103 protein-coding genes, 1 tRNA gene and 1 pseudogene (1 of these 105 cut by a window edge) are annotated in these 113443 nt (G+C 68.5%); 50 read left to right on the top strand and 55 right to left on the bottom strand.

What is annotated here, in order from left to right:
• The 3 genes in view from EV675_RS23380 to EV675_RS23370 are tightly spaced (at most 6 nt apart) and all read right to left on the bottom strand, a layout consistent with a single transcriptional unit that may run on beyond the window.
• Positions 1–78, bottom strand: the 5' end (the start) of a protein-coding gene (locus EV675_RS23380; protein ID WP_130360496.1) for an ABC transporter permease. It extends 687 nt beyond the left edge of the window; the window shows 78 of its 765 coding nt (coding positions 1–78); its start codon is at positions 76–78; its stop codon lies off the left edge, out of view.
• A gap of 6 nt (positions 79–84) precedes the next feature.
• A complete protein-coding gene (locus tag EV675_RS23375; protein WP_242621576.1) occupies positions 85–891 on the bottom strand; it encodes an ABC transporter ATP-binding protein in 807 nt (268 codons plus the stop codon).
• Entirely contained in the window at positions 884–1900 is a 1017-nt protein-coding gene (locus EV675_RS23370; RefSeq protein ID WP_165404733.1) for an ABC transporter substrate-binding protein, read from the bottom strand. Before EV675_RS23370 ends, EV675_RS23375 begins: the two co-directional genes overlap by 8 nt.
• 289 nt (positions 1901–2189) lie before the next feature.
• Here EV675_RS23370 and thiS point away from each other — a divergent pair, with 289 nt between their 5' ends.
• From thiS to EV675_RS23355, 3 genes are read left to right on the top strand one after another with little or no spacing between them, the layout of a single operon-like run.
• A complete protein-coding gene (gene thiS, locus EV675_RS23365; RefSeq protein WP_124690894.1) occupies positions 2190–2390 on the top strand; it encodes a sulfur carrier protein ThiS in 201 nt (66 codons plus the stop codon).
• A 13-nt stretch (positions 2391–2403) separates the two neighbouring features.
• Entirely contained in the window at positions 2404–3183 is a 780-nt protein-coding gene (gene trmB, locus EV675_RS23360; RefSeq protein WP_423213239.1) for a tRNA (guanosine(46)-N7)-methyltransferase TrmB, read from the top strand.
• 34 nt (positions 3184–3217) lie between these two features.
• Positions 3218–4003: a helix-turn-helix domain-containing protein gene (locus EV675_RS23355; protein ID WP_130360490.1), complete on the top strand. Its 786-nt coding sequence runs from the start codon at positions 3218–3220 to the stop codon at positions 4001–4003.
• On the opposite strand, the gene EV675_RS23350 is transcribed toward EV675_RS23355, so the two are convergent.
• The 7 genes from EV675_RS23350 to EV675_RS23320 form a co-directional block, all read right to left on the bottom strand.
• Complete coding sequence (locus EV675_RS23350; protein ID WP_130360488.1) at positions 3940–5163, bottom strand: CaiB/BaiF CoA transferase family protein; 1224 nt, start codon at positions 5161–5163, stop codon at positions 3940–3942. The genes EV675_RS23355 and EV675_RS23350 overlap by 64 nt on opposite strands.
• A 137-nt stretch (positions 5164–5300) precedes the next feature.
• Positions 5301–6524: an IscS subfamily cysteine desulfurase gene (locus EV675_RS23345; protein WP_278044779.1), complete on the bottom strand. Its 1224-nt coding sequence runs from the start codon at positions 6522–6524 to the stop codon at positions 5301–5303.
• Between the two features lie 109 nt (positions 6525–6633).
• A complete protein-coding gene (locus EV675_RS23340) occupies positions 6634–7176 on the bottom strand; it encodes a VOC family protein (RefSeq protein ID WP_130360486.1) in 543 nt (180 codons plus the stop codon).
• 25 nt (positions 7177–7201) lie between these two features.
• The gene (locus tag EV675_RS23335; protein WP_130360484.1) at positions 7202–7783 is read right to left on the bottom strand and encodes an amino acid synthesis family protein; all 582 of its coding nucleotides are present in this window, start codon (positions 7781–7783) and stop codon (positions 7202–7204) included.
• Between the two features lie 15 nt (positions 7784–7798).
• Positions 7799–8791: a zinc-dependent alcohol dehydrogenase family protein gene (locus tag EV675_RS23330; protein WP_130360482.1), complete on the bottom strand. Its 993-nt coding sequence runs from the start codon at positions 8789–8791 to the stop codon at positions 7799–7801.
• Between the two features lie 35 nt (positions 8792–8826).
• Positions 8827–9795, bottom strand: a complete 969-nt coding sequence (locus tag EV675_RS23325; RefSeq protein ID WP_242621574.1) for a tripartite tricarboxylate transporter substrate binding protein — start codon at positions 9793–9795, stop codon at positions 8827–8829.
• 67 nt (positions 9796–9862) lie between these two features.
• Positions 9863–10705, bottom strand: coding sequence for a fumarylacetoacetate hydrolase family protein (locus EV675_RS23320; RefSeq protein ID WP_130360480.1), 843 nt, complete (start codon positions 10703–10705; stop codon positions 9863–9865).
• Between the two features lie 84 nt (positions 10706–10789).
• On the opposite strand from EV675_RS23320, the gene EV675_RS23315 reads away from it, so the two are divergent.
• From EV675_RS23315 to EV675_RS23275, 9 genes are all read left to right on the top strand, one after another.
• A complete protein-coding gene (locus EV675_RS23315; protein ID WP_087837893.1) occupies positions 10790–11491 on the top strand; it encodes a GntR family transcriptional regulator in 702 nt (233 codons plus the stop codon).
• A gap of 138 nt (positions 11492–11629) precedes the next feature.
• Positions 11630–12325 carry an aquaporin Z gene (gene aqpZ / locus EV675_RS23310; protein WP_087837894.1) on the top strand — a complete coding sequence of 232 codons (696 nt, stop codon included), beginning with the start codon at positions 11630–11632 and terminating at the stop codon, positions 12323–12325.
• Positions 12326–12400: 75 nt separating this feature from the next.
• Entirely contained in the window at positions 12401–12760 is a 360-nt protein-coding gene (locus EV675_RS23305) for a VanZ family protein (protein WP_130360478.1), read from the top strand.
• 129 nt (positions 12761–12889) lie between these two features.
• Positions 12890–13687, top strand: a complete 798-nt coding sequence (locus EV675_RS23300; protein WP_165404732.1) for an IclR family transcriptional regulator — start codon at positions 12890–12892, stop codon at positions 13685–13687.
• A 15-nt stretch (positions 13688–13702) separates the two neighbouring features.
• Positions 13703–15097: an amidohydrolase family protein gene (locus tag EV675_RS23295; RefSeq protein ID WP_130360474.1), complete on the top strand. Its 1395-nt coding sequence runs from the start codon at positions 13703–13705 to the stop codon at positions 15095–15097.
• Entirely contained in the window at positions 15097–15837 is a 741-nt protein-coding gene (locus EV675_RS23290; RefSeq protein WP_165404731.1) for an ABC transporter permease, read from the top strand. The genes EV675_RS23295 and EV675_RS23290 overlap by 1 nt, the downstream gene beginning before the upstream one ends.
• Positions 15834–16619 (top strand): ABC transporter ATP-binding protein, encoded by a 786-nt coding sequence (locus EV675_RS23285; protein ID WP_165404730.1) that lies wholly within the window; start codon positions 15834–15836, stop codon positions 16617–16619. The genes EV675_RS23290 and EV675_RS23285 overlap by 4 nt, the downstream gene beginning before the upstream one ends.
• A gap of 51 nt (positions 16620–16670) precedes the next feature.
• On the top strand, positions 16671–17660 hold the full coding sequence (locus EV675_RS23280) for an ABC transporter substrate-binding protein (protein WP_130360468.1): 990 nt from the start codon (positions 16671–16673) through the stop codon (positions 17658–17660).
• A gap of 18 nt (positions 17661–17678) precedes the next feature.
• Entirely contained in the window at positions 17679–18551 is an 873-nt protein-coding gene (locus EV675_RS23275) for an alpha/beta hydrolase (protein WP_130360466.1), read from the top strand.
• A 5-nt stretch (positions 18552–18556) separates the two neighbouring features.
• Here EV675_RS23275 and EV675_RS23270 read toward each other — a convergent pair whose 3' ends face one another.
• The 14 genes from EV675_RS23270 to EV675_RS23205 all read right to left on the bottom strand — a co-directional run bounded on the left by EV675_RS23270 (position 18557) and on the right by EV675_RS23205 (position 33685).
• Complete coding sequence (locus EV675_RS23270) at positions 18557–18976, bottom strand: RidA family protein (RefSeq protein ID WP_130360465.1); 420 nt, start codon at positions 18974–18976, stop codon at positions 18557–18559.
• A gap of 59 nt (positions 18977–19035) precedes the next feature.
• Positions 19036–19848, bottom strand: a complete 813-nt coding sequence (locus tag EV675_RS23265) for a DODA-type extradiol aromatic ring-opening family dioxygenase (protein ID WP_130360463.1) — start codon at positions 19846–19848, stop codon at positions 19036–19038.
• A gap of 28 nt (positions 19849–19876) precedes the next feature.
• Positions 19877–20794 (bottom strand): DODA-type extradiol aromatic ring-opening family dioxygenase, encoded by a 918-nt coding sequence (locus tag EV675_RS23260; RefSeq protein ID WP_130360461.1) that lies wholly within the window; start codon positions 20792–20794, stop codon positions 19877–19879.
• 207 nt (positions 20795–21001) lie between these two features.
• Positions 21002–22588 carry a sulfatase-like hydrolase/transferase gene (locus EV675_RS23255; RefSeq protein ID WP_130360459.1) on the bottom strand — a complete coding sequence of 529 codons (1587 nt, stop codon included), beginning with the start codon at positions 22586–22588 and terminating at the stop codon, positions 21002–21004.
• A complete protein-coding gene (locus EV675_RS23250) occupies positions 22585–23094 on the bottom strand; it encodes a MarR family winged helix-turn-helix transcriptional regulator (protein WP_130360457.1) in 510 nt (169 codons plus the stop codon). The genes EV675_RS23255 and EV675_RS23250 overlap by 4 nt, the downstream gene beginning before the upstream one ends.
• Positions 23095–23148: 54 nt before the next feature.
• Positions 23149–24468 carry a TRAP transporter large permease gene (locus EV675_RS23245; protein WP_130360455.1) on the bottom strand — a complete coding sequence of 440 codons (1320 nt, stop codon included), beginning with the start codon at positions 24466–24468 and terminating at the stop codon, positions 23149–23151.
• Positions 24465–24953 (bottom strand): TRAP transporter small permease, encoded by a 489-nt coding sequence (locus tag EV675_RS23240; RefSeq protein WP_130360453.1) that lies wholly within the window; start codon positions 24951–24953, stop codon positions 24465–24467. The genes EV675_RS23245 and EV675_RS23240 overlap by 4 nt, the downstream gene beginning before the upstream one ends.
• A 39-nt stretch (positions 24954–24992) precedes the next feature.
• Positions 24993–25961, bottom strand: a complete 969-nt coding sequence (gene dctP, locus EV675_RS23235; RefSeq protein WP_130360451.1) for a TRAP transporter substrate-binding protein DctP — start codon at positions 25959–25961, stop codon at positions 24993–24995.
• A gap of 279 nt (positions 25962–26240) precedes the next feature.
• Positions 26241–26315, bottom strand: a tRNA-Val gene (locus EV675_RS23230).
• A gap of 62 nt (positions 26316–26377) precedes the next feature.
• Positions 26378–27091, bottom strand: coding sequence for a DNA polymerase III subunit epsilon (gene dnaQ, locus EV675_RS23225; RefSeq protein WP_130360449.1), 714 nt, complete (start codon positions 27089–27091; stop codon positions 26378–26380).
• Between the two features lie 333 nt (positions 27092–27424).
• Positions 27425–30532, bottom strand: coding sequence for an efflux RND transporter permease subunit (locus EV675_RS23220; RefSeq protein ID WP_130360447.1), 3108 nt, complete (start codon positions 30530–30532; stop codon positions 27425–27427).
• Positions 30533–30542: 10 nt separating this feature from the next.
• Positions 30543–31640 (bottom strand): efflux RND transporter periplasmic adaptor subunit, encoded by a 1098-nt coding sequence (locus EV675_RS23215; protein ID WP_130360445.1) that lies wholly within the window; start codon positions 31638–31640, stop codon positions 30543–30545.
• 109 nt (positions 31641–31749) lie between these two features.
• Positions 31750–32721, bottom strand: a complete 972-nt coding sequence (locus EV675_RS23210; protein WP_130360443.1) for a Bug family tripartite tricarboxylate transporter substrate binding protein — start codon at positions 32719–32721, stop codon at positions 31750–31752.
• Between the two features lie 85 nt (positions 32722–32806).
• Positions 32807–33685, bottom strand: a complete 879-nt coding sequence (locus EV675_RS23205; protein WP_130360441.1) for a fumarylacetoacetate hydrolase family protein — start codon at positions 33683–33685, stop codon at positions 32807–32809.
• 139 nt (positions 33686–33824) lie between these two features.
• Between EV675_RS23205 and EV675_RS23200 the strand changes: the two genes are divergently transcribed.
• Positions 33825–34529, top strand: coding sequence for a FadR/GntR family transcriptional regulator (locus EV675_RS23200; RefSeq protein WP_130360439.1), 705 nt, complete (start codon positions 33825–33827; stop codon positions 34527–34529).
• Between the two features lie 15 nt (positions 34530–34544).
• On the opposite strand, the gene EV675_RS23195 is transcribed toward EV675_RS23200, so the two are convergent.
• A complete protein-coding gene (locus EV675_RS23195) occupies positions 34545–35336 on the bottom strand; it encodes a class I SAM-dependent methyltransferase (protein ID WP_130360437.1) in 792 nt (263 codons plus the stop codon).
• Positions 35337–35340: 4 nt separating this feature from the next.
• Between EV675_RS23195 and gloB the strand changes: the two genes are divergently transcribed.
• The 3 genes from gloB (at position 35341) to fabI (ending at position 38881) form a co-directional block, all read left to right on the top strand.
• The gene (gloB, locus tag EV675_RS23190; protein WP_130360435.1) at positions 35341–36177 is read left to right on the top strand and encodes a hydroxyacylglutathione hydrolase; all 837 of its coding nucleotides are present in this window, start codon (positions 35341–35343) and stop codon (positions 36175–36177) included.
• A gap of 399 nt (positions 36178–36576) precedes the next feature.
• Complete coding sequence (locus EV675_RS23185; RefSeq protein WP_130361909.1) at positions 36577–37947, top strand: LysM peptidoglycan-binding domain-containing protein; 1371 nt, start codon at positions 36577–36579, stop codon at positions 37945–37947.
• Positions 37948–38086: 139 nt separating this feature from the next.
• Entirely contained in the window at positions 38087–38881 is a 795-nt protein-coding gene (fabI, locus tag EV675_RS23180; protein ID WP_130360433.1) for an enoyl-ACP reductase FabI, read from the top strand.
• A gap of 214 nt (positions 38882–39095) precedes the next feature.
• Here fabI and EV675_RS23175 read toward each other — a convergent pair whose 3' ends face one another.
• Together EV675_RS23175 and EV675_RS23170 are read right to left on the bottom strand one after the other, a co-directional pair.
• Positions 39096–40472, bottom strand: coding sequence for a sigma-54-dependent transcriptional regulator (locus EV675_RS23175; RefSeq protein ID WP_278044778.1), 1377 nt, complete (start codon positions 40470–40472; stop codon positions 39096–39098).
• Complete coding sequence (locus EV675_RS23170) at positions 40469–42337, bottom strand: sensor histidine kinase (RefSeq protein WP_130360431.1); 1869 nt, start codon at positions 42335–42337, stop codon at positions 40469–40471. The genes EV675_RS23175 and EV675_RS23170 overlap by 4 nt, the downstream gene beginning before the upstream one ends.
• Before the next feature lie 274 nt (positions 42338–42611).
• On the opposite strand from EV675_RS23170, the gene EV675_RS23165 reads away from it, so the two are divergent.
• Entirely contained in the window at positions 42612–43961 is a 1350-nt protein-coding gene (locus EV675_RS23165) for a dicarboxylate/amino acid:cation symporter (protein WP_130360429.1), read from the top strand.
• 263 nt (positions 43962–44224) lie between these two features.
• On the top strand, positions 44225–45949 hold the full coding sequence (locus EV675_RS23160) for a tannase/feruloyl esterase family alpha/beta hydrolase (protein ID WP_130360427.1): 1725 nt from the start codon (positions 44225–44227) through the stop codon (positions 45947–45949).
• 235 nt (positions 45950–46184) lie between these two features.
• Here EV675_RS23160 and EV675_RS30220 read toward each other — a convergent pair whose 3' ends face one another.
• Together EV675_RS30220 and EV675_RS23155 are read right to left on the bottom strand one after the other, a co-directional pair.
• Positions 46185–46313 carry a hypothetical protein gene (locus EV675_RS30220; protein ID WP_255465712.1) on the bottom strand — a complete coding sequence of 43 codons (129 nt, stop codon included), beginning with the start codon at positions 46311–46313 and terminating at the stop codon, positions 46185–46187.
• A 71-nt stretch (positions 46314–46384) separates the two neighbouring features.
• A complete protein-coding gene (locus EV675_RS23155; protein ID WP_130360425.1) occupies positions 46385–46687 on the bottom strand; it encodes a hypothetical protein in 303 nt (100 codons plus the stop codon).
• A gap of 142 nt (positions 46688–46829) precedes the next feature.
• Here EV675_RS23155 and uvrA point away from each other — a divergent pair, with 142 nt between their 5' ends.
• Positions 46830–52625: an excinuclease ABC subunit UvrA gene (gene uvrA, locus EV675_RS23150; RefSeq protein WP_130360423.1), complete on the top strand. Its 5796-nt coding sequence runs from the start codon at positions 46830–46832 to the stop codon at positions 52623–52625.
• Positions 52626–52627: 2 nt separating this feature from the next.
• Positions 52628–53254, top strand: coding sequence for an aminotransferase class IV (locus EV675_RS23145; protein WP_130360421.1), 627 nt, complete (start codon positions 52628–52630; stop codon positions 53252–53254).
• Here the strand turns inward: EV675_RS23145 and EV675_RS23140 are convergent.
• A complete protein-coding gene (locus tag EV675_RS23140; protein WP_130360419.1) occupies positions 53251–54060 on the bottom strand; it encodes a tRNA threonylcarbamoyladenosine dehydratase in 810 nt (269 codons plus the stop codon). The genes EV675_RS23145 and EV675_RS23140 overlap by 4 nt on opposite strands.
• 185 nt (positions 54061–54245) lie before the next feature.
• Between EV675_RS23140 and EV675_RS23135 the strand changes: the two genes are divergently transcribed.
• Positions 54246–55475 (top strand): MFS transporter, encoded by a 1230-nt coding sequence (locus EV675_RS23135; protein ID WP_242621572.1) that lies wholly within the window; start codon positions 54246–54248, stop codon positions 55473–55475.
• Positions 55476–55493: 18 nt separating this feature from the next.
• Here EV675_RS23135 and EV675_RS23130 read toward each other — a convergent pair whose 3' ends face one another.
• Positions 55494–56936, bottom strand: coding sequence for an amidohydrolase family protein (locus EV675_RS23130; RefSeq protein WP_130360417.1), 1443 nt, complete (start codon positions 56934–56936; stop codon positions 55494–55496).
• A gap of 155 nt (positions 56937–57091) precedes the next feature.
• Here EV675_RS23130 and EV675_RS23125 point away from each other — a divergent pair, with 155 nt between their 5' ends.
• The 5 genes from EV675_RS23125 (at position 57092) to EV675_RS23105 (ending at position 60882) form a co-directional block, all read left to right on the top strand.
• The gene (locus EV675_RS23125) at positions 57092–57736 is read left to right on the top strand and encodes a gamma-glutamylcyclotransferase (protein ID WP_242621571.1); all 645 of its coding nucleotides are present in this window, start codon (positions 57092–57094) and stop codon (positions 57734–57736) included.
• 28 nt (positions 57737–57764) lie between these two features.
• Positions 57765–58403, top strand: coding sequence for a pyridoxamine 5'-phosphate oxidase (gene pdxH / locus EV675_RS23120; protein ID WP_130361905.1), 639 nt, complete (start codon positions 57765–57767; stop codon positions 58401–58403).
• Positions 58404–58410: 7 nt separating this feature from the next.
• Complete coding sequence (locus EV675_RS23115) at positions 58411–59496, top strand: DUF72 domain-containing protein (protein ID WP_130360415.1); 1086 nt, start codon at positions 58411–58413, stop codon at positions 59494–59496.
• A 64-nt stretch (positions 59497–59560) separates the two neighbouring features.
• Positions 59561–60076, top strand: coding sequence for a flavin reductase family protein (locus EV675_RS23110; protein WP_130361904.1), 516 nt, complete (start codon positions 59561–59563; stop codon positions 60074–60076).
• A gap of 23 nt (positions 60077–60099) precedes the next feature.
• On the top strand, positions 60100–60882 hold the full coding sequence (locus EV675_RS23105; RefSeq protein WP_130360413.1) for a hypothetical protein: 783 nt from the start codon (positions 60100–60102) through the stop codon (positions 60880–60882).
• Between the two features lies 1 nt (position 60883).
• Here EV675_RS23105 and EV675_RS23100 read toward each other — a convergent pair whose 3' ends face one another.
• The 4 genes from EV675_RS23100 to EV675_RS23085 form a co-directional block, all read right to left on the bottom strand.
• Positions 60884–61879, bottom strand: coding sequence for an L-threonylcarbamoyladenylate synthase (locus EV675_RS23100; protein ID WP_130360411.1), 996 nt, complete (start codon positions 61877–61879; stop codon positions 60884–60886).
• A gap of 4 nt (positions 61880–61883) precedes the next feature.
• Complete coding sequence (locus tag EV675_RS23095) at positions 61884–63059, bottom strand: 5-(carboxyamino)imidazole ribonucleotide synthase (RefSeq protein ID WP_130360409.1); 1176 nt, start codon at positions 63057–63059, stop codon at positions 61884–61886.
• A complete protein-coding gene (gene purE / locus EV675_RS23090) occupies positions 63056–63583 on the bottom strand; it encodes a 5-(carboxyamino)imidazole ribonucleotide mutase (RefSeq protein WP_165404728.1) in 528 nt (175 codons plus the stop codon). Before purE ends, EV675_RS23095 begins: the two co-directional genes overlap by 4 nt.
• A gap of 123 nt (positions 63584–63706) precedes the next feature.
• Entirely contained in the window at positions 63707–64798 is a 1092-nt protein-coding gene (locus EV675_RS23085) for a YeiH family protein (RefSeq protein WP_130360407.1), read from the bottom strand.
• Positions 64799–64907: 109 nt separating this feature from the next.
• On the opposite strand from EV675_RS23085, the gene EV675_RS23080 reads away from it, so the two are divergent.
• The gene (locus EV675_RS23080) at positions 64908–65867 is read left to right on the top strand and encodes a LysR family transcriptional regulator (RefSeq protein ID WP_207222040.1); all 960 of its coding nucleotides are present in this window, start codon (positions 64908–64910) and stop codon (positions 65865–65867) included.
• Between the two features lie 47 nt (positions 65868–65914).
• Positions 65915–66757 (top strand): thioredoxin, encoded by an 843-nt coding sequence (gene trxA, locus EV675_RS23075; RefSeq protein WP_130360404.1) that lies wholly within the window; start codon positions 65915–65917, stop codon positions 66755–66757.
• A gap of 250 nt (positions 66758–67007) precedes the next feature.
• On the opposite strand, the gene EV675_RS23070 is transcribed toward trxA, so the two are convergent.
• Positions 67008–67976, bottom strand: a complete 969-nt coding sequence (locus EV675_RS23070; RefSeq protein WP_130360402.1) for a Bug family tripartite tricarboxylate transporter substrate binding protein — start codon at positions 67974–67976, stop codon at positions 67008–67010.
• A 150-nt stretch (positions 67977–68126) separates the two neighbouring features.
• On the opposite strand from EV675_RS23070, the gene EV675_RS23065 reads away from it, so the two are divergent.
• From EV675_RS23065 to EV675_RS23030, 8 genes are all read left to right on the top strand, one after another.
• Positions 68127–69119 carry an ABC transporter substrate-binding protein gene (locus EV675_RS23065; RefSeq protein WP_130360400.1) on the top strand — a complete coding sequence of 331 codons (993 nt, stop codon included), beginning with the start codon at positions 68127–68129 and terminating at the stop codon, positions 69117–69119.
• Positions 69120–69129: 10 nt separating this feature from the next.
• Complete coding sequence (locus EV675_RS23060; protein ID WP_130360398.1) at positions 69130–70068, top strand: 3-carboxyethylcatechol 2,3-dioxygenase; 939 nt, start codon at positions 69130–69132, stop codon at positions 70066–70068.
• 32 nt (positions 70069–70100) lie between these two features.
• A complete protein-coding gene (locus EV675_RS23055) occupies positions 70101–70949 on the top strand; it encodes an alpha/beta fold hydrolase (protein ID WP_130360396.1) in 849 nt (282 codons plus the stop codon).
• Positions 70950–70999: 50 nt separating this feature from the next.
• On the top strand, positions 71000–72451 hold the full coding sequence (locus EV675_RS23050) for an aldehyde dehydrogenase family protein (RefSeq protein WP_130360394.1): 1452 nt from the start codon (positions 71000–71002) through the stop codon (positions 72449–72451).
• Between the two features lie 17 nt (positions 72452–72468).
• Entirely contained in the window at positions 72469–73299 is an 831-nt protein-coding gene (locus tag EV675_RS23045) for a p-hydroxycinnamoyl CoA hydratase/lyase (RefSeq protein ID WP_130360392.1), read from the top strand.
• Positions 73296–74504, top strand: coding sequence for a CaiB/BaiF CoA transferase family protein (locus EV675_RS23040; protein ID WP_130360390.1), 1209 nt, complete (start codon positions 73296–73298; stop codon positions 74502–74504). Before EV675_RS23045 ends, EV675_RS23040 begins: the two co-directional genes overlap by 4 nt.
• A gap of 15 nt (positions 74505–74519) precedes the next feature.
• On the top strand, positions 74520–75524 hold the full coding sequence (locus tag EV675_RS23035; RefSeq protein WP_130360388.1) for a Bug family tripartite tricarboxylate transporter substrate binding protein: 1005 nt from the start codon (positions 74520–74522) through the stop codon (positions 75522–75524).
• Between the two features lie 89 nt (positions 75525–75613).
• A complete protein-coding gene (locus EV675_RS23030) occupies positions 75614–76345 on the top strand; it encodes a GntR family transcriptional regulator (RefSeq protein ID WP_165404727.1) in 732 nt (243 codons plus the stop codon).
• A 1-nt stretch (position 76346) separates the two neighbouring features.
• Here the strand turns inward: EV675_RS23030 and EV675_RS23025 are convergent, their stop codons facing one another.
• The 7 genes from EV675_RS23025 to tkt form a co-directional block, all read right to left on the bottom strand.
• Positions 76347–76706, bottom strand: a complete 360-nt coding sequence (locus EV675_RS23025; RefSeq protein ID WP_130360384.1) for a coiled-coil domain-containing protein — start codon at positions 76704–76706, stop codon at positions 76347–76349.
• A 93-nt stretch (positions 76707–76799) separates the two neighbouring features.
• A complete protein-coding gene (locus tag EV675_RS23020; RefSeq protein ID WP_130360382.1) occupies positions 76800–77684 on the bottom strand; it encodes a phosphoribosylaminoimidazolesuccinocarboxamide synthase in 885 nt (294 codons plus the stop codon).
• A 28-nt stretch (positions 77685–77712) separates the two neighbouring features.
• Positions 77713–78777 (bottom strand): class II fructose-bisphosphate aldolase, encoded by a 1065-nt coding sequence (gene fba, locus EV675_RS23015; protein ID WP_130360380.1) that lies wholly within the window; start codon positions 78775–78777, stop codon positions 77713–77715.
• Between the two features lie 34 nt (positions 78778–78811).
• Entirely contained in the window at positions 78812–80260 is a 1449-nt protein-coding gene (gene pyk / locus EV675_RS23010) for a pyruvate kinase (RefSeq protein WP_278044777.1), read from the bottom strand.
• 4 nt (positions 80261–80264) lie between these two features.
• A complete protein-coding gene (locus tag EV675_RS23005; RefSeq protein WP_242621569.1) occupies positions 80265–81467 on the bottom strand; it encodes a phosphoglycerate kinase in 1203 nt (400 codons plus the stop codon).
• 2 nt (positions 81468–81469) lie between these two features.
• The gene (gene gap, locus EV675_RS23000; RefSeq protein WP_130360376.1) at positions 81470–82480 is read right to left on the bottom strand and encodes a type I glyceraldehyde-3-phosphate dehydrogenase; all 1011 of its coding nucleotides are present in this window, start codon (positions 82478–82480) and stop codon (positions 81470–81472) included.
• Positions 82481–82537: 57 nt separating this feature from the next.
• Positions 82538–84586, bottom strand: a complete 2049-nt coding sequence (gene tkt / locus EV675_RS22995; protein WP_130360374.1) for a transketolase — start codon at positions 84584–84586, stop codon at positions 82538–82540.
• Between the two features lie 122 nt (positions 84587–84708).
• Here tkt and EV675_RS22990 point away from each other — a divergent pair, with 122 nt between their 5' ends.
• Positions 84709–85452 (top strand): 16S rRNA (uracil(1498)-N(3))-methyltransferase, encoded by a 744-nt coding sequence (locus tag EV675_RS22990; RefSeq protein WP_130361902.1) that lies wholly within the window; start codon positions 84709–84711, stop codon positions 85450–85452.
• Positions 85453–85466: 14 nt separating this feature from the next.
• On the opposite strand, the gene sodC is transcribed toward EV675_RS22990, so the two are convergent.
• Positions 85467–85994 carry a superoxide dismutase family protein gene (gene sodC / locus EV675_RS22985; protein ID WP_130360372.1) on the bottom strand — a complete coding sequence of 176 codons (528 nt, stop codon included), beginning with the start codon at positions 85992–85994 and terminating at the stop codon, positions 85467–85469.
• A gap of 241 nt (positions 85995–86235) precedes the next feature.
• On the opposite strand from sodC, the gene EV675_RS22980 reads away from it, so the two are divergent.
• The 10 genes from EV675_RS22980 (at position 86236) to EV675_RS22940 (ending at position 98937) form a co-directional block, all read left to right on the top strand.
• Positions 86236–87378: a zinc-dependent alcohol dehydrogenase gene (locus EV675_RS22980; protein ID WP_130360370.1), complete on the top strand. Its 1143-nt coding sequence runs from the start codon at positions 86236–86238 to the stop codon at positions 87376–87378.
• Between the two features lie 11 nt (positions 87379–87389).
• Complete coding sequence (locus EV675_RS22975; RefSeq protein WP_130360368.1) at positions 87390–88301, top strand: FAD binding domain-containing protein; 912 nt, start codon at positions 87390–87392, stop codon at positions 88299–88301.
• Positions 88294–90201, top strand: a complete 1908-nt coding sequence (locus EV675_RS30215; RefSeq protein WP_207222039.1) for a molybdopterin-dependent oxidoreductase — start codon at positions 88294–88296, stop codon at positions 90199–90201. Before EV675_RS22975 ends, EV675_RS30215 begins: the two co-directional genes overlap by 8 nt.
• Complete coding sequence (locus tag EV675_RS30210; RefSeq protein ID WP_207222038.1) at positions 90198–91217, top strand: xanthine dehydrogenase family protein molybdopterin-binding subunit; 1020 nt, start codon at positions 90198–90200, stop codon at positions 91215–91217. The genes EV675_RS30215 and EV675_RS30210 overlap by 4 nt, the downstream gene beginning before the upstream one ends.
• Before the next feature lie 84 nt (positions 91218–91301).
• Positions 91302–92300, top strand: a complete 999-nt coding sequence (locus EV675_RS22965) for a tripartite tricarboxylate transporter substrate binding protein (protein ID WP_130360366.1) — start codon at positions 91302–91304, stop codon at positions 92298–92300.
• A gap of 38 nt (positions 92301–92338) precedes the next feature.
• Positions 92339–94249 carry a thiamine pyrophosphate-binding protein gene (locus tag EV675_RS22960; protein ID WP_130360364.1) on the top strand — a complete coding sequence of 637 codons (1911 nt, stop codon included), beginning with the start codon at positions 92339–92341 and terminating at the stop codon, positions 94247–94249.
• 9 nt (positions 94250–94258) lie between these two features.
• Positions 94259–95710, top strand: coding sequence for an NAD-dependent succinate-semialdehyde dehydrogenase (locus tag EV675_RS22955; RefSeq protein ID WP_207222037.1), 1452 nt, complete (start codon positions 94259–94261; stop codon positions 95708–95710).
• Between the two features lie 27 nt (positions 95711–95737).
• Positions 95738–97459 (top strand): IlvD/Edd family dehydratase, encoded by a 1722-nt coding sequence (locus EV675_RS22950; RefSeq protein WP_130360362.1) that lies wholly within the window; start codon positions 95738–95740, stop codon positions 97457–97459.
• A gap of 21 nt (positions 97460–97480) precedes the next feature.
• Positions 97481–97957 carry a CBS domain-containing protein gene (locus tag EV675_RS22945; protein ID WP_130360360.1) on the top strand — a complete coding sequence of 159 codons (477 nt, stop codon included), beginning with the start codon at positions 97481–97483 and terminating at the stop codon, positions 97955–97957.
• A gap of 53 nt (positions 97958–98010) precedes the next feature.
• The gene (locus EV675_RS22940) at positions 98011–98937 is read left to right on the top strand and encodes an AraC family transcriptional regulator (RefSeq protein WP_130360358.1); all 927 of its coding nucleotides are present in this window, start codon (positions 98011–98013) and stop codon (positions 98935–98937) included.
• Between the two features lie 15 nt (positions 98938–98952).
• On the opposite strand, the gene EV675_RS22935 is transcribed toward EV675_RS22940, so the two are convergent.
• The 5 genes from EV675_RS22935 to EV675_RS22915 form a co-directional block, all read right to left on the bottom strand.
• Positions 98953–99396, bottom strand: a complete 444-nt coding sequence (locus EV675_RS22935; protein ID WP_130360356.1) for a barstar family protein — start codon at positions 99394–99396, stop codon at positions 98953–98955.
• A 3-nt stretch (positions 99397–99399) separates the two neighbouring features.
• Complete coding sequence (locus EV675_RS22930) at positions 99400–99792, bottom strand: guanyl-specific ribonuclease (protein WP_130360354.1); 393 nt, start codon at positions 99790–99792, stop codon at positions 99400–99402.
• A gap of 2 nt (positions 99793–99794) precedes the next feature.
• Positions 99795–101045, bottom strand: coding sequence for a patatin-like phospholipase family protein (locus EV675_RS22925; RefSeq protein WP_130360352.1), 1251 nt, complete (start codon positions 101043–101045; stop codon positions 99795–99797).
• On the bottom strand, positions 101026–103347 hold the full coding sequence (locus EV675_RS22920; protein WP_130360350.1) for an NADP-dependent malic enzyme: 2322 nt from the start codon (positions 103345–103347) through the stop codon (positions 101026–101028). The genes EV675_RS22925 and EV675_RS22920 overlap by 20 nt, the downstream gene beginning before the upstream one ends.
• A 71-nt stretch (positions 103348–103418) precedes the next feature.
• Positions 103419–104342, bottom strand: a complete 924-nt coding sequence (locus EV675_RS22915; protein WP_165404726.1) for an FAD-binding protein — start codon at positions 104340–104342, stop codon at positions 103419–103421.
• Positions 104343–104495: 153 nt separating this feature from the next.
• On the opposite strand from EV675_RS22915, the gene EV675_RS22910 reads away from it, so the two are divergent.
• A complete protein-coding gene (locus tag EV675_RS22910; RefSeq protein ID WP_130360346.1) occupies positions 104496–105653 on the top strand; it encodes a pyridoxal phosphate-dependent aminotransferase in 1158 nt (385 codons plus the stop codon).
• A gap of 30 nt (positions 105654–105683) precedes the next feature.
• Here EV675_RS22910 and EV675_RS22905 read toward each other — a convergent pair whose 3' ends face one another.
• Positions 105684–106619 (bottom strand): transglycosylase SLT domain-containing protein, encoded by a 936-nt coding sequence (locus tag EV675_RS22905; RefSeq protein ID WP_242621568.1) that lies wholly within the window; start codon positions 106617–106619, stop codon positions 105684–105686.
• A gap of 630 nt (positions 106620–107249) precedes the next feature.
• Here EV675_RS22905 and ubiD point away from each other — a divergent pair.
• Positions 107250–108791 carry a 4-hydroxy-3-polyprenylbenzoate decarboxylase gene (ubiD, locus tag EV675_RS22900; protein WP_130360342.1) on the top strand — a complete coding sequence of 514 codons (1542 nt, stop codon included), beginning with the start codon at positions 107250–107252 and terminating at the stop codon, positions 108789–108791.
• Positions 108792–108828: 37 nt separating this feature from the next.
• Here the strand turns inward: ubiD and EV675_RS22895 are convergent, their stop codons facing one another.
• From EV675_RS22895 to EV675_RS22875, 5 genes are all read right to left on the bottom strand, one after another.
• Positions 108829–109209 carry a hypothetical protein gene (locus EV675_RS22895; protein WP_130360340.1) on the bottom strand — a complete coding sequence of 127 codons (381 nt, stop codon included), beginning with the start codon at positions 109207–109209 and terminating at the stop codon, positions 108829–108831.
• Positions 109206–109619: a phage holin family protein gene (locus EV675_RS22890; protein WP_165404725.1), complete on the bottom strand. Its 414-nt coding sequence runs from the start codon at positions 109617–109619 to the stop codon at positions 109206–109208. The genes EV675_RS22895 and EV675_RS22890 overlap by 4 nt, the downstream gene beginning before the upstream one ends.
• A 10-nt stretch (positions 109620–109629) precedes the next feature.
• On the bottom strand, positions 109630–109941 hold the full coding sequence (locus EV675_RS22885; RefSeq protein WP_087837964.1) for an ElaB/YgaM/YqjD family protein: 312 nt from the start codon (positions 109939–109941) through the stop codon (positions 109630–109632).
• A gap of 130 nt (positions 109942–110071) precedes the next feature.
• Positions 110072–111559: a D-alanyl-D-alanine carboxypeptidase/D-alanyl-D-alanine endopeptidase gene (dacB, locus tag EV675_RS22880; RefSeq protein WP_423213238.1), complete on the bottom strand. Its 1488-nt coding sequence runs from the start codon at positions 111557–111559 to the stop codon at positions 110072–110074.
• A 79-nt stretch (positions 111560–111638) separates the two neighbouring features.
• On the bottom strand, positions 111639–113225 hold the full coding sequence (locus EV675_RS22875) for a methyl-accepting chemotaxis protein (RefSeq protein ID WP_130360336.1): 1587 nt from the start codon (positions 113223–113225) through the stop codon (positions 111639–111641).
• A 134-nt stretch (positions 113226–113359) separates the two neighbouring features.
• Between EV675_RS22875 and EV675_RS22870 the strand changes: the two are divergent.
• Positions 113360–113443, top strand: a pseudogene (locus tag EV675_RS22870) (zinc-binding alcohol dehydrogenase); the annotation flags it as partial.

Genomic DNA, 113443 nt, shown 5'->3' with positions numbered 1-113443 from the left:
GTCGAAGAAATGCACGTATCCCTTCCAGATCAGGAAGAAGGCCACGACGGCGGATACTTGTAGCGCGAGTCGTTTCATGTCGGGTCAGAGCTCCAGCTTTTTCCGGATGTCGCTGCACAGCTTGCCGAACTCGGGCGAGCCCAGGGCTTCCGTGCGCGGACGCGGCAGGTCGATCTTGAATTCGGCCACCACGCGGCCGGGGCGGGCCGACATCACGATCACGCGGTCGGCCAGGTGCACGGCTTCGCTGATCGAATGGGTGATCAGCAGCGCGGCGAACCCCTGCTCGGTCCAGATGCGTTCGGTATCGGCGGTGATCTGCTCGCGCGTGAGCGCGTCCAGCGCGCCGAACGGCTCGTCCAGCAGCAGCAGTTCGGGATCGGTGAACAGCGCGCGCGCCACCGAGGCGCGCTGCTTCATGCCGCCCGACAGTTCGGCCGGACGGCGCTTCTCGAATCCGGTCAGGCCGACCAGCTTGCACAGCGCCAGCGCGCGGTCGATGTCGGCGGCCGAGGCCCGGCCCTGCATGAGCCGCGGCAGCATGATGTTCTGCTCGATGCTGAGCCACGGCAGCAGGCGGTGGTCCTGGAACGCCACGCCCATGCGCGGCGCCTGGCCCTCGCGGCCCCAGTCGATCCGGCCCTCGGTCGGCTCTTCCAGGCCGCACAGGATGCGCAGCAGGGTCGACTTGCCGCAGCCCGAGGGCCCGACGATGGCGACGAACTCGCCCGCCCCGATGGATTGGCGGATGCCTTCCAGGGCCTGGACCGTGCCCGACTTGGTGTCGAAGCGCTTGGATACGCCATCCACGCGGACCACCGGCCCGCGGCTGGCGTTCAGCGCGTGCACGTTACCGGCCGGCGGCACCATGCGTACGGTGTTGTCAGCCATTGGCGGCCTCCCAGATGTCGTTGGTGTACAGCGGCTTGGTGGTCGGCTGCTTGAGCAGGCCGGCCTGGCGCAGCAGCGACTCGCCCTCGGTCCACTGCGCCTCGTTGCAGCGCAGGACCTGCTTGGGGTTCGCGGCCGCCCACAGCTCGCGGTTGGCGCGCATGTCGGCCAGCGCGATCGGCGTGTTGTCCGATCCGGGAATGTCGTACTTGCCGCGCATCAGCGCCACGGCCTTCTGCAGCGCCGCGTCGTCCATCGCGATCAGTTCCCGGGCCGAGCGATAGGCCGCGCGCAGGAAGGCCACGTAGGCGTCCTTGTTGGCGGCCAGTTCGGCTTCCTCGGCCACGTAGACCTGCCCCGGCACGCCGTCATCCATCTGCATGGTGGAAACGGGGAAGTTCTGGGCGGTCAGCCGGATGGCCGAGCTGGCATTGCCCAGGAAGCCTTGCACGCGCTTGGACTGGATCATGCCGAAGGAAGCGGCGGAGTCGGCCACCCGTTCACGGCGCACGGACTTGGGATCGATCTTGGCACGCATCAGCATCAGGTCCAGCGTGGCTTCCATCGAACCGCCGGCCGACTGCACGCCGATGACCTTGCCCGCCAGGTCCTGCGGCGTGTTGATCGGGGCGTCCTTGGACGAGATCACCGCGAACGGCGAGCGCTGGGCGATGGTGGCGATGGCGATGACCGGAGCATTGCTGTTGACGCGCGCCATCATGTAGTTGGCGCCGCCGGTGCGGCCGGTCTGCACCTGCTTGGCCGCGGTCAGCTGGACGACCTGGGCGGCGCCGCGTCCGGCCTCGACCTTCAGGTCCAGGCCTTCCTTGGCGAAGTAGCCGGCCACCGACGCATACAGCACCGGCGAGAAGGCCAGCGAGAACGAGGACGGCGTCAGGAAGGTCAGCTTGCCCTTGCCCTGGGCGTGCACCACGGACACCAGGCCCGGCAGCGGCAACAGCGTGGCGGCAGCGGCAGCCGCGCTGCCGAGGAATTCACGACGTTTCATGAAAGGACTCCAGTTGTGGCCACCGGCGATCGCGGCGGCCTGGCCTGGCGCGGGAGGCATCCCGCCGGCGGATGAGTGGGAGAAAACCGGAAGGTCCGGTTTGTACCATAGATAAAACGATGATTTATATATGGCATGAATACATAGTAGGTCACACTTGGAAACCGGTCTATGGGGTAAACCCGAATTCAATCAGTCGCATGAATGGTTGCCGGCGGCCCGCAATCCGTTACCGACCTGACGCGGAGCTTGCCGCACCACCGGCTCCAGACCGACTAAAATCCCGGCCATGAATATCGTATTGAACGGGGAACCGCGCACCATCGAGGCAGCCTCCTCGGTGGCCGATCTGATCCAGGCGCTGGGCTACGCGGGCAAGCGCGTCGCCATCGAGCGCAACGGCGAGATCGTCCCGCGCAGCGCGCACCAGCACACCCTCATCGCCAATGGCGACCGGCTCGAAATCGTCGTCGCCGTCGGCGGAGGCTAGGATCACGATGAACATGACCACTCCTTCTCCCGCCCTGCCCATTCCGGCCGCCGAGCCGGCCCTGGCCGGCGGCGAACTGCCCAAGGCCGCGCGGCCGGGCACCCACATCCGCAGCTTCGTCCACCGCCGCGGCCACATCACGCTCAGCCAGAAAGAAGCGCTCGAGACCCTGACCGACACCTGGTCCCTGCCCTACACGGACCGGCACATCTCGTTTGCCCAGGTGTTCGGCCGCGAGGCGCCCACGGTGCTGGAAATCGGCTTCGGCATGGGCGAGACCACCGAGAAGATCGCGCTGGCCCAGCCCGAGCGCAACTTCCTGGGCGTGGAGGTGTTCAATGCCGGCGTGGGCGCCATGCTCCGGCGCATCGAGGACTCCGGGCTGCGCAACGTGCGCATCGTCCAGCACGATGCGGTGGAAGTCATGCGCGACATGATTCCGCCGGCCTCGCTGGCGGGCGTGCACATCTACTTTCCCGACCCGTGGCCCAAGAAGCGGCACCACAAGCGGCGCCTGATCCAGCCCGCCTTCATCGAGCTGCTGGCCACCCGCCTGGCGCCGGGCGCCTACCTGCATTGCGCGACCGACTGGCAGCCGTATGCGGAACAGATGCTGGAAGTGCTGAGCGGCGAACCGCAGTTGTGCAATACCTGCGAAGGCTACGCCGAACGCCCGGCCTGGCGGCCCCAGACCAAATTCGAGACCCGCGGCCTGCGGCTGGGCCACGGCGTCTGGGACCTGATCTTCGAACGCCCGCCCGCCTCGCGCTATTCCCCCCGGGCCGATGCCTGACCACCACGCCCGGACCTGACGGCGAACGGCGGCGATGATACGGTCCATTTCCCGGGGACTGGCGGTCTTGCGCGCGATGAACGCGCGCATGCATTCCACGCTGGCGGACCTGCATCGGGATACGGGCCTGCCCAAACCCACCGTCTTCCGCATCCTGGAAACGCTGCGGGACGAAGGCTACGTACGCGAGGTCGATGCCCGTGGCAGCTATCAATTGACCGGCAAGGTCCGCGACCTGAGCGACGGCTGCTCGGAACGGCTGCTGATCGTGGACGCGGCCATTCCCTGCATGATCCGGGCCACGCGCCGGATCAAGTGGCCGCTGGGCCTGTCGACGCTGGACGGCGACCGCATGGCCGTGCGCTACAGCACCATGCCCTACAGCCCCCTGGCCTACCTGCCCACCACGTACGGACGCCGCCATCCGATGACGCAATCGTCGGTCGGGCTGGCCTACCTGGCCTTCTGTTCCGAGCCCGAACGGCGCTTCCTGCTGCCCGAGGGCGCGTCGGCCGAACTCCAGGCCATCCTGGACACGACGCGGACCCGCGGCTACGCGGTCCGGCAACCGACCGCGGAGTGGGAAAGCGCGACCTGCGCCGTGCCGGTGGCCGAGGACGGCGAACTGCTGGCCGTGCTGAGCATGACCACCTTCGGCTCCACGATGACCCGGGACTTCCTGGACCGCCACATTCCCATCCTGCAGCAGACCGCCGCGGAGATCCTGGCCGCCCATGCGCCGCTGCGGCACGCGGATCAGGCCGACGAAGGCCCCAGCGCGCCGCTGCCGGCCAGCGCCTCGATCTCTTCCGGCGAATAGCCCGCCTCGGCCAGGATCTCGGCGCCGTGCTCGCCCAGCTTGGGCGCCGGCCGGGGCGGTGCGTCGTCCCGGCCGCTCATACGGGTAGGGTCGGCCAGGTCCCACATCTTTCCTTCGGTGGGATGCTCGACCTCGCGCAGCAGGCCCGAGGCCACGATCTGCGGATCCGTGCGCAGGCTGTCCAGCGTGTTGTAGGGCATGGCCGGGATGTCCGCTTCCTTCAGCAGCGCCAGCCATTCGGCCGTCGTGCGGCGGGCGATCGCCTCGGCCCGGATGCCGAAGTACTCGCGGCTGTGGGCGGCGCGGGCCTGCTTGGTGCTGAAACGCGGATCGGTCTGCATCTCGGGATGTCCCATCACGCGCATCAGCGCGAATGCCTGGGCATCGGTGTTGGTCGTCAGGCAGACGTAGCCGTCGGCCGTCTTGACCGGGCTGGCCTGCGGATCGATCAGGCGCAGGTCGCCGGGCGGCGACAGCGGCGGCTCGAAGGTCGCACCGTACAGATGCTCGCTCAGCATCAGGGCCGCCATGTTCTCGAACATGGGCACTTCCACGCACTGGCCCGCGCCGGTGCGCTCGCGCTGGAACAGCGCCATCATGACGGCATTGAGCGCCATCAGGCCCACGGTGCGGTCGGCCACGACGTAGGGCACGTAGCGCGGCTGGCCGGTCGCCATCTCGGACAACGCGGCCACGCCGGCGCCGCCCTGGATGATCGAGTCGTAGGCGGGCGTGTCGCGGTACGGCCCCGGGCCGAAGCCGACCATCGCGCAATACACCAGCCGGGGGTTCGCACGCGCCACGCTGTCGTAGTCCAGCCCCAGGCGTTCCACCGCCTGCGGCCGCATGTTGATCAGCAGTACGTCGGCGCGCGCGACCAGCCGCATCACGGCCTCGCGGCCCCGCGGCTGCTTCAGGTCCAGCACGATGCTGCGCTTGCCGCGGTTCAGGTGCATGAACTTGCCCGACATGCCGGGCGTGGGGGAAGGCCCGGCGATCCAGCGGATGACGTCGCCGTCGGCCGCCTCGACCTTGATCACGTCGGCGCCGTGGTCGGCCATGATCTTGGCGGCGTAGGGCCCGACCACCGCCGAGGTGAGGTCGAGGACGCGGATGCCGGACAGGGCGCGCCGGGCGCCGGAAGCGGGATGATCGGACATGAAGGGCAAGGCCGCGCTGCGCGGCGGGAAATCACGGACCCCCGCAGCATAGCCCCGCCGGCCTTGGGCGCACCGGGGTTTCTTGGCCTATTTCGGCAGGCGAAATGGCAGCCGCGCCGCCAGCCCGTTCCTGCAGCCTAGTGGGCGGCCCACTGGATGGTGCTCAGGTCCACGCCGTCCTGGTACATCTCCCAGAGCGGGCTGAGCTCGCGCAGCTTGGCGACCTTGCCCTTGATCAGGTCGACGACGAAATCGACTTCCTGCTCGGTGGTGAAGCGGCCCAGCGTGAAGCGGATGGAACTGTGCGCCAGTTCGTCGCTGCGGCCCAGGGCGCGCAGCACGAAGGAAGGCTCCAGCGACGCCGAGGTGCAGGCCGACCCCGACGACACGGCGACGTCCTTGATCGCCATGATGAGCGACTCGCCTTCGACGAAGTTGAAGCTCATGTTGAGGTTGTGCGGCACGCGGTGTTCGAGGCTGCCGTTCACGTAGACCTCCTTCATCTCGGACAGGCCGGCCAGCAGCCGGTCGCGCAGCTTGCCGACGCGCGCCGACTCCAGCTGCATTTCCAGTTTGGCCAGGCGGAAGGCCTCGCCCATGCCGACGATCTGGTGCGTGGCCAGCGTGCCCGAGCGCATGCCGCGCTCGTGGCCGCCGCCGTGCATCTGCGCCTCGATCCGCACGCGCGGCTTGCGCCGCACGTACAGGGCGCCTATGCCTTTGGGACCGTAGAGCTTGTGCGCGGTCACCGTCAGCAGGTCGACCGGGAAGGACTGGACGTCGATGGGCACCTTGCCCGCGCCCTGCACCGCATCGCAGTGATACAGCACGCCGCGCTCGCGACAGAGCTTGCCGATGGCTTGCACGTCCTGGATCACGCCGATCTCGTTGTTGACCAGCATGACCGAGACCAGGATGGTGTCCGGGCGGATGGCGGCCTCCAGGCGCTCGAGCGGCAGCAGGCCGTCCTCGTCCACGTCCAGGTAGGTGGCCTCGAAGCCCTGGCGCTCGAGTTCGCGGAAGGTGTCCAGGACTGCCTTGTGCTCGGTCTTGACGGTAATGATGTGTTTGCCGCGCTCGGCGTAGAAATTCGCCGCGCCCTTGATGGCGAGGTTGTTGCCTTCGGTGGCGCCCGAGGTCCAGACGATCTCGCGCGGGTCGGCGTTCAGCAGCGCCGCGACGTGGCCGCGCGCGGTCTCGACCGCTTCCTCGGCCTCCCAGCCGTAGGCGTGGCTGCGCGAGGCGGGATTGCCGAACTTCTCGTACAGATAGGGCACCATGGCGTCGACGACGCGCGGATCGACCGGCGTGGTGGCGCTGTAGTCCATGTAGACGGGAAGGCGCATGGGGGCTTGGGGCATGTTTCGCTCCTGGAACGTGCGGTATTGCGGATGGCCGCCATAGTAGCCTGCCCCTCCTTCCCATAAGGTAATACCCCGGCTGGCAGCATTGACACCCGTGGCCGGCGCGCTAGCCGAGCGAGGCGACGAAGCGCCGCTCCCATTCCTCGCGCGGCATGAAGGTCGGGTCCTGCCGGCACAGCCGTTCGGTCTGCTCCAGCAGTACGGCATCGGGCAGGTCCAGGTCGAGCGGATCGCCATGCGGCTGGGCCACGTGGTAGGGAGTATCCATATAGACCTCGACGGTATTGCCCTCGATGTCCGAAAAATAGATGGACAGCGCGTTGCCGTGGTTCAGGCCGCGCATGCCGGTCGCGCCTTCGGCCAGCGCGTCGCGGTGGATGCGGCGCAGGTCGTCGATGGCCTGCACCTTGAACGACATCTGCATCACGGTGCTGAACGTGGCGTCCGCGGGCCGGCCCGAAGCCAGCACCAACTGATGGTGCTGCTCGGGCCGCGCGCTCAGGAAGACCAGGGTGTTGCGAAAGGTGGAGCCCTGGCCCCGGTCGGTCTCCTTCAGGCCGAACACCCGCGTGTAGAAGGCCACCATGCGCTCCACGTCATGCACGTAGATGCCGAAATGGGACAAGCTGGGCAATGCCGATACCGCCATGGGTTTCTCCCTTATCCGTCTATCGTCAGCGCAGGCCGTCCCGGCCCTGTACGTCCCGGGCCGCCAGCCCGCCCAGCCGCGCATGGACGCGCCCTCCCGTGGCCATCGCCAGGCCGAACAGGATCTCGTCGCGCCGCGGCGCATCCCACAGGGTCATCTCCGCCACGCCGAAATGGCTGCGCACGAATGCGGCCTGGGTATGGCCCAGCGGGATCATCAGCCGCGTCCCCGCGTGGCCTATGGTCTTGGCGGCCGGCACGATGGCCTTGCGCTCGCCCAGCACTTCGCGCATGGCCCAGCCCCCCGCCTCGTGCCAGACGGCGCCATGTTCCAGTTCGCCATCCTCGCCCACGATCGCGCCCTTGCCATAGGCCTCCACGCTCGCGGCCCCGCCCAGCGCATCGGCCAACTGGCGCGACAGATCGCGCCCCAGTTCGCGCAGCGCCTGCATGAAGGGCAGCAGGTCGGGTTCGTAGCGGCCGGCGTAGGGATTGGCGACCACGGCCAGCGCCGTGCCCACCCGCAGCGGCGTCGCCGCCGCGGGGCCGCGTTCGTGCAGGATGGTCTCGATGGACAACTGGGTCTTGCGAATGGCGACGAGCGACATGAGGATTCCTAGGTGTCAGGGGATGAGGATGATCTTGCCCATGGTTGCGCCGGCGTCGAGAATGCGATGGGCATCCCGGACGGCGTCCAGCGGCATGCGGGTGGCCGCGGGCGGCGTGATGCGCCCTTCGGCCATCAGGCCAATCAGGCGTTCGGTGGCCGTGCGGCGCGTGGCGCGGTCGTGGTCGAAGCTGTGGATGGAGAAGCAGCGCACGGCCAGGCTGCGGCCCACCAGCTTGCGCAGTTCTCCGAAGATCTCCGGCTGCGGCGGCCCGCCCACGATGTTGTAGGACACGGCCATGCCGAACGGGGCCAGCGCGTGCAGGCAGTCCACCAGGATGCCCGCGCCGATGTGATCCAGGGCCAGGTCCACGCCCGCGCCGCCGGTCAGCGCCATGACGCGTTCCGGGATGGACTCGCGCAGGCGATCGATCACGTGCGTGGCCCCCATCGCGGCGGCGAAAGCCGCCTTCTCGGCGGAACTGACCACCCCGATGACTTCGCTGCCCTGCAGCCGGGCCAGCTGGATCACCGTCGACGCCACGCCGCCGGCGGCGCCGGTCAACAGGACGCGGCGCGCCTGCACGCCCGGATTGCAGCGATTCAGCAGCGCATCGGCCATCAGGAAATTGGGCAGGCTGAGCGCGGCCTCGAAGGAGATGGCCGCCGGCAGGTCGAACGGCGCATCGGCCGGCACGCAGATCGCCTCGGCATAGCAGCCGCCGCGCTGGACCAGTTCCCGCGCGCTGACCAGCACGCGTCGGCCGGCCAGTTCCGGCGCGACGCCTTCGCCCACCGCGTCGATCACGCCGGCCATCTCGCCTCCCGGCGTCGCCGGCAGCGGCGGCATCCATTTATAGGTGCCGTTGCGCATCAACACGTCGGGCCGGCCCACGCCTATGGCGCGCGCCGCAACGCGGACCTGGCCCGGCCCGGGCACGGGCGCCGGCACGTTGGCGATGACGAGCGCGTCGGGCCCGCCAGGCTGGTGGATCTGTACGAGTTTCACGGTTCCATGCCTTGGAGTCTGGGAGTGGGCGCAGTTTAGAGCCGGGGTATGTTCTTGTCCCTGGCCACGGCCAGGTAGCGGTCGATCTCGCCGGCGATGCGGCGCTTCATCGCATCCGGAGAACTCGGCGCGATCGCGCCGCCCATCTGTTCCAGCCGGGACTGCACCTCGGGCGCCGCCAACGCCTTGCGCAACTCGGCGTTCAGGCGGTCCACCACGGCGGCCGGCGTCCTGGCCGGCGCGGCCAGTCCCGCCCACGAACTGACGTCGAAACCCGTGAAGCCCGACTCGTCCAGCGTGGGCACGTCCTTCAGGCCGCCCCAGCGCTCGCGGCTGCTGACGGCCAGCACGCGTATGGTTCCGGCCTTGAGCTGCGGGACGGCCACGGTGGCCGTGTCGATGACGAAATCCACTTCTGCGCCCAGCATGCCGGTCAGCGCCGCCGCACCACCGCGATAGGGCACGTGCAACAGCGGCACGCCCGCCTGCGCGGCCAGCAGTTCGCCCGTCAGGTGCTGGGTCGTGCCCACGCCGGCCGATCCGTACGTGACGCCGCCGCTGCGCCGCTTCATCGCTTGCAGCAGATCGCCCATGTTCCGGTAGGGCGCATCGCGCTTGACCATGATGAAGAACGGAAAATCCATCACGGTCGAGATCATCGAGAAATCGTTGACCGGATCGAAACCCAGCTTGTCGCTCAGCGCGCCGGCCACGCTGTGGCCGCCCATGAGCATGACCAGCGTATGGCCATCGGGCGCCGCCTTGGCCACCGCCTGCGATGCGATGTTGCCGCCCGCGCCCGTGCGAGGCTCGATCACGACGGGTACCCCAAGGTTTCTGGACATCTCCTGGCCCACCACTCTGGAAATGATGTCGGCGTTGCCGCCCGCCGCGTAGCCATGCACGATGCGCACGGCCTGCCCCGGCTGCGGGAAATCGCTGGCGTGCGCGATCCCCGCGGCGGCCAGGCAAACGCCCGCCGCCGCCAATCTCCACATGCGCATGATGTCTCCTCCTGGTTCTTGTAGGGATGGATCGGGCGCCGGCTGCGCGGACGGCGCCCCGGGTGCGCTACTCGTCCATGACCGGGTTCACCAGTTCTCCGATCTGGGTCACTTCGATGCGCACGCTGTCTCCCTGCTTGAGCAGCAGCGGCGGCGTGCGCTTGAAGCCGATGCCGCTGGGCGTGCCGGTGGCCAGGATGTCGCCCGGGTTCCACGGCAGCGCCTGCGAGACGTAGGCGATCAGATGGGGAATATCGAAGGCGAGCTCGTCAAGCCGGCCTTCCTGGACCTGTTCGCCGTTCACGTAGGTGCGCAGCTCCAGCTTGCGGTAGTCGGCGATCTCGTCGGCCGTCACCATCCAGGGGCCGAGCGGCCCGCTGGCGGCGAAGTTCTTGCCCATGCCGTATTGGTGGGTGTGGAACTGCCAGTCGCGCACCGAAGCGTCGTTGAAGATGGTGTAGCCCGCGACATGGGACATAGCGTCGCCAGGAGCGATATGCCGCCCGCCCTTGCCGATCACCACGGCCAGTTCGCCCTCGTAGTCGAACTGCTCCGACACGCGGGGCCGCAGGAGCGGCTGTCCGGCGCCGATCAGGGTGTCGGCGAACCGGTGAAAGATGACCGGATGCCTGCCCACCGTGCGGCCGGCCTCGGCGGCATGGGCCACGTAGTTGATGCCCACGCAGATGATCTTGCTGGGCTCGGGGATGACGGGCATCAGCCGGACCTCGGTCAGCGGAAAATCCGCCGCCAGCCGGGCCGACAGCGCCCGGGCCTCGTCCTGCATGCCGCGCGCCAGCAGCGTGCGCAGGTCGGGGGCATCCAGCCGGCCCCCCAGCTCCACGATGCCGCCATCCTTGGCGACGCCGTAGCCGGCACGGCCATTCCTGAGAAAAGAAACGAGTCGCATGCGCCCTCCTTTTTATGCACATTTTTATTTATTGTGCATAAAACTTGGTTTGTGCGCAACATCCGTTTCTGGCATAGTCGCCGCATGATCCAGGAGACCCTCGCCCCCGAGGCGCTGCCGCTGACCGAACAGGCCTGTCTCGCCCTGCGCCGGGCCATCGTGCGCGGCGATTTCGAGCCGGGACAGCGCCTGCGCGTGGAAGAGCTGCAACGCCGCTTCGGCCTGAGCAGCAGCCCGCTGCGAGAGGCCCTGAGCCGGCTGGTGCAGCAGGGACTGGTGCGGACGCTGGAGAACCGCGGCTTCCGCGTCGCGCCCATCCACGCCGACGCGATGCGCGACCTGACCCGCCTGCGGCTGATGATCGAAACCGAGACCCTGCGCGACGCCATCGAGCACGGCGACGATCTCTGGGAAGGCCGCGTCGTGGCGGCCCACCACAACCTGGCCCTGGTCGAAAAGCGCCTGGCGTCCGGCCCCGTGGTGCTGGACGACGACTGGTCCGATCGCCATCGGTCCCTGCACCTGGGTATCTATTCGGCCTGTAGCTCGCCGCTGCTGCTGGGGCTGGTCGAGAACCTGTTCGACCAGGCGGAGCGGTTCCGCCGCTTCTCCGCCCGCCACCGGCAGACCGACCGCAGCAAGAACGACGAACACCGGCGCATCGTCGACGCGGTGCTGGCCCGCGACACCGGCCAAGCGGTCGAACTCCTGCGCCGTCACATCAGCGGCACCGAGCGCAACGTGCTCGACGCGCTCCATGCCATGGAGACCGCGCCCGCCTCCTGACGGCCGCACGCTAAACAAGCCCAAACACCGCGCCATGCGTTGCGCAAACGCCTCATAGAATCACGGCGCGATTGCGCATGAACCGCAGTGGGCGCATGCTCCGCGTGCTACTCGACCACTGCACGATATGGGGGATATATGAGCAAAAAGCTTTGCGCGGAATTCCTGGGTACGTTCTGGCTGGTATTGGGTGGCTGCGGCAGCGCGGTCCTGGCCGCGGCGTTTCCGGAGCTGGGCATAGGATTCGCCGGCGTCGCGCTGGCCTTCGGCCTGACGGTGGTGACCATGGCCTACGCGGTCGGACACATCTCCGGGGGGCACTTCAACCCGGCGGTCACCGTGGGCCTGGTCGCCGGCGGCCGTCTTCCGGCCAAGGACGCCATACCGTACATCATCGCCCAGGTCGTGGGCGGCATCGCCGCCGGCGGGGTCCTGTACCTGATCGCCAGCGGCAAGGCGGGCTTCGATGCCAGCGCCGGCTTCGCGTCCAACGGCTACGGCGAACACTCGCCCGGCGGCTATACGCTGGCCGCGGCGGTCGTCTGCGAACTGGTGTTGACGGCCTTCTTCCTGATCGTGATCCACGGCGCGACCGACAAGCGCGCGCCCGCGGGCATGGCGCCGCTGGCCATCGGCCTGACGCTCACTCTCATCCATCTGATCAGCATCCCGGTCACCAACACCTCGGTCAACCCCGCCCGCAGCACCGGCGTGGCCGTGTACCAGGGCAGCTGGGCGCTGGAACAACTCTGGGTGTTCTGGCTCGTGCCGCTGATCGGCGGCGCGATCGGCGGACTGATCTACCGGCACCTGCTGGAAAAAGAAACGAACTGACACCGGGCGTTCTCGAAGCACGGCGATAATGGCGGGCGGGGGACCTCCCCGCCCTTCGCCTGACTTCGGACACCGATGAATCTACGCCTGACCGCCTTCGGCGGATGGAAGCCGCTGTTCTGGGCGGCCCTGCTGGGGATACTCGCGCTATCCCTCCTGCCCTCCGCCACTCCCCTGCCCACCACCGGTTGGGACAAGACCAATCACCTGCTGGGCTTCGGCGTGCTGGCCGCGCTGGCCCGCTTCGCCTATCCCGGCCCCGCGTGGCCACGCCTGCTGGGCCTCCTGGCCTATGGCGCGCTGATCGAGATCCTGCAATCCATGACACCCGACCGGTCTGCGGAATGGGCGGACCTGTTCGCGGACAGTCTGGGCATCGCGATCGGCTGGTGCGTGGCTTGGGTGGCCACGATCGGGTTGCAGCGACGGGCCTGAGCGCCTGGGAGTTTCCCGTATAGGAGCACCGGATTCCCTCATGGCTGGACTGGCCATTGAGGGATGAAAACGCATTCCTATAATGAGACACACCTTGTCCGGTATGGCCGGACTCAGCAGGGAGCGATCATGGCGATCCAGGCAGAAGGTGTGGAGCATTACCCGTCGTTCGAACGCATCGTCGACATCTGGCTGTCGTTCGTCACCCCCGGCGCCGTCCATTCCGCGCAGGCCATCGCGCGGGAATTCGGGACCTCGCGCAGCTCCACCTATCGCTACCTGCAGATCCTGCGCGAACGCGGCCTGATCGAGGACGTGGACGGGGCTGGCAACTATCGCCTGGGATCCGCCTTCGTCAATCTCGTCCGCAGTTGCGAGGACCCCAGCACCTCGGCCTCCATCGCCGAGCCCTTCGTGCACGAGCTGGCCCTGGCCAGCGGCGAAACCGTGCTCTTCACGACACGCATCGGCGATCGCGTCATCTGCACCGTGGCACTGGAAAGCCGGCAAGCCGTCCGGGTCTCGGTCGATCCCGTCCGCAACGTGCCGCTGCACCTGGGCTCGTCGGCCAAGGTCCACCTGGCCTATCTGGAAGAACAGGAACGCGCGCGCGTGCTGCCGCGCCTGCGCGCGGCGAAACCCGGCGGCAAGCCCTTCGACCCGCAGGCGCTGGAACGGTCCCTGGCGGCCATACGCGAGCAGGGCTATGCCATCAGCGACGGCGAGATCGAGGCCGGCGTGCGCAGCGTGTCGGCTCCCGCCTTCTTTCCGTCCGGCTCGCTGATCGGCGCCATCACCCTTGCCGCGCCGGCCTTCCGCCTTCAGGACAAGGTGCTGAAACAGGCCGTGCTGCGCGTGGTGGCCGCCGCGCGCCACATCAGCGACGCGGCCACGGCCACGCAGTCCCGCCGCGCATCCGCCGCCTGACCCATCGGAGTTTCCATGACACGGACACTGATAGAGAACGGCGTGGTCCTGACCATGAACCCGGCCGGCGACATTCACGAGCGCGGCTGCGTACTGGTCGAGGACTCCCGCCTGGCGTATGTCGGCCCCCGGGAAGGCCTGCCCCGCGACCTCGAAGCGCGGCGCCACGATGCCGCCGGCCACGCGGTCATGCCCGGTCTGGTCAATTGCCACACGCACTTGTGCATGATCTTCGGCCGCACGCTGGCGACGAACACCGACCTGCTGTCCTGGCTGGACCTGCAGATGCCGCTGATGCGCGCGCTGGACGCCGAAGCCATGCTGGCGGCGCAGACCCTGGGCTGCATCGAGAACCTGAAGAATGGCAGCACGACACTGGTGGAAAACCTGTTCGCCCCCCGGTCGGACTCGCTATCGCCCGAAGACAGCGCCTTCGCCGCCATGGAAAGCACGGGCATGCGCGGCATCGTGGCCCGCGCCTTCGAAGCCGTCCGTTTCGACCCCGCATTCGTCGAGACGCCGGCGCAGCAGGCGCAGCGGGTACGCAGCCTGCACGCGCGCTGGCACGGCCGCGCCCAGGGACGCCTGGGACTATCCTTCGGCCCGCTGCTGCCCTGGACCCTGGACGAGTCCATGCTGCGCGCCAGCCGCGCGCTCGCCACCGAACTGGGCATCAGCCTGCACATGCACGTGGCCGAGTCGCGCGAGTTCAACCGCATCATCGAACGCCACTACGGCCGGCCGGTCCGCAACGTCGAACTGCTCCACGAAACCGGCTGTCTGGGCCCCGACGTGCAGGCGGTAGGCGTATCGGACCTTTCCCCCGACGAGATCGCCCTGCTGGCCGAGACCGGCACCTCGGTCGTTCTCGATCCGCAGACCCGGCTCTTCTGGGGCACCGGCTTTCCCGCGCTGACGCCCTTCCTCGAAGCCGGCATCAACTGCGGGCTCGCCACCAACGGACCCGCCGCCAACTGCGGCCAGGATCTGTTCGAGAGCATGAAGTACGCGTGCGCGACCGCCAAGACCGCGGCGGGCGATCCCCACGCGCTGGACGCGCGGCGGGCACTGCGCATGGCGACCATCGAAGGCGCGCGTGCGCTCGGCCTGGACCGCCGGACGGGCTCACTGGAAACCGGCAAGCAGGCGGACCTCATCACGGTCGACCTGCGCCAGCCCCACCTGGTGCCGGCCTTCGACCTCGAGGCGGCGCTGGTCTTCAGCGCGCGGGGCTCGGACGTGCGCGATGCCATGGTGGACGGTGAATGGCTGATGCGGGACCGCCGCCTGACCCGCGTCGACGAAACCGCCCTGCTGGACCGCGCCGGGGAACTGGCCGGGCGAGCCCTGGCCAAGGCCGGGGTCCGCCGACCGCAGCATCGCACTCTGACCTCCCAAGGAACCCCATGATGATTAGGCTCGTTTCCATCGCCGCGGCGATCGCGCTGTGGTGGCTGCTGTCCCTGGCCTTCACGGCCTCGGTGCTGCCCGGTCCCTTGCTCACGCTCCAGACGCTGGTGGAGAACATCGCCGCCGGCAACGTCCTCGTCCATCTGTGGATGACGCTGGCCCGGGTGACGGCGGGCCTGGCGCTGGCGTTGCTGATAGGCGTGCCCATCGGCGTGCTGATGGGCCTGTACCGGCAGATCGAGCGGGCCCTGGATCTGTGGGTGATGGTGGGCCTGACCGTCCCCAGCCTGTGCTACGCGCTGGTGTGCTTCATCTGGCTGGGACTGAACGAGGCCGCCACCATCGTCGCCATCGGCATCACCGCCGCCCCCTCGATCGCCATCAACCTGTGGGAAGGAGTCAAGAACATCGACACCCGGCTCGTGGCGATGGCCCGCGTGTTCGAAGCCGACCGCTGGACCGTGTTCCGGCGCGTGGTCCTGCCCCAGGTACTGCCCTACGTGATGGCCTCGGTGCGTTTCGGCCTGGGGATCATCTGGAAGATCGCCGTGCTGGTGGAGCTCATCGGCCGCCCCAACGGCGTCGGCTTCCAGCTCTTCTACTGGTACCAGCTCGCGGACATGCCCCAGGTGCTGGCATGGACGCTGCTGTTCACCATCGTGATGCTGATCATCGAACTGGCGATTCTCAAGCCGATCGAGCATCGACTCTTCTCCTGGCGCCCGAGGGTGGAACTATGAACGACGTCGTCTTTTCCGTCCGCAACCTGGTCAAGGAATTCCCCGGCCGCGACGGCGCAGCGCCGCTGCGCGTCCTCAAGGGTCTCGACCTGGTCGTGCGCAGGAATGAATTCATCTGCATCCTGGGCCCCTCGGGATGCGGGAAGTCCACCTTCCTGAACATCCTGTCCGGCCTCGATCCCCGCTACAGCGGCGAGATCGACGTGGGCGGCCGCAAGTTCAAGGCCGGCAAGCCGCCGCTGCGCATCGGCTATCTGTTCCAGGAACCCCGCCTGCTGCCATGGCTGACCGCCGAGCAGAACGTGGACTTCGCCATGCGCAGCTGCCGGGTCCCCTCCTCGCGCTGGGCCGAGCTGAAGGACCGCCACTTCCAACTGACGCGGCTGGATGCGTTCCGCGGCCATTACCCCCACCAGATGTCGGGCGGCATGTGCCAACGCCTGGCGCTGGTGCGCGCGCTGTGCGTCGAACCCGACGTGCTGCTGATGGACGAGCCCTTCAGCGGGCTGGACGAGCTGACCGCGCGGCGGCTGCGCGTGGACCTGCTGGACATCTGGCGCGACACCGGCAAGACCATCATCTTCGTGACCCACAACTCGTACGAGGCCTCGTTCCTGTCGGACCGCATCCTGATGATGTCCCAGGGCGAGGTGCAGCAGGAAATACCCATAGACGTAGCCCGGCCGCGGGACTACGACGACCCCGGGATCTTCGAGATCAACCGCAGGGTGGTGAAGCTGTTTCTCGAAGTCGCACAAGCCGCGGCGCCCGCCACGCCCTGACCGGCGTGTCCGCCGGCTCGGCCGGCCCATCATCTTCGTCAAGGAACTGGCATGTGGAAATCGCTGGCAATTCGTCTTTGCCGCCTGGCTTTGCTCGCCGCGGCAACCTGGTATCCGGCCGCGCAGGCCGCCGAACCGGTCACCATACGGCTGGGCGACCTGGCGCAGTCGGTCAACGGCATCGCCTCGGGCGTCATGGTGTCCCAGGGCATCGACAAGAAGTACGGCCTCAAGGTGGAGTACTCGGTCTACCCCACCCTGGACGGCCTGTTCACCGCGATACGCGGCAAGCAGGTCGACATCGGCTTCGGCGGCTGGACGGCTTTCGCCCAGTTCCGCAGCAAGGGCGTGCCGGTGACGATGCTGTATCCGGTGGGCCGCGGCGCTTCGCTGGACGTGCTCGTCACCAAGGACTCGCCCATCCGTTCGCTGGCCGACCTCAAGGGCAAGCGCATCGGCTCGTACGCGGGCGCGGCGGGCACCGCTACCGTGCTTCTGCGGGTGCTGACCAGCAAGTATTTCGGCTATGACCCGGGCACCGGCGGCCAATTGCAGTACGCCGGCCCCGGCCTCCTGCCCTCGCTGCTGGAGAAGGGAGAGATCTCGGCCGCCCTGCTGTTCGACCCGCTGGCGGCCAAGGCGATCGCCTCCGGCAAGTTCCGCTCCATCGGCAACCTGGCCGACGTCTACAAGGACAAGGTTGGCGAGGACTTTCTCTGGACCGGCTATGCGACCAACGACGACTTCATGAAGGCCCGGCCCGAGGCGCTGGCCAATTTCGTCCGCGCCTGGATCGAGGCGGTGAACTACGTGAAGACGCATCCCGAGGTATTCGTCGCCTACGGCAAGCAGTTCGGCTTCGACGCCGACAACGTGCGCATCCTGCAGGAGCGGGTGAACGCCGACTACGTGCTGACCTGGAACGACGAATACATCCGCTACCTGGGGAATTTCGCGCGCCTGTCCAACGAGGTCATGGGAGCCGGCTTCCTGGACAGCGTCCCCCCCGCCGCGTTCACCACGCGCTTCGTTCCCAAGTGACCCATTCTGGACGACCCCATGGCTTTTGACGACCTGCCCGCCCAATCCCCCATCTATCCCGAGGAAGCCGAGGCCTACGCCCGGCAGGCCCTGGCACTATCGCGGGAAGCGGCGGGACGCACCCGCTGCGTGCTGGACCTGCCCTACGGCAGCGACTACTGGCAGAAGGTGGACGTCTACCTGCCCGAACAGCGGCTGGAGGGGCTGCCCGTGCTGGTGTTCGCGCACGGCGGCGCCTGGAGCCATGGCTACAAGGAATGGATGGGCTTGATGGCGCCCGCCATCGTCGCCACGCCGGCCGTCTTCGTCTCGGTCTCGTACCGGCTCGCGCCCGACGTCCGATTTCCCGCGCCGCTGGACGACTGCGTGGCGGCCCTGCGCTGGGTGCGCGACCATATTTCGGACTACGGCGGCAGCCCGGATCGCATCTACGTGGGCGGGCATTCGGCCGGCGGACACCTGTACGCGCTCGCGACGCTCAGGCACGACCTGCTCGGGCAGGCGGGCCTGGCGCCCGACACCATCAAGGCCTGCTTTCCCGTCAGCTCGCAGTTGAACCTGGTCTTCGATGCGCCCGAGCCGGGCAGCGGCGAAGCGCGCATCTACGAGATCTTCCTGGCGCGGGCGGAAGACGCGCCGGCGGCCAGCCCCCTGCACCAGATGGAAGGCAACCGCACGCCCTTCTTCCTGAGCCATGGCGAACGCGACTTTCCGCGCATCATCGCCAGCAACCTGCTCGCCACCCAGACCCTGGCGCGCCAGCCCTCCGGCGTGGTGAGCGAGGTCTATCCGGAGCATGGCCATTTCGACACGGCGCTGGGCCTGGCGGACCCGGCCCACCCGTGGGTGCGCAAGGTCTCGGCCTGGCTGCGCGATGGAACCGCGCCCTGACCGCCTCAGGCCTGCGGCACGTAGGCCACGGCCTTGATCTCGATCAGCAGGTGGGGATGGGGCAGTTGGCGCACGGCCACCGTCGTGCGCGCGGGGCCGTCGTAGCCGAAGAACTCGTTGTAGACCTCGTTGTAGCCGGCGAAGTCATCCATGTCGACCAGGAACGTGGACACCTCGACCAGATCGGACAGGCTCGCTCCCGCCTCCTGCAGAATGCCGGCGATGTTCTGGATGACCGCGCGGGTCTGCTCGCGGATGTCCAGGCGTACGCCGTCCGGCAGGATCTCGACGCCGGCATGGGTGTTGTCCGGCCGGCGCGAGCTGGTCCCGGACACGAACAGGAAGGGACCGGCCCGCCGGAAATGCGGGTAGCGGCCGAGCGGAGCCGCGCGGCCGGACACGACCGCGGATGAAGAAGATGCCATGAGGGGACTCGCTGCATGAAAGCCCCTCGCGGCATGCCGCGAGGGGCCGGGCCCAGGCCCTAGTGCTGGAACTCGACGACCGCCGCGCCGCTGCCGAAGGCCGGGCCGTAGGCATGGGTGCGGGCCTTCTTGTACTGCCCGCCCAGCGCTCCCAGCACCCAGTAGAGATGTTTGAAGCCCATGTCGGCCCGGGCGGACTGCGCGTAGCCGGGCGCCTTCTCCCGTACCTCGGCCACGTCGCCGCGCTCCAGCAGCGCCAGCATCTCTCGGTTGGCGCGGTCTTCTTCGTCATTGACGATATGGTCGGCCGCGATGTCGATGTCCTGGCGGAAACTCGAACCCGACAGTCCCCCCACGCCTATCACCGCGATGCGCTTGCCCTGCGCATCCGCCGCCTGCGCGGCCAGGCGGCCCAGGCTCTCGGTGGTCTGCCCGTCGTGGTAGAGATTGTTGGACGTCAGCACCACCGGGATGTCCAGGCCTTGCAACAGGAAATGCGTGGCGACTATGGTGCCCGTGTCGATGGGAAAGGCATCGTAATCCACCTCGCGCGACCGCACGCCGATCTGCGCCGTGGACGCGATACACGCCTTCGCCAGGTCGGTATCGACACGGATATCGAACGGCAGTTCGCCATACTCGTGCCAGTTCTCGTCCACGTGCGAACCCTGGATGCGGCCGCGCGTCTGCCACAACTGGTCCAGCACGGCGATCCATTGCGTGGAATAGATCAGCGCCACGTCGGGCTTGCTTGCGGCCAGCGCCTGCCCCGCGGCTTCATAGCCGCGGGCGATGGCCTCCCAGGGAGGATTGTCCCGCCGCAGCAGCGGCAGCGGCGTTCCCGGCACCAGAAATGCGCTTGCTATGGGCATGTCTTTTCTCTCTTCAGGGTTGCCGGCATCAGGCCGCGGCCTTCGCGGGCGCATCGGCCAGTCCGGCCTCGACCAGGTTCCATTCCATCACGGCATTGCCGGTGCCGATCACCGTGCCGTAGCCATGCAGTTCGCCGGGAATGTTGGGGTATCCCATGGCCGCGAACATCCAGGTGAAGGCGCCGGACTTCACTTCGGCGAAGGCCTCGTCGATGAACTGGGGCTGCAGCTTGAAATACTCGTCCACCTCGCCCCGGCGCAGCATGTCGATGACGCGCACGTCCCACTTGTAGCCGTCGAAGCGCTCGGGGTGTTCCCGCGTCATGTCCTCCGGCAGCTCCGGTTCCTCGTGGAAGTGCCAGTGCGACAGCGTGTTGGAGGCCAGCAGCACGGCACGCCGGCCAGTGCGTTCGATGGCGCGGCGCGTGGCCTTGCCCAGGAGGTCCATCTCCTGCAAGCCTTCCTTGGTATTCAGGTAGTACGGCGAATTGTTGGCGGACAGGCCCACGATGGGAATGTCCCACTGCGGCCGCATCATGTGCAGCGTGGTGATGGTGCCGTAGTCGACCCGGAAATTGGGGTTGCGCATCATCTTCGCCACCAGCCCGGCATCGCGCGCCTCGTCGCAGCAGGCCTCGGCCAGCTCGACGTCGACGTCCAGCTCGAAGCTGTAGCGGAACAGGTTGGGAAAAATGGGGTCGACCGATTTTCCGCTCAGGTGCGGCACGCCCAGGAAGTGATGGCCGACCTGGGTCATCCAGTGGGGCGAATGGACCAGCAGGACATCGGGCTTGAGCGCTTCGAGCGAGGCCCGGGCCTTTTCGTACGCCCAGCGCAGCGGCTCCCAGCCGCCTTGGGAACGCGGTTCGTTCTGTGGGGGATTCTCGCCGTAGACCAGGTGGGGGGGATGCGGGGCGAGGTAGCCGCCGACGATGGAGCCTTTCATACGACCTCCTTCTTGGAACCGGCGCGCGGCGCGCGTCCGGGTAGCCCATTCTTTCCCGGGTGCGGGGAAAGGACAATGCCGAGTCTGTCATGGCGGGACTGGCGTCCCGGTTTCGATGCTGCGACGCAGCGCAGGCAGCCGTGGATCTGATCTTTTTCCATACCGTCTCCTTTGATTACCCCCATGAAACTCCGGCCTGGGGCCGGCCTACCAGACACCGATCCGGATACCGTGCGCCGGCTCGATGGTGTCCCGCGAGACGACGATGCGCGTGGACGGAACGGTCAGGCTGGTCTTGCGTTGCCGCAGCCAGTCGAACAGGTACTCCTTGTGCAGGGCGAGAACGCTGGCATGCCCGGGGTTCGACGCAACGTCCCGCAACTCCATCGGGTCTTCCTGCATGTCGAACAGCTGCGGTGCGAACCCTTCCCAGTAGATGTACTTCCAGCGGTCGCTCCTGACCATGTAGCCCCGGCAGCGGCGGGCGTCCCGGCCCAGCAGCACCCGGGCTTCCCGAAAGGCATAGTCCAGCTCGCTCACGGCGGCAAATCGCCACGGCGCGCTGGCGCCCCCGCGCGAAAAAGGCAGCAGCGACATGCCTTCGATCACGTGGTCGGTATCGGGCACCTCGAACGCATCGGCCACCGTCGCCAGGAAGTCGATGGACTCGACGGGCCGGTCCACGCTCGAGCCTCGGGTTTCGGGCCTGGCCCGGGGATCGACCATGATGAAAGGAATGCGGGCCGAGGGATCATGGAAAAGATCCTTGTCGCCCAGCCAGTGATCGCCCAGATAGTCCCCATGGTCGGACGTGAAGACGATCAGCGTGTCCTCGTACTGGCCGGTGGCGCGCAGCGCTTCGAGCAGCCGGCCGAGATGATCGTCGATCTGCGTGACCAGGCCCATGTAGGTAGGCTTGACGTGCGAGGCCACCTTTTCCTGCGAGAACGCCGAGGACTCGCCGTGCCGCAGATAGGCGCCATAGACAGGGTGCGGGTCGTCGCGCTCCGCGTCGTCGCGGCATGCCGGCAGGCAGTCCTCCGGGCCATACATGGCGTGATAGGGACTGGGAGCGATGTACGGCCAGTGGGGCTTGATGTAGCTGACATGCAGCAGCCACGGACGCCCCTGCTGGCGGCGGATGAAATCGATCGCGACATCCGTGGTGTAGGCCGTCTCGGAATGCCGCTCGTCGACCCGGGCAGCGTAGTGCGCATTACGCATCTCCCAGCCGCTGGCCGGACGGCCCGCTTCGTCTTCGCCGGCGATCACGAAATCCGACCAGGGATCGGCCACGTCGTACCCCGCGGCCCTGAGGTACTTCGTATAGGGATGCTCGGGCCCCGGATTGGCATGCCCCTCGTAGCGGTCGACCACCAGGAAGCCGCCTTCGAGCACCGGCGCCTCCGGCGGCACGTGCGCCCCCACGCGCTGCAGGCCGTCCAGGTCCGGCGCGAAATGCGTCTTGCCGGCCAACGCCACTTCCACCCCGCGGGGCCGCAGCCAATCCCCGATCGTCGGCTGTCCGATCGACAGCGGCATGAAATTCCAGATGGCGCCGTGCGAGGTCATGGAGCGCCCGGTATAGAAGGACATGCGCGACGGGCCGCACGTCGGCGCCGAGCAATAGGCCCGGGTGAACCGCACGCCCTGCGACGCCAGGGCATCGATGTTGGGAGTGCGGATCGACGGATGGCCATAGCAGCCCAGATAGTCGGCGCGCAACTGGTCGCACATGATGAACAGCACGTTGCGGACCGCGGTCGACGCCGCGGAGCTCTCGGGTCGGGTCATGGCGTTTCATCCTCATCGGGACGAGGATCGAAATCCATGACGTTGCGCTTGATCGTCCTGATCACCTTCATCAGGACCGTCATTTCCGGTGGGGAAATATCGGCCAGGAATATCTGGTAATAACCCAGCACCGCCGGCAGCGACCGTTCGAACAGACTCCGCCCCTTCGCCGTCACATAGACCATGGTCTGGCGCTTGTCCTCGACCCCGTGGGACCGCGTCACAAGGCCGTCCTCCTCCATGGCATCGAGCAGGCGGCTCAGGTTGGAGCGCTCGATGACGGTGGTCTCGGCCAGTTCGGCCACGCTGCGGCCGTCCTGGTCGGAAAGCACGCTGACCACTCGCCACATCAATGGCGAGCAATCGAACGGCTTGAGAATCTTCGCCATGTTGTGGACGTGCTGGCGGTCGATGGCCAGCATGTAGTGCATGGGCCAGTCGGCGACATGGAACAGCTCCGCTTCCGGCGTTCCCCTTCGTTCGTGCTTGTCTGGAGCGGGTATCAAGATCTTTTCCTCCAACGTGGCATCGCGCCACTGGCCTATGAAATCCCCGGGGCCCTACCGCGTCATCAGCCAACGCGGCAGCCCGGTGGCAATGTCCGGCACAAGCATGACCATCAGCAGCATCAACAGGCCGAACAGCACGTAGGGCACGGCCGCGGCGAAGATCTCCGTGGTGCGGATGTGGGCCGGGGCCACGCTGCGCATGGTGAAGAGCAGCATGCCGAACGGCGGGGTCAGCAGGCCCAGCTGCATGCATATCAGGTACATGACGCCGAACCAGAGCGGATCCCATCCGAAGTGCGCCACCAGGGGCATGAAGAACGGCAGGGTCATCAGCATCATGCTTATCTGGTCGACGAAGCACCCCAGCACCAGGAGTATGCCCATCATGACGGCCAGCACGAGCCAGCTCGACAGCCCCGAGCCCTGGACCAGGCCGACCAGGCCGTTGGTCGCGCCGGAGAACGCCAGGATCTGCGAGAAAGTCGTGGCGCCGATGATGATGAAGAGGATCATGCCGCTGATGGCGGCCGTTCCGGTCAGCGCCTTGACCAGCATGCGCCACGACAGGCTGCGGTACAGCGCGCACACGAGCACGGTGCACAATGCCCCCAGCGCGGCGGACTCCGTTGGCGTTGCCCATCCGGCGGTCATCGAAGCGACGACCACCGCGAAGATGGAGACCAGCGGCGTCACGTGCACGATCAGGGGACGCCATCGCTCCCAACCCGTCACTTCTTCCCGGACGAAGCTCGGCGCGAGCTCGGGATTCATCTTTGCGCGCGCGACGATGTAGAACACGAAGATCGCCGACAGCAGCAGGCCCGGCAGGACGCCTGCCAGCAGCAGTCCCGAGATCGAGATATTGGCCAGGCTGCCCAGCAGCACGGTCAGCGCCGAGGGAGGAATCAGCATGTCGACCGCGCCAATGGCCATGATGGGCCCCATGGCCATGCGCGGATGGTAGCCGCGCCGAAGCATTTCCGGCAGCAGCAGGCTGCCGAGCAGCGCGGTCGTGGCCACCGTCGCCCCGGATATGGCCGAGAACACCGTACCGGCCACGACCGCCACGATCGACAGCCGTGCCGGAACGCGGCGCACCGCCCGGTCGAAGGCGTCGATGGCCTTCATGGCCAGGCCGGTATGGAACAGCACTTCGCCCATCAGCAGGAAAAAAGGAATGGGCGTGAGCGAAAAGCTGGTAACCGACGCCACGCCGTTGCGAACCACCATCATCAGACCAGGCGCCCCGCCGAGGTAGACCAGCGCGCCGACCAGGTTGATCGCGAGGAAGGCAAACCCGGCCGGCACCCCGACCAGCAGCAGCACGGATAACAGCCCGAACAGCAGCGTGAGACTTTCCCACCAGCTCATAGCAGGTTCTCCGGCTTGAGCAGCGAATCGCGATTCTCGGCGTCCGCCCGCTCTCCGACCACGGCCTGCCTGCCGCACTCGATGGCCAGCAGCGCGAAACAGGCCGGGAAAGGAATGTAGATGAACCATTCGGGAAAGACGATGCTCTTCATGACGACCGCTTCGGCCTCGTAGGCATCGAGCATCACCGCGACCGAGTAGCAGGCGATCACGACGCTGACGACACAGCCGATCACCGCCGCGATCCGGAAGATCGCGAATCTGACTCCCTCGGACAGTGCGTTGAGCACGTCCAGGCGGATATGCTGGCGGTTGTACATGAGCCACGGCGCGGCGATGCACGTCGCCACCGGCAGCAGATGCTCGGTAACGTCCATGGCCCCCGCGAACGACGGCATCCCCACATTGCGGGCGACGACGTCGTAGCTGACCAGGATGACCATGGCGCCCACCAGCAGTCCGGCGACCAGGCCGAACGCGTTCAAGATCCACACATAGATTTTCACTGTCGCCCCCGATCACCTTCAAGGCGCCATCATCTGGCGCAGCCTGGGTCCGTGCTTGGGACTGGCGCTCAAGACCGTCGCCCAGCCCGCTTCCTGCGACTTGGCCAGGAAAGCCGCCGAATCCGCGTCGGACAGCCTGATGGGCTGTATGCCGGCTTCGGACTGCCTCTTGATGTCGGCGGCCGCGTCGCGCAGCGAAGCGTCCAGGGACATCTTCTCCAGCCAGGCCACCTGCTTTTGCAGGAAGTCACGCTGCTCCTGGGTCAGGCTGTCCCACCGCCGGGCGCTGAACTGGATGCCCAGCTCGAGCGTGTAGAACCCCGGTTCCAATCGATACTTCGTCCTTTCCTGCCAGCCCAGGTCGAAGATGCCGATTGCGGGCCAGCCGTAGCCGTCCACCACCCCGCGCTCCAGGCCCGTGTAGACCTCGCCCGGCGCCATCTGGACGACTCCCGCTCCCAGCTTGACGAAAAAGTCCCGGAAGATGGGGGTGATGCGGATCTTCAGGCCGGACAGATCGGGCTTGTCTATCTTCTTGTTCAGATAGATGTGATAGGGAATGCGATCGCCGGTACGCGCGAAGTAGTACAGCCCCTTCTGCCGCATGATCGAATTGAGATAGTCGAGGCTGCCGTTCTTGCGGATTTCCGAGAAAGGCAGGGTCGCGTAGTTCAGCGCCAATCCCTCCGGAACGATGCTTGCCGTGAACGTCGCCGTGGTGTTGGCCAGATCGATCACCCCGTTGCGCAGCGCGGCCCCCTGCTCCATGGTCGGAATCGCCTTGGGGCCGCCTATGTACTCGATCCGGACGATGCCCTTGCCTTCCTCGTTGACCTTCTTCACGAAGCTCTCGAAGTTCCTGGAAAAGTACGTGCCCTCCTGGAAGGCGCTTACCGCCTTCAGCACGACCTCCGCCGCATGGACGAACTTGGGTATGGTTGCAACGATCAGGCAGACGGCCAACGGTAGTGCTCGCATCGCTCTCATGATTGCTCCAGGTCGAAACAAAGGTGCGACTCAGAAGCCGGTAGCTACCAGCTCATTTAAATTTCGGTGAATTTTCACGATCTTATTATTTATAAACAGCCAGGAAAGTCAATGAAATCGGCTGTTAATCTGGTGAAAACACCTAGCAATCCGTGAAGAATCAACATAAATTACGTGATTATTCACGTAATTTGCGATTACGGAGAACCGCCGGACGCACGAACGCGAGCGCATTCCCGGGTGGGAAAGACGATATGGAGAGAGGGGGGGGGGGGGAATTGGTGGGCGGTACTGGTTTCGAACCAGTGACCCCTGCCGTGTGAAGGCAGTGCTCTACCACTGAGCTAACCGCCCGAAGAGAACCTTCGGTTTCGACTGCCGCAATCGCGACAGCCCATGACTATAGCATATCTTTTTTATTCGGTGGGAAGCGACTCCCACTTCCGCCACAGGGTCTGTCCCTTGGATTCCTTGTCCAGCCCGGCCAGATAGGCCTGGTGGGCGGCCAGGTCGCCTTCGTCCACCGGCACCACCTGCAACACCGAGGCATCGAAGGCGCCGAAGCTGGTCGTGGCCTGCCCGCCGGTATCGCCCAGGTCGATCACCAGGCTGTCCTGGCCGCGCGTCATGGCCAGCCAGACCTCGGCCAGCAGTTCCGAGTCCAACAAGGCGCCGTGCAGCACCCGGTGGGCGTTGGAAATGCCGTAGCGGTCGCACAGCGAATCGAGCGAGTTGCGCTTGCCGGGATGCAGTTCGCGCGCATGCATCAGCGAATCGACGACGCCCGCGCACTTGTCGCGGAAACCGCCGCGCTGCAGCCGGGCCAGCTCGGCATTCAGGAAGCGGATGTCGAACTCGGCGTTGTGGATGATGACGTGGCCGTCCTGGATGAAGTCCAGGAACTCGTCGACCTTGTCTTCGAACCGGGGCTTGTCGGACAGGAACTCGGTGGTCAGTCCGTGCACTTCCAGGGCGCCCGGATCGCTGTCGCGGTCGGGATTCAGGTAGGTATGGAAGTGGCGTTGCGTGACCCGGCGGTTGACGATCTCCACGCAGCCGATTTCGATGACGCGGTGTCCTTGGAGCGGATCGAGGCCGGTGGTTTCAGTATCCAGGACGACATAACGCATGCGGGGGCACCAGAGAAAAAATTGCGGGGGCCCCTAAGTTTAGGATATTTGGCTGGGCGAGTCGCCGGTAACCGCTTGCGGCCGGCGGGGCCCCACCCCCTCAGGGGCTGTTCGGAGCCGCCGCGCCAGGCAGGCAAAACGGGGAAGCAAGGGCGTGCATGTTTGAGCGCGGCAGTAGGGACAGTCCGGGGGACTGTCCCCGCGCGAGTTCACGCCCGCCCCGTTTTGCCTGCCTGGCGCGGGAAGTTTCGGCGCAGCCGAAACCGGCTACGTCAGCCCCTGAGGGGGTGGGGCCCCGCCGGCCGCAAGCGGTTACCGGCGACTCTTGCTTCCCTAACCCACCGATTCCGGCGCCGGCGCAACGGGGGCGGCGTGAGGATCGGGTTCCAGCGGATGTTCGCCCACCGGCAGCGGGCGCTTGCGCTTGCCGGCCACCAGCGCGTACACGCAGGGCACGACGAACAGGGTCAGGAGCGTGCCCAGGCTCATGCCGCCCACGATCACCCAGCCGATCTGTACGCGGGACTCGGCGCCCGCGCCCGTGGCCACGGCCAGCGGGACGGCGCCCAGCACCATGGCGCCGGTCGTCATCAGGATGGGGCGCAGCCGCAGCACGCTGGCCTCGGACACCGCCTCGATCAGTTCCTTGCCCTGGTCGCGCAACTGATTGGCGAATTCGACGATCAGGATCCCGTGCTTGGTGATCAGGCCCACCAGCGTGATCAGGCCGATCTGGCTGTAGATGGACAGGGTCCCGCCCGAGAACCACAGCGCGAGCAGCGCGCCCGTCATCGACAGCGGCACCGACAGCATGATGATGAATGGATTGCGCCAGCTCTCGAACTGCGCAGCCAGCACCAGGTAGATGAAGGCCACCGCCATCGCGAACACCAGGTAGATGCTGCCCGACGAATCGCGGAACTCGCGCGACTGGCCGTTCAGGTCGGTCTGCGCGGTGGCGGGCAGCACGCGCGCGGCGATGCCGTTCATCACGTCCAGCGCCTCGCCCAGCGCGTAGCCGGGCGCGAGCGACGCCGAGATCGTGACGGCACGCATGCGGTTGAAGTGGTTCAGCGTCTGCGGCGACACGCCTTCGCGCACGGCCAGCAGGTTGACCAGTTGCACCATCTCGCCGTTGCGGGAGCGCACATAGATGTCGGAAATGTCGGCGGGATTGGAGCGGTCGCGCGGGATCACCTGCACCAGCACGTCGTACTGTTCGCCGTTGTCCTTGAAACGCGTCACCTGGCGCCCGCCCAGCATGGATTCGAGCGTGCGGCCAACGCGGTCCACGTCGACGCCGATGTCGGCCAGCTTGTCGCGGTTGACCTGCACCCGCAGCTCGGGCGTGTTCAGGCGCAGATCGGTCTGCACGTTCTGCACGCCGGGGTACTTCGCAAGCTCGGTCAGGAAGGTGTCGGCCATCGTGGCCAGTTCGGGATAGGACACCTGGCTCATGATGACGAATTCGATGGGCGAGGAACGCGGCGACTGGCCCAGCGACGGCGGGTTGGTGGGAAAGGCCTGCACGCCGGGCAGCGCGGCGAATTTCGGCTGGAGCGAACGCGCGACCTCCTGCTGGCTGCGGGTACGCTCTTCCCAGGGCTTGAGCCGCAGCACGGCGTTGCCCTCGGTCACCACCGGGAAGCCGGCCACCGCCTGGTAGGCGGCCATCTCGGGGATGTCCTTGTAGATTTCCTCCATGCGTTCCAGGTAGCTGGTGGTGTAGCCCACGGTGGCGCCCTGCGGCGCGACGATACGGCCATAGATGACCCCGCGGTCCTCCACCGGCGACAACTCGCTCTTGATGGTCTTGAACAGGGGCACGCTGCACGCACCCACGGCCAGGCCCAGCACCACCACCCATCCGCGATGGGCCAGCGCGAACGACAGCGCGCGACGATAGCCGCGCGTCAGCGCGTTCAAGCCGCTTTCGATGAAGTTGTACAGCCAGCCATGCGACTCCTGGTGGCGCAGCATGAGCGAGCACATCATAGGCGTGAGCGTCAGCGCAACGAAGCCCGACACCAGCACGGCGCCCGCCAGGGCCAGCGCGAACTCGATGAACAGGCGGCCCGTGCGGCCGGTGGCGAAGGCCAGCGGCGCGTACACGGTGACCAGGGTCAGCGTCATGGCGATGACGGCGAAGCCGATCTCGCGCGAGCCCAGCAGCGCGGCCTGCATGCGCGACTTGCCTTCCTCGATGTGGCGGAAGATGTTCTCGAGCACGACGATGGCGTCGTCCACCACCAGGCCGATGGCCAGCACCATGGCCAGCAGCGTGAGCGTATTGATCGAGAAGCCGAACGCATACATGAGCGTGCAGGCGCCGATCAGCGACACCGGGATGGTGACGATGGGGATCAGGCTGGCGCGCAGGTTGCGCAGGAACAGGAAGATCACCAGCACCACCAGCACGATGGCCTCGCCGATGGTGTGGAACACCGATTCGATGGACTTCTCGATGAAGACCGAGGTGTCGTACGCCATGTTCAGCTTCATGCCGCTGGGCAGCGTGGCGTTCATTTCCTCGATCTCGGCGCGCACCGCCTTGGACAGGTCCAGCGGGTTGGCCGTGGACTGCTTGACCACGCCGATATTCAGCGCCGGCTTGCCGTTGAAGCGCGAGGTGACGCGCTCGTCCACCGGCCCCAGGCCCACCGAGGCGACGTCGCCGACCCGCACGCTGTAGCCGCCGACGTTGGCGATGATGACGTTTTCGAACTGTTCCTTGGTGCGCAGGTTGGTCGCGGCGACGATGGAGAACTCGCGCGCCATGGACTCGATCCGGCCCGAGGGGATCTCGACGTTCTGCTTGCGCAGCGCGTCTTCCACGTCCTGGACGGTCAGGCGGTAAGCGGCCAGCTTGCCGCGGTCGACGTTGATGCGCATGGCCGGCAGGCGTTCGCCGAACACCCGCACCTCGGCCGCGCCCGGCAGCACGGACAGCCGCGGCTTGATGAAACGGTTGATGTAGTCCGAGGTCTCCATCGCCGACAGCGACCCGGACTCGACGGCCAGGTACATGACCGGCTGGGAATCGGCCTCGACCTTGGCGATGATGGGTTCGTCGATTTCGTCGGGCAGGCGGCCGCGCACGCGCGCCACCTTGTCCCGCACGTCGGCCGCGGCCGAGTCGGGCGAGATCGACAGGCGGAAGCGCACGTTGATGTTGCTGCGCTCGGACCGGCTGGTGGAGGTCATGACCTCCACGCCTTCGATGCCCGACAGGGAATCCTCCAGCGGCTTGGTGATCTGGGACTCGATCACCTCGGCCGAGGCGCCCTTGTAGACGGTGCTGACGGACACGACCGGCTCGTCGATCTGCGGATATTCGCGCACGGTCAGGCGGGAATACGAGATCAGGCCGACCAGCAGGACCAGCAGCGACAGCACCGTCGCGAAGACGGGACGCTTGATGCAGACTTCGGACAGGACCATGTGCCGGGCCTCAGAGCGCGGACGCCGTGGCGCTGGCGAGCTTCACCGGCACGCCGTCGCGCAGCTTCTGCGCGCCGGCCACCACGATCACGTCGCCCTCGGCCAGGCCGGACACGATCTCGACCATGGCCTCGCGCCGCTGGCCGACCTCGACCTGCACCCGCTCGGCGCGTCCGTTCTGGACGCGGTAGACGAACTGGTCGTCGCCCACCGGCACCAGGGCCGCCTCGGGCACGGCCAGCGCCTGCGAAGGCGTGTCCAGCAGCAGCTTGACTCGGGCGAACATGCCGGGACGCAGTTGGCCGCCGGGGTTCTTGACCTGGGCGCGCATGACGATGGAACGGCCGCCGGTATCGATGAGCGGGCTGATGGCATAGACGGTGCCGCCGAAGGCCTTGTCGGGCATGGCATCGAGCGCGATCTGCAGGGTCTGGCCGGTGCGGATCTGCGACAGGTAGATTTCCGGGATGCGGAAATCCACCTTGAGCGGATCGATGGCCTCGAGCGCCACCAGGTCCTGGCCAACGGCCACGTAGTCGCCCACCGAGACGTTGCGCAGCCCGATCACGCCGCCGAACGGGGCGCGGATGTCGTTCTTGTCCAGGCGCACCTGGGCCAGCACCATGGCGGCCTGCTGCACCTTCATCGCGTTGTCGGCCTCGTCCTTGGCCTGCTTGCTGATGAAGCCCTTCTGCTGCAGTTCGATGGAGCGGTCGTAGTTGCTCTTGGCCAGCGTGAAATTGGCCCGGGCCTGCTCGAACTCGGCGCGCGGCACGGAGTCGTCCAGCCGTATCAGCACCTGGCCCTTGCCGACCCGCTGGCCCTCGGTGAAGCGGATGTCGCTGATGCGCCCCGCCACTTCCGGACGCAAGGTCACCGATTCATCGGACCGCAGGCTGCCGACGGCGGTGATGCCCCGCTCGAACGGCTTGCGCGCAACCTTCTGGACTTCGACCAGGATGGCCTGGGGCCCCTTGGCCTTGGCCTCGGCGGGCGCCGGGGCGCCGGCGGGAGCGCCCGCATGGAACAGGCGCGGGGAAAAATAGCCGACCCCCGCCCCGACGGCGAGAGCGACCACCACGGCGGGGACCAACGAATTCTTCTGCATACAGGCGAGCGGAAAGCGCAACAAGGTGTATCGCCCACTGTAGCATCGGACCATGACGATTGCGCAGGATCCCGTGCTTTTCCGGCCCCGCGAAAACCCTCGCTTTCCGTTACTCCACCTTGCCGATCCGGCGGACGGCCTCGGCCAGGACCTTGGCGTCGGCCTGCCAGTAAGCGGCGAACTCCGGCGCATCCAGGTACATGACCGGGCTGCCCGCCCCCTGGATCGTCTTCAATACCTTGGGATCCGTGGCCGCGGCCTTGGCGGCGGCGCGCAGGCGGTCGACCACGGGCGCCGGCGTGCCGGCCGGGGCGAACACGCCGGACCACTGCGCGAACTGCACCGGGTGCCCCAGTTCGGTCAGGCTGGGGACGTCGGGCAGGGATTCCAGGCGCCCGGTGCCCCAGTGCGCCAGGGCCCGGACCTTGCCGCCCTTGATGTGCTGGAGCACCGAGGCGGGCCCTGTCGACAGCGCCTGGACCTGGTCGGCAAGCAGCGCCACGATGGCCGGCCCGGCGCCGGTGTAGGGCACGTGCAGCAGGCGCAGGTTGGCCTCGTTGCGCAGCATTTCCATGGGAACGTGCATGGTGCCGTAATTGCCCGAGGACCCGTAGGCCACGTCGCGGCCGCCCTTCTTCCGGGCGGCGATGAATTCCTGCGCCGTCTTCCACGGGCTGTCGGACCGCACCACCAGCACGGTCGGATCGGCCGTGAAGCGGGCGATGGGGGTGAACTGGGACAACTGGTACATCGGTTCCCTGCCCAGCAGCTTGTCGGCCTCGGGCAGGATGGAGATGGACGACAGCGCCATCATGATGGTGTAGCCGTCGGCCGCCGACTTGGCGACGTGCCCCATGCCGACGCCGCCGCCGGCGCCGCCGCGGTTCTCGACCACCACGGTCTGGCCCAGGAAGCGGCCCATGGATTCGGCCACCGGACGGGCGACGGTGTCGGCCACGCCCCCCGGCGGGAAAGGCACGACCATGGTGATGGGCCGGGTCGGCCAGGAGTCCTGCGCGGCGGCGGGCGCGCCGCCAAGGACGGCGCAGCAGGCCGCCCAGACCAGCAATGTGCGTTTCATGTCGTCTCCTCGTTTCCCTTGGGGTTGGCGCCCGCCCCCGTGTGTCCGGGGATGCCGGGCGGCGCGGGGCCTGCGCCCCGCGCCTTCAATCGACGGCGTTCTCCAGCACGCCTATGCCCTGCACCTCGATCCGGATCACGTCGCCGCGCTTGACGAAACGGGGCGGGTTGAAGCCTATGCCCACGCCCGCCGGCGTTCCGGTGGCGATGACGTCGCCCGGTTCCAGCGTGATCCCGGCCGAGATGGTCGCGATCAGCGTCGGGATGTCGAAGATCAATTGCCGGGTATTGGCATCCTGGCGCAGTTCGCCGTTGACCCAGCAGCGGATGTCCAGGTTGGCGGCATCCAGTTCGTCGGCGGTGACCAGCGCCGGCCCCATGGGGCAGAAGCCGTCCAGCGACTTGCCCAGGAACCACTGGCGATGCAGCTTCTGCAGGTCGCGCGCCGTGAAGTCGTTGACGATGGTGTAGCCGAATACGTGCTCCAGCGCACGTTCGCGCGGGATGTTCCGCCCCGGCTTGCCGATGACCACGGCCAGCTCCGCCTCGTAGTCGAGCTGGGAGGTGACCCCTTCGTGCGAGGGAATGGCCGCGCCCGGCCCGATCACGGTGTTGCTGGCCTTGGTGAACACCACGGGGGCTTCGGGCGCGTGCTCGCCTTCCTTCGCGCTGGAGTCGAAGCCCGACTTGCTGAACTCCGCCGCATGCTCGAAATAGTTCTTGCCGACGCAGAAGATGTTGCGCCGGGGGCGGTCGATGGGCGCCAGCAGCCGCGCACCCGACAGGGGCCGGCCGGCGCCGCGCGCGGCCAGGCGGGAACGGATGTTGTCGAAATCCTGGACCAGTTGGACCATGTCGCCGGAGAATCCGGGAACGAGATCGGCCAGCGGCCAGTAATGCTGCATGTCGGTATCGGCGAGGGCGATGGCGGGCTTGCCGTCGGCAATCAGATGGACGAATTTCATGATGCTTGAACAGATCCAATTGGTGAATTCATATACCAATATAAAACCAAATTGGATCTTCATCAAGCATATGGCACCCTTCAATTTGACCAATTGGTACCATTGAATTAAGGTAGCGGCAGAACGAGGGACAGCCACCATGGACGAATCCGCAGCGCACAGCCCCATTTCGCGCGCCCCCGGGGCCAAGGAGCTCATGCATCACCTGTTGGGGGAAATATCCAGCGGCAGGCTGCACGTGGGCGTCAAGCTGCCGCCCGAGCGCGAACTGAGCCAGCGCTTCGCGATTTCGCGCGGATCGGTGCGCCGGGTATTGGCCGACCTGCGCACCCGCGGCCTGATCATCCAGTCCGTGGGCAGCGGCACCTTCGTCGCCGAGGGGGCCCAGGCCCTGGCCGGCGGCCCCGCGCCCGCGCCGGAGGTCAGCACCAGCCCGGCCGAGCTCATGGAAGCGCGGCTGCTGATCGAGCCCCTGATGCCGGCCCTGATCGCCCGCAACGCCAACGCCGCCGACTTCGCCCGCATGCAGCAGTGCGTGGAGGAATCGGAAATCGCCGCCAGCATCGAGGCCTTCGAGCATTGGGACGGCGAACTGCACAAGTCATTCGCCGAAGCCACCCACAACTCGTTCTTCCTGCAGATCCTGGAACTGACCAACCGCGTCCGCGAACAGGGCGAATGGGGCCGCCTGAAGCGCCGCTCGCTCACGCCGGAGCGGCGGGCGCAGTACCAGCGGCAGCACCGGGCCATCGTCGAGGCCTTGAAGGACCGCGACGCCGCCCAGGCGCGCGACCTCCTCCTGGGCCACCTGCAGCAGATCCGGCAGAACCTGTTCGACGCCTGACGCCCGGCGGGCGGCCTATCGCGTGGGTCCGCGCCCGGCTCGCAGCGGATGGACCTCGCGCGCCGTGGCCACCGCGGCCCGGCGCGGCGCCTTCTGCTTTTTCCAGGCGGGCCCGATCAGCCGCATGCCCACCGTACGCTTGACCGCGGACACCACGTACAGCCCGCCGCATACCGGCCACCAGCGTTCGCCGGCGCGTTCCATGAAGGCGTAGCGGCGCAGCCATTTCTCGGAACGGCAGGCCGGCGCGTAGATGCCGAAGCGGCCGCCCTCGACCTCGAAGGACAGCAGCTTGAGCCAGTCCTTGATCCGCGCGGGAGACAGCGGCTGGATACCGGGCGGCAGGAAGGACCGGCGCCGGCCCAGCAGGCGGCCGGCGCCCCACAGGCTCCACGGGTTGAAGCCGGTGATCACCAGGCGGCCCTCGGGAATCAGCACCCGTTCGGCCTCGCGCAGGACCTGGTGGGGATCGTCCGAACACTCCAGCGCGTGGGGCAGGACCAGCAGGTCCAGGCTTTGCGCATCGAACGGCAGGGCCTCCGGGTCGGCCACCACGAACGCGTTCCAGCGCGCCCGCTGCGGCTCGGACGGCATCGCGCCGGCGACATAGCCCTTGAAGGGCATGCGGTTGGCGCGCAGCGCGTCCAGTTCGGCCAGGCCGGCCTGCATGGCATGGAAGCCGAATACGTCGGACACCGCCTCGTCCAGCCGCGCCTGTTCCCAGGCGAGCGCGTGGCGGCCGGGATCGGTCGCCAGCCACGCGGCAAGCTCTACAATCGGAGAATCCTGGACGTCAGACGGCAGCATCGGAATGAAAGACTCGAAAGGAAGCAAACGATCGGCCGGCCCGCAAGATGCCGGCCCGGCGGCCGGCATAGCCGGCATTCCCGCCTTCAATGACAACTACCTGTGGTTGATCCGGCAGGGTACGCTGGCGGCCGTGGTGGACCCCGGCGACGCCGCGCCGGTCCTGGCCTCGCTGCAGCAGCAGCGCCTCCAGCTTCGTGCCATTCTACTGACTCACCACCACAAGGACCATGTCGGCGGTGTCCTGGAGCTGGTCGAACGCACCGGCGCCACGGTATTCGGCCCCGCCGGCGAGAAACTGCCCCACTGCGACCGCCGCCTCGCCCAGGGCGACCGGGTCGCCCTGCCCGAACTGGACCTGGACCTGGAAGTGCTGGACGTTCCGGGGCATACGGCCGGCCACATCGCGTATGCCGGCCGCGCGGCGGGCGTCGAGCCGCTGGTGTTCTGCGGCGACACGCTGTTCGCCTCGGGATGCGGCCGGCTGTTCGAGGGTACGCCGCAGCAGATGAAGGCCTCGCTGGACAAGCTGGCCGCCCTGCCCGCCAGGACGCGCGTCTACTGTGCGCACGAATACACCTTGTCCAATCTGGCCTGGGCTACCGCCGTCGAACCGGACAACGCGGCGCTGCAGGTATGGCACCAGCAGGCGCGCCACCTGCGCGAGCAGTCGCAGCCCACGGTGCCCACCACGCTGGATCTGGAACGCCAGGTCAACCCCTTCCTGCGCACCGCCGTTCCCGAGGTGGCGGCGGCCGCGGCGGCCCATGCCGGCAGGCCGCTGGCCGATGCCGTCGAGGTTTTCGCCGCGCTGCGCGAATGGAAGAACGACTTCCGGTAGAGCACGCCGCATCTTGCCCCGATTTCCGTTCAATGCCCGCCAAAAGCTTCGAATTTGTAAAAGCGGGTTGACGGAAACCATTCTCGATTCGTACTATGCCGCGCTAAATGCACCGTGAGTCGCGCCGGTCCCCCGAGTCGGGGCCCTGCCCCTTCCCGGGATCCCCCGCGGCTCCAAATTGAAACTGCCTCGCTGGGCCCCGTCCTACGGGACGAGGCCCAGCGAGGCATGTGGTCAAGGACACGAAACATGCTATTGCGCCCCCGCGGCGTCTGGAATCTGCGGGCGGGCGTCCGCGATGGTCGTCCAGCCTCCCTGTACAAAATCCTGATCGCCGGGTGCGTGATGGTCCTGGCGGGCTGCGCTTCGATGGAACGCCCCGCGGCAACCGGCCAAGACATGCAAGGGGTGGCGACCGCCGCCCCCACCGGCACCGCCAACCCCGCCGGCTTCTCTTCCTCCCCGCGAATCTCCCAGTCATCCCGGCCCGTCGGCCGGCGCATCGACGCACCCCTGAGCCTGCAAACGCCCGACGATGGCCTGGAACCGCGCATGGTCGACCTGACCGTGCAGCCGGCCGACATCTGGACCCGGATCAGGCGCGGCTACGCCGTGCCCAACATCGACACGGCGCTGGTCAAGGAGTGGGAGAACTTCTACGCCTCGCGCCCCGACTACATCCAGCGCACGGCCGAACGCGCCGGCAAGTATCTCTATTACATCGTCGAGGAAATCGACCAACGCGGCATGCCGACCGAACTGGCGCTCCTGCCCTTCGTGGAAAGCTCGTACGACCCCTGGGCGCTGTCGCGCTCGCAGGCATCGGGCCTGTGGCAGTTCATCCCTACCACCGGCCGCGGCTTCAACCTGAAGCAGGACTGGTGGCGCGACGAGCGGCGCGACCCCATCGCCTCCACCCGCGCGGCGCTCGACTACCTGCAATACCTGTTCGACTTCCACGGCGACTGGCACCTGGCGCTGGCCTCCTACAACTGGGGCGAAGGCTCGGTCAAGCGCGCCATCGACAAGAACACGGCGCGCAACCAGCCGACCGACTACCTGTCGCTCGACATGCCGGACGAGACGCGCAACTACATCCCCAAGCTGCAGGCGATCAAGAACATCATCTCCAACCCGGCCGCCTACAACATCGCGCTGCCGTCGATCGACAACCAGCCCTACTTCGTCACCATCACCAAGAGCCGCAACATCGACGTGAAGCTGGCGGCCCAGCTGGCCGAGATGCCGCTCGACGAGTTCAAGGCGCTCAACCCGTCGTTCAACCGCGGCGTGATCCTGGGCAGCCACGAGCCCACGCTGCTGCTGCCGGCCGACCGCATCAGCATCTTCGAGGCCAACCTGCGCGCCTACAGCGGTTCGCTGTCGTCCTGGCACACGCATGAACTGGCCCGCGGCGAAACCCTGACCACCGTCGCCCGCAAATACGGCACCTCGGTCGCGACGCTGCGCAAGGCCAATGGCCTGGGAACCCGTTCGCGCATCGGCTCCGGCGACATCCTCATGGTGCCCACCAGCCGCCAGGCCGAACCCACCCTGGTCGCCAGCGCCGGCATCACGCCCGTGCGCGCCACCGTCCAGAGCAACGGCCGCGCGAAGAAAACCGTCCAGGTGCGCACGTACAAGGTCCGCAAGGGCGACACCCTGAGCTCCATCGCCCGCCAGTACGACGTCTCGATCGACCACCTGCGCGCCCTGAACCGCATCAAGGGCTCCGCCATCCCCGTCGGCCGCACGCTGAAGATCCAGTAAACTCCACCTCCCACGCCCCTATCGGCCTTCAGGCGGTTGCCCGGGCACAGTGGATCCGGCTCCGCCGGTCCACCAGTGCCGCCCCCTGGGGGCGCGCGCAGCGCGTAGGGGGGTACATTCTTTTACAGGAACCCTCGACATGGGCTTTCTCGCCGGTAAACGCATCCTGGTCACCGGGGTGCTGTCCAATCGCTCCATCGCCTATGGCATCGCCAAGGCCTGCCGCCGCGAAGGCGCGGAGCTTGCCTTCACCTACGTGGGCGACCGCTTCAAGGATCGCATCACCGAATTCGCCGCCGAATTCGACAGCCAGCTCGTGTTTCCGTGCGACGTGGCCGACGACGCGCAGATCGAGGCCGTGTTCTCCGACCTCGGCAAGACCTGGACCAAGCTCGACGGCCTGGTGCACGCCATCGGCTTCGCGCCGCGCGAAGCCATCGCCGGCGACTTCCTGGACGGCCTGTCGCGCGAGGGCTTCCGCATCGCGCACGACATCTCGGCCTACAGCTTCCCCGCCATGGCCAAGGCCGCCCTGCCCCTGCTGCAAGGGCCGGAAGGCAACGGCACCGGCGCGGTGCTGACGCTCAGCTACCTGGGCGCCGAACGCGTCGTCGACAACTACAACACCATGGGCGTGGCCAAGGCCGCGCTGGAAGCCGCCACCCGCTACCTGGCAACCTCGCTGGGCCCCAAGGGCATCCGCGCCAACGCCATCTCGGCCGGCCCCATCAAGACGCTGGCGGCCGCCGGCATCAAGGACTTCTCCAAGATCCTGAACTTCGTCGAGACCTTCGCGCCCCTGCGCCGCAACGTCACCATCGACGACGTAGGCAACGTCGCCGCCTTCCTGCTGTCGGACCTGGCCGCAGGCGTCACCGGCGAAGTCACCCACGTAGACGCCGGCTTCTCGACCGTAGTTCCCGGTATAGGATAACCCCCCCCTACGCGCTTACGCGCGCCCCCCAGGGGGCGATGCGGGTGGACCGGCGAAGCCGGATCCACCGCATCCTGGGTCTGCGTAAGGGTGTCTCGATGCGGGACACCGCATGCTTGGTTTGATCCTGGGCGCCGCGGATCCGGCTTTGCCGGTCCGCCAGCGCCGCCCCCTTGAGGGGGCCCGCGTCAGCGGGTAGGGGGTGGGCTTCCCCTCAGCGCGTAGGGGGGGTCAGATACTCACTACGGTCTATGCCGTGGCGTTGTAGCTTGTCGTAGAAAGTCTTGCGCGGAATGCCCAGGGTTTGCAGGGTGGCCTTGATGTCGCCCTGGTGGCGCGCCAGCGCTTCCCGGATCAGGTCGGCCTCGTAGCGCTCCAGGCGCTGCGGCAGGGTCGCCTCGGTCTCCGGCGCCTCGGGCGCCGTCTCCTCCACCCCCAGCACCACGCGTTCGGCATAGTGCATCAATTCCCTGACGTTGCCGGGCCAGGCGTGGGACCGCAGATGCTGGCGCACCGCCGGCGTGATCGCGGGCGGGTCGATCTTGAAGCGGGCCGCCGCGCGGGAAACGAAGTAGGAAAACAGCAGCGGGATGTCGTCGCGGCGTTCGCGCAGGGGCGGAATGCGGACGGTCACCACGTTCAGGCGATGGAACAGGTCGGCACGGAACTGGCCGCGCTGCGCCGGATCGCTCAGGTCGGTCTTGGTCGCCGCCACCACGCGCAGGTCCACCGGACGGACCTCGTTGGTGCCCAGCGGCGAGACCTCGCGCGTCTCCAGCACCCGCAGCAGCTTGATCTGCGCCGCCAGCGGCATGCTTTCGATCTCGTCCAGGAACAGCGTCCCGCCGCTGGAATGCTCGATGCGGCCGACGCGGCGGCGCTGGGCGCCGGTGAACGCGCCGGCCTCGTGGCCGAACAGCTCGCTCTCGATGACCGTGTCCGGCAAGGCGCCGCAATTGAGGCCGACGAAGGGCTGGGCATGGCGCGCGCCCCAGGCGTGCAGCGCCTGTGCCACCACTTCCTTGCCGGCGCCGGTTTCGCCCAGCACCAGGACGTCGACGTCGGCGCTGGCCAGATGGCTGAGCGTCTTGCGCAGGCGCTGCATGGCCGGCGTCTCGCCGATCAGCGGCAGGCTCTCGCCCGCGTCGCGGGCCAGCCGCTTCAGCCGCCGGTTGTCCAATACCAGGCGCCGCTTGTCCAGCGCGTTGCGGGCGCCGGTGGCCAACCGCTCGGCTGGATAGGGCTTGGCCAGGAAGTCGTAGGCGCCCTCGTGCATGGCGGCCACCGCCATCTCGACGTCGCCATGGCCCGTGATCAGGATGACGGGCAGGTCCGGATCCCGTTCGCGCAGCCGCCGGAACAACGCCAGGCCGTCGACCACCGGCATGCGCACGTCGGTCACGACGATGCCCGCGAAGTCGGCCGGCACCCGTTCCAGCGCCTCGGCGGCCGAGGCGGCGGTCTCGACCCGGAAGCCGGCCAGCTCCAGGGTCTGCTGGTTGGACTCCCGCATGGCGGGATCGTCGTCGACGAACAGCACGCGGTCGACGGCGTCGGAGGACGCCGGATCGATGGGAAAGGAAGCGTTCACGAAACGGCCTCGGGAAGACGGATGGTGAAACACGCCCCGCGCCCGGGTCCGGTCTGCACGGACAACGTGCCGCCGAAGTCGGCCACGATGTCGCGGCTGATGACCAGCCCCAGCCCCAGGCCGCGCGGCTTGGTGGTGACAAAGGGGGTGTACAGCGCCGCCATGACGCTGTCGGGCAGGCCGGGACCGTTGTCGCCGACCTCGATGGCGATCTGATCCGCCTCGCGCTCGGCCCGTATCCATATCCGTGGGCTGGGCGTCTGTTCGAGCGCCTCGATGGCGTTCTGCAGGAGGTTGACCAGCACCTGCTCCAGCCGCACGCGCTCGGCGCGCACCGCCAGGCCGCCGTCGATGCCGGCGCGCTCGAGCGCGATGCCGTGCCGGCGCATCTGGGCGCCGACCAGCGTCAGCGCGCCGTCGACCACGGCGGCCACCGGCACGGGGCCGGAGGAAGCGCCGGAGGACTTGCGGGAGAAGGTCCGCAGCTCGTCGGTGATGACGCCTATGCGCTGCGTGAGCGCGGCGATCGATGCCATGTTGCCGCGCGCCCGCTCGACGTTGCCCCGGTCCAGGTAGACGGCCGAGTTGTCGGCATAGCTGCGGATGGCCGCGACCGGCTGGTTGATCTCGTGCGCGACGCCGGCGGTGATCTGGCCCAGGAAGGCCAGCTTGTTGGCCTGTACAAGCTCTTCCTGCAGCTTGTGCAGTTCGGCTTCGGCGCGGCGCCGGTCTTCCATCTCGGCCCGCAACTGATCGTTGGCGGCACGCAGCTCGCCCGTGCGCGCCGCCACGCGCGACTCCAGCTCCTGGCGCGCGGCCGCCTGGGCAAGCACGAGGTCGTGGGCGCGGTGCCGGCGATGCAGCCAGATCCCCGCCACGAACAAGGCGCACAGCACCAGCAGCGCGGCGGCCACGCGGGCCGATGCCGCCGCGCGCGCCATGGCCTCGCGGGTCGCGCCCAGCAGATGGAACTGCCACGGCGTGCCCGGCACCGGTTCCTGCACATGCACGTACTCCTGTTCGGCCCGCCCGGACAGGCTCGCCAGCACCTGGCCCTCGCGCTCGGGAGCCGCCCGCACCGGCAGCGGCGCCAGCGGCGCGTCGCCGAACTGCAGGCTGGTCCGCAGCGCGTCCCGCTGCGTCGCCGGCAGGGTGCCGTAGGTGCGGAATCGCCAATCGTCCTGCGAAGACAGCAGCACGACGCCGTGTTCATCGGTCACGAACACCGGATCCGGGAAGCGCCGCCAGCCGGCTTCGACACCGTCGAACTCCACCTTCACCACCACTACCCCCAGCGTCCGGCCATCGCTCTCCAGTTGCCGGCTCAGGTACAGGCCCGGGTGGTTGCTGACGTTGCCGAGCGCGAAATACTCCGCCTGGCCGGCATGCGCCGCCCCCTGGAAGTAGGGCCTGAAGGCGTAGTCCGAGCCCACGAAGCTGGTGGGTTGGTTCCAATTGCTGGCGGCCACGCCCACGCCGCGCGGATCGAGCAGGTAGATGACGGCGGCGCCGGTATCCCGGCTCAGCGCCTCGAACTTGAGATTCAGCGCGCGATAGCGCGCCGGGTCGGCGGTAGTCAGCGCCGTACTGACCTCGGAGTCCTGCGCCAGCACGAACGGCAGCGAACGCTGCTTGTCGAGCTCGGCGGTCAACAGCGCGACCTTGAGCGCCGCCGCGTTGCGCGCCGCCGCCGCGACCTCCGCGTAGGCCTGCTCGCGGCCGATGCCCCCCGCCGCCCACAGCGCGGCTGCCAGCAGCGCGACGCCGATCAGGACGAAACAGGCCCACGCCCGGCCGTGGCCGGGAACCCGGAAGGACGACGGCGCGGGGTGGACGTCCGGGGTCGGCGAGGGGGTAGGAGACATGACCAGGAACGGGAAAGCGATGTGCGAATTTTCACACACGAATATTCCCGATGAGCGAAAAACCGCACAAACATCCCGGACTTGGCTTTCTCAGCGGAAAAATTATCTATTCAAATCAATAAATTACATATTCTTTACCGCCTGCTTCAGGCAGGCACGCCGATTGCATTAGCCCCATCAACGACGCTCCCCGCGAGCTCGGCAACCGTTGAAAACGAGGCCTCGCCTCCGCCATGACGCGGCAGGCAACCGGCCACTGGAAGGGGACATCCCGATGATCGACATACCCGGCACGGCGCAGGCGCCCGCGCGCAAGAAGAAGTTCTATCAGATCCTGTACGTACAGGTGCTGTTCGCCATCACGGTCGGCATCCTGCTCGGCCACTTCTACCCCCAGATCGGGGAATCGATGAAACCCCTGGGCGACGCCTTCATCAAGCTGGTGAAGATGATCATCGCGCCCGTCATCTTCCTGACGGTCACGACCGGCATCGCCGGCATGCGCGACCTGCAGAAAGTGGGCCGCGTCGTGGGCAAGGCCATGATCTATTTCCTGACCTTTTCCACGCTGGCCCTGATCATCGGCATGATCGTGGCCAACGTCGTGCATCCGGGCACCGGCCTGCACATCGATCCCGCCACGCTGGACGCGAAGGCCGTGGCCTCGTATTCGGCCAAGGCCCATGACCAGACCCTGGTCGGGTTCCTGATGAACATCATCCCGGACACGGTGGTCAGCGCCTTCGCCAGCGGCGACATTCTCCAGGTGCTGTTCTTCTCCGTGCTGTTCGGCATCTCGCTGGGCGCCGTGGGCGACAAGGGCGCGCCGGTGCTGAATTTCCTGCAATCCATCTCGTCGGCCTTCTTCAGGCTGGTCGCCATCCTGATGAAGGCCGCGCCCATCGGCGCCTTCGGGGCCATGGCCTTCACCATCGGCAAGTACGGCATCGGCTCCATCGCCAACCTGGCGCTGCTGGTCGGCACCTTCTATCTGACCTCGCTGCTGTTCGTGCTGGTCGTGCTGGGCGCCGTGGCCCGCTACAACGGCTTCTCCATCCTGAAGCTGATCCGCTACATCCGCGAGGAACTGCTGCTGGTGCTGGGCACCAGTTCGTCCGAGGCGGCCCTGCCGACGCTGATGGAGAAGATGGAACGCGCCGGCTGCTCCAAGCCCGTGGTCGGCCTGGTCATTCCCACCGGCTATTCCTTCAACCTGGACGGCACCAACATCTACATGACCCTGGCGGCCCTGTTCATCGCCCAGGCGACGGACATCCATCTGTCTCTGGTGGACCAGATCCTGTTGCTGCTGGTCGCGATGCTCAGCTCCAAGGGCGCGGCGGGCATCACCGGCGCCGGCTTCATCACCCTGGCCGCGACGCTGTCGGTCGTGCCCTCGGTCCCGGTGGCCGGCATGGCGCTGATCCTGGGCATCGACCGCTTCATGTCCGAATGCCGCGCGCTGACCAACCTGGTGGGCAACGCGGTGGCCAGCGTGGTCGTGGCCCGCTGGGAAGGCGAACTGGACAAGGATCGCCTGGACCAGGCCCTGAGCGCCGCGGGCGCCCGGCAGATCGAAGCCGACCTGGAAGGCGGCGACGCCCTGGTGGCCGCGCACCGCTGATCGATACCCTTCGCGGCCGGACCGGCCAGACCAAGAAAAAGGCATGCCCGGGCATGCCTTTTTCTTGGTCTGGCGGCCGCGCAAGACTACTTATCTTGACAAACAATAAATACCTGGACGACAAATATTTATCTAGGGTTTACACCTGATCCTGATTCTTTTTTATTTAACTATATTAACTAAATGACGATTCAATCCGTCATCCGCTGCGCCGCCGAATAAGCCAACCCACATCCCGCGCGGCCGCCCACGAGGAGACAAGCATGGATAGACGCTATCTGGCCGGCGGGGTACTCGCCGCCCTGGGGACGCTGCACGGCTGCGGCGGTTCCGACGACGCGGGGCCGTCCGTTCCGGGACCGTCCGATCCGCCCCGCCTGGCCTGCGCCGACATCACGGCGGCCGCGCTGGGGATCCCCCGGCTCGAACTGGCCGCGCCCGAAACCGTCGCCGCCGCCTCGGCGGGCAACCCCGCGCAGTCGGTTCCCGCCCACTGCCGCCTGCAAGGCCGGCTGAATGTGCGCAACAGCGACGTCGACGGCAAGGCCTACGCCATCGGCTTCGAACTGCGCATGCCCGATGCCTGGAACGGCCGCTTCTTCTTCCAGGGCGGCGGCGGCACGGACGGCGCCGTCAACCCAGCCCTGGGCGCACTGACAGGGGCGGGCGCCACCACCAACGCGCTATCCATGGGATTCGCCGTCGCCAGCACCGACGGCGGCCATACCAGCGAAAGCGAACCCATCGTCGGCGGCTCGCTGTTCGGCCTCGATCCCCAGGCCCGCGTGGACTACGGCTACAACGCGGTCGGCACCGTCACCCCGACCGCCAAGGCCATCCTCAAGCGTTTCTACGGACGCGGCGCCGACCACTCCTACTTCGTCGGCTGCTCGAACGGCGGCAGGCAGGCCATGGTGGCCGCCTCGCGCTTCGCCGACCAGTTCGATGGCATCGTCGCCGGCAACCCGGGCTTCAACCTGCCCCAGGCCGCCGTGCAGCACGCCTGGGACAACCAGGCCTTCGCCGCCGTGGCGCCGCGCACGGGTGGGGACCGGCCCATCATCAGCCAGGCGTTCTCGTCCCAGGACATGCAACTGGTGGCCGACCGGACGGTGGCCGCCTGCGATGCGCTGGACGGCGCGGCCGACGGCATGATCGACGACCCCGTGGCCTGCAAGGCCGCCTTCAAGCCCGAAGACCTGGCCTGCCCCGGCGCCAAGGCCGACACCTGCCTGAGCGCGCCGCAGGTGGATGCGCTGAAGAAGGTGTTCGGCGGCCCGAAAAACGGCAAGGGCGAGGCCCTGTACGCCGACTGGCCCTACGACGCCGGCGTGGCGACCATGGGCTGGCGCTTCTGGAAACTGGGCACCTCGACCACCGAGGTCCCCAACTCGCTGATCGCCACCCTGGGCGGCGGCTCCCTGCCCTATGTCTTCACCACGCCGCCCACCCAGGTGCGCGGCACCGGCACGCAGGTCATCGACTACCTGCTCGGCTTCGACTTCGACACCGACGCGCCCAGGATCTTCGCGACCACGCCGGTCTACACCGAGTCGCCGATGAGCTTCATGACGCCGCCCGACCCGACCGACCTGGGTACCCTGAAGGCCCGGGGCGGCAAGATGATCGTCTACCACGGCAACAGCGATCCGGTGTTCTCGGTGAACGACACCATCGCCTGGTACCAGGGCCTGCGCCGCGCCCACGCCGATGCCGCGGACTTCGCCCGGCTGTTCACGATCCCCGGCATGAACCACTGCAGCGGCGGCCCCGCCACCGACAAGTTCGACATGGTGACGGCCATCGTGGACTGGGTCGAAAAGGGCGTCGCCCCCGCCTCGATCCCGGCCGCCGCCCGCGCCGGCTCCGACGCCCCCTGGCCCGCCCGCACCCGCCCGCTGTGCCCCTACCCCCAACAGGCCCGCTACACCGGCAGCGGCTCGCTGGAAGACGCCAAGAACTTCCGCTGCGTCACGCCGGCCTCCTGAGCCATATCCCGCCCTCCCAAGGGGTGGGACAAAAAAAAGCCCCCACACAAGTGGAGGCTTTCAGACCATGGGCACAGTGGATCCGGCTCCGCCGGTCCACCAGTGCCGCCCCGGGGACCCGGCGCCGGGCCGCCCCAAGGCGGGTCCCCGCCCCCTCGGGGGGCTGCCGCGTAGCGGCTGGGGGCTCACCATGCCGGGCGCGCGTAAGCGCGTAGGGGGGGGCTAAACTAAACCATCACGCCCGCTTAACTTTCTCGAGCATCTTGAAAATGCCCTTCGGCGCCCCAACAAAAAGACGCTTGAAGGCCTTGCCCAGGCAACGGCGCTCAAGCGTGTTGCGGCGAGTACGTTTCTTTTCCGCCATGTCGATCTCCAGTCATTGAATCCGGCTAACCCGCTATTCTAGCGGATTTTCTGGCGTTTCCGTCAAGCTGCTCAATGCTGGGAAGCGCCTCCGGCGACGCCGCCGACGACTTCCGTTGTTTTCTGCTCGGCCTTGCCCAGCACCCGCCCCAGCGCCTTTTCGGTCTGATGGGAAACGACCCGCCAGGTATGGCCGACTTCGGGAATGGTGTGGACGGCGATGGTGCCGGCAGTCAGGGCAAGCGCGATGGCGACCAGCACCGCCACGCGCAGGCTGCGGGGCGGGGGCGGGACGTCGCCGAGCGTGGGCGGGGGGATGTACACCCCGGCTTCGGCGCCCAACAGATCGACAGAGGAGGATTTGCGCTTGCTCATAGGCAATATCGTAACCCGGCCGCCCTTTTATCGCCGTACCTTCCTGTTACGCAATCTTGTCAAACGTTGCGATTTTCGCAGCATCTCCTAAACGGCTACGATTGAAGGATCGCCGGCCTCCTTCCGGCACGTGAACCGAACGATGTCCTCCGCCCCCATCTCCCCCGATTCTCCCCAGGAAACCGCAGCCGAACCCGAGATCCGGGTGGTCGGCGCGCGCCAGAACAACCTGAAGAACCTGAGCCTGACCATCCCCACCAACGAGCTCGTGGTGGTGACCGGCGTGTCCGGCTCGGGCAAGAGTTCGCTGGTCTTCGACACGCTGTACGCCGAAGGCCAGCGCCGCTACGTCGAGACCTTCTCGCCGTATGCTCGCCAGTTCCTGGATCGCATGGACAAGCCCCAGGTCGACCGCATCGAGGGCATCCCGCCCGCCATCGCGATCGACCAGACCAATCCGGTGCGCACCTCGCGCAGCACGGTCGGCACCATGACCGAGCTGAACGACCACCTGAAGCTGCTGTACGCGCGGGCCGGCCGGCTGTTCTGCCGCCAGTGCGCGCGGCCGGTGCAGAAAGACACGCCCGACTCCATCCACGCCTCGCTGGCGCGCCGCTCGGCCGAGGCCGGCGACCCGCGCCTGGTCGTGACCTTCCCGGTCCAGGTGCCGGCCAACTACAGCGAGGACGAGATCCGCGGCTTCCTGGAACGCCAGGGCTACACGCGGGTGCACGCCAAGCGCAAGGTCGGCAGCGGCAAGAACGCCGTGCAGTTGCTGGACGTGGTGCAGGACCGCTTCCGCTTCGGCAACGCCGAGCGGGCACGCGTGATGGAGGCGCTGGACGCCGGGCTGCGGCTCGGTGCCGGGCGGGTGGACGTGCGCGTGGTGGACGAGGAAGGCAAGGAAACCGCGCTGTGGAAGTTCAGCGACGAAATCCATTGCGCCGACTGCGACATCGCCTACTCCACCCCCACGCCCAGCTCGTTCTCGTTCAACTCGCCGCTGGGCGCCTGCGAGGCCTGCCGCGGTTTCGGCCGGGTGATAGGCGTGGACTACGGCCTGATCATCCCCGACGAGAGCAAGACCCTGCGCGGCGGCGCCGTGCGGCCCTGGCAGACGGCCAGCTACAAGGAATGCCAGGACGACCTGGTGAAGTACGCGGCCCGTGCGGGGATCCCGCTGGACGTGCCCTGGCGCAAGCTGACCGACGCCCAGCGCGAGTGGGTGCTGCAGGGCACGCCCGACTGGAAGGGCGGCAACGACGCCTGGAAGCACCAGTGGTATGGCGTGAAGCGCTTCTTCGACTGGCTGGAGACCAAGGCCTACAAGATGCACATCCGCGTGCTGCTGTCGAAGTACCGCGCGTACACGCCGTGCACGGCCTGCAACGGCGCCCGCCTCAAGCCCGATTCGCTGCTGTGGCGGGTGGGCACCAAGGCCGAGGCCGACCAGGTGCTGCCCGAGTCGGACGGCCGCTACGCCCGCTTCCGGCCGGTGAACGTGTCCTGGAGCAACGCCACCCTGACGGCCCTGCCCGGCCTGTCCATCCACGACCTCATGCTGCTGCCCATCGAGCGCGTGCGCGCGTTCTGCGACGCCCTGCACTTCGAGGGCGTGATGGATGCCGCCACCGAGCTGCTGCTGCAGGAAGTGCGCGCGCGGCTGAAGTTCCTGTGCGACGTGGGCCTGGGCTACCTGACGCTGGACCGCCAGAGCCGCACCCTGTCGGGCGGCGAGGTGCAGCGGATCAACCTGACCACCGCCCTGGGAACGTCCCTGGTCAATACCCTGTTCGTGCTGGACGAGCCGTCCATCGGCCTGCACCCGCGCGACATGAACCGCATCGTCGAGGTCATGCACCGGCTGCGCGACGCCGGCAACTCGCTGGTGGTGGTGGAACACGATCCCCAGGTCATGCTGGCGGCCGACCGCGTCATCGACATCGGCCCGGGGCCGGGCGAACGCGGCGGCCACATCGTCTTCAACGGCTCGCCGGCGCAATTGCGCAAGGCGCAGACGCTGACCGGCGACTACCTGTCGGGCCGGCGCCACGTCGCCGCGCCGCGCCCCATGCCGGTCAACGCCAACACGCCCCGCCTGATCGTCGAGGGCGCGCGCGAGCACAACCTGAAGAACGTCACGGTGGAGTTCCCGCTGGGACGCCTGGTGTGCGTGACCGGCGTGTCGGGATCGGGCAAGTCGACGCTGATCCAGGACGTGCTCTACCCCGCCCTGCTCAAGCTCAAGGGCAAGCCCACCGAGGCCGCCGGCGCGCACGACCGCATCCTGGGCGATGACTGGATCGCCGAGGTGGTCATGGTCGACCAGTCCCCCATCGGCAAGACGGCCCGCTCCAACCCGGCCAGCTACGTGGGCGCGTTCGACGGCGTGCGCAAGCTGTTCGCCCAGGCTCGGCTGTCCAAGGAACGCGACTACACCGCCGGCATGTTCAGCTTCAATGCGGGCGACGGCCGCTGCCCGACCTGCGGCGGCACCGGTTTCGAGCACGTCGAGATGCAGTTCCTGTCCGACGTGTATCTGCGCTGCCCCGACTGCGACGGCACCCGCTTCCGGCCCGAGATCCGCGAAGTCACCATCGAGCGCAAGGGTCGGGCGGCCTCGATCTCCGACGTGCTGGAAATGACCGTGACCGAGGCCCTGGATTTCTTCGAGGGCGAGCGCGACATCCAGTACGGCCTGGCGCCGCTGGCCGACGTCGGCCTGGAATACGTGCGCCTGGGCCAGCCCGTGCCGACCCTGTCAGGCGGCGAGGCGCAGCGCCTGAAGCTGGCCGGCCACCTGGCCGAGGCGGCGCGCTCGGGCATCTCGACCATAGGCGCCAAGCTGTCGAAGAAGGGCAGCCTGTTCCTGTTCGACGAGCCCACCACCGGCCTGCACTTCGACGACATCTCGCGCCTGATGGGCGCCTTCCGCAAGCTGCTGGCGGCCGGCCACACGCTGGTCGTGATCGAACACAACCTGGACGTGATCCGGGCCTCGGACTGGCTGATCGACCTGGGCCCGGAAGGCGGCGATGCCGGCGGGGAAATCCTGGCCACCGGCACGCCGCAGGCCATCATGGACCACCCGGCCTCGCACACCGGACGCGCGCTGCGGGAATACGAAGCCGAGATCGGCAGCCTGGCCGACGCCCAGGCCGCGGCCGCCGCACCGGCAAGCACCGTGGCCGAGCGCTTCGAGCCCTATGTGGTCGCGCGCAACGACGAACCCGACGGCGTGCCGCTGCAGAACCTGCTGTCCCGGCGCCGCCACGCCGCGCGCGCGATCGAGATCAAGAACGCGCGCGAGCACAACCTGAAGAACGTCGACGTCGAGATCCCGCGCAACACCTTCACGGTCATCACCGGCGTATCGGGCTCGGGCAAGTCGACGCTGGCCTTCGACATCCTGTTCAACGAAGGGCAGCGCCGCTACCTGGAGTCGCTGAACGCCTACGCGCGCTCCATCGTCCAGCCCGCGGGCAAGCCGGACGTGGACGCCATCTTCGGCATTCCGCCCACCGTGGCGATCGAGCAGCGCACCAGCCGCGGCGGCCGCAAGTCGACCGTGGCCACGATGACCGAGACCCACCACTTCATGCGCCTCTTGTACATGAAGCTGGGCACCCAGTACTGCCCCAATTGCGACATCCCGGTCGAGCCGCAGACCTTCGACCTGATCGTCAGCCGCATCATGCGCGAGCTCAAGGGCCAGCACATCGGCGTGCTGGCGCCGCTGGTCAGCGCGCGCAAGGGTTATTACACCGACCTGGCCAAGTGGGCGTCGAACAAGGGCTACACCCACCTGCGGGTGGATGGCGCGTTCATCCCGACCGCCAAGTGGCCGCGGCTGGACCGTTTCAAGGAACACGACATCGACCTGCCGGTGGCCGACCTCATCGTCGACCCGGCCAACGAGGCGGCGCTGCGAGCCGCCGTGCACGAGGCGCTGGAGCACGGCCACGGCGTGATGAGCGTGGCCTGGCCGCTGCAGAAGCTGCGCGCGGCGATGGCCAGCGGCGCCGAGGCGCCGGCGCCCGACCTGGAACAACGCGTGTTCTCGGTCAAGCGCGCCTGCCCCTCGTGCGGCCTGAGCTTCCCGGAGCCCGATCCGCGCATGTTCTCGTACAACTCCAAGCACGGCTGGTGCCCGTCCTGCTTCGGCACGGGCCTGAAGCTGCAAGGCTTCGACGCCGAGCAGACCGGCGAGGAAACGGCCTGGAACGCCTGGTACGAAGGCGAGGCGCAGCCCTGCGGCGACTGCCACGGCCAGCGCCTGAACCGCAACGCGCTGGCGGTGCGCTGGCGCGACCGCTCCATCGCGCAGTTGTCGTCGCTGGCGGTGCGCGATGCCGGCGCCTTCTTCCGCGACCTGGAAACCTCGGGCCGCGAGGCCGACATCGCGCGGGACATCCTGGCCGAGCTGCGCAGCCGGCTGGAATTCCTGGAGGAAGTCGGACTGGGCTACCTGGCGCTGGACCGCGCCGCGCCCACGCTGTCCGGCGGCGAGGCCCAGCGCATCCGCCTGGCCGCGCAGCTGGGCTCCAACCTGCAGGGCGTCTGCTACGTGCTGGACGAGCCGACCATCGGCCTGCACCCGCGCGACAACCGCATCCTGCTGAACGCGCTGTCGCGGCTGGAAGGCAAGGGCAACACGCTGGTGGTGGTCGAGCACGACGAGGACACCATCCGGCGCGCCGCCCACGTGATCGACATCGGCCCGGGCGCCGGCGTGCGGGGCGGCACCGTCGTCGCCCAGGGCCGGGTGCAGGACATCATCGCCAACCCCGCGTCGCTGACGGGCAAGTACCTGGCTCATCCCCTGCAGCACCCGCTCCAGCCCCGGCGCGCGGTCAACGACGACACGCCGCGCATCGCGGTGCGCAAGGCGCGCCTGCACAACCTGCGCGACGTCGACGCCAGCTTCCCGGTCGGGCGGCTGACCGTCGTGACCGGCGTGTCGGGTTCGGGCAAGTCGACGCTGGCGCGCGACGTGCTGCTGGACAACCTGCAGCGCCGCGTGGGCAAGGACGCCACCGAACCGGGCGGCTGGACCGGCTGCGCCGGCATCGACGGCTGGAAGGGCATCGACCGCGTACTGGAAGTCGACCAGACCCCCATCGGCAAGACGCCGCGTTCCTGCCCCGCCACCTACGTCGGCTTCTGGGACACCATCCGCAAGCAGTTCGCCGACACGATGGAGGCGCGCATGCGCGGCTGGACCGCCGGGCGCTTCAGCTTCAACACCGGCGAGGGCCGCTGCCCGGTCTGCGAGGGCCAGGGCATGCGCACCATCGAGATGAACTTCCTGCCGGACGTGAAGGTGCCCTGCGACGCCTGCAACGGCGCCCGCTTCAACCGCGAGACCCTGGCCGTGCACCTGCGCGGCAAGAGCGTGGGCGAGGTGCTGGCGATGGAGATCGACGATGCCGTCGGGTACTTCGCCGCCCATCCGTCCATCCTGAACCCGCTGCAGCTGCTGCAAAGCGTGGGACTGGGCTACCTGACGCTGGGCCAGCCCTCGCCCACGCTGTCGGGCGGCGAGGCGCAGCGTATCAAGCTGGTGACCGAGCTGGCCAAGGCCAGGCTGGACGAAGGCACGATGCGCACCGGCCGCGCCTACAAGGCGCCGCACACGCTGTACGTGCTGGACGAACCGACCGTGGGTCTGTCGATGGCGGACGTGGAAAAGCTGATACGCGTACTGCACCGGCTGGTGGACGCCGGCAACACGGTGGTGGTGATCGAGCACAACCTCGACGTCATCGCCGAGGCCGACTGGCTGCTGGACATGGGCCCCGAGGGCGGCAACGAGGGCGGCCAGGTGGTCGTGCAGGGCACGCCCGAGCACGTCATGGCGCAGCGCGCGCGCTCGCATACCGGCCGGGTCCTGGCCGAGTTCATGGCGCCGCAGGAAGCGGCCGCCAAGGCGTCCTGAGCATGCGGCCGCGATTGATCGAAACCATACGGGTCGAGGACGACGGGCGCATGCCGCTGCTGCCCTGGCACCTGGAGCGGCTGGGCGCCTCGTGCTCGGAGCTGGCCTACCATTGGTCGGTGGACGCGGTGCAGCGGGCCATCGCCCGGGCGGCCGCCACGCTGCCCGAAGGCGCCGGGCACCGGATGCGCGTGCTGGTCGCTGACAACGGCGCCGTCGAGGTCCAGACCTCGGCGCTGCCGCCGCTGCCGGCCCGCCCCCGCGTGGCGCTGGCCCCCGAGCGCCTGGATTCGGGCACCGCGCTCCTGCGCCACAAGACCACGTGGCGGCCCTGGTACGAGGGCGCGGCGGCCTGGCTGGCCGGTCATCCCGACCACTTCGACCTGCTGTACCTGAACGAACGCGACGAGCTGTGCGAGGGCAGCCGCACCAACGCCTATCTGCTGCTGGACGGCCGCTGGGTCACGCCGCCGGTGTCCTGCGGCTTGCTGCCCGGCGTGCAGCGCGCGGCGCTGCTGGACGAGGAAAAGGTCGAGGAGGCCCTCGTGACGCGCGCCGACCTGGGCCGCGCGCAGGGGCTGCGGCTGTCCAACGCCCTGCGCGGCTGGTTCGACGTGGTCCTGGACTAGCGCTCCGCCGGAAACACCAGCCGCAGCACCTCATGCGCCGCCGCCAGCCCCATGGCGGCGGTCACCGTGACCGCCGACCCATAGCCCGCGCAGGACAGGCCCTGCGGCGCCCCGGCCGGTGCGTCCACGTCCTCGGTCCAGGCCGCCGGCAACCGGGCGGGCTGGTCCACCCACAGGGCGCGTACTTTCATCTTCGGCACCCGGCGCGCCGGCTTGCCCGCGGCGGTCGATGCCTTGGGATAACCGTGCTGGCGCCGCAACTGGTTGCGGATCTTGGCCAGCAGCGCGTCGTTGACGGCTTCCGACAGATCGCCCGCGCGCAGCGCCAGCGGGTCCGTCTTGCCGCCCGCCCCGCCGCACACCACCAGCGGCGCGCCGCTGCGCCGGGCATGCAGGATCATCGCGATCTTGGCCGACACCTGGTCGGTGCAGTCCAGCACCACGCTGCCCTCGTCCGCCAGCAGCCGCGCGGCATTGCCGGGTTCGAGGAAATCGTCGACCAGCTTCAGCGCGCACCGCGGGGAGATGTCGCGGATGCGGTCGGCCATGGCCTCGACCTTGGATTGCCCCAGCGTGCGGCCCAGCGCGTGGACCTGGCGGTTGATGTTGGATTCGGCGATGTGGTCCAGGTCGATCAGCGTCAGCGTGCCGATGCCGCTGCGGGCCAGCGCCTCGGCCGCCCACGAGCCCACTCCGCCCAAGCCCACCACGGTGGCGCGCGCGGCACGCAGCGCATCCAGGGCGCCCGCCCCGTACAGGCGGTCCAGCCCGCCGAAGCGGCGTTCGGTGTCGAGGTCGCAGCTCATGCCGGGAACTCCGTGTGGGAAAGACGAGAAGACATGGAAACAGCCTGCCGGCGGCCGGAACGAAGACGGCTCCGATGTTAGCAGCCCGCCGGGCTGCCCTCTTCCCGAGCCCCGGGGGTAGAATGGACCCCGACACAAGAAACCGCCGCGAGACCACGGCGCCTTTTTCCCCGTTTCTCCCCACCTTGCCAGCACCCACGTCGCGCCAGGACGTCCCCGCCCCCGAGCCGCAAGCCGCGCCGCTCGACGAGCGCGGTGTCGTCGTCTTCTGCACGCTGGCGATCCTGAGCCACATGGCGCTGACCGGCGGACGGGTGACCGTCTCGCTGGGCGCGCTGGCGCAGGGCGCCTCCAGTTTCACCGTGGGCGTGCTGATGGCGCTGTTCGCGCTGGTGCCCATGCTGCTGTCGGTCCACACCGGCCGCTGGGTCGACCACATCGGCGCGCGGCGGCCGCTGCGCATAGGCGTGGGCCTGCTGATCGTGGGCAGCCTGCTGCCCTTCGTCGTGCCCCGGACCCAGGTGCTGTTCCTGTCCAGCTGCCTGACCGGCATAGGCTGCATGGTGTGCCAGATCGCGGTGCAGAACGTCATGGGCATCCATGCCACACCCGACCGGCGCATCCTGAATTTCTCGCGGCTGTCCCTGTCGCTGTCGATCTCGGGCTTCGGCGGCCCGCTGGTGGCCGGGTTGTCCATCGACCACCTGGGCGTGCGCTGGGCCTTCGGCGTGCTGCTGCTGTGCCAGCTGGGGGCGCTGGGCCTGCTGCTGCGCCAGCAGCACCGGCTGCCGCGCGCGGCCGGCAACACCCGGCCCGCCTCGCGCGAACAGGTCAGCGACCTGCTGGCCAGCCCCACGCTGCGCCGCGTGCTGGTCGCCACCGCCCTGCTGTCGGGCGCCTGGGACCTGAACTCCTTCATGGTGCCCATCTTCGGCGCTTCGATCGGCCTGTCGGCCACGACCATAGGCGTCATCCTGTCGGCCTTCGCCGTGGCCACCTTCGTCATCCGCATGCTGCTGCCGTGGATACAGCGGCGCCTGGCGCCCTGGACCCTGCTGCGCACCGCCATGTTCACCGCCAGCGCGGTCTACGTGCTGTATCCGTTCTTCCGCGACGTCCCCATCCTGATCATGCTGGCCTTCCTGCTGGGCCTGGCGCTGGGCAGCGGCCAGCCCAGCCTGCTGGCGCTGCTGCACGCGCACGCGCCGCCCGGCCGCGCCGCCGAGGCGCTGGGCCTGCGCATGGCGACCATCAACGGCGGCCAGTTCGTGCTGCCGCTGGCCTTCGGCAGCCTGAGCGCGCTGGCCGGGCTGGGCCTGCCCTTCTGGACCGTGGCCGCCTGCCTGCTGGCGGGCGGCATCTTCAACCGCTCGCCCAAGCGGCCCGTGGCCACGCGGCGCGGCGAGGCCAACTAAGGCCCCTGCGGCCCGCTTCTACGCTTGCTGCGCCCGCTGCACCATGCGCAGGGCGCGCAGGCGCAACTCGCGTGCCGCCGGCTCGATCCCGGGATCCAGCATGCGGCCGCCCGCCTTCACCACGCGGCCGTCCACGATGACCGTATCGATGTCGGCGGGCGTCGCCTGCAACACCAGCGTGCCGACCGGGTCCAGCATGGGGGCGGTCGCAACGCTGTCGCTGCGTATCAGCAGCAGGTCGGCCCGCTTGCCCGGGGTGATGGAGCCCGTCACGTCCCCCAGCCCCAATGCCTTGGCGCCGCCGGCCGTCGCAAGATCCAGCATGTCGCGCGCCGAGACGGCCTTGGCGGCCGGCGCCTTGCCTGTCCGGGCGAACGACTCCGCGTTCAGGCGCGCGATCTCGGCGGCCAGCGCGGTGCGCATCTGCGTCATCATGCCGCCGCCGAAGGCCGACGGGATATCGGTTCCCAGGCTGACGGGCACATGGGCGCGCGCGGCCTTCCAGATCGCCGGATGCCCGTGGCCGCAATGCAGCTCGGCCTCGGGCGTGCTGACCAGGCAGGCGCCCCGGTCGGCCGCCAGCCGGAACTCGTCGGCATCCAGATCGTTGGCATGCACCAGTTGCAGCCGGCCGTCCAGGAGGCCCTGCTGCGCCAGCGTGCCGATCAGGCCCTTCTTGCGCAGCGCATAGATGGGCGCCGCACAGTGGAAGGAAGTCAGGACCTGCAGGTCGCGCAGCATGCGCATGTCGGCAAAGGCGGGCTCCAGCGGCATGAAGTCGGGTCCGGGCAGACAGGCGCCCAGCGTCACGCGCCCGTGGTCGGACGACAGCCGCCCGACGCGCAGGGCACGCGCGTGGTCCAGCATCCGGCGCAGCGGCGCATCCGAGCCCTGCGGCGTGCGGGCGGCGATCGTATAGGCGAAGATGGCCCGCACGCCGGAGTCCAGCAGGCCGTCCACCGCCGCTTCCGCGTGCTCGGGCGTCATGGCCTCGCGGTTCCAGTCCATCAGCGTGGTGGTACCCAGCGACATCTGCTCCAGCGCGCCGACGTACTCCGCCAGCCGCACGTCGTCCGGGCCCATGCGATTGGAATACTTCAGCACCAGGGTGCTGTAGTAGTCCGCGAAGGTGTGCTCCGTGGACACGCCGCGCTGCATGGTCTGGGCCAGGTGGATATGGCCGTTCACGAATCCGGGCGACACGATCATGCCGGTGCCGTCGATGACCGCTGCGCCCGCCGGCGCGGACAGATTGCGGCCGACCTCGGCAATGCGGCCATCCACGACCAGGACGTCGGCCATCGGCATGTCGCCAAGGCGGGCATCCATGGAAACGACGTACCCGCCGCGCACCAGGAAATCGCGGCGGACGGGGCGATCCACCGCAGCGGCCGACGCCGCCCAACCCGGCCAGACGGTGGCCGCGCCCGCGGCGGCCTTCATGAAGCTTCTGCGTTCCATCCCCTCTCCTTTTATCGATACGAACTTCTTGCAATCGATAGCATTTATAATGCTATCGATTGCAAGTGAAATCCTATCGTTTCCCCCAGCCCCGTTTCCGGCCCGGCGCGGGCCGGCCCTAAAATGAAGGTATCTGCCGCTTTTCCGAACGCCGCGTGTCCCCCGATACGTTTCCCCCCGAATACCACCCGCTGCTGCTTACCGAAGCCCAGCGCCAGGCCTCGATCGACGCGGCCCTGAGCGCCTGGCGGCCGCGCGACGACGTCTGGCTGTACGCCTACGGCTCGCTCATCTGGAATGCCGGCTTCCCCTTGCAGGAACGGCGCCAGGCGGTCGTGCGCGGCTACCATCGTTCGCTGTGCCTGTGGTCGCGCATCAATCGCGGCACGCTGTCCGCGCCGGGACTGGTGTTCGGCCTGAACCGCGGCGGCAGTTGCCGGGGCTTCGCGCTGCGCATCGCCGCCGCCGACGTCCGGCCCGTCTTCGCCGCCTTGTGGGAACGCGAGATGATGATGGGCTCCTACCTGCCCCGCTGGCTGCGCTGCGAGACCGCCCAGGGCCCTGTCGACGCGCTGGCCTTCGTGATCGACCGGCGCGGCACGGGCTATGCCGGTGGATTGCAGGAAACGGAGCTGCTGGCGGCCATCCGCCAGGGCCATGGCCGCTACGGCGCCTGCGTGGACTACGTGCTGGACACCGCTCGGGCGCTGCGCACCCACGGGATACGCGACCGCGCGCTCGAACGTCTCGCGCACCGGCTGGCCGCCCCGCCCGGGGAAGGCGGCGGCAACCCGGTATAGTGAAGGCTGGAGTCCTTTCTTTCCGTCGATCATGTCCATCGCCGACATCCGCCAGAACTACCAGCAGGGCGCCTTGCTGGAAGCCGATGCACCCGCCTCGCCGTTCGAATTGTTCGGGGCCTGGTTCGGCCGCGCCGTCTCCGACCAGTTGCCCGACCCCAACGCCATGGCGCTGGCCACCGTGGACGAACGCGGCCGCCCGGCCGCGCGCACGGTGCTGCTCAAGGGCTACGACGAACGCGGCTTCGTGTTCTACACCAACTACCGTTCGCGCAAGGGGCGGGACCTGGCCCATCTGCCCTATGCCAGCCTGCTGTTCTTCTGGCCTGTGCACGAACGGCAGATCCGCATCGAGGGCCGCGTGGAACCGACCTCGGACCAGGAATCGGACACCTATTTCCACAGCCGGCCGCTGGCTTCGCGCATCGGTGCGTGGGCGTCGGACCAGAGCACCGAGATTCCCGACCGCGAGGTGCTGCGCGCGCGCGAAGCCCAGTTGCTGGCCGAACTGGGCGAGCATCCCCCGCGGCCCGCGCACTGGGGCGGATACCGCGTAGTGCCCGATGCCATCGAGTTCTGGCAGGGCCGGCCATCCCGCCTGCACGACCGCCTGGTCTATCGCGCCCTGCCCGAAGGGGGCTGGCGCATCGCGCGCCTGGCGCCGTGACCGCCGCATGATCCCGCAGGACCCGTCTCCCGATCCGGACGAGCCGGTGGACGGCGAAGACGGCGCGCAGCGTTCGTTCTTCGGCGACGCCCCCGCCCCGCAGCCGGCCAAGGCCAAGAGCCGGACCAAGACCGTTCCGGCCGCCGAGCACCCCGATACGCTGCGGCAGCTGGGCGCGGCGATGCCCGGGCAGTTGCATCTGGGCACCTCGTCGTGGGCCTTCGCCGGCTGGAACGGCATCGTCTACGGGGCCAAGGCCAGCGAATCCCTGCTGTCGCGCGAGGGCCTGCCCGCCTACTCCTCGCACCCTCTGCTCAACAGCGTCAGCCTGGACCGCACCTTCTACGCGCCCTTGAGCGCCGAGCAATACGCCCATTACGCAAACCAGGTGCCGGCGGGCTTTCGCTTCGTCGTCAAGGCGCCCAATCTGGTGACCGATGCCGTGCTGCGCGACGACCGCGGCGCGCCGGCCGGCCCCAACCCCAGTTTCCTGGATCCGGTCCTGGCCACCGACCATTTCGTCACGCCTTGCCTGGAAGGGCTGGGCGCGAAGGCGGGCCCGCTGGTGTTCCAGTTCTCGCCGCTGCCGCCCGAGATCCTGGGCGATCCCGCCGGCTGGGTGGCCCGCCTGTCGGCCTTCCTGGCCGCGCTGCCGCCGCTGCCCGCCTCGCAGGGCCATGAACGCCCCTTCTACGCGGTGGAGTTCCGCGATCCGCAGGCGGTCACGCCCCGCATGATGAAGATGCTGGCCGAGCGCGGCGTGCGCTACTGCGTGGCCATCCATGCGCGGATGCCGTCGGCGGCGCGCCAGATGCAGGCCGTGGCCGCCACCGGCCCCGGTCCGCTGGTGGTGCGCTGGAGCCTGCTGGCGGGCCAGCGCTACGAAGCGGCCAAGGCGCGTTTCTCGCCCTTCGACAAGATCCAGGTCCAGGACCCGGAAACGCGGCGGGTGCTGGCCGAGGCCGCACTGGCCGCGCATGCATCGGGCCAGCCGGCCTGGATCGTGGCCAATAACAAGGCCGAGGGCAGCGCGCCGCTGACGCTCGAGCTGCTGGCAGGGGAAATCGCGACACGCTCCGCGCCGCCCGGATAGAATGAGGGTTTACAGCAACATCAGCCACGCGACCCGCACCCGGGTGCGTCAGCGCTCCCCCTGGATGCCCGCAGCTCTTCCGGATTTCGATTCCACCGCCTTTCGCTCCGCCCTGGGCCGCTTCGCCACCGGCGTGACGGTCGTCACCGCCATGGGTGCCGACGGGCAACCGGTCGGCCTGACGGTCAGCTCATTCAATTCGGTGTCGCTGTCCCCGCCCCTGGTGCTGTGGAGCCTGTCGCTCACCTCCGGATCCCTGCCGGTGCTCGAGGCGGCCGGCCACTACGCGGTGAACGTGCTGGCGGCCGACCAGATCGACGTCGCCCGGCGCTTCGCCACGCGCGGCCATCCGGCCGAGCGCTTCGCGCACGTCACCTGGCGGCCGGGCCGCCACGGCGCCCCGCTGATCGACGGCTGCACGGCCTGGTTCGAATGCTATAACCGCAGCAGGTATCGCGAAGGCGACCACTGCATCTTCGTCGGCGAAGTCGAGCACTGCCGCCACACCGACGCCATGCCGCTGGTGTTCCATGCCGGCGGCTTCGACCTGACGCCGCAGCGGCCGCGCAAGATTCCCTGAACCCCTTACCCGCCAGGCTTTCCATGCATCGTCGCACCGTCCTCGCCCTGCTCTGCGCCCTGTCCCTGACCGCCTGCAACGGCTATTTCGGCTCGGGCGACGACGACAACGGCGGCGGCGATGGAGGCGGCGGCAACAGCGACGCGCAGGGCATCTGGACCGGCAACCTCACCAGCGACACCTTGTCGCTCAGCATGCTGGTCACGCCCAGCAACGAACTGTGGGCCATGTCCTGGAGCGAGGGCTTCAGCCAGGTCCGGCGCATGACGCGCGGCACCGGATCCCTGAACGGCAAGGCCTTCACCGGCACGGGCAAGACCTTCGGCACCGGCGACACCACGGTCGAGACGGCCAACCTGACCGGCACGGTCACCAGCGCGGCCAGCTTCGACGGCAACCTGGGCCAGAACGTGACCTTCTCGTCCAGCTTCAGCAGCCAGTACAACGACGCCTTCGACCTGGCCAACTACGCCGGCACATGGACCGGCCGCGACAGCATCAGCAGTTCGTCCGTGACGTTCACCATCCAGTCCAACGGCGATTTCTCGGCCAACTCGCAGGTCAGCGGCAGACCGGACACGTGCAGCATCAATGGCAAGCTGGCCAAGGCCTCGTCGGGCAAGAACTACGCGACCACGACCTTCTCGTTCGGCAGCGCCACGAACTGCCTGAGCCAGCACGCGGGCGCCAGCATGCAGGGCGTGGCGATACGGTTGACGGAAACGGACAAGCAGCCGCTGCTGCTGATCATGGCCACCAACAGCGGCCAGTCGGCGGGCTGGTTCGCCTACGCGCGCAAGCAGTAGATCAGGCCTGGCCCGACCCCACGGCCGCCCGTCCCAGGCGGTCGCGCACCGCCGTCCAGGCGGGCGCCGCGGGCGGTTGTTCGAACAGCAGGACATCCACTCCCTTGCCGTCCAGGTCGCGCAAGGTCGCGTACAACGCCTGCGCATAGCGCTCCGGATCGGCGGGCGCCTCCAGCCAGCAGGCCGCGCCGCCCGGGTTTTGCCGGGACCATACCCCCACCGAGCGGCCGCGCGCCGTCTCGGCCGCGACCTCATCCGCCAGCCGGCCGGCGTCCACCAGCCTGAGCGGCGTGCGCGGCGCATAGTGCGCCGACAGCGATCCCGACACGCGCGGCACCGACCGCTGCGCGTCCACCTGGGCGCGGGTCAGCACGGCGCCGCCCAGCGCCTCGGACAGCGCCAGCGCCGAGACATGGCCCGGCCGCAGCAGGATGGGAACCGGCGTGGATACGTCGACGATGGTGGATTCGATGCCGACCTCGCAGGGCCCGCCATCGAGCACCAGCGGCACCGCATCGCCGAATTCGTCGGCCACGTGGGCAGCCGTGGTCGGACTGACCCGGCCGAAGCGGTTGGCCGACGGCGCGGCCAGGCCGCCGCCGAACGCTGCCAGCAGGGCCTGGGCGGCAGGATGCGAGGGGCAGCGCAGTCCCACCGTGTCCTGCCCGCCGGTGACGGCATCCAGCACGCCGGCGGCGCGCGGCAGGATCAGCGTCAGCGGTCCGGGCCAGAACGCGTCCATCAGCCGGCGGGCGGCGTCCGGCATGCTCGCGGCCCAGCGCGACAGGTCGGCGCCGGCGGCAACGTGCACGATGACGGGATGATCGTTGGGCCGGCCTTTCGCGGCGAAGATGCGCGCGACCGCCTCGGCGTCGGAGGCGTCGGCGGCCAGGCCGTAGACCGTCTCGGTGGGCATGCCCACCAGTTGCCCGGCCCGCAGCAGCGCCACCGCCTGTGCGATGGCGTCGGGCGTGGGCGGCAGGATGCGCGCGCTCATTCGATCACGGATAGGAGATGCCCAGCGCCGTCGCCACCTGCGCGGCACTGCGCTCGGCCTGGACCCGGTCGGCGCCCAGGCAGGTCACGTGGCCCATCTTGCGGCCACGGCGCGCCTCCGTCTTGCCGTACAGGTGCAGCTTGGCGGTGGGCGCCTGCAGGGCGCGGCCCCAGGCCGGCTCGGCGGCCTGTTCGCCCGCCTGGAACCAGATGTCGCCCAGGATGTTGAGCATGACCGATGCGGCCAGCGGATCGGAGGACCCCAGCGGCTGGCCCGCCAGCACCCGTACCTGCTGCTCGAACTGGCTGGTGACGCAGGCGTCGATGCTGTAGTGGCCGCTGTTGTGCGGCCGCGGCGCGATCTCGTTGACGATCAGGCGCTCGCCCGGCAGCACGAAAAACTCCACGCACAGCACGCCGCAATATTCCAGCCCGGCCGCGACCTGCAAGGCCGCCGCGCGGGCACGGCGCACGATGTCCTCGGAGGCGCGCGGCGACGGCACGGTCGAGATCGCCAGGATGCCGTCGCGGTGCACGTTTTCGGAAACGGGATAGGTCACCACTTCGCCATCGAAGCCGCGCGCGACCACGACGGAAACTTCGAACTCCAGCGGCAGCCTGGCCTCGAGCACGCACGGCACGCTGCCGAACGAGGCGAACGCGGCGCGGGCCTGTTCGGCCGATTCGACCCGGGCCTGGCCCTTGCCGTCGTAGCCCAGCCGCGCGGCCTTCAGGATGCCGGGATACAGCGAGGCGGAAGCCGCGTCGATGTCGGCCTCGGAGCGGATCTCGGCATAGGGCGCCACGGGCACGCCTATCGAGGCGATGTAGCCCTTCTCGGCGATGCGGTCCTGGGCGATGGCCACCGCCCCCGCGGCCGGGCTGACCTGGCAGCGCAGGGCCAGTTGCTCCAGGCTGGCGGCCGGCACGTTCTCGAATTCGGTGGTGACGGCGGAGCAGCGCTCGGCCAGTTGCGCCAGGCCGGCCTCGTCGTCGTAGCCGGCACGGATGTGCAGGTCGGCCACCGCGCCGGCGGGACAATCGGCGATCGGGTCCAGCACCGCCACGCGATATCCCATGCTTTGCGCGGCATGGCAGAACATCCGGCCCAGCTGGCCGCCGCCCAGCAGCCCCAGCCAGCCGCCGGGCTGCACCACGCGCGCCTGCTTGCCGTCGCTCATGCCTGGCCCCCCGGCGGCAGCGCCATCGCGCGGGCAGCCTCGGTCTGGCGGGCGCGGAAGGCCTCGAGCTTCTTGCGCAGCGCCGGATCGGTACAGGCCAGGTTGGCCACCGCGTGCAGCGCCGCGTTGGCGGCCCCGGCTTCGCCGATGGCGAAAGTGGCGACCGGCACGCCCTTGGGCATCTGCACGATGGAAAGCAGGGAATCCTCGCCGCGCAGGTACTTGGACGGCACCGGCACGCCGAACACCGGTACCGGCGTCAGCGCCGCCAGCATGCCCGGCAGGTGGGCCGCGCCGCCGGCGCCCGCGATGATGGCGCGCAGGCCCCGGCGGGTGGCCTCGGCACCGTACTCGACCATGTCGAGCGGCATGCGGTGGGCCGAGACCACGCGGGTTTCATGCGCCACGCCGAACTCGTCGAGCACGACGACGGCATGCTTCATGATCTCCCAATCGCTGGAAGACCCCATGACGATGCCGATCTGCACCGCCTGGGAAGAAGAGGAAGAAGGGGAACTGGACATGTGGGACCTTGCGGGCACCCGGCGTGCCGGGGCAGCGGGCGAGCGTCGAAAAGCGCGATTTTAACCCGCGCCGGCATCGCCGCAGCGGGATACCCGTCCCTTGGGCGCTTGCGCAACGGCGCCCTAGCCGATCAGCGCGTTGACCAGCGCCCCGCCCCCCACCAGCCAGACGAACAGCAGTCCGGCCAGCAGCAGCGGACGCAGCCCGGCGCGGCGAATGGCGCCGACGTGGGTGGTCAGCCCCAGCGCGGCCATCGCGATGGCCAGCAACAGAGTGTCGAAGTCGATCGCGGCCGACATCAGCCAGTCGGGAATGGCCACCAGCGAATTGAACACGACCATGGCGATGAAGCCCACGGCGAACCAGGGGATGCACAGGCCGCTGCCCTCGCCCTTGCCTTCGGCCTTGCCGCGCGCGCATTCCCAGGCCAGCCAGGCGGACAGCGCCAGCAGGAACGGGGCCAGCATCATGACGCGTACCATCTTGGCGATGACCGCGGTGTCGGCCGCCTCGGTTCCCACTGCCCGGGCCGCGGCGATGACCTGGGCCACCTCGTGCACCGTGGAGCCGACGTAGACGCCGAAGCCGTGCGTGCCGCCGGGGATCAGGCCCCACTGCTGGTTCAGCTCGTACAGGAAGGGATAGAGGAACATCGACACCGTGCCGAACACCACCACGGTCGCGACCGCCACCGCGACCTGGTCGGCCTTGGCGCGCAGCACCGGCGCGGTCGCCATGACCGCGGCCGCGCCGCAGATGGAGCCGCCGGCCCCGATCAGCCAGGCCGAGGTCCGGTCGAGCTTGAACACCCGCGTGCCCACCAGCCAGGCCAGGCCGAAGGTCGACAGCAGCATGACCGCGTCGATGGCCACGCCCGCGGCGCCGACGCCGCCTATGTCCTGCCAGGTCAGGCGCAGGCCATACAGGATGACGCCCGCGCGCAGCAGAGTCTGCTTGGCCACTCCCACTCCCACCGCGCTGGGCGCGGCAATGCGTGGATAGACGGTGTTGCCCACCAGCATGCCCAGCACGATGGCCAGCGTCAGCGCGCTGAACCCCCGGCTGGCGAAGAAATCCCAGCCCGCCAGCCCCATCGCGGCGACCCCGATGGCCGAGGCCAGCAGGAGACCGGGGGCCGCCTGCCTGAAGAATCCGGCCTTGCCCCGGGGGGGATGGCCGGCGGCGGCGACGTGGGTAGCAGACGAATTCGGCATAAGCTAATAACTTCTGGAATGAATGCCCTCCACTCTAAGCAAGCCCTTCGATCCGTCAAAACGGTTTATTTTTGTATATTCAAACTGGAAAACCGGTAATTCGAGTTATATGGAAGCCCTGCGCCTGACCCTGCGCCAATTGCAGATATTCGCCGCCGTCGCCGACACCGGCAGCACCAGCGCCGCGGCCGCGGCCGTGGCGCTGTCCCAGTCCGCCACCAGCGCGGCGCTGAACGACCTGGAGCGGGCCCTGGACATGGCCCTGTTCGACCGGGTCGGCAAGCGCCTGGTGCTCAACGACAATGGCCGCGAACTGCTGCCGCAGGCGCGCGAGCTGCTGGACCGCGCCACCGCGATCGAGCGCTGGGCCCGCGACGGCCAGGGCCACGTGGGCGTGCTGCGCATCGGCGCCAGCACCACCATCGGCAACTACGTGCTGCCCACCCTGCTGGCGGGCTTCCAGCGCGACCTGGCCGACAGCGGCCAGCCGCAATGGACCGCCCACGTTGCCATCGCCAACACGCTGGCCATCGCCCTCCAGGTGGTGAACTTCGAGCTGGACCTGGCCCTGGTCGAGGGGCCGTGCGAACAGCCCGAGCTGACCGTGGAACCCTGGCTGACCGACGAACTCGTGATCGTGGCCGGGGCGCGCGACCCCATCGTGCCGCCGCCGGGCGGACGGGTCTCCACCGCCCAGTTGCGCGCCGCCACCTGGCTGCTGCGCGAGGAAGGCTCGGGCACCCGCGAGACCATACGCGAGGCGCTGACGCCGCACCTGCACCACATGAAGTCGGGCATCGAGTTCGGCAACTCCGAAGCGATCAAGCGCGCCGCCGCAGGCGGACTGGGCATCACCTGCCTGTCGCGCTGGGTGGTCAGCGACATGCTGGCGACCGGCGAACTGATCGAGCTGCCCACGGGACTGCCCCGGCTCGACCGGTCGTTCTACCTGATCTCCCACACGCGCAAGCTCGCCACGCCCGGCGTACGGCGCCTGACGGCCTACCTGCGGGCCTTCGCGCACGATGCGGCCGCAACCGGGGACCCGGCCCATCCTCGGGAAAAATGAAGCACAATCTCTGTTTGTTTACTGCTTCATAGCCATAGGATTCCGGTATGGATGTCACGCTAGCCAATTTCGAAGCCGAGGTCTTGCAGGCCTCGCGCGAAAAGCCGGTTTTGGTCGATTTCTGGGCCCCCTGGTGCGGCCCCTGCCGTTCGCTCACTCCCATTCTCGAAAAGCTGGAGCGCGACTATGGCGGCGCCTTCAAGCTGGTCAAGGTCAACGTCGACGAAAACCAGCAATTGGCCGCTCACTTCCAGGCGCGCAGCATTCCCCTGGTGGTCGCCATTCTGGACGGACGCCCGGTCGACCAGTTCAACGGCGCGCTGCCGGAAGGCCAGGTCCGCGCCTTCATCGACCGCCTGCTGCCGCTGCCCCACGAGCAGGAACACCAGCAGGCCATGGCCGCCATGCAGGCCGGAGACGTCCCCACCGCCGAAAAGCACCTGCGCGCGGCGCTGGTCCTGGACGCGGCCTATGACCCGGCGCGCATGGACTACGTCGAGCTCTTGCTGACCACCGGCCGCCCCGAGGACGCCAAGGCGCAGTTCGCGCTGCTGACCCCGCAGGCCAAGGCCGATCCCCACTACGCCAACCTGGAGACCGCGCTGAACGCGGTCGAGCAGGCGCAGGACTCGCCCGAGGAAACCGAACTGCTGGCCCGCATCGAACAGAACCCCGCCGACCTGCAGGCGCGCCTGGACCTGGCCAACAAGCGCATCGCGCGCCGCGCCTGGGCCGGCGCGATGGACGAACTGCTGGAGATCGTCCGCCGCGACCGCGCTTTCCAGGAAGAGATCGGCCGCAAGACCCTGATCGCCGTCTTCGACATGGCCTCGGCCCAGCCCGAGCTGGTCTCGCAGTACCGCCGGAAGCTGTCGACGGTATTGTTTTAGCCCCCCCCTACGCGCTCACGCGCGCCCCCCAGGGGGCCGACGGCGGTGGACCGGCGGAGCCGGATCCACCGTGTCGTGGTCTGTGTCGTCATTCTCGGTGCGGAGCACCGCATGCTTGCTTTGATCCTGGGCGCCGCGGATCCGGCTTTGCCGGTCCGCCAGCGCCGCCCCTTGAGGGGCGCGGCCATAGGCCGCGTGGGGTGGGCTTTCCTTCCGGGGCGCCCGAAGGGCGTAGGGGGTGGGCCTCCCCCTACTCGAGTTTTATGCCGGTTTCGGCCACGACCTTGCCCCAGCGCTGCGTTTCGTCGGCGACCAGCTTGGCCAGTTCGGCGGGTGACGAGGGGGCCGGGTCGGCGTAGACGCCGGACAGTTTCTCCGTCACGGCGGGCTCGCGCAGCGCGGTCGCCACCATTTTCGACAATGCATCCACGGCGGCCTGGGGCGTGCCCTTGGGGGCGAACAGCGCGAACCAGCCGCCCGACTCCAGGCCCGACACGCCGGATTCGGCGAAGGTGGGGATGTCCGGCGCGAAGCGCGAACGCTGGGTGCCTGTCACGGCGATGGCCTTGATGCGGCCGTCCTTGAGCAGCGGCATGGCCGGCGGCAGGCCGGCCACCACCAGGTCCAGCTCGCCGCGCGCCAGCGCCGGCAAGGCCTCGGCGAAACTGCGGCTGTACGGAATGTGCAGCAGCTTCAGCCCATAGTTGCTTTGCAGATAGGCGGCGGCCAGATGCAGGTTGGTGCCGACGCCGGGCGTGCCGTAGCGCAGCTCCTTCTGCCTGGCCAGGGCCAGGAACTCCTGCGGATTCGAGGCCGGCAGCTTGGGGCTGGCCAGCAGCACGTTCTGGATACGGGCCAGCAGCGCGACGGGCGCGAAGTCCTTCTCCGGCTTGATGCGCCAATCGGGATAGAGATGGGTCAGGATGCCGTGCGTGTCCTTGCCGCCCAGCAGCAGCGTATAGCCGTCGGCCTTGGCGTCGGCCACGGCCTCGGTGCCTATCTTGCCGCCGGCGCCCAGCTTGTTCTCGACCACGAAGGACTGGCCGGTCTGGCGCGACAGTTGTTCGCTCACGACGCGCGCGATCAGGTCGGGCGCCGTGCCGGGTCCATAGGGCACGACCACCCGCACGGGCCGGTCGGGATAGGAAGGTTTCTGGGCCGCCGCGGACGCGCAGACGAACACGGCGGCAAGCGCGCAACGCGCGATGGATCGGTGCATGGAAGTCTCCTCGTATACGCACGCCCGTGTCTTCGAATGGATGGTTCCGGCATGCGCAGACTCGATGCTAAACCTCTAAAACTCAAAAATCTATACTTTTGATTTTTTGAGGTCTAGAATGGGCGCCGATGATCGAACCGCAGGAGCATCATGGCCCGCTTACCCATCACCATCGCCACCTGGGACTATGACCGGGTCCGTCCGCTACTGGACGGCCGAGTCACCGTCGAAGGCTGCGAGGTCAACTACCTTCCCATGCCGGTGGAAGAGTGTTTCCACCGCGCCTATTTCCACGGGGAATTCGACGTCGCCGAGATCGGCTTCAGCCCCTTCCTGATCGCGCTGTCGCGCGGCATCGCGCCCTACGTCGCCCTGCCCGTCTTTCTGTCGCGCACCTTCCGCCACTCCGCCATCTACATCCGCAACGACCGCGGCATCGCCAGCGCGGCCGACCTGCGCGGCAAGCGCATCGGCCTGCCCGAGTACCAGATGTCCGCCGTGCTGTGGGTGCGCGGCTTCCTGAAGGACGAGTACGGCATCGAGGCCGCCGACATCGACTGGGTCCAGGGCGGCCTGGAACAGTATGGCCGCAAGGACAAGTTTCCGCTCAACCTCCCGCCCGGCTTCCCGCTGTCGAGCGCGCCCGAGGGCCGCTCGCTGTCCAGCCTGCTGGCGAACGGGGAGCTGGACGCGGTCATCTCCGCCCGCGCGCCCTCGTGCCTGATCGACGGCCATCCCAAGGTCCGGCGCCTGTATCCCGATTACCGCGCGGTCGAGCAGGCGTACTACGCCCGCACCGGCCTGTTTCCCATCATGCATGCGCTGGGCGTGCGCCAGGATCTCGCCCAGGCACATCCGTGGCTGCCTTCCAGCCTGTACAAGGCGTTCGCCCAGGCCAAGGAAATCGCCGAGCGCGACCTGCGCGAAGTCACGGCGCTGAAGATCGGGCTGCCGTGGGTGACCGCCGAGCTGGAGTCGACCGAGGCCGTCATGGGCCGGGACTTCTGGCCCTACGGCGTGGACGCCAACCGCAAGACGCTGGAAGCGATGACGCGCTATTCGTACGAACAGGGGCTGGCCGTCCGGCAACTGGGCGTGGACGAACTGTTCGCGGCCAGCACGCTCGATCCCGTCCACATCTAGGAGCCCGTCCATGCCCGCGCAACTGATCTGCTGCTCGCACAGTCCGCTCATGCTGGCGGACATCGAGGCGTCCGACCCCGAGGGCCAGCGCGCATTCTTCGACCAGATGGAAAAAATCTCGCGCGAAGTCCATGCCTTCGCGCCGGACCTCGTGGTCAGCTTCGGCCCCGACCATTTCAACGGTTTCTTCTACGACCTGATGCCCGCGTTCTGCCTGGGGCTGGCGGCGCACGGCACGCGTGACTGGGGGCTGCCCGGCGGTCCGCTGCGCGTGCCTACCGACCTGGCGCTGGAATGCGCCCGCGCACTGCATCGCCAGGACCTGGACACCGCCATTTCCTACGACATGTGCGTGGACCACGGCAACGCCATCTCGCTGACCCAGTTGACCGGCGCGCTGGCGCGCTACGACGTCCTGCCCATCTTCCTGAACTGCGCCGCCGACCCGCGCCCGTCCATGCGCCGGTCGCGCCTGTTCGGCGAGGCCGTGGGCCGCTTCCTGGCCACGCGCGGCCTGCGCGTGACCTTCATCGGCTCGGGCGGCCTGTCGCACGATCCTCCCACGCCGCGCCTGCGCCAGGTGCCGCACGACATCGCGCAACGGCTCGTGAAGCGGCATACCCCCACGGCCGAGGAACTGGCCGCGCGCGAGGCCCGCGTGATCCGGGCCGGCCGCGATCTGGTCGCCGGCAAGGGACCGTGCATGCCGCCCGACCGCGCCTGGGACGAGGCCTTCATGGCCAAGCTGTGCGCCTACGACACCGATGCCCTGGATGCCATCGACGACGCCGAGATCGACCGCCAGGGCGGCTTCGGCGGACACGAGATCCGGGCCTGGGTCGCCGCCGCGGCCGCCGCGCGCGCGATCGAGACGCATCCCATGCAGGTGCGCTATTACCGGATCATTCCCGAGTGGCTGACCGGCATGGGCATCGTCACCGCCGGCTGAAAAACCCCGCCACGAATCGACCAGGACACACCATGGCCCCCACCACCCATCGCACCGGCACCGCCCGCAGCGGCGACGTCGAGATCTTCTACCGCCGCTTCGGCGCCCCCGGCGCCACGCCCGTCCTCATCGCGCACGGCCTGTCGTATTTCTCGTACGACTGGACCGGCATCGCCGAAGCCCTGGCCATCGACCGCGAAGTGGTCGCCGTCGACCTGCGCGGCTTCGGCGACTCCACCCGCAGCCCCGACCGGCACTACGACCTGCGCGACTTCGCCGGCGACCTCGTCGCCGTGCTCGACCATCTGCAATGGCCGCGCGCGGTGCTGGCCGGCCACTCCATGGGCGGACGCATCTGCCTGTGCACCGCGCACTGGCACCCCGAACGCGTGGCGGCGCTGGCCTGCCTGGACTTCGCGCCCGACGTGGCCGCCGCCGGCCGCCGCAACGTCGCCCTGCGCATCGGCAACCAGCCGGACGTGTTCGCGTCGGTGGACGAGGCGCTGGCCTACCACGGCCTGCCCGCCGGCCTGCCCGCGAACGCGCCCGCCCGGAAACGCTACGAGGCCTTCCTGCGGCCCGTGCCCGGCGGCTACGAACTCAAGCGCGACCTGCACTTCCGCGACAGCTTCCGCCAGACCCTGCAGGGCAAGCCTGCCGCGCCCGGACCGGACCTGTGGGCCATGGTCAGGGAACTGCAAGTGCCCGCGCTGTTCGTGCGCGGCAGCCGGTCCGACATGTTCGAAGCGCCCACGCTGGACAAGCTGCGGCTGGCCAACCCGCGCTGCCAAGCGCAAGAGATAGACGGCAGCCACGACCTGGCCGGCGACAACCCCGAGGGGCTGGCGCGCGTGCTGCGCGCCTTCCTGCCCGCGGACTGACCCGGCCGCGACCCGATACGACACGACAACAACGACCCAGGAGGAAGACCATGTCCATCGAGAAACTGCTGCCCAGGCACCGCGACCTGTATTACGGCGGCGCCTGGCATCGCCCGGAAGGCGGCTATGCCGACTCCTTCAGCCCGTCCACCGGCGAGAACCTGGGCCCCTGCGCAGTGGCCAGCCGCGCCGACGTCGATGCGGCCGTGCGGGCCGCGCACGAGGCCTACCGCTCGTGGCGGCGCACCGCGCCCGGCGAACGCGCCACGGTCCTGCGCCGCATCGCCCAGGTCATGCGCGAGCACCGCGAGGAACTGGCCATGATCGACGCCATCGACTGCGGCAACCCCGTATCCGCGCTGATGAACGACGTCGACATCGCCACCCAGCTCATCGACTACTTCGCCGGCCTGGTCCATGAGCTTCGCGGCTCCACCATTCCCATGGGCGAAGGCGTCATCGACATGACGGTGCGCGAGCCCTACGGCGTCTGCGCCCGCATCGTCGCCTACAACCACCCCATGATGTTCACGGCCAGCCGGCTGGCGGCGGCGGTCGCGGCCGGCAACACCGTCATCATGAAGCCGCCGGTGCAGGCGCCGCTGTCGGCCTACCGGCTGATGGAGCTGATAGACGGCATCGCGCCCCCCGGGGTCATCAACGTGCTGTCGGGCGGCACCGAATGCGGCCAGGCGCTGGTGGACCACCCGCTGGTACCCAAGGTCACGCTGATCGGCAGCATCGCCACCGGCAAGGCCATCGCGCGCGGCGCCGCCGAGCACCTCAAGCACGTCAGCCTGGAGCTGGGCGGCAAGAACGCGCTGGTGGTCTATCCCGACGCGGACCTGGAGCGCGCGATCAAGGGCGCCGTGGCCGGCATGTGCTTCACCTGGTGCGGCCAGGCGTGCAGCTCGACCACGCGGCTGTTCGTGCACGAATCGGTCTACGACCAGGTGGTCCAGGGCGTGCTGGAAGGCGTGCGCGTCTATCGCCCCGGCCTGCCCACCGACAAGGCCACGACCATGGGCGCCATCGTCTCGCGCGAGCAGTACGACAAGATCATGCACTACATCGAGCTGGGCAGGCAGGAAGGCGCCCGGCTGGCGGCGGGCGGCAGGCATCCCGGCGGCGCCGAGCTGGCCAACGGACACTTCATCGAACCCACCGTGTTCACCGACGTGACCATGGACATGCGCATCGCGCGCGAAGAAATCTTCGGCCCGGTGCTGTCCATCCTCAAGTGGTCGGACGAGGACGAGATGTTCGAACAGGTCAACTCGCTGGAATACGGCCTGGCCGCCGGCGTCTACACCACGCGGCTCGACACGGCCCACCGCGCCGCCGGCCGCTTCGAAGCGGGCTACGTCTGGGTCAACAACGCGGCCAAGCATTTCTTCCCCGCGCCCTTCGGCGGATACAAGCAGTCGGGCAACAACCGCGAGGAATCCTTCGAGGAACTGGTGTCCTACACGCAATTGAAGAACGTCTACATCACGCTTTGAACCAGGAAGAGACAAGCATGCAATTCGATCGGTTGAAGAACGTCAAAGTCGAGATCGCCAACGGCATAGGCTGGGTCACGCTGAACCGCCCCGACAAGCGCAACGCGATGAGCCCGGACCTGCACTTCGAAATGGTGGATGTGCTCAAGGAACTGGCCGAGGAGCCCGCGGTGCGCGTGCTGGTGCTGACCGGCGCGGGCGACAGCTGGTGCGCCGGCCAGGACATCGGCCTGTTCTTCCGCGCGCTGGACGACAAGCCCAAGGAGCGGCACCTGGCCCGGCTGGCCAATCACGAATGGCGCTGGACCCTGCTCAGCAGCTTTCCCAAGCCCACCATCGCCATGGTGAACGGGCACTGCTACGGCGGCGCCTTCGTGCAGTTGTTCGCCTGCGATTTCGCCATCGCGGCCGACGAGGCCCAGTTCGGCCTGTCCGAGGTGAACTGGGGCATCCTGCCCGGCGGCCTGGTCGGCAAGGTCATCGTCGACGGGCTGGCCTACCGCGACGCCGTCTACTACGCGATGACGGGCGATCCCTTCAACGGCAAGACCGCCGCGCAGATGCGGCTGGTGACCGAATCGGTGCCGCTCGAGCGCCTGCGCGCGCGCACCGAGGAACTGGCCGCCTCGCTGGCGCGCAAGAATCCGCAGACGCTGCGCACCATCAAGGAAAGCCTGCGCCTGGTGCGCGGCATGAGCGTGGACCAGGCCGCCGACTACCTGCTGGCCAAGGAACGCGAGATGCGCTTCATGGATACCGAGGGCGGACGCGAACAGGCCATGACCCAGTTCCTGGACGACAAGACCTATCGCCCCGGCTACGGCGAATACCAGCGGGACGCGCAATGAACGCCGCGTCCGCGCCCGTCTCCGGCGACGTCCTGCAAGGCATACGCGTGCTGGAGCTGGGCAACTTCATCACCGGCCCCTACGCCGGCCTGATGCTGGCCGACCTGGGCGCCGACGTGATCAAGGTCGAGCGGCCGGAAGGCGACCCCTTCCGCGCCTTCCGCGACGGCCAGTACAGTCCGAACTTCGTCGCGTTCAACCGCAACAAGCGCAGCGTGAAGCTGGACCTGGGCACCGGGGCCGGGCGCGACGCCCTGCTGCGGCTGGTGGACACGGCGGACGTGCTGATCGAGAACTTCCGCCCCGGCGTCATGGACAGGATGGGGCTGGGTTGGGAGACGCTGCGCACGCGGCGGCCGCAACTGATCTATTGCGCCATCGGCGGCTTCCTGCCCGGCAGCCGGCACGAGGGGCAGCCGGCCTTCGACACCATCGGCCAGGCCCTGAGCGGCATGCTGGACACCTTCCTGGATCCGTCCGATCCGCAGGTGCGCGGGCCCACCATCTCGGACCAGTTGGCGGGCATGTACGCGTGCCAGGGCATCCTGGGTGCGCTGTTCGCCCGGCAGGCCGGCGGACAGGGCCGGCTGGTGGAGGTCAACATGATCGAGTCGTCCATGTCGTTCATGCCCGACTTCTTCGCCAGCTATACCCGCGACGGCACGCGCATGCGGTCAACCACGCGCGCGTCCTACTCGCACAGCCTGGCGTTCGAATGCGCCGACGGCGCGCGCATCGGCCTGCAGCTCTCGTCGCCGTCGAAGTTCTGGGAAGGCCTGCTGCGGGCGGTGGAGATGCCCGAACTGCGGGACGATGCGCGCTTCGCCACCCGCGGCGCGCGCATCGCCAACTTCGACGCGCTATCGGGCCTGCTGCGCGAGCGCTTCCGCATGCGGCCGCGGGAGCACTGGCTGGCCGCGCTGCGCGCCGCCGACGTACCGCACGCCCCGGTCCTGACCGTGCCCGACATCCTGGACGATCCCGAATTCGCGGCCGCCGGCAGTTTCCACGAACTGCACCATCCGGAAATGGGGCCGGTGCGCGCGCTGAGCCGGCCGATCCGCTACGACGGCCAGCGTCCGCCCAGCCGCTATCCTCCGCCCACGCTGGGCGAACAAACCGCCTCGATCCTGGCCGAGGCCGGCCTGTCGGACCAGGAAATCGCCGCCGCCCGGGGAGGCGACGGCCTGGGTCCGTCCACATAGAAAAGGAGACACCTCATGCAAGATCATCGCGACACTTCGATCACCCGCCGCGGCTTCATCGCCGCCAGCGCCGGCCTGGCCCTGGGCGCGGCCGGCGCCGCGCGCGGCCAGGGCGAGACCTACCCCACGCGCGCCATCCGCGTCATCGTGCCCTTCCCCGCCGGCGCCGGCGCCGACTCCAACGCCCGGCTGGTAGCCCAGCAACTGGCGGAAAAACTGGGCCAGCCCGTGGTGGTCGACAACCGGCCCGGCGCCAACGGCCTGATCGGCACCGAAGCCGTGGCCAAGGCCGCGCCCGACGGCTATACCCTGCTGTTCGTGGACCGCGGCGCGCTGGGCATCAACCCCAGCCTGTACAAGAAACTGCCCTACGATCCGCTGAAGGACTTCTCGTACGTGGGCATCGCGGTCTGGGGACCCTATGTGCTGGTGGCCGGCTCGAAGCAGCCAGCCAAGACCATGCGGGAATTCGTCGCCGCCGCGCACAAGCAGCCCGGCCGCCTGACCTATGCCAGCTTCGGCAACGGCAGCATGACCCAGCTGGGCACCGAGTCGCTGTGCTCGCGCCTGGGCATACAGCTGACCCACGTGCCCTACAAGGGCGGCGCGCCGGCGCTGACCGCGGCGATGGCCGGCGAGGTCGACATGGCCCTGGTCACCATCGGACCGGCCCTGGGCGCGATCCGCGAAGGCCGCGTGCGCCCCCTGCTGGTGGGCGGCAGCCACCGCTTCCCGCTGTTGCCGGACGTCCCCGCCGTGAGCGAGATCGGTGGCGACGAGAACACCATCCCCAACACCTATTTCGGCTTCGCCCTGCCGGCCGGCACGTCCGCCGCGATCCGCGACCGCCTGTCGGGCACCATCCGCCAAGTGTTGGCCGATACGGCTATCCGGGCGAAACTGGCGGACAACGGCTTCCAGCCCGCGCAGGGCACCCCCGAGGAAATGCGGTCCACGGTGGAACACGATATCCCGGCCTTCGGCCGGCTCGCGCGCGAATTGAACATCCGGCCCGAATGATGGACGGTCCGCAGGATAATGGCGGAGATGGAATAATCGCGGTCGGCCTTCCCGGGCCGACCGCAGTTCCCGAACCAGGCTTCCGACCCATGTCCTCATTCACCGACACCACGCTAGACCGGATGGCGCGCTATCTGCAGCTGGCATCGCTGTTCCGCAACAAGATCATCACCGGCGACTGGCCGGTGGGCGGCCGCATCCCCAACGTGGCGGACCTTGCCGTGGACTTCGAGGTGGCGCGCGGCACCATACGCGAGGCGCTGGGCGTGCTGGAGGACGAAGGGCTGATCGAGCGCTTCCGCGCCAAGGGCAGCTTCGTGCGCAGGACGCCCAAGGAGCGCAGCGCGCACCGGCTGGCCATTGACTGGGCCTCGCTGATCTCGGCCCACGAGGGAGCGGACATCGAGGTCCTGGAGCAGCGGGACCTGGACGAACTGCCCGCCTTCGCCGCCGGCGAGGGCGAACCGGCCGAACACTACACCATGATGCGCCGGGTGCACGCGCGCGACGGCCATCCCTACCTGGCGGCCCGCTTCATCCTGGACAGCGAACTGTTCAAACAAGGCCCCCCCGAACGGTTCCGGCACGAAGCCACCCTGCCCATCCTGCACGAGATCGCCGGCAAGCGCATCGCGCGGGCCAACCAGATCATGACCCTGGGCAGCGCCGACCGCGAAATGGCCGCGCTGCTGGAACTGCCGCTGAACGCGCCGGTGGCGCACGTCGTGCGGCGCGCCATCGACACGTCGGGCAAGCTGATCTACGTAGGGGAAGGGATATACCGGGGAGATGCGGTCAGGCTGGAGATCGCCCTGATCTGATTCAGAGCAGCTTGTTCAGGGCAGTCATTGCTCCCACCGCCACCACCAGCAGCGAGCCAAGCTTGATGGTCATGCGCTGTTCGAGCAAGCGGAGTTCAGACCTCAGTTGGCCTTCCGAGCTGACCAACCGGCTTTCCAAGGCCCGGATATCGCCCTTGAGGCCGGTTTCCACTCGTTCGAGATCGGCGCGTGTGGCCAGCGTGACTCGTTCGAGATCCGCCCGCGTGGCCAAGGCGTCCATACCGGTCGTCAACACCTGCGCCAGCGCCTCGGCTTGCGCATCCGCCAAGGGCGCCGCCACGCCTGCCTGCTGCAGGCGCTTGGAATACTGCAAGGTATCGAAGGCAAGGGCGGCGGTCATGGAAATATTCTATGCCATGACATCAGGAAGAAAAACAACGGGCAGGATGTTTCCATCCTGCCCGCCATCCTCCTGTCTGGCACAAGCCGGCGATCAGACCCCGACCAGCCGGACCCGCGCTTCGCGGTATTTGTCCGACGTGCGCTCCAGCACGTTCTGCGGCAGCCGCGGCGCGGGAGCGGTCTTGTCCCAGGGCTGGGTTTCCAGCCAGTCGCGCACGAACTGCTTGTCGAACGACGGCGGGCTGCTGCCCGGCACGTAGGAATCGGCCGGCCAGAAGCGCGACGAATCGGGCGTCAGCACCTCGTCCATCAGGTGCAGCACGCCGTTCTCGTCCAGGCCGTATTCGAACTTGGTGTCGGCGATGATGATGCCGCGCTGGGCGGCATACTCGGACGCCAACTGGTAGATGCGCAGCGAGACTTCGCGGATCTGCTCGGCCAGCTGCGGGCCCACTTCCTTGACCACGTGCTCGAAGCTGACGTTCTCGTCGTGCGAACCCAGTTCGGCCTTGGCCGCCGGCGTGAAGATGGGCGCGGGCAGCTTCTGCGCCTGCACCAGCCCTTCCGGCAGCTTGATGCCGCAGACGCCGCCGGTGTCCTGGTAGTCCTTCCAGCCCGAGCCGATCAGGTAGCCGCGCACCACCGCTTCCACCAGCACCGGCTTGAGGCGCTTGACCACCACCGCGCGGCCCGCGACCTGGTCGCGTTCGTCGGCGGCGACGACGCTTTCGGGTTCGACCCCGGTCAGGTGGTTGGGGATGATGCTGCCGAGCCGGCCCAGCCAGAAGTTGGTGAGCGAGTTCAGCACCTCGCCCTTGCCCGGGATCGGATCGTCCAGGATGACGTCGAAGGCGGACAGGCGGTCGGTGGTGACGATCAGGAGCTTGTCGTCGCCGACAGCATACATGTCGCGCACTTTGCCGCGCGCCAGCAGCGGCAGGGAACGGATGGTGGACTGGTAGAGCGGTGCGGACATGATGCGGCCTGCTTCGACGGTTGAGTGCTTATTTGACGATTTGAGCGAGCTTGCCGGAGGCGTAGTCGGCGGCGATCTGCGACAGCGGAACGGCCTTGATCTTGCTGGCGTTGCCGGCGGTGCCGAACTGGTTGTAGCGTTCGACGCAGATCTTCTTGGCGGCGGCGCGTGCGGGCTTGAGATATTCGCGCGGGTCGAACTTCGAGGGATTCTCGGCCAGGAAGCGGCGGATCGCGCCCGTCATCGCCAGGCGGATGTCGGTGTCGATGTTGATCTTGCGCACGCCGTGCTTGATGGCTTCCTGGATTTCCTCGACCGGCACGCCGTAGGTTTCCTTCATGTCGCCGCCGAATTCGCGGATCTCGGCCAGCAGGTCCTGCGGCACGCTGGAGCTGCCGTGCATCACCAGGTGGGTGGTCGGCAGGCGGCGGTGGATTTCCTTGATGCGCTCGATGGCCAGGATGTCGCCGCTGGGCTTGCGCGAGAACTTGTAGGCGCCGTGGCTGGTGCCGATGGCGATGGCCAGCGCGTCGATCTGGGTGCGCTTGGCGAAGTCGGCGGCCTGCTCGGGGTCGGTCAGCAGCTGTTCACGGGTCATCGTGCCCTCGGCGCCGTGGCCGTCTTCCTTGTCGCCCTTCATGGTTTCGAGCGAGCCCAGGCAGCCCAGCTCGCCTTCGACCGAGATGCCCTGCACGTGGGCCATCTGCACGACCTTGGTGGTGACGTCGACGTTGTAGTCGTAGTCGGCGATGGTCTTGCCGTCGGCCAGCAGCGAGCCGTCCATCATCACGCTGGAGAAGCCCATGGCGATGGCGCCCTTGCAGACGTCGGGCGACTGGCCGTGGTCCTGGTGCATCACGACGGGAATATGGGGATAGGACTCGACCGCTGCGGCGATCAGGGCCTTCAGGAAGCCTTCGCCGGCATATTTGCGGGCGCCGGCCGAGGCCTGCATGATGACCGGGCTGTTGGTCTCGTCGGCGGCTTCCATGATGGCCTGGACCTGTTCCAGGTTGTTGACGTTGAATGCCGGGATGCCGTAACCGTTTTCTGCCGCATGGTCGAGCAGTTGACGCATGGAAACGAGTGCCATTGTGAACTCCTGATTGAAAGTTGTAATGCCGCGCTCAACCGTGTTGGCCGACGCGCACGATTTTTAGAGTATTGGTTCCGCCCGGCGATCCCATGGGTTCGCCCACGGTGAAGACGACCAGGTCTCCCGACCCCGCCACGCCCTTTTCCACCAGCAGCTTCTCGGCCGCCAGCAGCGACGCGTCGCGATCGCCGGATTCTTCCAGTTGCAACGTCCGCACGTTGCGGTACAGCGCTACTTTACGCTGCGTCGCCACGCGCGGGGTCAATGCGTAAATGGGTGTTGCACTATCGTGCCGGCTCATCCACAGCGTGGTCGCGCCGGAGTGCGTCAGCGCGCAGATGGCCTTGCAGCGCATGTGATGCGCCGTGAACAGCGCCGCATAGGCGATCGACTGGTCCACCCGGTGGAAGGTCTGGTCCAGGAAATCCTTGTCCAGCTCGAAATGCTGCGACTTCTCGGCCTCCAGGCAGATCGACGCCATGGCCTCGATGGTTTCCACCGGGTAGCGTCCGACGGCGGTCTCGGCCGACAGCATCACCGCATCGGTACCATCGAGCACCGCGTTGGCCACGTCGGACACTTCGGCGCGCGTGGGCATGGCGTTGACGATCATGGACTCCATCATCTGCGTGGCCGTGATGACGGTACGGTTGCGCGAACGCGCCAGCCGGATCATGCGCTTCTGCAGCGCGGGCACGGCGGCCGCGCCGACTTCCACCGCCAGATCGCCGCGCGCCACCATGATGCCGTCCGAGGCATCGATGATTTCCTCCAGCACGGCAATGGCCTCGGCCCGCTCGATCTTGGCGATGAGCTGGGGCCGGGCGCCGGTGGGCGCACCGGCGATGGCCACCAGTTGGCGCGCCATTTCCATGTCGGTGCGGTTCTTGGGAAAGCTGATGGCGACGTAGTCCACGCCCATCTGCACCGCCGACCGGAGGTCTTCCATGTCCTTGCCGGTCAGCGCGGGCGCGGTCAGGCCGCCGCCCTGGCGGTTGATGCCCTTGTTGTTCGACAGCTCGCCCCCGACCAGCACCTCGGTATGGATCTCGGTACCGGCGACGCGTATCACCAGCAGGCGGATCAGGCCGTCGTTCAGGAGCAGGATGTCGCCGGCCCGCACGTCGCGCGGCAGGTCGGGATAGTCCAGGCCCACCTTGCCCTCGTCGCCCAGTTCGCAGGCGGCGTCGAGCACGAAGGGCCGGCCCGGTTCCAGCAGGACCTTGCCGTCGGCGAACTTGCCGACGCGTATCTTGGGCCCCTGCAGGTCGGCCATGATCGCGACCTCGCGATCACAGGCCGCTGCGGCGGCGCGCACCAGGCTGGCGCGCGCCGCGTGGTCTTCCGCGGTGCCATGCGAGAAGTTGAGCCGTACTACATCGACTCCGGCGCGTATCATCCGCGCCAGCGTGTCGGCCGAGCTGGAAGCCGGCCCGAGTGTAGCCACGATCTTCGTGGCACGAGCGGAAGGTGCGTCCACAGGGTCAGGCGCCTTGAGCGGCGCGCTCCTCCAAGATGGCGACCGCGGGCAGGGCCTTGCCTTCCAGGAACTCGAGGAAGGCACCGCCACCGGTCGAGATGTAGCCAACCTGGTCCGCGATGCCATACTTGGCGATCGCGGCCAGCGTGTCGCCGCCGCCGGCGATCGAGAACGCCGGCGAGGCCGCGATGGCGCGGGCCAGCGTTTCGGTGCCATGCGAGAAGGCGTCGAACTCGAACACGCCCACGGGGCCGTTCCAGACGATGGTGCCGGCCGCCTTGAGCAATTGCGCCAGGCGTTCGGACGTAACGGGGCCGATGTCCAGGATCAGGTCGTCGGCTGCGACGGCATCGGCGGACTTGGTCTCGGCCGGCGCATCGGCGGCGAAGGTCTTGGCGCACACCACGTCGGTCGGGATGGGCACGGCGGCGCCGCGCTTTTCCATGACCTCGATGATGGCCCTGGCCTCGTTCAGCAGGTCGGGCTCGGCCAGCGACTTGCCGATGGGCAGGCCCTTGGCCAGCATGAAGGTGTTGGCGATGCCGCCGCCCACGATGAGCTGGTCGACCTTGTCGGCCAGGCTTTTGAGGATGGTCAGCTTGGTGGAGACCTTGGAGCCGGCCACGATGGCCACCAGCGGCCGCTTGGGCGCGCTCAGCGCCCGGCCCAGGGCGTCCAGCTCGGCCGCCAGCAGCGGGCCGGCGCAGGCCACCGGCGCGTAGCGGGCGATGCCGTGCGTGGTGGCTTCCGCGCGGTGCGCGGTGCCGAAAGCGTCGTTGACGTAGACGTCGCACAGCGCGGCCATCTTGCGAGCCAGCGCGTCGTCGTCCTTTTTCTCGCCTTTGTTGACGCGGCAGTTCTCGAGCAGCACGACCTCACCGGGCGCGACGGACACGCCGTCGACCCAGTCCGCCACGAGCCGCACGGGCTTGCCCAGCAGCTCGGACAGGCGCTCGGCCACCACCGCCAGCGAATCGGCGGGCGTCAGGGTGCCTTCGGTGGGACGGCCCAGGTGCGAGGTCACCATGACGGCGGCGCCGGCGTCCAGCGCCAGGCGGATGCCCGGCACCGACGCCCGGATGCGCGTGTCTTCGGTGATGTTGCCCTGGTCGTCCTGGGGCACGTTCAGATCGGCGCGGATGAACACCCGCTTGCCGTCCAGTTTCCCCTTGGCCGCCAGATCGGCCAGCGTGATGACCTTGCTCATGCTTACTTGGCCGACATCAGCGCCACGGTGGTGTCCAGCATGCGGTTGCTGAAGCCCCACTCGTTGTCGTACCACGACGAGACCTTGACCAGGTTGCCCGTGACCTTGGTCAGCGTGGCGTCGAAGGTGCTGGAGGCGGGGTCGTGGTTGAAGTCGGACGACACCAGCGGCTCGGTGTTGTAGTTCAGGATGCCCTTGAGCGAACCTTCCGAGGCTTCCTTCAGGATGGCGTTGACTTCCTCGACGGTGGTGTCGCGCTTGGCGATGAAGGTCAGGTCGACCACCGACACGTTGATGGTCGGAACGCGGATGGCGTAACCGTCCAGCTTGCCGTTCAGCTCGGGCATCACCAGGCCGACCGCGGCGGCGGCGCCGGTCTTGGTCGGGATCATGTTCTGGGTGGCCGAGCGGGCACGGCGCAGGTCCTCGTGGTAGACGTCGGTCAGCACCTGGTCGTTGGTGTAGGCGTGGACGGTGGTCATCAGGCCCGACACGATGCCCAGCTTGTCATGCAGCGGCTTGACCAGCGGGGCCAGGCAGTTGGTGGTGCACGAGGCGTTCGAGATGACGGTGTGTTCGGCCTTCAGCACATCCTGGTTCACGCCGTAGACGATGGTGGCGTCGACGTCCTTGCCGCCGGGGGCCGAGATCACGACCTTCTTGGCGCCGCCCTTCAGGTGGGCGCCTGCCTTTTCCTTGCTGGTGAAGAAGCCGGTGCACTCGAGCACCACGTCCACGCCCAGCTCGCCCCAGGGCAGCTCGGCCGGGTTGCGGTTGGCCAGCACGCGGATCTTGTCGCCGTTGACGACCATGTAGTCGCCCTCGACCGTGACGGTGCCGGGGAACTTGCCATGGGCCGTGTCGTAGCGGGTCAGGTGAGCGTTGGTCTTGGGGTCGCCCAGGTCGTTGATGGCGACGATTTCGATGTCGTGCTTCTTGCCACCTTCATAGTGGGCACGCAGGACGTTGCGGCCGATGCGGCCATAGCCATTGATCGCGACACGGATGGTCATGGTGTTTCCTTTGCTTTGATGAGAAGAATCTGTGACGTTGGTGGACGACTGCCCCGCTCAGCCCACCAGCTTCCGGACGGCTTCGACGACCCGTTCGGCGGTGAATCCGAAATGCTTGAACAACACGCCGGCCGGCGCGGATTCGCCGTAGGTGTCGATCCCCACGACCTCGCCGTCCAGTCCCACATACTTGCGCCAGTAGTCGGTGACCCCGGCCTCGACCGCCACCCGCGGCAGGCTGCGCGGCAGCACGTGCTGGCGCCAGGCGTCGTCCTGCCTGTCGAAGACCTGCGTGCACGGCATGGACACCACGCGCACGAAGATCTCGTCCTTGGCCAGCGCCTCTTGCGCGGCCAGCGCCAGCGCGACTTCCGATCCGGTGGCGATGATCACGGCGCGCGGGTTGAGCGCATCGCGCAGCACGTAGCCACCGCGCGAGATGTTCGCGATGGTGGCCTGGTCGCGCTCGACGAAAGGCAGGTTCTGGCGCGACAGCAGCAGCGCCGACGGACCGCCGGCATGCACATCCATGCCTATGCTGGCCGGACGCTCGACGGCCGCGCCCCAGGCCACCGCGGTCTCGGTGGTATCGCAGGGACGCCAGACCGCCAGGTTGGGGATCAGGCGCAGGCTGGCCGCGTGCTCGATGGACTGGTGGGTGGGGCCGTCCTCGCCCAGGCCGATGGAGTCGTGCGTGAAGACGTGCACCACGCGCTGCTTCATCAGCGCCGCCATGCGCAGGGCATTGCGGGAATAGTCGGAGAAAGTCAGGAAGGTGCCGCCGAACGGCAGGTAGCCGCCGTGCAGCGCGATGCCGTTCATGATGGCGGCCATGCCGAACTCGCGCACGCCATAGTTGATGTGGCGGCCGAATTCGATGCCGTCCTTGCCGGCGCGCACCGGCGCCACGCCCTTCCAGTCGGTGTAGTTGGAACCGGTCAGGTCGGCCGACCCGCCCAGCAGCTCGGGCAGCATGCCGGCCAGCGCCGTGATGGCGAACTGCGAGGCCTTGCGGGTGGCGACGGTTTCCTGCTTCTGGTTGGTCTCGGCCAGGAACTGAGCGAACTTCTCGGCGAACTCGGCCGGCAGGTCGCCCCGCATGCGGCGCTCGAACTCGGCGGCCTGCTCGGGGAACTGGGCGGCGTACTTGGCGAACAGGTCGTTCCAGGCGCCTTCCGTTTGCGCGCCCTTGGCCTTGCCGTCCCAGAACGCGTAGACCTCGGCCGGGATCTCGAAGGGCGCGTAGGGCCAGCCGATGGCTTCGCGGGTGGCGGCGATTTCCTTGTCGCCCAGCGGCGAGCCGTGGACCTTGTCGGTACCGGCCATGGTGGGCGCGCCCTTGCCGATGACGGTGCGGCACTCGATCAGCGTCGGGCCGCCGTGCCTGCCGGCCTGCGACTTGGCCTGGGCGATGGCGGCCTCGACGGCCTTGGCATCGTGGCCGTCGACGTTGCGGATCACGTTCCAGCCGTAGGCCTCGAAACGCTTGGCGGTATCGTCGGCGAACCAGTACTTGATCTCGCCGTCGATGGAGATGCCGTTCGAGTCGTACAGCACGACCAGCTTGGACAGCTTGAGCGTGCCGGCCAGCGAGGCGACTTCGTGCGAGATGCCTTCCATCAGGCAGCCGTCGCCGACGAAGGCATAGGTGAAGTGGTCGACGATGGGCAGGCCCGGACGGTTGAACTCGGCCGCCAGCAGCGCCTCGGCCAGCGCCATGCCCACGGCATTGGACACGCCCTGGCCCAGCGGGCCGGTGGTGGTCTCGACCCCCGGGGTGATGCCGACCTCGGGATGGCCCGGGGTCTTGGAATGCATCTGGCGGAAATTGCGCAGCTCGTCGATGGACAGGTCGTAGCCCGTGAGATGCAGCAGCGAATAGATCAGCATCGAGCCGTGGCCGTTGGACAGCACGAAGCGGTCGCGGTCGGCCCAGGCGGGATTCGCCGGATTGTGGCGCAGGTGTCCATGCCAGAGCGCAAGGGCGATTTCCGCCATGCCCATCGGCGCCCCGGGGTGGCCCGAGTTGGCCTTCTGGACGGCATCCATGGACAGCGCACGGATGGCATCCGCCATATTGAGTTGAGAGGCGGCTTGATTGCTCATGAAGACACTCGTTCCGGCGGGAAAACCCGCTGCTACAAAGCTTTCGAGTTTAACATTCGTACAAGTCCCCCGCCCTTTCGGGGGCCAGCATGCTTGTCAAAAGTTACATCGCTCTCTCGTCCATGCCCTTGCCCCGCTTCCACGTCGACCTTCCGCTGCAAGCCGGCGCCCGGCTCGCCCTGCCCGCCCCCATCGCCCACCATGCCCTGCGCGTGCTACGCCTGCGCGACGGCCAGGAAATCGTCCTGTTCGACGGCCGGGGCGGCCAGTACCCGGCCCGGCTGGAAGTGGACGGCCGGACGGCGGCGGCCCAATTGGGCGCCCACGACCCGCGCGAGGCCGAGCTGCCTGGCCGCATCGTGCTGGCGCAGGCCATCCCGTCGGGCGACAAGATGGACTGGGTGGTGGAAAAAGCGGTGGAAGTGGGCGCCCACGCCATCCAGCCCCTGGCGGCCGCCCGCAGCATCCTCAAACTGTCGGGCGAGCGCCTGGAAAAGCGGGTGCAGCACTGGCAGCGGGTGGCCATCGCCGCCTGCGAGCAGTGCGGCCGCAATCGCGTTCCCGCGGTGGCCGCGCCGCTGACGCCCGAGCAATGGCTGTCGCGCCCCGCGCCCGACGGCACCCTGCGGGTGTTCTGCGATCCCGACGCCGAGGTCCGGCTCACCGAATGGCTGGGCGACCTGCCCTCGCCGCCGGCCGACCTGGAACTGCTGGTCGGCCCCGAAGGCGGCTGGTCGCCCGAGGAATACGCCCTGGCCACCCGCCACGGTGTACGCGCCGTCCGCTTCGGCGACCGCATCCTGCGCACCGAAACAGCCGGCACCGCACTGATCTCCGCCCTGTCCGCGAAGCTGGACTGGATCTGACGGGACGGGCCCCGTCAGATCACCCCGCAAGCCATGCGGGCGCCTCCGCCGCCCAGCGGCATGGGGTGGTCCGCATGGTTGTCGCCGCCCTGGTGCACCATCAGCGCATGGCCCTGCACCTCGGACAACTTCTTGAGCTTGGGCGCCAGCACCGGATAGTTCGCCTTGCCGTCGCCATCCACGTATAGCGCCGGCAGGTCGCCCAGGTGGCCGCCGTCGTCCCAGGGCTCGCCGTGCTTGCCCGTCTTCTTGGGATCGTAGTGGCCGCCCGCCGCCAGCGCGGCCACCGGCTTGCCGTCCTGCTGGCCGGGGTCGCAACTGGGGTTCTGGTGGACGTGGAAGCCGTGCTGGCCCGGCGCAAGGCCGGTCAGCGCCGGCGTGAACACCAGGCCGTAGGGCGTTTCCTTGACCGTGACCTTGCCGATGTCCTTGCCCTTGCCCTGGGCGTCGACGGTGGTCATCGGGATCGACAGGTCGGCCAGGGCCGGCGCGCAGAGCGTGGACGTTCCCAGGAACAGCATTGCCGCAATGTGGCGTTTCATCGCACCTTCCTCCGTGTGGGGCACGGCCGCGCACCGGCCGCCTGCCATCGCCATGGTACCGGTGGCGGGACGGCGAAAAAAGACGTCCGCCGTTAAGAATCGTCACATTCCAGCCGCGGCTTGGACAAAACCAGGAAAGTCTTGAACAGATCCGCGAGATGGGTCCGGCGACTCTTGTTCGCGGCCGCAGCGCGCCTATACAGTCCGCCCATCCCTACCCCGCCGCCGAGGAGACTCACGGATGAACACCGTTACCGAAACCGCGTTCAAGCATGCCGCCCAGATTCCGCAGACCATGAAGGCCTGGGTGCTGGACGATCCCGACCAGTTGTCCTTCGTGGAAAAGCCCGTGCCCCAGCCCGGCGTGGCCGAGGTGCTGGTGCGGATCGACGCGATCGCCGTGTGCGCCACCGACCTGGAGATCATCCATCGCGGCCCGCCCGCGCTCATCCAGGGCGGCCTGCCGTTCAACAAGAATTTCACGCCCGGCCACGAGTACATGGGCACGGTCGTGAAGCTGGGCCCCGGGGTGGACGAGTTCAGGCTGGGCGACCGGGTGGCGGTCGAGGTCCACGCCGGCTGCGGCCGCTGCGAACGCTGCCGCGAGGGCATGTACACGTCCTGCCTGAACTACGGCCTGAACTACGGCGACGTGAACAAGGGCCATCGCGCCAATGGTTTCACCACCGACGGCGGCTTCGCCCAGTACGCCGTCAACAACGTGAACACGCTGGCCCACGTGCCGGACGACATGAGCGACGAGGAAGCCACGCTGATCGTGACGGCCGGCACCGCCATGTACGGCCTGGACGTGACCGCCGGCCTGGTGGCCGGACAGTCCGTGGTCGTCATGGGGCCGGGCCCCATCGGTCTCCTGGGCGTGGCGGTGGCCAAGGCGCTGGGAGCCGGGGAAGTGATCCTGACCGGCACCCGCGACAACCGCCTGGAGATCGGCCGCCAACTGGGCGCCGACCACGTCGTCAACGTGCGCAACGAGGACGCGGTGGCGAAGGTCAAGGAATACACCCAGGGCGGCGCGCACTACGTGCTGGAATGCTCGGGCGCGCCCAACGCCGTCAACGACGCCGCGGCCATGCTCCGGCGCGGCGGCCGGATCTGCCTGGCGGCGTTTCCGGCCGAGCCGGTCCCCATCGACGTCGCCGCGCTGGTGCGCAACAACATCTATCTGTTCGGCATCCGCGGCGAAGGCCGCAGCGCCACCCACCGAGCCGCGTCTCTGATGGCGCAGAAGCGCTTCAACGCCAAGATCATCCACACCCACACCTTCCCGCTGGAAGAAGTGCCGACGGCGCTGCGCTATGCGCGCGAGCGCATCGACGACGCCATCAAGGTCGTGGTGAAGATGAACCGGCAGGCGGCCTGACGGAGCCGGCGATGCTGACCTTCGATCGCTACGTGACGGCGGCGACCCTGGACGAGGCCTTCGACGCCCTGGATGCCTCGCCCGGGGCGCGCCTGGTGGCCGGGGCCACCGACCTGCTGCCATGGGCGCGCGAAGGCCGCGCCGGCGACGTCCACCTGCCGGCGCTGGTCGACGTCGGCGCGATCCCGACGCTGACCGCCATCACGGCCGAGGGAGGCCGTCTGCGCATCGGCGCCGCCACCTCCATCGCGGCCTGTGAACGCCATCCCCTGCTGCTGCGCGACGCGGGCCTGCTGGCGCGATGCGCGGCCTGGTTCGCCGACGACCAGATCCGCGAGCAGGCCACCCTGGGCGGTAATCTGGTCAACGCCTCGCCGGCCGGCGACACGCTGCCGGCGCTGCTGGCCATGAACGCCCAGGTGGTGCTTGCCCGCCGCGACGGTGCCGGCATCCACGAACGGACGATGCCGCTGGCGGATTTCATTACCGGGCCGGGCCGGACCCGGCTGGGCGCCGGCGAGATCCTGGTGCGCATCGACTGCGACGCCGTGCCCGGCCATGGCGGCGCCTTCGAGAAAGTCGGGCATCGCCGCTCGCTGGTGATCTCCACCGTCTGCCTGGCGGCGCTGGTCCGGCTCGCCCCGGCCGGCGGGACGCTGGCCGACGTGCGCATCGCGATCGGCGCGGTCGGCCCGGTGCCCGAACGGCTGGACGACGCCGAAGCGGCCCTACGCGGCCGACGCCCGACACCCGCCACGATCCGCGAGGCGGCCGAACTTGCCGCCGACCGCGTGCGTTCGCGCAGCCGCCAGGACTACCGCCGCGAAGTGCTGGTGAATTTCGTCGAGCGCGGCCTGGTCGCCGCGCTGGCGCAATGCGGCCTGGCCGTGCAGCGCCTGCCCAGGGAGACCGTCCATGCCTGATCCATCGGGCTTCGATGCCGTCCAGCCGCCCACGACGCGCATCGTCGCGACCGTCAACGGCCGCCGGGTGACGCGCACGGTCCCCATCCACTATCGCGTGATCGATTTCATCCGCGAGGAACTGAAGCTGACGGGCAACAAGGAAGGCTGCGGCGCGGGCGAATGCGGCACGTGTTCGATGTTCGTCGACGGCACGCTGATCAAGAGCTGCCTCGCCCCCGTGCAGAAGATCCACGGCAAGACCGTGGAAACGGTGGACGACCTGGACGCCGACCAGGGCATGACCGTAATCCAGCGGGCCTTTCACAAATGCGGCGCCAGCCAGTGCGGCTACTGCATTCCCGGCATGGTGATGGCGGCCACGGCCACCCTGCGCAAGCGACCCGAGGCCAGCCTGGACGAAATCAAGGAAGGACTGGGCGGCAACATCTGCCGCTGCACCGGCTACCAGAAGATCCTGGACGCCGTGGCCATGGCCCGCGACGTGCTGAACGGCACGCGCCCGGAAACAGACCTGGAAGAAGCCGCCACCGACAGCTTCATCGGCTCGCGCACCCGCCGGCTGGACGCGCCGGCCAAGGTCACGGGCGCCATCAAGTACGCGGCCGACCTGTGGATGCCCAACATGCTGCACATGCAGGTGCTGCGCAGCCCGCACCCCCACGCCCGCATCCAGCGGCTGGACGTGAGCGAGGCGCGCGCCATGCCCGGCGTGGAATGCGTGCTGACCTGCGACGACGTGCCCGGCATCGACAACTTCGGCGTCTTCATCGAGGACCAGCCCATCATGGCGCGCGGCGTGGTCCGCTACGTGGGAGAAGGCGTCGCCGCCGTGGTGGCCGAGACCGCCGACATCGCGCGCGAGGCCGTGAAGCGGATCCGCGTGACCTACGACCTCCTGCCGGGCGTGTTCGACCCGTTCGAGGCCATGAAGGAAGGCGCCCCGCAACTGCACGACTTCGCGCCCGGCAACCTCTGCAAGCACACGCGCATACGCAAGGGCGACGTCGACGCGGGCCTGCGCGCGGCCGATCTGGTGGTCCAGGAAACCTACCGCACCTCGGCCCTGGAACACGCCTACCTGGAGCCCGAGGCGGGACTGGCCTACCTGGAGCCCGACGGCTGCGTCACCGTGATGTCGCCCAGCCAGAACATCACCCACCATCGCCACATGCTGGCCAGGATCCTGGACCGGCCCATCAACAAGGTGCGCATGATCATGAGCACCGTGGGCGGCGGCTTCGGCGGCAAGGAGGACATGCTGTACCAGGGCATGCTGGCGCTGGCCGCCATCCGCACGCGCCGGCCGGTGCGCTACGTGTTCACCCGCGAGGAAAGCATCGCCGCCAGCGCCAAGCGGCATCCGTTCAGCATCGACTACACCATGGGCCTGACGCGCGGCGGGCTCATCGTCGCCACCCGGATGATCATGGTGTCGGACGGCGGTGCCTACGCCATGTCGACGCCGGGCGTCATGAACAAGTCCGCCATCCTGGGACCCGGCCCCTACGCCATTCCCAACGTCTGGGTCGATGCCATCGGCGTCTACACGAACAACACGCCCAGCGGTGCGTTCCGGGCCTTCGGCGCGTTCCAGTCCGAGTTCGCCACCGAGTCCCACCTGGATCTGTGCGCGGAACGGCTGGGCATGGACCCGGCGCAATTGCGGCGCCTCAACCTCATGCAGGACGGCGCGACCACCCACACCCGGCAGCAGCTGGACCGCGTGGCGGCCACCGCCTGCCTGGACGCCGCGCTGGCGGCCGCGCGCTGGGATCCGGGCGTGCCGCACCGGCAAGCCCGGGGCGAGCCCGCGCGCATCGACCTGGGCGGCCCCGGCACCCGCGCGCCCTGCACGCCGGGCCTGGGCGCGATGGCCACCGACAAGGAGACGACATGAAGAAACGAGGCCGGGGAATGGCTTGCGGCTGGTACGGCATCGCCCGCACCGCCGCCATGGATCGGGCCGCCGTCTGGGTTGAGATCGACGACGGCGGGACGCTGAAGGTGGCCACCGGCGTGACAGAGATCGGCGAAGGCGTGCTGACCGGGCTGTGCCAGATCGCCGCCGAGGAAACCGGCGTGCGCCCGCAGGACGTGGTGCTGGCCGACAACGACACGGCGCGCGTGCCCGAGGCCGCCCACGCCGGCGCCACGCGCATGACCTACATGATAGGCAACGCGGTGGCGCTGGCCTGCCGCGAGGCCTTCGGCAAGTTCGCCGCGGCCATGGCCGACCTCTGGCAGGTCAGCCCCACGTCCATCCGCGCCCGCGCCGGCGAGGTCTGGGTCGCGGGCTCGCCCAGCCGGCGCATGAGCATGGAACATGCGGTGCACGTCCTGAAGAAGGACCGCGGCATCGTCATCGTGGGCAGCGGGCTGTTCACCTCGGAGCACACCGCGCTCGACCCCGAGACCGGCGCCGCGACGCCATGGCAGAGCTATGTGTTCGGCGCGCAGATCGCCGAGGTCGAGGTGGACACCGACACCGGCGAGGTGCAGGTGCTGGGCGTCTGGGCGGCCCACGACGTGGGGCGGGTGATCAATCCGCAGCAGGTCGAGGGCCAGATCGAGGGCGGCGTGGTCATGGGCGTGGGCCACGCGCTGATGGAGGCCTATAGCCAGGCCGCCGGCCACACCACCACGCCCGGACTCGCCAAGTACATCCTGCCGACCACGCTGGACGTGCCCCATGTCACGTCAGTGCTGATCGACGAACCCGACCCCAAGACGCCCCTGGGCGTCAAGGGCATCGGCGAACCATGCCTGATCCCGACCGCGCCGGCGATCGTGAACGCGATCCACGATGCAGTGGGAGTACGCATGACGCACCTTCCCGCCACGCCCGAGCGCGTGCTGGAGGCCCTGCGCCTGAAGCGGGCCGTGCAACCCAGGGAGCAACGCAAGGTGGCATGACTCATTTCCCGACTTACCGCCCCTAGCCGCTACACGCCAACGACGCGGACGGCCCCGGCGGTCAAACAGAGGTAGGAGACGACCATGAACGTTCGCAGGCAGACAGCGAAGGGATGGCTGTGCGCCATCGGTATGTCGGCCCTGGCCATCGCCCATGCGGCGCCCGCCACGGCCGACGAGTTTCCGAACAAGCCCGTCGAGATGACCGTACCCTTTCCCGCCGGCTCGTCCGCCGACGTGGTGGCCCGAGTCCTGGCCGACGGCATGTCGCGCCAGCTCGGCCAGCCCGTCACGGTCATGAACCGGCCCGGCGCCGGCAGCGCCATCGGCTACAAGTACGTGCAGGGCCGCAAGCCCGACGGCTACTCGATCGTCTTCAACTCGAACTCCATCTCCACCGCCTACTACCAGGGACTGGTGCCGTTCGACTACAAGGCCTTCGACCCGGTGGCCCGGGTCTCGGTCGAACTGCCCGTGGTGGCGGTGAAGGCCGACGCGCCGTGGAACTCGCTGCGCGACCTGGTCGCGGACGCGAAGAAGCGGCCCGGGGAGATCCGGCTCGGCAACTCCGGCTTCGGCAGCCACACCCACACCTCCGCGGTGGCCTTCTTCCACGAGACGCGGGCCGAGGTGACCCACGTCGCCTTCGGCGCGTCCCAGGTGGTCACCAGCCTGATAGGCGGCCACATCGACGCGCTGGTGCAGCTTCCGGGCGCGCTGACCGCGCACGTGAAGGCCGGCACGCTGAAGGTCCTGGGCGTGATGGGCTCGAACCGGGAGCCGGCCTTCCCCGACGTCCCGACCGCCCGGGAACAGGGCTTCGACTTCCAGGCCGACATGTGGCGCGGCATCGCGGTGCCCAAGGGCACGCCGGCGCCCGTGGTGGCGCGGCTGGAAGCGGCCGTGCACAAGACCGTGGAGAGCGCCGAGTTCAAGACCCAGGGGGAAAAGCTGGGCTTCGTGCCGGCCTTCCAGTCGGCGCCGGATTTCGGTCACACCATCGCCACCGAGGACGTGCTGCTGGCCAAGCTGATGACCGACGTGGGGCTGCGCAAGGCGCCGGAGCAGCAGGCGAAGTTCTGAACACCGGCCGCCGCGCGGCGGCCGCACGGGAGCACGACATGAATCAAACGGTGGATCTGCCCAGGACCCAGTTGCCGGACGCCGCGGGCATGCAGGCCCGCGCGGCCGCCATCGCCCGCGCCGGCGGCCTGCAGGAGGCGCTCGAGCATGGCCTCCTGAGCCAGCGCGTCTCGGTCTCGCTGTCGGAAGCCCTGGTGCTGGGGCTGCTACGGCAGGGCGTAAGCAAGTACCTGGCGATCTTCGGCCACGGCTCCACCGACCTAGGCGAGGTCCTGCGCGTCTATACCGAGGCCGGCGTGACGCGGGTATTCAACTTCCGCAACGAGGTCGAGATGGCCCATGCCGGCACCGCGCTGGCCTGGATCCACGGCGAGACCTGCGTGGTCGTAACCTCCATCGGCCCGGGCGCGCTGCAGGCCATGGCGGGCTCGCTGGCGGCCGCCTCGAACGGCGTCGGGCTCTACCACGTCTACGGCGACGAGACGACCCACGGCGAAGGCTACAACATGCAGCAGGTACCCCGCCCCGTACAGCACGTCTATGGGCAGATGACGGCCCTGATGGGGGATTCCTACGTGCTGCACACGCCCGAGGCGCTGCGCGATGCCCTGCGGCGCGGCACGCGGCGCGTCCACCATCCGGTCAAGCCGGGCCCGTTTTATCTCCTGCTGCCGCTGAACACCCAGCCGCAGCGCATCGAGCAGCTCAACCTGGTGGCCCTGCCCGAACGCCTGCGGGTGGCGCGGCAGGCGGTGGCCGACCACGAGGCGATCGAGGAAGCCGCGGTGCTGCTGCGCAAATACGACCGCATCGTCGTCAAGGCGGGCGGCGGCGCGCGGGCCCATGCGGCGGCGGTACGCCGGCTGGTGGAGGCCACCGGCGCGGTGGCGGTGCTGTCTCCCGGCTCGACCGGCGTGCTGCCCGACGCCCATCCGCAGAACATGCACGTGGGCGGATCGAAAGGATCGATCAGCGGCAACCATGCGATGGAACACGCCGAACTGCTGGTGGTGATCGGCTCGCGCGCGGTGTGCCAGTCGGACTGCTCGGGTACCGGTTATCCGCGGGCGCGCGCGGTGATCAACATCAACGGCGATCTGGACGACGTGGCGCACTACAACCGCACGCTGGGGCTCCACGGCGACATCGGCGCCGTACTGGAGCAGTTGCTGTCGGCGCTGGTGGTCGTGCGCGACACCTCGCTCGGCCGGCAGGACTGGCTGGACGAATGCGCCGCCGCCAAACGCGCCTGGAAGGACTTCCTGGCGTCGCGGCAGAACCTGGGCGGGCTCCGCGACGAGGTCTGGAACGGCATCGTGCTGACCCAGCCCGAGGCGATCAAGATCGTCGCCGACTTCGCCCGGGACATCGACGCCGTCAAGCTGTTCGACGCCGGCGACGTCCAGGCCAATGGCTTCCAGACGGTGGAGGACGACACGCCCTTCCAGACCTACACCGAGTCAGGCGCCTCGTACATGGGCTTCGCCACCTGCGCCGTGGTGGCCTCGGGCCTGGCCGCCCGGCCGCGCTATGCCGTCGCGTTCACCGGAGACGGCTCGTTCATGATGAATCCGCAGGCGTTGATCAGCGCGGTCGAGCACGGCGCCAGCGGCATGATCGTGATCTTCGACAACCGGCGGATGGCCGCGATCTCCAGCCTGCAGCACGCACAGTACGGCGTCGACTTCCGCACCAGCGACGGCGTGGCGGTGGACTACGTGGCCATGGCGCGGGCCGTACGCGGCGTGAACGCCGTCTGGGGCGGCCATACCGCCAGGAGCCTGCAGCAGGCGCTGCGCGAGGCGCATGCCCACCAGGGGCTGTCGGTGGTGCACGTGCCGGTCTACGCTGGCAGCGACGAGCGGGGCGGCCTGGGGGCCTACGGCTCGTGGAACGTCGGCAACTGGTGCGAGCAGGTGCAGCGGCGTTATCGATCCATGGACATCTGAGGAACACACATGAAGCGCGAACAATTCGGCCTGTACCAGGAATACGGCCTGTACATCGACGGCGAATGGCTGGCGGCGCGCGACCTGGCCGCGCGCGAGGTGTTCGACCCGGCCACCGAGGAGATCATCGGCTTCGTGCCCGTGGCGACGCCGGCCGACCTCGACGCGGCGCTGGCCAGCGCCCGCGACGGACTGGCGCGATGGCGCCAGGAATCGCCCTGGGCGCGCAGCGCGGCCCTGCGGCGCGCGGCGGACCTGATCCGTGCGCGCGAGGACGCCATTGCCCGGCTGATGGCGCGCGAAACCGGCAAGCCGCTGGCCGAGGCCCGCGGCGAGACCCAGGCGGCGGCCGACCAGTTCGAGTGGTACGCGGAAGAAACCAAGCGCATCTACGGCCAGACGATAGAAGGACGCACACCGGACGTGCGGATGACGGTCCGCTTCGAACCGGTCGGCGTGGTGGCGGCCTTCTCGGCCTGGAACTTCCCCGCGCTGCTGCCGGCGCGCAAGCTGGCCGCCGCGCTGGCCGCCGGCTGCTCGGTGGTGATCAAGCCGGCCAGCGAGGCGCCCGGCTCGTGCATGGCCCTGGTACAGGCCTGCCACGACGCCGGCGTGGCGCGCGGCGCGGTCAATCTCGTCACCGGGGACTCCGGACTGATCTCCAGGCACCTGATCGAATCGCCGCTGGTGCGCAAGGTGTCGCTGACGGGGTCGGTCGACGTGGGACGTCGCCTGCTAGGCCACGCCGCCGCCGGCATCAAGAAGGTCTCGATGGAACTGGGCGGCCACGCGCCGGCGCTGGTTTTCGAGGATGCCGACCCGATCGCCGCCGCCACCGCGCTGGCTCGCGCCAAGTTCCGCAATTGCGGCCAGGTCTGCATCTCGCCGTCGCGCTTCTTCGTGCACGAGGCCATCTATCCGGCCTTCTGCGACGCCTTCGCCGGCGTGGCGCGCTCGCTCAGGCCCGGATCGGCCGCCGACAGCGACATGGGCCCGCTGGCAAACGCGCGTGGCCTCGCGCACGCCCGATCGTTGGTGGACGACGCCGTGGCCCGCGGCGCACGGCTGCTGACGGGAGGCAGGCGGCCGGCCACCCTGCCGCGCGGCTACTTCTTCGAACCCACGGTGCTGGCCGACGTCCCCGCCGACGCGGCCATCATGAACGAGGAGCCCTTCGTGCCCGTGGCGCCGCTGGCGCCCTTCTCGCGCTTCGAGGACGCCATCGCACGCGCCAATGCCCTGCCCTTCGGGCTGGCCGGCTACGTGTTCTCCAACGCGCTCGGCACCGCCACGCGCGCGGCCGAGGCGCTGGAGTGCGGCATGGTCGGCATCAACGAAGTGCTGCTGGCCTGCGCCGAAGCGCCCTTCGGCGGCATCAAGGAAAGCGGCATGGGCCGGGAAGGCGGCTCGCTCGGCATCCACGACTACCTGCAACCCAAGCTGATCCGCACGCGCATCTGACGCGGCGCCACCCGACGGAACGAGAACATGGACGAACAACAGGAACACGGACTGGCGCGCGGCCTGACCAACTACGGCGACTTCGGCTTCGCCATGTACCTGCGCCGGTCCTTCGCCAGGTCGATGGGCTATTCCACCGGGATGCTGGGGCGGCCGGTGGTGGGCATCGCCTCGAGCGGCTCGGGTTTCAACAACTGCCACCGCGGCATGCCGGAGCTGGTCGAGGCGGTCAAGCGCGGCGTGCTCGCTGCGGGCGGCCTGCCCATCGACTTTCCCACCATCTCGCTGGGAGAAGTGTTCCTGAGTCCGACTTCACTGATGTTCCGCAACCTGATGAGCATGGACGTGGAAGAGATGGTGCGAGCCCAGCCCATGGATTCGGTGGTGCTGATCGGCGGCTGCGACAAGACGGTACCCGCCCAGCTGATGGGCGCCGCGGCGGCCGACGTGCCCGCGGTGCAGCTGGTGACCGGCCCCATGATGACTGGCCGCCACAAGGGCGAGAAGCTGGGTGCCTGCACCGACTGCCGACGCTTCTGGGCCCGCTACCGGGCGGGCGACATCGCCGGCCCGGAAATCGGCCAGGTCGAAGGCCGGCTGGCCACCACCGCCGGCACCTGCGCGGTCATGGGCACCGCCAGCACCATGGCCTGCATCGCCGAGGCGCTGGGCATGTCGCTGCCGGGCACCGCCGCCATTCCCGCCGTGCACGCGGACCGGCTGCGCGCCGCCGAAGCCAGCGGTGCGCTGGCCGTCCGTCTCATCCACCAGCCGATACGGCCGAGCCAGGTCATCACGCCCAAGTCGGTGGAGAACGCGGTGCGCGTATTGCTCGCGCTGGGCGGCTCGACCAACGCGATCATCCACCTGACGGCCATCGCCGGCCGGCTGGGCATCCCCGTGTCGCTGGAGAAACTGAACGCGTGGTCCGACACCACGCCGGTGCTGGTCAACCTGAAACCCACGGGCGACCACTACATGGAAGACTTCTACGCCGCCGGCGGCCTGTCCGCCGTGCTGCGGGAACTGGCGCCCACCCTGCACCTGGACGCCCTGACCGTTACCGGCGAGACGCTGGGCGAGCGCCTGGAGGCCGAACGCGAAGCCTGGGTGGACCATACCGTGGTCAAGCGCGCCAGCGACCCGGTCGAACCGGTGGGCGGACTGGTGGCGCTGTTCGGCTCGCTGGCGCCGCGCGGCGCCATCCTGAAACGCTCGGCCGCCGACAAGGCGCTGTTCGAGAAAGAAGGCCGGGCGGTCGTCTTCACGTCGCTGGAGGACTTGTCGCGCCGCATCGACGACCCCGGGCTGGACGTGGAGGCCGACGATTTCCTGGTGCTGCAGAACGCCGGCCCCACCAGCGGCAGCGGCATGCCCGAGGCCGGCTACCTGCCCATCCCGAGGAAGCTGGCCGCGCGCGGCGTCAAGGACATGGTCCGCATCTCGGACGCCCGCATGAGCGGCACCGCCTACGGCACCATCGTGCTTCACGTCGCGCCCGAGGCCGCCGCGGGCGGCCCCATCGGATTGATCCGCGACGGCGACCGCATACGCCTGAGCGTCAGGGACCGCCGCATCGACCTGCTGGTGCCCGAAACGGAGCTGGCGCAGCGGCGCGCCGAATCGCCGGCGGCGCCGCCGCGGGCCGAACGCGGCTATGCCCGCCTCTACCAGCAGCACGTGCTGCAGGCCGATGGCGGCTGCGACTTCGATTTCCTGCTTGGCACGCCACCCGGGCCAAGACCGTGAAGACGCTACAGGGAGAATGCAATGCGAGTCAGCGACATACTCAGGATCCAGGACAAGGCGCTGTACACGGTGGCGCCGGACACGCCCCTGTCCGAATGCGTCATCACCATGGCCGACCAGGACATCGGCTCGCTGGTCGTCATGGACCGCCACATCCTGGCTGGCCTGCTGACCTTCAGCGAAGTGATACGCGTGCTGGCCCGGCGCCAGAAGGAACTGCGGCAGGGGCCGACCCCGCCCGTAGCCGAGCTGCGGGTGTCGCACGTGATGAATCCCGAGCCCATCGTCGCCCAGCCCGACATGGACCTGCACGTGCTGCGCTCGCTGATGGTGTCGCACCACCAGTCCTACATCCCGGTCGTGGCCCGAGGCTTGCTGCAAGGCGTGGTTTCGTTCCATGATGTCGCCAAGGCGGTCCATGAACAGCAGAGCTTCGAGAACCGCATGCTGATGTCCTACATCGGCGACTGGCCGGCGCCGGAACACGCCGTCAGATAGGGCCACGGCCGCGCCAGCCGCCGCTGGCACCACCATGGGAGACAAGAGGCGCCATGCACAGCGACGCCGTGGGCATCCGGATCGACGATCCGTCGATCAAGACTTACCGCATGGTCGAGCGGTCCGAACGCCTGGACTTCGACATCCGGGACCACACGGTCCGGCCCGCGGTCTCCACGCCGCACCGCCACGAGTTCTTCCAGATCCAGGTCAACGCCACGGGCGGCGCCAGCCAGGTCATCAGCGGCCAGCGCCGCCAGTACCGCGCGCGGTCGCTGATCTTCGTGCTGCCCTATCGCGTGCACTGCGCCTACAACCCCTGCGAGCCCAGCTACACCATCATCAACTTCGCCACCAACTTCCTGCGGCGCGACTTCGACCTGTCGCCGCTGGAGATGGAGGAGGTCTCGCTGACGGACTACCCCGAACTGGCGCCCTTCCTGTACGAAGGACACATCGACTTCGAGTTCGACGACGAGGAATTCGCCCACATCCAGGGCTTGCTGCGCCACATGACCGCGCTCAACCACAGGCGCCGGCTCGGCACGCTGGAACGCATACGCGGCACGCTGCTGGAGTTGATCGGCTTCACCACCGAACGCTTCGAGTCGGAACTGCGCGGTCTGACCGAACGCCGCATCTACCTGCAAGGCCGCACCGACGCGCTGAAACGCGCGATACGCCACATCGACGAGAACCTGGACAAGCCGTTGTCCCTGTACAGCGTGGCCGAGGCGGCGTTCCTGTCGCCCAATTACCTGTCGCAGCTGTTGAAGAAACACACGGGGCTGGCCTTCGTCGACTGGGTGACGGTCAAGCGGATGGACCGCGCCCAGGATCTGCTTGCCCACAGCGAAGACCGCATCTTCGAAATCGCCAATGGCGTCGGCTTCAGCGACGAGGCCTATTTCACCCGCCGGTTCCACCAGCGCTTCGGCCTGTCTCCCTCGGAATACCGGCGCCGCGTCCGGCAGGGATAGGGGTTGCGCCGGAACTCAGGCGGAATGCGTGCGTCCGGGCTCGGCGGCGCCGTCGGCCTTGTCCAGGACGAAGGTGAAGGCCTTGCCGTTTTCCCGCGCGAATTCGACCACGTCCTCGCCCACCTGGGCAATGGCCGCCGCGTGCCCGGACAGGCCGGGATCGTCCTGGTGCAACTGCCACAGCGCCAGCACCATGCCGGCCGGTTGATCGAGCACGGTGTCGCACAGGCAGTCGTACAAGGCATCGAGGTTGCCGCCGAAATGCTCGGGGAAATCGACCGCATTGGCGATCGCCCGCAGCACGGCCGACTTGCTCTTGGCGCGCGAACAGTCCACCTCGTAGACGGCCAGCTTCAGCTGCCGCGCGGCCTGGAGCAGGGCCTTCACGTCGAGGTCCGGGTCGGCCAGGGCGCCGCCGGTCTTCAGGCATTCGTTCAGGTTTCTCGCATTCGAGGACATGGATCACTCCTGGATGCGCCGGAACGACGCGTAGTGATCGGCGGTATACCAGTATTCTCCACTGGTGGCGGGGTTGCCCGTATCGCCCTTGCCGGCGACGATGCGCCGGGCGCCGCGATTGCGCGCACCGGGCGTGGGCACGGTGTACTCGGTATAGTACCCACGCGCCTGCACGGGCAAAAGGCGTTCGCGGTTATAAAACGTCACGCCATCGCGGGCGTGCCGGAACGGCCCGCCCTGCCGGATCTGCGCCAGCACCTGGCGCGCCTCGGGCGGCAGGTCGCGCGCGTCGACCGTGCCGGGCAGGGGCCCCCGGGCCCAGGCGCCGGTTCCCAGCGCCAGCCACAGCAGCGCGATCGCGAATCCGCGCAGGAAACGGCCTAGTGTCCAAGACATCGCTATTCCTCGTCGGTACGGAAGAAAGCCAGCACCTCGTCGCTGCGGATGAGCGTATCGCCAAACCCCAGGGCGATCAACTCGCGCGTGTAGCCGGGCTCGAACAGCAGGTAGGACGCCAGGGACGCGCCGGTCAGTTGTTCGGGACCGGACGAGACGCCCATGCCACGCATCAGCGTGCGCATCGCCGGGGGCAGGCTGTCCAGGTGGCGGCCGGCGATTTCGTCCAGGCGCTGGCTGGGTGATATCGATAGCACGCGTATGGGGCGCAGCGCGCCGCGCCAGCGCTCCTCGGCCGGCAGCCGCGACAGGGTCTGGTTGATGCGCTGGATGCGCTCGATGTCGGCGTCCAGGCTGTCCAGGAAGATGTTGGACAGGGCATGGCCGCCGATCTGGGCCAGCGTCGGATAGCTGGCCGCCCCGGTCCGGCGCCGCGGATCCGCCTCGGAATGGCCGCCGCTGATGATCAGCACGCGTCCCGCGCCCAGGTGGATCGCCGGGCTGATGGGGGCGAGCTGGCGCATGGATCCATCGCCGCACCACTCGGGCTCGCCGTGCACCAGCAGCCGGCGCGCCGGGAACACGAACGGGATCGCGCTGGACGCCAGCAGGTGTTCGACGCCGATCTCGGCCCGCACCGCCACGCGCAGCGAGCGGCGCCACGGCTCGATCTCGTAGGCCGACTGGTAGAAGGTGATGTGCTGGCCCGAGGTATAGCCGGTGGCGGCGATGGCCAGTGCCTGGACCACGCCGTCGGCCAGGTTGGCATCCAGCCGGCCGAAGTCCAGCACGCCGCGCAGCAGTTCTCCCAGGGGCTGGTTGTCCAGCAGCGCGGGTTGCTTGCTCCGGCCCACGCGAGCCATCATCAGCGCGAACGACAGCATGGACAGCCAGCTTCCCCCGCCACGCACGGTGCGCAGCGCATCGGTCCGGTAGACCTGGGCGGCGTGGAAGTTCTCCCAGACGTCCAGCATGTGCTCGATCGTCTGCGTCAGGTGATGGGCGCCGCAGGCCAGCACGGCGGCGTTGATGGCGCCGGCCGAGGTGCCGCACAGGACGTGGAAGGGATTGGCGTGCAGGCCGCCCGGACGTTCGCCCAGGATGCGGACGATGGCCTTGAGCACGCCTACCTGGTAGGCGGCGCGGGCGCCGCCGCCGGCAAGCACGAGGCCGGTGCATGCGGGCCGCAGCACCGGCACGGTGGGAGCCGCGTGCGCGGCCCCCGTTACGGGATCAGCGTCCGCCGCTGCCATCCAGGCGCGAGGCGTTGGCATCCATGACCGTCAGCGCGGTCATGTTGATGATGCGGCGCACCGTCGAACTGGCGGTCAGGATGTTGACCGGGGCCTTGCAGCCGAGCAGGATGGGACCGATGGCCACGTTGTTGCCGGCCGCCGTCTTCAGCAGGTTGTAGGCGATGTTGGCCGACTCGATGGTGGGGCACACCAGCAGGTTGGCTTCGCCCTTGAGCGTGCTGTCGGGCATGATGCGGTTGCGGACCGCCTCGTCGATGGCGCAGTCGCCGTGCATCTCGCCGTCCACTTCCAGCCACGGCGCGCGCTCCTGGATCAGCGCCAGGGCCTGGCGCATCTTGACCGCCGACGGCGAGTCGCTGGAACCGAAGTTCGAATGCGACAGCAGCGCGGCCTTGGGCTCGACGCCCAGGCGCTTCATTTCCTCGGCCGCCATGATGGTGATCTCGGCCAGTTGGTCGGCGTCGGGGTTCTCGTTCACGTGCGTGTCGACCAGCACCACGGTACGCTGCGGCAGCACCAGGAAGTTCATCGCGGCGTAGACCTTGGCGCTGGGATTGCGGCCGATGACCTCGTCGATGAACTGCAGGTGGTTGACGTAGGGGCCGACCGTGCCGCAGATCATGCCGTCGGCGTCGCCCTGGTGGACCATCATCGCGCCGATCAGCGTCAGGCGCCGGCGCATCTCGATCTTCGCGTATTCCTTGGTGATGCCCTTGCGCTTGGTCATGTCCCAGTAGGTCTGGGAATAGTTGCGGTGGCGCTCGTCGAATTCGGTGTTCGTGACCTCGACGTCCTGCCCCAGGCGCATCCGCAGGCCCAGCTTCTCGATGCGCTTGGCCAGCACCGCCGGACGGCCGACCAGGATGGGTCGGGCCAGGCCGTCGTCGACCACCGCCTGCACCGCGCGCAGCACGCGCTCGTCCTCGCCCTCGGTGTAGACGATGCGGGCCTTGCCGCCCTCGCGCACCGTGCGGCGCGCCGCGCCGTACAGGGGGCGCATGAAGGCGCCGGAGTGGTAGACGAACTGCTGCAGTTGCTCGACGTAGGCGTCCATGTCGGCGATGGGCCGCGTGGCCACGCCCGAGTCCATGGCCGCGCGCGCCACGGCGGGCGCGATACGCACGATCAGGCGGGGGTCGAAAGGCTTGGGTATCAGGTATTCCGGGCCGAACGCAAGATCGGATACGTCATAGGCGGCGGCGACGATCTCGCTTTGTTCCTGGCGCGCCAGTTCGGCGATCGCGTGCACGGTGGCGATCTCCATCTCGCGCGTGATGGTGGTCGCGCCTACGTCCAGGGCCCCGCGGAAGATGTACGGGAAGCACAGCACGTTGTTGACCTGGTTCGGATAGTCCGAACGGCCGGTGGCGATGACGGCATCGTCGCGCACCGACTTCACGACCTCGGGCAGGATTTCCGGCGTGGGGTTGGCCAGCGCCAGGATCAGCGGCCGCTTGGCCATGGCCGCCACCATCTCGGGCTTGAGCACGCCGCCGGCGGACAGGCCCAGGAACACGTCGGCGCCCTCGATCACCTCGCCCAGCGTGCGCTTGTCGGTTTCCTGCGAGAAACGTTCCTTGTCCGGATCCATCAGCGTGGTGCGGCCCTTCCAGACCACGCCTTCGATGTCGGTCACCCAGACGTTGGCGAGCGGCAGGCCCAGGTCGACCAGCAGGTTCAGGCAGGCCAGCGCCGCGGCGCCCGCGCCCGAGGCGACCAGCTTGACCTCGTCGATCTTCTTGCCGACCACGGCCAGGCCGTTCAGCACGGCGGCCGCCACGGTGATGGCCGTGCCGTGCTGGTCGTCGTGGAACACCGGGATGTTCATGCGCTGGCGGGCCCTGCGTTCGACCGCGAAGCACTCCGGCGCCTTGATGTCTTCCAGGTTGATGCCGCCGAAGGTCGGCTCGAGCGCCGCGATGATGTCGACCAGCTTGTCCGGATCGGTCTCGTTGACCTCGATGTCGAACACGTCGATGCCGGCGAATTTCTTGAACAGGACCGCCTTGCCTTCCATGACCGGCTTGGACGCCAGCGCCCCGATCGCCCCCAGGCCCAGCACCGCCGTGCCGTTGGAGATCACGCCCACCAGGTTGCCGCGCGCGGTGTAGCGGAACGCGGCGGCGGGGTCGTCGACGATGGCTTCGCACGCCGCCGCCACCCCCGGAGAATAGGCCAGCGCCAGGTCGCGCTGGTTGACGAGTTGCTTGGTCGGGGCAATGGAAATCTTGCCCGGACGGCCGTACTCGTGATATTCGAGGGCGGCTTTGCGCAGGTTGGGGTCGAGGGGTTGAGCCATGGAAAAATAACGCCCGCAGAGGCGGTCACACGAAGTTATGCGAGGTGCGGATTATCCGCTCCCGGCACGGGTTAGACAACCGACGAGGGGAAAACACTCCCCGCGTCGAACGTGGCCTTGACCATGGCATCGAGCCGGTCGGCCGGGGTTTCCCGGCCCGAAGCGCGGTCTTCGCGCTCCTGGACGGACAGCACCGGAGGCGCTTCCCCGGCATCGCGCAGGCGCAGCCGGAATCGTCCGGCCCAGGCCAGGGTGCCCTCGCTGCCCAGCAGGAAATGCGCGGGATTGGGCACCGGTTCGCCGCCCGCGGCCGCGCGCGGCACGAGCGCGTCGAGCCGGTAGCCGGCCGGCCAGACCGGCAGTTCCAGCATCGCGGCGACGGCGGAATCGGTGGCGAGCTGGAACAGGTCGGACACCAGGCGGCTGGCCGACGCGGAACGCAGCGGCTGGGTGGATTCGACCCCGAAAGGGCCCAGTTGTTCGAACGCGCCATCGGCCAGCAGCACCTGGGCCGCATCCAGGCCCGAGTCCCGGCAGCGGCCCGGCAGCCAGCCGCGGGTACGAAGCAGCCAGGCCCCGACGGATTCGAGGTCGGCGCCCGCGTGCCAGCGCCACGGCGTGCCCGCCAGCCGCTCGCGCAGCGCGCCCATGGAACAGCCCGCCTGCACCACGATGGTGCCGGCGCGTTCGTCGAAGGATTCGATCGCGGCCAGTTGCGAGGTGTCCAGCCGCAGCCAGCCACGCTCGGCCGGCAGGGCCGCCTCGCGCGCGCCGGGCTGCACCAGCAGCACACCGAACTCGCGGCACAGCGCGGCGGCGTGATAGACGTCCTCTTCCCGGGCCACGACCAGGCGCGCCCGCCCGGGGGCGTCGGCCTGCGGCGTCTCGTCGCTGACCTGGCCGCGGGCCATGCGCGCCAGGCGCTGGCAGAAAGCCGGCCAGGGCGCGTCGGACAACATGCGGGGCAGGAAGAAGGCGCGGCGGCCGGGTTTCATGGGCGAGGACGGAAAGGAACGGGCAGTACCATGCTTCGCATTGTAACGGCGCGGCCGACCGGACGGCCACCGGCGCCGGTCCGCGGCGCGGCGTATCATGGATGACCCGGGCCGCTCCCAGCGCCCTCCCCCGTCACTTCCCGCTCGACCGCCATGCTTCGCCTCTCTCCACGCATCGCCCGCATCGCTCCCTTCTACGCCATGGAGGTCGTCAAGCAGGCGGCGGCCCTGCAGGCCCAGGGCCGCGACATCGTGCAGATGAGCATAGGCGAGCCCGACTTCACGGCCGTTCCAGCCGTGGTCGAGGCGCTGGAGCGCACCGCGCGCGCAGGGCGGACCCAATACACCGAGGCGGTCGGCATCGCTCCCCTGCGCGAGGCGATCGCCGGCTTCTACCAGACGCGCTTCGGCGTGGCCGTGGATCCGTCCCGCATCATCGTCACCGCCGGCGCCTCGGGCGCGCTGCTGCTGGCCTGCACCGCGCTCGTCGACGCCGGCGCCCAGGTGCTGATGCCCGACCCCACCTACCCCGCCAACCGCCACATCGTGACCGCGGCCGGCGGCGAGCCCGTGCTGATCCCGGCCGGCCCCGGCGACCGCTTCCAGCTTGCGGCCGACCATATACGGCGCCACTGGACGCCGCGCACCGCCGGCGTGATCGTGGCCTCGCCCGGCAATCCTACGGGCACGTCCATCGCGCCGGACGCGCTGGCCGAGCTGATCCGCGAAGTACGCGCCCGTCAGGGCTTCACCCTGGTCGACGAGATCTATCTGGGGTTGAGCTACGAAGGCGACCGCCGCTCGGCGCTGGCGCTGGCCGACGACCTCATCATCGTCAACAGCTTCTCGAAATACTTCCACATGACCGGATGGCGCCTGGGCTGGCTGGTGGTGCCGCCGCAACTGGTCTCGGTGTTCGAGAAGCTCGCGCAGAACCTGGTCATCTGCCCGTCCACGCTGGCCCAGCATGCGGCGCTCGCGTGCTTCCAGCCCGAGTCGCTCGACATCTTCGAGGCGCGCCGGGAAGCCTTCCGCCAGCGGCGCGACTACCTGCTGCCCGAGTTCGAACGCCTGGGGCTGGCGGTCCCGGTCAAGCCGGACGGCGCCTTCTATATATATAGCGATGTACGCGCGCATGCGGCCGACAGCGCGGCCTTCGCCACGCGCCTGCTGCACGAGGCCGGGGTGTGCGCGGTGCCGGGACGCGATTTCGGAACCGCCGAAACCGCGTCCTACCTGCGCTTTTCTTATGCCACGGACATGGCGCGGCTACAGGAAGGCGTAGCGCGCATGGAACGGCTGCTGCGGTAACACCCGGGCCGGGGAGGCCCGGGAGCGGGCCTACATGACGGCGGGGGCGCCAGGTTCGGCGTTCTTGACCGACACCGCTTCCGAGGACGGATCGGTGGGAATGGGCATGGGCTTGGCGGACGCAGAGCGCGCCGGCGTGGCCGGCGCGGCGCCCGGCAGGTCGGCGTTGACGCCCGCGGCCGAGGCCAGGCGGCGGCGTTCAGCCAGGACCCGGTCGCCGTACGGACTGGTGCCGTCGGGACCCACGCCCACGTACATGCGCAGGCCGGCCGTCAGCGAACCGCCACGTTCGATGTATTCCTTCAGGATCGACGCGCCGACCCGGATGTTGGCCACCGGATTCCAGGCGGCCTGGCTGCCGCCGAACGGCTCGAACCGTTCGGTGTGGACCCGGGTCAGGACCTGCATCAGGCCCTGGGCGCCGACATGGCTTTCGGCGAACGGATTGAAGCTGGACTCGATGGCGATGATCGCCAGGAGCAGCAGCGGATCCAGGCCCATTTCCTGTCCCACGCCATAGGCGGTGGACACCAGCATGCGGGTGGCCTCGTTCGAGACCCGGTACTTGCGCGCGATGTAACGGCCCAGGGACTCGGCCTGCACGGCCGATACCTTGGTCGCGTGCGGCTTCTGCGCCGGCTTGGCGGCGTTGCCCATCGAGCCCAGGAGCGACGTCACCTGGGCATGCGGCTGTACGTTGTCGGCCACGGCCGCGGCTGCGGCCGCCGCGGCGACGGCGGAGGCGACATCGACCGGGGCCGGTTCGGCCACGGGCGTCTCGACACCGTTGAATGCGGTGAATTGCGAAGCCTGGTCACGCAGACCAGGAACAGACCACACTACGGCGGCCATGGCGAGCACGGCCAGGCCTACATAACTATTGATGGAGCGGCACCAATCCGTGACTCCCGGTCGAGGCCGGGGGTCGGGCTGCTCCGTCGACGAGCTCGACTGCGCGTCGGGCATACTTACCTCCTTGCAACGGCGGGCCACAAAAAAACCGCATCCGGAAGCGATCGAGATACGACTCCGGACATCGAGGCCACAACCTGCTTGGCTGCACATCGCGCCGCTGTCAGGACGACTGGCGGCACACCTGCATGATCGCTATCGCAGAGATAGCTCGGGACCATGCCTGTTTCGGGCAGAGGGCGCGTTCGCGCCGCTAAGAGAACTCCAGTATGGTGGGCGCCCGATGGCCCGTTAAGCAGCCCGGTGGTCTTGTCCGGCCCCGACTCGGGGGCGGCTGTCAGGACGACGGCACCGGGCACACGCTGAAAGTTGGCGGATTGTAGAAATGCGATCCGGCCAGGTCAACCGTAAAAAATCACCATTTTGGTGCAGGGCAAGGACATCCGCGATCATTGTGATTTTCTATCGATACCCATGCGACCGTATATGGAAAGATAGATAAAAGTAAGCATACACTATCAGCAAGATCGAATCAGATTCAGAAACATATGTAAAATTTGTCCCGACCGTCATGTTTCATGTCATCACGGCCCCGATGACGGGATCGGTGCGCCGAACGCCGCGACCGCGACGGCGGGTTAAAGTGGCCCCTCTTCCGGCTTCCCCCATCAAGGTGCTCCGCCCGTGAAATACCGCGACCTCCGAGATTTCCTGCGCCAACTCGAAGCGCGGGGCGAGCTCAAGCGCATCCCGACCGCCGTGTCGACCCACCTCGAGATCACCGAGATCTGCGACCGCGTACTGCGCGCCGGCGGGCCGGCCCTGCTGTTCGAGAACGCCCGGCAGCCCGGCCGCGACAAGGCCGACATGCCGGTGCTGGCCAACCTGTTCGGCACTGCCCAGCGGGTCGCGCTGGGCATGGGCGCGGAAGACATGGGCGCCCTGCGCGACGTGGGCGAGCTGCTGGCCTCGCTGCGCGAACCCGAGCCGCCGCGCGGCCTGCGCGATGCGCTCGGCAAGGTGGCGATGCTGAAATCCGCCCTGTGGGACATGGCACCGCGCGAGGTCCGGAGCGCGCCCTGCCAGGAGATCGTGCTCGAAGGCGACGACGTCGACCTCGGGCGCCTGCCGATCCAGCACTGCTGGCCCGGCGACGTCGCCCCGCTGCTGTCCTGGGGACTGGTCGTCACGCGCGGACCGAACCGCAAGCGCCAGAACCTGGGCATCTATCGCCAGCAGCCCATCGGGCGCAACAAGCTCATCATGCGGTGGCTGTCGCACCGGGGCGGCGCGCTGGACTTCCGCGAACACATGCTGGCCCATCCCGGGCAGCCCTTCCCGGTCGCAGTCGCGCTGGGCGCCGACCCCGCCACCATCCTGGGCGCCGTGACGCCGGTGCCCGACGCCCTGTCCGAATACCAGTTCGCCGGCCTGCTGCGCGGCGGCCGCACCGAGGTGGTCCGCTGCCTGGGCAGCGCGCTGTCCGTGCCCGCCTCGGCCGAAATCGTGCTGGAGGGCCACCTGCTGCCGGCCTCCGATCCGCGCGCCAACGCCCCCGGGATCGCGGCCCCGCCCGACAACGGCTACGAGATGGCGCTGGAAGGCCCCTACGGCGACCACACCGGGTACTACAACGAGCAGGACTGGTTCCCGGTCTTCACCGTCGACCGCATTACCATGCGGCGCGACCCCATCTACCACTCCACCTACACGGGCAAGCCGCCCGACGAGCCCGCCGTCCTGGGCGTCGCCCTGAACGAGGTCTTCACCCCCCTGCTGCGCCGGCAACTGCCGGAAATCGTCGATTTCTACCTGCCACCCGAGGGATGCAGCTACCGCCTGGCCATCGTCTCGATGCGCAAGCAGTATCCCGGACACGCCAAGCGCGTGATGTTCGGCATCTGGAGCGTGCTGCGCCAGTTCATGTACACCAAGTTCATCGTGGTGGTGGACGAGGACATCGACGTGCGCAACTGGCAGGAGGTGATCTGGGCCATCACGACGCGGATGGACCCCGTCCGCGATACCCTGCTGGCCGACCGCACGCCCATCGACTACCTGGACTTCGCGTCGCCGGTCTCGGGCCTGGGCGGCAAGATGGGCCTGGACGCCACCAACAAGTGGCCGGGCGAGACCGATCGGGAATGGGGACGCCCCATCGTGATGGACGCGGACGTGAAGAAACGGGTGGACGGCCTGTGGCGGGAACTGGGCTTGCCGGGCTGAATCCGGCGGCCCCGGCTGACACCGGGGCCCGATGACGCTAGCGCGGGTCCGGCCGGCTGCGGTCTTCCTTGATGGCCCGCCACAGCTTGTAGGCCTGGTAGGCGGCCACCGCGCCGCCACCCAGCTTCAACAGCCGGAATACGCCGCCCAGCCGCACGCGGGCCAGCACCATCGACGCCGCAGACGACACGATGGGATAGCGCCTGAGGAAGCGCCAGGCCTGCATGGCGGTCGCCATGCCGCGGCTGCCGCCCAGGCTGGGCAGGACCGACTTGAGTACTTGTCCCGGCGTGACGGCTTCCTTGATCTGGTGCAGGTGGGCGGCCAGCTCCATCCGCTCGATGGACGAACGGGCCAGCAGCAATTCCTTGCGGGCCTCGATATCGCCTGCCTCGCGCGCCCTGCGCCGCCCGGTCATCGCGGCCCCCGGCGGCTGTCGGGTTCGGACTCGGCCACCGCGGCGAGCATGTCGCGGTCGCGTTCGAGTTCGGCCAGGGTGTCCTCGAACACCAGCGGCGCATGCACGGCCTGCCGCCGCACCATGATCAGCATGATGAGGCCCACCAGCAGATAGGCCGCCCCGACCAGCGCGATGGCCAGATGCCGGTATTCGGTATCCCAGAACAGCACGACGATCAGGAACGAGAACATCATCAGGCCGAGCGTCAGGCACAGCAGGGCCGCCAGGGCGACCAGCACCATGCCCAGCAGGCGCGACTTTTCCTCGGCCAGTTCGATGGCGACGAGTTCCAGCCGGGTACGCAGGATGCCGATGGAAGTGGCAGCCAGCGCCCGGAGCGAACTCAGCAGATGCGGCGACGCGGACACGCTGCGCGTATCAGCGGCGGCTGTTGACCAGCAGGCCGGCCAGGAAGCCGACCGCCGCGGCCACGCCGATGGCGCGCCAGGGATTGTCGTGCACGAAGTCGTCGGTGGCGCGGGCGGCCGCCTTGCTGCGTTCCAGCATGGAGTCCTGGACGTCCAGGAGCTTTTCGCGTGCCCGCTTGAGGGAAGTCAGGGCGCGCTCGCGCAGTTCGACGGCGCGGTCGCCGGTGCTGGAAGCGGCTTGCTTGAGCAGGTCTTCCGCGTCGTTCAGCACGACCTTGACGTCCGAGATGAGTTTTTCCTTGCCTGCGGTGCTGGTAGTCATCGTGTTGCGCTCCCTGCGTTGTTTTTACGATTGGACGATCCGATGATAGCAGCCGCCCCCGCATACCGGAACCCTTGCATCCGGGGGGCAGCATCGGGTAACACCTGCAACCCCGCGCTTGCATCCTGTGTCACTGGCCGGCAAGCCAGGCGATAAGCTTGTCGTTGAAGCCGTTGGCCTGCTGCGCGCGTTCGTCGTTGACCACGCTGACCACCAGATAGCGGCGCCCGCTGGCCGCCAGCACATAGCCGGCCAGGGCCCGCACGTCGCGCAGCGATCCGCTTTTCAGGTGGGCGAGGCCCGCAGCGTCGGAATCGCGCATGCGGCGGCGCACCGTTCCGTCCATGCCCGAGATGGCCAGCGAGGAGACGAACTCCGGCATGACCGGCGACCGCCAGGCGGCGGCCAGGAGCCGCGCCAGGCTGTCGGCCGAGATCCGGCCGTCGCGGGACAACCCCGAGCCATTGTCCAGCACCAGTTCGGGCAATTTCAGGCCCCGCGCCGCCAGGATCCCGTCCACCGCGCGGTCGCCGCTGGCCACGGTGGCCGGGCCCGGCTCGTAAGCGGCGCCCAACGTCAGCAGCAGCAGGCGGGCCATGACGTTGTTGCTCTGCTTGTTGATGCTGCGCACGACCTCGGCCAGCGACGGCGAATCGTGGGTAGCGAACAGCACGGCATCGCCCGGCACGCTTGCCTCGCGTATCCGGCCCGCCAGGCTGCCGCCCATTTCCTGCCAGAGCACGCGGAAGACCGCCTCGGCATGCCGGGGCTGGGACAGCGCCAGCCGGTACAGGCTGAACTCGCCGCAGCCCCCCGACACGGTTCCGGCCACGCGCAGCGACACGCCGGACGAGGTCAGGAAGGGCTCGGTCTGCACCACGGGCGAACCGGGACACGGATTGTCCGACCATTTCAGTCCGCCCTCGACCTTGACGCCGGGCAGGGCCGGATCCAGCGTCACCCGCCAGTGGCGGTTGCGCAGGTCCGGGGTGAACAACAGGCGCACCGCGCCAAACCCCACCATCCAGGCATCCGGGCTGGCGTTGTAGGGCCGCGAGGGATCGCCGTCGAAGGCGCCGGGGTCGATGGACACCGGCCCGAACACCGAGCGGTCCACGACCAGCTCCGGGATCCGGCGCACGCCGCGCACGCGCAGCTCGCGCAGCAGTTGCCAGAGGTCTTCCAGCTTGAAGAAGGGATCGCCGCTGGCGCGCAGGTACAGCGGACCGGACAGGGCGCCATCGGCCGAGATCGTGGTGCCCGGCTCCACCAGCAGCTGGGTGCGCCAGACGTGCGCGGGCCCCAGGCTGTCCAAGGCGGCGAAGGTGGTCACCAGCTTCATGACCGAGGCGGGGTTGCGTGGCTGCCCGGCATTGACCGACACCATGCGCGGGCCGTCGACCGGCTCGACCACCACCGACAAGGCGCTCTCGGGCAGCCCCGTGGCGGCCCAGGCCGCCGACAATTCCGCGGGCAGGTCCTGCGCCCGCGCCATGGCGAATGCCAGGCAGGCGCACACCGCCACCGCGGCCCGCGTCCATCCGCCGGGCCTGCGCCCGGCTCTTCCCGTCCCGCGCCGGCCCTCGGCCACGCCGGCTTGCGCGCCACTCTGCAACAACGCCTGCTCCCTTGTTCCCGTTCCGTGGTTCGAACAGGCTAGAGCATAACGGTTCCCGCCGCTGCCGCCGGCATGCGGATCAATGATGGAGCGAGGCCTCGTAGCGCACCAGCAACTGGCGCATGTCGCCCACAGTGCCCTTGAGCGCCTCGGTGGCCTGGGCCAGCGAGGCGACCGAGGCGGAAGTGCGCTCCACTTCGCCCGAGATGCCTTCCATGCTGTCGGCGACTTCCTGCGACGCCGCCGACTGCTGCTGCAACATGCCGGAAATGTCGCGCGCCCGCTCCACCACCAGCGACGACGAGCGGCGCACCCGTTCGAAGAAACCCGCGCTCTCGCGGATCTGCTCACCGCTGTATTGCACCGACGCCACCGCGTCCTGCATGGAGGTCGAAGTCTCGGTGGCGAAGCGGGTGATGGCCTGCAGCGCATGGCCGATGTCGCCCGTGCTGCCGGCCGTGCGGTCGGACAGTGTGCGTACTTCCTCGGCCACGACGCCGAAGCCGCGGCCGTTCTCGCCCGCGCGGGCGGCCTCGATGGCCGCGTTCAGCGACAGCAGGCGGGTCTGGTTGGCGATCTCGCTGATGGCCTGGGTCACGCCGGAAATGGTCGACACCAGATCGTGCAGCGAGCCTATCTGTTCGTTGGTACGGCCCACGGCCTCGGCCACCGAATCCGTGCCACGCACCGAATCGCCGATCTTGGCCTCGGCCGTGTCGACTTCGCTCAAGGCCGATTCCGACAGAGACAGGGCCGAGCCGGTGTGCTGCGAGGCTTCGCGGATGGCCACGCTCATCTGCTCGACCGCGGCGGCGATGCGGGTCAGGCGGTCGCGCTGCTCGTCGATGACCTGGCGGATCGCGGCGATCTCGCCGTTGACGCGGTCGGCGTTGCCGTCCACGGCCTGCGCCACCTGCAGCACGTCGCACAGCGTGGAGCGCAGGTGGATGCGGGTCGACTCGATGCGCATGGGCAGGCCGCCCAGGTCGAACTGGTGGCGGCCTTCCACGGCGACCGACAGCATGCCCTCGCCCATCGCGGCCAGCGTGCGGTCTACGCGGCGCAGCGGCGCCGAGACGCGGTACCGCCACGCTGCCGCGGCGGCGACGACGACCGCCGCCTGGCCCAGCATCCAGCCCCAGTGCGGCAGCAGCCATGCCCCCAGCGCCATGCCCAGCGACAGGACCGCCACGCCCGCGCCCCACGGGGCGGGAGCGTGCCACCAGCGCGGACGCGGCGTGGCGGGGAATTTCGCCTTGCCCGCCGACACGTCGGCATGCAGGGCCTGGGCGCAAGCCACCTCGGCGCGGTCGGGGGCGTTGCGCACCGACATGTAGCCGACGTGCCTGCCGTTCTCGTACAGCGGCGTGACATAGGCCTCGACCCAATAGAAACCGCCGTCCTTGCAGCGGTTCTTGACCAACGCCCGCCACGGCTGGCCGCGCTTGATGGTCTGCCAGAGATCGGCGAAGGCCTCGGGCGGCATGTCGGGATGCCGGACGATGTTGTGGGGCTGGCCGATGAGTTCATCGCGCGAGAAGCCGCTGACCTCGATGAACGCGGGGTTCGCATAGGTGATGCGCCCCTTCAGGTCGGTGGTGGTCACCACGGGGCGGCTTTTCTCGACGAAGCGCTCGAGCGACGTGACGGGCAGATTCTTGCGCATGGCTCTTGGTATGGACAACGACTCATGACGGTTGACGGCAGCCAGGCGCCCGGACTTTAGGACTATTTGCCGATCGGCGGCCCGCCGTCCCACTACAATCCCGGGTGATTCCCTCGATAGCCTAGGAGCAGCCCATGAAGACCAAAGCCGCGATCGCCTGGAAGGCAGGCGCGCCCCTGACCATCGAAGAAGTGGACCTGGAAGGTCCGCGCGCCGGC

The sequence above is a fragment of the Pigmentiphaga kullae genome (genome assembly GCF_004216695.1).
Lineage (GTDB): Bacteria > Pseudomonadota > Gammaproteobacteria > Burkholderiales > Burkholderiaceae_B > Pigmentiphaga > Pigmentiphaga kullae.
The sequence above is the reverse complement of the archived record's forward strand: the minus strand, read 5'-3'. Positions and strand labels throughout refer to the sequence as shown.

Coding starts and splice junctions, on each gene's coding strand:
- EV675_RS23375 (WP_242621576.1), bottom strand. CDS start 891: ATGGCTGACAACACCGTACGCATGGTGCCGCCGGCCGGTAACGTGCAC.
- EV675_RS23370 (WP_165404733.1), bottom strand. CDS start 1,900: ATGAAACGTCGTGAATTCCTCGGCAGCGCGGCTGCCGCTGCCGCCACG.
- thiS (WP_124690894.1), top strand. CDS start 2,190: ATGAATATCGTATTGAACGGGGAACCGCGCACCATCGAGGCAGCCTCC.
- trmB (WP_423213239.1), top strand. CDS start 2,404: ATGACCACTCCTTCTCCCGCCCTGCCCATTCCGGCCGCCGAGCCGGCC.
- EV675_RS23355 (WP_130360490.1), top strand. CDS start 3,218: ATGATACGGTCCATTTCCCGGGGACTGGCGGTCTTGCGCGCGATGAAC.
- EV675_RS23350 (WP_130360488.1), bottom strand. CDS start 5,163: ATGTCCGATCATCCCGCTTCCGGCGCCCGGCGCGCCCTGTCCGGCATC.
- EV675_RS23345 (WP_278044779.1), bottom strand. CDS start 6,524: ATGCCCCAAGCCCCCATGCGCCTTCCCGTCTACATGGACTACAGCGCC.
- EV675_RS23340 (WP_130360486.1), bottom strand. CDS start 7,176: ATGGCGGTATCGGCATTGCCCAGCTTGTCCCATTTCGGCATCTACGTG.
- EV675_RS23335 (WP_130360484.1), bottom strand. CDS start 7,783: ATGTCGCTCGTCGCCATTCGCAAGACCCAGTTGTCCATCGAGACCATC.
- EV675_RS23325 (WP_242621574.1), bottom strand. CDS start 9,795: ATGCGCATGTGGAGATTGGCGGCGGCGGGCGTTTGCCTGGCCGCCGCG.
- EV675_RS23320 (WP_130360480.1), bottom strand. CDS start 10,705: ATGCGACTCGTTTCTTTTCTCAGGAATGGCCGTGCCGGCTACGGCGTC.
- EV675_RS23315 (WP_087837893.1), top strand. CDS start 10,790: ATGATCCAGGAGACCCTCGCCCCCGAGGCGCTGCCGCTGACCGAACAG.
- aqpZ (WP_087837894.1), top strand. CDS start 11,630: ATGAGCAAAAAGCTTTGCGCGGAATTCCTGGGTACGTTCTGGCTGGTA.
- EV675_RS23305 (WP_130360478.1), top strand. CDS start 12,401: ATGAATCTACGCCTGACCGCCTTCGGCGGATGGAAGCCGCTGTTCTGG.
- EV675_RS23300 (WP_165404732.1), top strand. CDS start 12,890: ATGGCGATCCAGGCAGAAGGTGTGGAGCATTACCCGTCGTTCGAACGC.
- EV675_RS23295 (WP_130360474.1), top strand. CDS start 13,703: ATGACACGGACACTGATAGAGAACGGCGTGGTCCTGACCATGAACCCG.
- EV675_RS23290 (WP_165404731.1), top strand. CDS start 15,097: ATGATTAGGCTCGTTTCCATCGCCGCGGCGATCGCGCTGTGGTGGCTG.
- EV675_RS23285 (WP_165404730.1), top strand. CDS start 15,834: ATGAACGACGTCGTCTTTTCCGTCCGCAACCTGGTCAAGGAATTCCCC.
- EV675_RS23280 (WP_130360468.1), top strand. CDS start 16,671: ATGTGGAAATCGCTGGCAATTCGTCTTTGCCGCCTGGCTTTGCTCGCC.
- EV675_RS23275 (WP_130360466.1), top strand. CDS start 17,679: ATGGCTTTTGACGACCTGCCCGCCCAATCCCCCATCTATCCCGAGGAA.
- EV675_RS23270 (WP_130360465.1), bottom strand. CDS start 18,976: ATGGCATCTTCTTCATCCGCGGTCGTGTCCGGCCGCGCGGCTCCGCTC.
- EV675_RS23265 (WP_130360463.1), bottom strand. CDS start 19,848: ATGCCCATAGCAAGCGCATTTCTGGTGCCGGGAACGCCGCTGCCGCTG.
- EV675_RS23260 (WP_130360461.1), bottom strand. CDS start 20,794: ATGAAAGGCTCCATCGTCGGCGGCTACCTCGCCCCGCATCCCCCCCAC.
- EV675_RS23255 (WP_130360459.1), bottom strand. CDS start 22,588: ATGACCCGACCCGAGAGCTCCGCGGCGTCGACCGCGGTCCGCAACGTG.
- EV675_RS23245 (WP_130360455.1), bottom strand. CDS start 24,468: ATGAGCTGGTGGGAAAGTCTCACGCTGCTGTTCGGGCTGTTATCCGTG.
- dctP (WP_130360451.1), bottom strand. CDS start 25,961: ATGAGAGCGATGCGAGCACTACCGTTGGCCGTCTGCCTGATCGTTGCA.
- dnaQ (WP_130360449.1), bottom strand. CDS start 27,091: ATGCGTTATGTCGTCCTGGATACTGAAACCACCGGCCTCGATCCGCTC.
- EV675_RS23220 (WP_130360447.1), bottom strand. CDS start 30,532: ATGGTCCTGTCCGAAGTCTGCATCAAGCGTCCCGTCTTCGCGACGGTG.
- EV675_RS23215 (WP_130360445.1), bottom strand. CDS start 31,640: ATGCAGAAGAATTCGTTGGTCCCCGCCGTGGTGGTCGCTCTCGCCGTC.
- EV675_RS23210 (WP_130360443.1), bottom strand. CDS start 32,721: ATGAAACGCACATTGCTGGTCTGGGCGGCCTGCTGCGCCGTCCTTGGC.
- EV675_RS23205 (WP_130360441.1), bottom strand. CDS start 33,685: ATGAAATTCGTCCATCTGATTGCCGACGGCAAGCCCGCCATCGCCCTC.
- EV675_RS23200 (WP_130360439.1), top strand. CDS start 33,825: ATGGACGAATCCGCAGCGCACAGCCCCATTTCGCGCGCCCCCGGGGCC.
- EV675_RS23195 (WP_130360437.1), bottom strand. CDS start 35,336: ATGCTGCCGTCTGACGTCCAGGATTCTCCGATTGTAGAGCTTGCCGCG.
- gloB (WP_130360435.1), top strand. CDS start 35,341: ATGAAAGACTCGAAAGGAAGCAAACGATCGGCCGGCCCGCAAGATGCC.
- EV675_RS23185 (WP_130361909.1), top strand. CDS start 36,577: ATGCAAGGGGTGGCGACCGCCGCCCCCACCGGCACCGCCAACCCCGCC.
- fabI (WP_130360433.1), top strand. CDS start 38,087: ATGGGCTTTCTCGCCGGTAAACGCATCCTGGTCACCGGGGTGCTGTCC.
- EV675_RS23170 (WP_130360431.1), bottom strand. CDS start 42,337: ATGTCTCCTACCCCCTCGCCGACCCCGGACGTCCACCCCGCGCCGTCG.
- EV675_RS23165 (WP_130360429.1), top strand. CDS start 42,612: ATGATCGACATACCCGGCACGGCGCAGGCGCCCGCGCGCAAGAAGAAG.
- EV675_RS23160 (WP_130360427.1), top strand. CDS start 44,225: ATGGATAGACGCTATCTGGCCGGCGGGGTACTCGCCGCCCTGGGGACG.
- EV675_RS30220 (WP_255465712.1), bottom strand. CDS start 46,313: ATGGCGGAAAAGAAACGTACTCGCCGCAACACGCTTGAGCGCCGTTGC.
- EV675_RS23155 (WP_130360425.1), bottom strand. CDS start 46,687: ATGAGCAAGCGCAAATCCTCCTCTGTCGATCTGTTGGGCGCCGAAGCC.
- uvrA (WP_130360423.1), top strand. CDS start 46,830: ATGTCCTCCGCCCCCATCTCCCCCGATTCTCCCCAGGAAACCGCAGCC.
- EV675_RS23145 (WP_130360421.1), top strand. CDS start 52,628: ATGCGGCCGCGATTGATCGAAACCATACGGGTCGAGGACGACGGGCGC.
- EV675_RS23140 (WP_130360419.1), bottom strand. CDS start 54,060: ATGAGCTGCGACCTCGACACCGAACGCCGCTTCGGCGGGCTGGACCGC.
- EV675_RS23130 (WP_130360417.1), bottom strand. CDS start 56,936: ATGGAACGCAGAAGCTTCATGAAGGCCGCCGCGGGCGCGGCCACCGTC.
- EV675_RS23115 (WP_130360415.1), top strand. CDS start 58,411: ATGATCCCGCAGGACCCGTCTCCCGATCCGGACGAGCCGGTGGACGGC.
- EV675_RS23110 (WP_130361904.1), top strand. CDS start 59,561: ATGCCCGCAGCTCTTCCGGATTTCGATTCCACCGCCTTTCGCTCCGCC.
- EV675_RS23105 (WP_130360413.1), top strand. CDS start 60,100: ATGCATCGTCGCACCGTCCTCGCCCTGCTCTGCGCCCTGTCCCTGACC.
- EV675_RS23100 (WP_130360411.1), bottom strand. CDS start 61,879: ATGAGCGCGCGCATCCTGCCGCCCACGCCCGACGCCATCGCACAGGCG.
- EV675_RS23095 (WP_130360409.1), bottom strand. CDS start 63,059: ATGAGCGACGGCAAGCAGGCGCGCGTGGTGCAGCCCGGCGGCTGGCTG.
- purE (WP_165404728.1), bottom strand. CDS start 63,583: ATGTCCAGTTCCCCTTCTTCCTCTTCTTCCCAGGCGGTGCAGATCGGC.
- EV675_RS23085 (WP_130360407.1), bottom strand. CDS start 64,798: ATGCCGAATTCGTCTGCTACCCACGTCGCCGCCGCCGGCCATCCCCCC.
- EV675_RS23080 (WP_207222040.1), top strand. CDS start 64,908: ATGGAAGCCCTGCGCCTGACCCTGCGCCAATTGCAGATATTCGCCGCC.
- trxA (WP_130360404.1), top strand. CDS start 65,915: ATGGATGTCACGCTAGCCAATTTCGAAGCCGAGGTCTTGCAGGCCTCG.
- EV675_RS23070 (WP_130360402.1), bottom strand. CDS start 67,976: ATGCACCGATCCATCGCGCGTTGCGCGCTTGCCGCCGTGTTCGTCTGC.
- EV675_RS23065 (WP_130360400.1), top strand. CDS start 68,127: ATGGCCCGCTTACCCATCACCATCGCCACCTGGGACTATGACCGGGTC.
- EV675_RS23060 (WP_130360398.1), top strand. CDS start 69,130: ATGCCCGCGCAACTGATCTGCTGCTCGCACAGTCCGCTCATGCTGGCG.
- EV675_RS23055 (WP_130360396.1), top strand. CDS start 70,101: ATGGCCCCCACCACCCATCGCACCGGCACCGCCCGCAGCGGCGACGTC.
- EV675_RS23050 (WP_130360394.1), top strand. CDS start 71,000: ATGTCCATCGAGAAACTGCTGCCCAGGCACCGCGACCTGTATTACGGC.
- EV675_RS23045 (WP_130360392.1), top strand. CDS start 72,469: ATGCAATTCGATCGGTTGAAGAACGTCAAAGTCGAGATCGCCAACGGC.
- EV675_RS23040 (WP_130360390.1), top strand. CDS start 73,296: ATGAACGCCGCGTCCGCGCCCGTCTCCGGCGACGTCCTGCAAGGCATA.
- EV675_RS23035 (WP_130360388.1), top strand. CDS start 74,520: ATGCAAGATCATCGCGACACTTCGATCACCCGCCGCGGCTTCATCGCC.
- EV675_RS23030 (WP_165404727.1), top strand. CDS start 75,614: ATGTCCTCATTCACCGACACCACGCTAGACCGGATGGCGCGCTATCTG.
- EV675_RS23025 (WP_130360384.1), bottom strand. CDS start 76,706: ATGACCGCCGCCCTTGCCTTCGATACCTTGCAGTATTCCAAGCGCCTG.
- EV675_RS23020 (WP_130360382.1), bottom strand. CDS start 77,684: ATGTCCGCACCGCTCTACCAGTCCACCATCCGTTCCCTGCCGCTGCTG.
- fba (WP_130360380.1), bottom strand. CDS start 78,777: ATGGCACTCGTTTCCATGCGTCAACTGCTCGACCATGCGGCAGAAAAC.
- EV675_RS23005 (WP_242621569.1), bottom strand. CDS start 81,467: ATGAGCAAGGTCATCACGCTGGCCGATCTGGCGGCCAAGGGGAAACTG.
- gap (WP_130360376.1), bottom strand. CDS start 82,480: ATGACCATCCGTGTCGCGATCAATGGCTATGGCCGCATCGGCCGCAAC.
- tkt (WP_130360374.1), bottom strand. CDS start 84,586: ATGAGCAATCAAGCCGCCTCTCAACTCAATATGGCGGATGCCATCCGT.
- EV675_RS22990 (WP_130361902.1), top strand. CDS start 84,709: ATGCCCTTGCCCCGCTTCCACGTCGACCTTCCGCTGCAAGCCGGCGCC.
- sodC (WP_130360372.1), bottom strand. CDS start 85,994: ATGAAACGCCACATTGCGGCAATGCTGTTCCTGGGAACGTCCACGCTC.
- EV675_RS22980 (WP_130360370.1), top strand. CDS start 86,236: ATGAACACCGTTACCGAAACCGCGTTCAAGCATGCCGCCCAGATTCCG.
- EV675_RS22975 (WP_130360368.1), top strand. CDS start 87,390: ATGCTGACCTTCGATCGCTACGTGACGGCGGCGACCCTGGACGAGGCC.
- EV675_RS30215 (WP_207222039.1), top strand. CDS start 88,294: ATGCCTGATCCATCGGGCTTCGATGCCGTCCAGCCGCCCACGACGCGC.
- EV675_RS30210 (WP_207222038.1), top strand. CDS start 90,198: ATGAAGAAACGAGGCCGGGGAATGGCTTGCGGCTGGTACGGCATCGCC.
- EV675_RS22965 (WP_130360366.1), top strand. CDS start 91,302: ATGAACGTTCGCAGGCAGACAGCGAAGGGATGGCTGTGCGCCATCGGT.
- EV675_RS22960 (WP_130360364.1), top strand. CDS start 92,339: ATGAATCAAACGGTGGATCTGCCCAGGACCCAGTTGCCGGACGCCGCG.
- EV675_RS22955 (WP_207222037.1), top strand. CDS start 94,259: ATGAAGCGCGAACAATTCGGCCTGTACCAGGAATACGGCCTGTACATC.
- EV675_RS22950 (WP_130360362.1), top strand. CDS start 95,738: ATGGACGAACAACAGGAACACGGACTGGCGCGCGGCCTGACCAACTAC.
- EV675_RS22945 (WP_130360360.1), top strand. CDS start 97,481: ATGCGAGTCAGCGACATACTCAGGATCCAGGACAAGGCGCTGTACACG.
- EV675_RS22940 (WP_130360358.1), top strand. CDS start 98,011: ATGCACAGCGACGCCGTGGGCATCCGGATCGACGATCCGTCGATCAAG.
- EV675_RS22935 (WP_130360356.1), bottom strand. CDS start 99,396: ATGTCCTCGAATGCGAGAAACCTGAACGAATGCCTGAAGACCGGCGGC.
- EV675_RS22930 (WP_130360354.1), bottom strand. CDS start 99,792: ATGTCTTGGACACTAGGCCGTTTCCTGCGCGGATTCGCGATCGCGCTG.
- EV675_RS22925 (WP_130360352.1), bottom strand. CDS start 101,045: ATGGCAGCGGCGGACGCTGATCCCGTAACGGGGGCCGCGCACGCGGCT.
- EV675_RS22920 (WP_130360350.1), bottom strand. CDS start 103,347: ATGGCTCAACCCCTCGACCCCAACCTGCGCAAAGCCGCCCTCGAATAT.
- EV675_RS22915 (WP_165404726.1), bottom strand. CDS start 104,342: ATGAAACCCGGCCGCCGCGCCTTCTTCCTGCCCCGCATGTTGTCCGAC.
- EV675_RS22910 (WP_130360346.1), top strand. CDS start 104,496: ATGCTTCGCCTCTCTCCACGCATCGCCCGCATCGCTCCCTTCTACGCC.
- EV675_RS22905 (WP_242621568.1), bottom strand. CDS start 106,619: ATGCCCGACGCGCAGTCGAGCTCGTCGACGGAGCAGCCCGACCCCCGG.
- EV675_RS22895 (WP_130360340.1), bottom strand. CDS start 109,209: ATGACCGGGCGGCGCAGGGCGCGCGAGGCAGGCGATATCGAGGCCCGC.
- EV675_RS22885 (WP_087837964.1), bottom strand. CDS start 109,941: ATGACTACCAGCACCGCAGGCAAGGAAAAACTCATCTCGGACGTCAAG.
- EV675_RS22875 (WP_130360336.1), bottom strand. CDS start 113,225: ATGCGCAAGAATCTGCCCGTCACGTCGCTCGAGCGCTTCGTCGAGAAA.